Consider the following 113,642-nt stretch of genomic DNA (forward strand, 5'->3'; position numbering starts at 1 on the left):
CGCCGCGAACATATCCTTCAACCGCGCCGCCCCATCCAGCAGCGAATACTGCGTGTGCACATGCAGATGCGTAAAAGGCGGCTTGGCCACGACGGAGGACCTCCAGCAGACGGTGGGCGCGAGGGCTCGGGCAGGACGCTGGGAAGTCTAGGACGCGGCACTGACACCGCCGCCCGCCGGCCGTACTGAAGCCGGGCCTCCCCTTTAGCACCGGTTTACGGTCCGCCGTGGCAGAATCACGCACGATGGAACACGCGGCCGTAACGATCAGGGTGATGCGCGCGGCGGTCTTCACCGCGCTGTGCATCAGCCTGTCCGCGGGCGCCCACGTGCTGCTGTCCGCCAACCCCCTGCCCCTCGGCATGCTGGCCGCGCTCTCCGCCGGCGTCTTCGTCGTCGCCTATCTGCTCGCCGGCCGCCGCGAGCGGGGCTACTGGAGCATCGCGGCCCTGCTCGTGCCGCTGGAGCTGGCGGCGGACACCGTCTTCACCACCGGCCAGCACACCTGCTACGGCCAGTCCGGCGGCCCCGTCGCGGGCTCCATGCGCTCCCTGGGGCTCGACCTCCTCTGCTCCGGCGAGTTCGGCACCCCGCTGGCCCGGATGACCGCCCGCGGCGAGGCCCTGGCGGGCACCGCCGCCAGCCCCTGGCTGCTGCTCGCCGCCCATGTCGGCGTGGGCCTGGCCGCCGCCGCCTGGCTGCGCCGCGGCGAGGCGGCCCTGGCCGGCCTGCTGCGCGCCGCCGCGGCCGTCGCCTTCCGGCCGCTGCTGCTGGCCGTCGCGATCGTCACCGTCGCCCCGGTGCGGAGCACCGGCCGTCCCGGCCGCCGCCCGGACCGTACCCGCGCCGTCCGCCCGCAGCCGCACCTGCTCCACTCGGTCCTGCGGCGTGGCCCGCCGTGCCCGGCCGCTGCCTGATCGGGCAGCCCGGCCGGAGAAGCACGGACACAGCCACACCGACCACATAGGGACCTCCCACCATGAGCAAGCGAAACAGCCAGGAAGCCAAGCGGGCCGCGCGCGAGCGGCTGCGCATCGAGCGCGAGAAGCAGGCCAAGAAGGAGAAGGTGCGCCGGCAGCTCTTCGTCGGCGGTGCCGTCGTCGGTCTGCTGGCCGTCGTCGGCGGCGTCGCCTTCGCGGTGACCACGCTCGGCGGCGACGACGGCAGCGACAAGGACTGGGGCGCGGCGAAGAACGCCAAGCTCGTCCAGCCGGCGAACGCCGAGGGCGACAAGGGCACCAGCGTGGTGCTCGGCGGCAAGGACGCCGAGAAGACCGTCGACGTCTACGAGGACCTGCGCTGCCCCGCGTGCGCGCAGTTCGAGCAGCAGTTGGGCGAGCGGATCAAGAAGGGCGCCGAGGACGACAAGTACCAGCTCCGCGTCCACCTCGGCGCGATCATCGACGGCAACTTCGGCGGCAACGGCTCCAAGAACGCCGCCAGCGCCCTGGGCGCGGCGCTGGACGTCAGCACCGAGGCGTTCAAGGAGTACCACGGCCTGCTCTACTCCGCGGACCACCACCCGCCGGAGAACCAGGACAAGTTCGCCGACAACGAGTACCTGCTGGACGTCGCCAAGAACGTCGACGAGCTGAAGGGCAACAAGCAGTTCCAGAAGAACGTCGAAAAGGGCACGTTCGACAAGTGGGCCCTGGAGATGATCGACAGCTTCAACGACGCCGGCATCGAGGGCACGCCGACCATCAAGATCGACGGCCAGAAGGTCGAGAGCAACGCGCTCCCGGCCGAGCTGGACAAGCTCGGCGCGTAGGACCCCGCGTCACGTGGCGGAGCGCACGTCCAGCTCCGCCACGAACGCGTCCGCCACCGGCCAGGCGGACTGCGCCGCCTCCGCGTCGTAGTCCGCCAGGCCCGGGTCGGTGAACAGGTGCCCCGCGCCCGGGTACCGGAAGACCTCCACCTCGGCGCCGGCCCGGCCCATCCGCAGATACCAGGCCGTCTGCCAGTCGTGCGTCTCGTACGGGTCGGGGTCGGCCACGTGCAGTTGCACCGGCAGCTCGCCGGAGGCCGCCGTCGCGCCGTCCGCGACGTCGGACGTGCCGTGCATCAGCAGCAGCCCCCGCGCGTGCCGGTCCGCGAGCGCCAGGTTCTGCGCCAGCGCGCCGCCGAGTGAGAAACCCGCGTACAGCACGCCGCCCGCCGAGTGCGGCGCCGCGGCCTTCACGGCCCGCGCCAGCAGCTCGTCGGTGCCGATCTCGTCCCTGACCGCCAGGCCCTCCTCTTCCGTCTCCGGCGTACGCCCGTCGTAGAGGTCGGGCACGATCACCTCGTGCCCGGCGGCGCGCCAGCGCTCCGCGGTCTCGTGCACGGCCGGACGCACTCCGTACATGGAGTGGAAAAGCAGAATCGTCATGCGGCCATCGTGGCAGATACGGTCGGGAAGGTCCGCGTACGAAGGAGGCTCACGTGTCCACCGAGGATGTGCTCCGGCCCGTCCTGGTCATCGGCGGCGCCGTGGCGGTCACCGCCATCGCCGGCGTCGTGGTCGACCTGCTGCTGCGCCGTGCCGACGCCCGGCACCCGGAGACCCCGATATGGGGTTTGCTGCGAAGCTGCCGGGCGCCGCTGCAGTCCGCCCTGCTGACGTCGATCCTGCTGGGCACGTACAAGCGCGCGGACCTGGCCCACAGCGACGACAGCCGGACGATCGTCACGCGCGTGCTGACGCTGCTGCTGATCGCCTCCCTGGCCTGGCTGCTGACCAAGGTGATCGCGGTCGCCGTGGAGCTGACGTACCACCGCTACAAGGCCAAGGCCCGCGACTCCGCCCGCCGCAGACGGGTGCGCACGCAGCTCACGCTGATCCAGCGCGTGGCGGTGTTCGTCATCTGCACGGTCGCGGTGGCCTCGATGCTGCTGACGTTCCCGCAGATGCGGGCGGTGGGCACCTCGATGCTGGCGTCCGCCGGCGTCATCGGCATCATCGCGGGCATCGCCGCCCAGTCGACGCTGGGCAACCTCTTCGCGGGGCTGCAGATCGCCTTCGGCGACCTGGTGCGTATCGGCGACACCGTCGTCGTGGAGGGCGAGTGGGGGACGGTCGAGGAGATCACGCTGACGTTCCTGACGGTGAAGACCTGGGACGAGCGCCGCATCACCATCCCCGTCTCGTACTTCACCAGCCAGCCCTTCGAGAACTGGTCGCGCGGCGGCCCCGAGCTGACCGGCACGGTCTTCTTCCACCTGGACCACTCCACGCCGGTACGCGCGATGCGCGAGCGGCTGCACGAGGTGCTGCTGGGCTGCGCGCACTGGGACGGCCGCGGCTGGAGCCTGGTGGTCACGGACACCACGCCGACCACGATGCAGGTACGGGCGCTGGCCACCGCACGCGACGCGGACGCGCTGTGGGACCTCCGGTGCATGGTGCGCGAGGAACTGATCACCTGGCTGCGGGAGAAGCACCCCTACGCCCTGCCGAAGGTGATGACGGCACAGGCCCCGCTAGACGGCGCCGCGGAGCGTCCGGACGTCGAGGTGCCGTAGGACGCGGTCGACGATCTCGGGGTCGTAGCCCTCGCTGCGGGCGGCCAGCAGCTCGTGCCTGGCCGCGGAGAGCAGCTCCCCGGTGATCTTCCGGCCGGTGCGCAGCCGCTCCAGGCGCTGGGCGTGCGCCTCGCGGCGGTCCTCGTCCACGAGGTCCGGGTAGAGCCGGGTGGCGATGCCGTACGCGGCCCGCTGCAACTGCTCCGCCGTCTCCTCCGGCAGCTCCTGCACCTGCTCGATCTCCGCCAGCCGCGCCCGCGCCGCCTTCGCGGCGCGCAGGGCCAGTTGGCGCTCCAACCGCCGCTCGGCCTCGGTGTCGGCGGCGACGTCGAGCCGCCGGACCAGCCAGGGCAGCGTCAGGCCCTGGCAGACCAGGGTGGTCAGGACCACGGCGAAGGCGATGAACAGCAGATCGCTGCGGTGCGGGAACGGGCCGCCGCCCTCCACGGTGACCGGGATGGCGAGCACCAGCGCCACCGAGGCCACGCCGCGCATCCCGGACCACCACATGACGACGGTCTCGCGCCACGTCGTGGGGATCTCCTCGTCCTCGTCCGGGTGCCCGCCGCGCTGGTGCAGCCGCTGCGCCAGCGCGGCGGCGGGCAGCAGCCACAGCAGCCGTACGCCCACGACCACGCCGACGACGGCGGCGGCCGCGCCCACGAGGCCCGCGTTGAAGTCGCCGGAGGCGACGACGGTGTGCAGTTCGAGCCCGATCAGCCCGAAGGCGATGCCCGTGACGAGGGTGTCGACGACGTCCCAGAAGCTGCGCTCGGCGAGCCGGCCGAGGACGTCGTCGGGGTCCGTGGCGTACTCCGACAGGAACAGCGCGGTGACGAGCACCGCCAGCACCCCCGAGCCCCTGAGCTCGTCCGCCAGCACGTACGCGGCGAACGGCACCAGCAGCGTGCAGCCGATCTTCAGCGTGGGGTCGTCGAGCAGCCGCATCAGCCGCTCCGCGGCCCAGCCGAGGCCGAAGCCCACGGCGAGCGCGACGAGGGTGGACAGCGCCAGCAGCCCCGCGGCGCCGGCCACCGAGAAGCTGCCGGAGACGGTCGCGGCGATCGCCACGTGGTACAGCACGATCGCCGTGACGTCGTTGAACAGCCCCTCGCCCTCCAGGATCGACACCAGCCGCCGCGGCAGCCCCAGCGACCCGGCGATGGACGTGGCGGCGATCGGGTCGGGCGGCGCCACCAGCGCGCCCAGCACCACGGCGGCGGCCAGCGGCAGCCCCGGGACGACGGCGTGCACGGTGGCCGCGACGGCGGCGGTGGTGACGAAGACCAGCGCGACGGCGAGCAGCAGGATGGGCCGTACGTTGTGCGCGAACTGCCGCCAGGAGGTGCGCTGCACGGCCGCGTAGAGCAGCGGCGGCAGCACCAGGGGCAGGATGAACTGGGGCGGGATCTCGACGTTCGGCACGAAGGGCAGCAGCGCCAGCACCCCGCCGAGCAGCGTCATCAGCACCGGCGCCGGCAGCCCGAGCCGCTGGGCGACGGGGATGGTGACCAGGGCGCCGAGCACCAGGGTCAGCAGCAGCGTGAGCTGGTCCATGGGCGTCCCGCCGCCGCGGCCGTCAGGCGCTGTCCGCGCGTACGGTGTCCAGGGCCCGCCGCAGATCCTCGGGATAGTCCGACTCGAACTCCACCCACCGGCCGTCCTCGGGATGCTCGAAGCCCAGCCGGACGGCGTGCAGCCACTGCCGGTCCAGGCCGAGCCGCTTGGCGAGCACGGGGTCGGCGCCGTAGGTCAGGTCGCCGACGCACGGGTGCCGGTGGGCGGACATGTGCACGCGGATCTGGTGGGTGCGGCCCGTCTCCAGCTTGATGTCGAGCAGGCTGGCGGCGCGGAACGCCTCTTCGAGGTCGTAGTGCGTGACGCTGGGCTTGCCGTCGGCGACGACGGCCCACTTGTAGTCGTGCACGGGGTGGCGGCCCACGGGGGCGTCGATGGTGCCGCTGAGCGGGTCGGGGTGGCCCTGGACCAGCGCGTGGTAGCGCTTGTCGACCGTACGCTCCCGGAACTGCTGCTTCAGCAGCGTGTACGCGCGCTCCGACTTGGCCACCGCCATCAGCCCCGAGGTGCCGACGTCCAGCCGGTGCACCACGCCCTGCCGCTCCGCGGCGCCGGAGGTGGAGATGGCGTACCCCGCGGCGGCCAGGCCGCCGACGACGGTGGTGCCGCTCCAGCCGGGGCTGGGGTGGGCGGCGACGCCGACGGGCTTGTCCACGACGACCACGTGGTCGTCGTCGTAGACCACGGCCATCCCGGGCACCGGCTCGGCGACGATCCGCACCGGCGCGGCCGGCGCCGGCATCTCGACCTCCAGCCAGGCGCCCGCCGTGACCCGGTCCGACTTCCCGGCCTCCCGCCCGTCGACGAGGACCTTGCCGGCGCCGGCAAGCTCGGCGGCCTTGGTCCTGGAGAACCCGAACATCCGGGCGAGCGCGGCGTCGAGCCGCTCGCCTTCGAGGCCGTCGGGTACGGGCAGGGTGCGGATCTCGGGCACGGTACTCACCCGGGAAGTATCGCAGGCGCGTACGGGCGTCCCGGTCAGCCGCGGTGGATCGTGCCGTCGGGGTCGAGGCCGCGGAAGGACAGGATCACGATGAGGATGCCGCCGCACACGATCGCGGAGTCGGCGAGGTTGAAGACCGCGAAGTGCTCGGGGGCGATGAAGTCCACCACGTGGCCCTCGAAGAAGCCCGGGGAGCGGAAGAGCCGGTCGGTGAGGTTGCCGAGCGGGCCGCCGAGCAGCAGGCCGAGCGCGATGGCCCAGGGCAGGCTGTAGAGCTTGCGCGCCAGCCGGGCGATGACGCCGATGACGATGACCGCGATCAGCGTGAAGATCACGGTCATCGACTCGCCGATGCCGAACGCCGCGCCGGCGTTGCGGACGACCTGGAAGCGCAGCAGGTCGCCGACGACCTCGACGGAGCGGTTGTCCGGCTCCAGTTCTGCCACCACGATCAGCTTGGTGACGAGGTCGAGGGCGTAGACGAGGGCGGCGACGCCGAGCAGCACGCCGATGCGGCGGGGCCCGCGGGCCGCCTCCTCCGACGCCTCGTCCGCGGCCTCCGCGGCCTCGCCGGCCGCGGTCGTCTTGCCTGCCGGATCGGCGGTGTCGGCGTCGGCCACGGCCTTCTCGTCCGCCGCGGGGGCTGCCTCGCCCTCTCCGCGGGGCTCCGTGGCGTCCCCGCTGATCCGCTCCGCCTCTGTCACGTGTGTGCCCTCCGGTGCGCTGACTGGGGTCGAGCGTACGGCACACTCGTACGAGCCGTCGCACCACAGCCCGTCACCACCGCCGTCCGGCCCCGTCAGCGCCGCCGGCGATCCCTCAGCGGCGCTCCTGCCGCTGCTTGCACTCCACGCACAGGGTGGCACGCGGGAACGCCTGCATCCGCGCCTTGCCGATCGGCTTGCCGCAGGACTCGCAGCGTCCGTACGTGCCGTCCTCCAGTCGGACGAGCGCGCGCTCGGTCTGCACCAGCCGCTCCCTCGCGCCGGCGGCGAGCGCCATCTCGTGCTCGCGCGAGATGTTCTTCGTCCCCGTGTCGGCCTGGTCGTCCCCGGCGCCGCCGCCGGAGTCGCGCATCAGCCCGCTGACCGCCTCCTCGGAGGCACGGATCTCCGAGCGCAGGCTCGCGACCTCGTCCCGCAGGCCCTGGCGGGCCTCCTCGATCTCCTCGGGAGTCCAGGGGTCCTCCCCCGGACGCACGGCCAGCTCCCCCGGCTCGGCCGGGGCTGCCGTCCCGCCCGCCTCCTCGGCGACCGGGGCCTCCACCACCTGCGTCTTCTTTGCGACCACCGTCTTGGCTCCCGTCTTCTTCCCCGGAGACGTCCTGGCGGACGTCTTCTTGGCCGCCGCCTTCTTCGCCGGCTTACGCGCCGGGGCGGCGGCCCGTGCCGCGGTTTTCCTCGCGGGCTCGGTCCCTGCGGCCGGCGCCTTCCTGGCCGCGGCCTTCTTCGCGGGCGGCGACTCCTTCGCGGGGGCGGCCGCGCCGGCCGCCCCCGCGGTCGCCGCCGTCTTCTTCCCCGCTGTCTTCTTCGTGGCCTTCTTCGTGGCCTTCGTGGCCTTCTTGGCGGCTTTCTTCGTGACCTTCTTCGCGGCCTGCTTCTTCGCCGCCCGCTCCCCCGGGGCCGTGGCCCGGCCCGCGGCGGCCTGCTGCGCCGGCGCCTTCTTTGCCGCCTGCTTCGCCGTGGTCTTCTTCGCTGTGGACTTCTTCGCCGCCGGCGCGGTCTTCTTCGCAACCATGGCCGGGACCCCTTCACATATTGTGATCTTGTTCGCGAACGGTGCCGGAACGATAAATCGACACTGGGTCCGCGGCAACAGGGCACGCCATGGCTGACCGGTCTCAAAACGTTGTGCCCAGCCCCGCGCCGGGTAATCCCGGGCTCCCGCTCGCACGTGCGGTTTGACCGCACTGGGCCGAACGGCCCAGTGCCGCCGCCGCGGAAACCCGGTCGGCGGCCCGTACCCCGGGGCCGTACACTGTCGGAAGCGACAGGCGTGGATGGGGACGAGTACCTCCGTACGCAGCCGAGGAGCGACCCGGGGACGGTGCGAGCCCGGGCGGCGTGCGCGGAGCGAAGATCACCCCGGAGCCGCCGGAGGAAAGCCCCCGGGCGAGTAGAACCGGCAGCCGCTGCCCCAATGAGGGGGCGGTGGGCGCGCCGCGCGCGCTCCGCCGCCAAGGAGGGTGGTACCGCGGGAGCCCCGGCTCTCGTCCCTCCGGTTCGGCCGTAAGCACGCCAGCCGGAGGAAGAGTCCCCGATGACCACGCCCCTGTACCGCCCGGTCCCCGCCCAGGTCGACCTGCCCGGCCTCGAACACGCCGTGCTCGACTTCTGGCGCGAGCAGAAGGTCTTCGCCCGCTCCCTCGAGCAGTCGGAGGGCCGGCCCGAGTGGGTCTTCTACGAGGGGCCGCCCACCGCCAACGGCATGCCGGGCGCCCACCACATCGAGGCCCGCGTCTTCAAGGACGTCTTCCCGCGCTTCCGCACGATGCGCGGCTACCACGTGGGGCGCAAGGCCGGCTGGGACTGCCACGGGCTGCCGGTGGAGCTGGCGGTCGAGAAGGAGCTGGGCTTCAACGGCAAGCAGGACATCGAGGCGTACGGCATCGCCGAGTTCAACGACAAGTGCCGCGCCTCGGTCCAGCGGCACACGGACGCCTTCGCCGAGCTGACCGAGCGGATGGGCTACTGGGTCGACCTGGACGACGCGTACTGGACGATGAACTCCGAGTACGTGGAGTCCGTCTGGTGGTCGCTGAAGCAGATCTTCGACAAGGGCCTGCTCGTCCAGGACTACCGGGTCTCCCCCTGGTGCCCGCGCTGCGGCACCGGCCTGTCCGACCACGAGCTGGCGCAGGGGTACGAGACCGTCGTCGACCCCTCGGTCTACGTCCGCTTCCCCCTCACCTCGGGACCGCTGGCCGGCGAGGCGGCGCTGGTCATCTGGACCACCACGCCGTTCTCGCTCACCGCCAACTTCGCGGTCGCCGCCCATCCGGACGTCACCTACGTCGTCGCCACCGACGGCAACGAGAAGGTCGTCGTCGCCGAGCAGTTGGTCGGCAAGGCGCTGGGCGAGGGGTGGGAGACGACGGGGCAGTCGTTCACCGGTGCCGAGATGGAGCGCTGGACGTACCGGCCGCCCTTCGACCTGGTCGACCTCCAGGACGCGCACTACGTGGTCAACGCCGACTACGTCACCACCGAGGACGGCACCGGCCTGGTCCACCAGGCCCCGTTCGGCGAGGACGACTTCAAGGTCTCCCGCCAGTACGGCATCGAGGTCGTCGTCCCGGTGCGCGCGGACGGCACCTTCGGCGCGGAGCTGCCGCTCGTCGGCGGCCAGTTCTTCAAGAAGGCCGACGAGACGCTCGTCGGCGACCTGGACGCGCGCGGCCTGCTCTTCCGCCACGAGCCGTACGAGCACAGCTACCCGCACTGCTGGCGCTGCCACACGCCGCTGCTCTACTACCCGCAGCCCTCCTGGTACATCCGCACCACCCGCGTCAAGGACGCCCTGCTGCGCGAGAACGAGCGGACCAACTGGCACCCGGACTCCGTCAAGCACGGCCGCTACGGCGACTGGCTCGACAACAACGTCGACTGGGCCCTGTCCCGCAACCGCTACTGGGGCACCCCGCTGCCCATCTGGCGCTGCGCCGAGGACCACCTCACCTGCGTCGGCTCCCTCGCCGAGCTGACCGAGCTGACCGGCACCGACCAGTCGTCCCTGGACCCCCACCGCCCGTACATCGACGAGGTCGGCTTCCCCTGCCCCGACGAGGGCTGCACGCTGCGCGCGGAGCGGGTGCCGGAGGTCATCGACGCCTGGTACGACTCGGGCTCGATGCCCTTCGCGCAGTGGGGCTACCCGTACAAGAACAGGGACGTCTTCGAGACCCGCTACCCCGCGCAGTTCATCTGCGAGGCCATCGACCAGACCCGCGGCTGGTTCTACACGCTGATGGCCATCGGCACGCTCGTCTTCGACAAGTCCTCGTACGAGAACGTGGTCTGCCTCGGCCACATCCTCGCCGAGGACGGCCGCAAGATGTCCAAGCACCTCGGCAACACCTTGGAGCCCATCCCGCTCATGGACCGGCACGGCGCCGACGCCGTGCGGTGGTTCATGGCCGCCGGCGGCTCGCCCTGGGCGGCCCGCCGGGTCGGCCACGGCACGATCCAGGAGGTCGTGCGCAAGACCCTGCTGACGTACTGGAACACGGTGTCCTTCCAGGCGCTCTACGCCCGTACCGCCGGCTGGGCGCCCTCGGCCGCCGACCCGGCGCCCGCGGACCGGCCGCTGCTGGACCGCTGGCTGCTCGGCGAGCTGGACGCGCTGACGACCCGGGTGACCGACGCCCTCGACGCCTACGACACCCAGCGGGCCGGCAAGCTGCTGTCCGCCTTCGTCGACGACCTGTCCAACTGGTACGTGCGCCGCTCCCGGCGGCGCTTCTGGCAGGGCGACCGGGCGGCGCTGCGCACGCTCCACGACGTACTGGAGACCGTGACCCGGCTGCTGGCCCCGGTGGTGCCGTTCATCACCGAGCGGGTCTGGCAGGACCTGGTGGTGCCCGTCGTCCCGGACGCCCCCGCCTCGGTGCACCTGGCCACGTGGCCGGAGCCGGCGGCCCCGGGCGCCACGGCGTACGACCCGGAGCTGTCGCGGCAGATGCAGCTCGTCCGGCGCCTGGTCGAGCTGGGCCGGGCCTCGCGGGCGGAGTCCGGGGTGAAGACCCGCCAGCCGCTGTCGCGGGCGCTGGTGGCCGCCGCGGGCTTCCCGGCGCTGCCGGAGGAGCTGCGCGCGCAGATCACCGAGGAGCTGAACGTCGCCGCGCTCGCGACGCTGTCCGACGCCACCGGCGGCGCGGCCGGCGGCTCGCTGGTGGACACCACCGCGAAGGCCAACTTCCGCGCGCTCGGCAAGCGGTTCGGCAAGCGGGTGCAGGACGTGGCGAAGGCCGTCGCGGCCGCGGACGCCGCGGCGCTGTCGGCCGCGCTGCGCGACGGCGGCAGCGCGACGGTGGAGGTCGACGGCGAGACGGTGGCCCTCTCCGCGGAGGAGGTCATCATCACGGAGACCCCGCGGGAGGGCTGGTCGGTGGCCTCCGACTCGGGCGCGACGGTGGCGCTGGACCTGGAGATCACTCCGGAGCTGCGCCGCGCGGGCCTGGCCCGCGACGTGATCCGGCTGGTCCAGGAGGCGCGGAAGAACTCCGGCCTGGACGTCGCGGACCGGATCCGGCTGCGCTGGTCGACCACCGACGCCGAGGTCCGCCAGGCGCTGACGGACCACGCCGGGCTGATCGCGGAGGAGGTCCTGGCGACGGACTTCGCGGCGGGCGAGGCGGCGGAAGCCGAGGGCTACGGCGAGCCGTTCACCGACGAGCCGCTGTCCCTGACCTTCCGGCTCGTACGGGCCTGACCCGGGACGACACCGGCGGCGCCCCGTTCCCGTGCAGCCACGGGGGCGGGGCGCCGTCCGCGTCAGCGGTCCGGCCCCGCCCCCGCAACCGGTCCGGTCCCCGCCTCCGCGCCGCCGGCCCCGTATACGGGCACGCAAAAAGGGCCGGGCCCCGCGGCGAGCGTTCCGCGGGACCCGGCCCTTTGCGATATGCCGACGGCCGTCAGGCCGTGCTCAGTTGTCGTCCTCGTCGATGAGGAAGCCGCGCATCGGCGACGGCGGCTGCTGCATCGGACCGCCCTGGGGGCGCACCGGCGCCATGGGCTGCGTCATGGCCGGGGACATCTGCTGCTGGCTGCCGTACGACGGGGCGCCGGCCGGCGGCTGCCGGGTCGGCATGCCCTGCTGGCCGCCCATCGAACCGCCGCCCATCGTGCCGCCGCCCATGCTCGGGGGGCCGCTCATGGCACCGGCGCCGGCCGGGGCCATCGAAGGCGTCGGCGCGGGCGCCGCCGCGGGCAGCGAGGCCGCCGCGGGGGTACGGGGCGGGGCCAGGGAGTCGTCCGCCTGGTTCTCCAACTGGCGGAGCTGGGACTCCAGGTACGACTTCAGCCGGGTGCGGTACTCGCGCTCGAAGCCGCGCAGGTCCTCGACCTTGCGCTCCAGCGTGGCGCGCGCGGACTCCAGGGAGCCCATCGCCACGCGGTGCTTCTCCTGCGCGTCCCGCTCCAGGGCGTCGGCCTTGGCACGCGCGTCACGCTCCAGACCCTCGGCGCGGCTGCGGGCCTCGCCGACGATCTTGTTGGCCTCGGCGCGGGCCTCGGCGATCGCCTGGTCGGCGGTCTGCTGGGCCAGCGAGAGCACCCGGGCGGCGCTGTCACCGCCGACGGGACCGCCCTGCTGCGGGCCGGGCGGCCCGACGTGCTGCTGCGGCGGCGGGCCGCCGACGTGCTGCTGCGGGGGGCCGCCGTGCGGGGCGTGCACCGGACCGCCGGGACCGCCGTGGCCACCGGGCCCACCCGGGCCACCGGGACCCATCGGGCCGGGGCCGTGCGGACCGTGACCGGGAGGACCGCCGGGGCCGCCGGGCCCACCCGGGCCCATGCCGCCGGGACCTGCGGGCAGCTGGGGTGCGCCGGAAGGCAACTGAGGCGGGCCGCCCTGCGGCGGGCCCATCTGCTGCGGCGGCACCGGCTGCGGGCCCGATATGGCGGCGGGCACCGGCCCGCCGTGTCCGGGGGGTCCCGGCCGGTCCTGCGGCTCGGGGCCCTTGCGCATCCCCTGGTTCTGCGCCGCGGCCCGGGTCGCCGCGGCCAGCTTGGCCCGCAGGTCCTCGTTCTCGCGGAGCAGCCGGGTCAGTTCGGCCTCGACCTCGTCGAGGAACGCGTCGACTTCGTCCTCGTCGTAGCCCTCTCGGAGTCGGACGGTCGTGAACTGCTTGTTCCGCACGTCCTCGGGGGTCAGCGGCATTTCTTCACCTCAACGTAGTCATCGGCGACATCGGCATATCGACACTCTCCGCCCCGCTTCATCATCACCTCGCCCCGCCCACCACGGTGAGCAGGATGTAGACGATGATCATCAGGACGAAGAAGGACAGGTCCAGCGCCACGCCCCCTAGACGCAGTGGCGGGATGAACCGCCGCAGGAGCTTGAGTGGTGGATCCGTGACCGTGTAGGCGCCCTCAAGCAACACCACCATGGCTTTGCCCGGCTCCCATGAGCGGGCGAACATGAACACGTAGTCCATGATCAACCGGAAGATCAGCACGATCAGGAAAACGAACAGCGCGATGTAGATCACTTGAAGCGCGACGTCCATCTCGCTGTGGTCCTCTCCCCTTCGCGTTCCGGCCCCATGGCCGCTCGCACAGTGTTGCTTGGCTCAGCTTTGGTTGAAGAACCCGCCCTCTGCGATGCGGGCCTTGTCCTCCGCTGTTACGTCGACGTTAGCAGGCGACAACAGGAACACCTTCTGGGTCACGCGCTCGATGCTGCCGTGCAGGCCGAAGACGAGTCCAGCCGCAAAGTCGACAAGTCGCTTCGCGTCCGTGTCGTCCATCTCGGTCAAGTTCATGATCACAGGCGTGCCCTCGCGGAAGTGTTCCCCGATGGTACGTGCCTCGTTGTACGTACGCGGGTGGAGCGTCGTGATCCGGTAAGGCTCCCGTTCGGACACGACCTTGGGCATGATCACCGGCGCACTCTTCTCCAGGCTGGGACGGTCAGGTGTGATGGAAGACACGGGAGCGATTCGCCCCGAACGCCCCGATTCGGGCAGCAGTCCGGGTGAACGCCCCGCCGGCTCCCGGTCCATGGGCCGCTCCCGCTGCGCCGGCGGCGAAGCGATCGCCCGCGGCGGCTCCTCCTGCTGCTGCGGCTGCGGGGCCTGGTGGCGGTGGCGACGCTCGGGCTCGGGCTCCGGCTCGAACTCGTCGTCGGGGTCGTACCCCGGGCCGTCGTACCCATCGTCCTCCACGAGGCCGAGGTAGACCGCCATCTTGCGCATTGCGCCGGCCATGCTCTACGCCCTCCGCTCTGTGGTGGATCGACCTTCGCCAGTGACGTGATCCACGCTGCCCTGCCTGAATTGACCGGGAATGAAGCTTATTTTCTACTGTCGTCCGACTCGTTTGGCGACGTTACCGGAGCTGAGGCCGGACTCCGAGTACCGCGGTGCCGACGCGTACGTGTGTCGCTCCTGCGGCAATTGCCTCCTCCAGGTCCCCGCTCATCCCCGCCGAGACCATGGTTGCAGCCGGATGCGCCACGCGCAGGCGGGATGAGATTTCCACCAGCCGCCCGAACGCCGCCCGTTGCCGCCCCGCATACGCCCCCGCCAGCGGCGCGACCGTCATCAGCCCGCAGAGCCGCAGCCCTTGGGCCGCCGCCACCGCGTCCGCGAGCGCCGGTACGTCACCGGGTGCGACGCCGCCGCGGTCCGCCGTCGCACCGCCGCCCGGATCCTCGCCGGACGCCGCGTCCTTGTCGAGCGCCACCTGGAGCAGAACGCCCAGCTCGCGGCCCTCGCGCTCCGCGGCGGCGGCGAGCGCGGAGACCAGCCGGAGGCGGTCGACGGAGTGCACGTAGTCCGCGTAGCGGGCCACGGAGCGCGCCTTGTTGGTCTGCAACTGGCCCACGAAGTGCCATGTGAGCGGCGCGTCCGCGCCCCACCTCGCGCACCACGCGGCCTTGCCCGCGGCCTCCTGGTCGCGGTTCTCGGCCACGTGCCGTACGCCCAGGTCCGCCAGCAGCAGCACGTCGCTCGCCGGGTAGGTCTTGGTCACGACGACGAGCGTGACCTCCTCGCGCTTGCGGCCCGCCGCGGCGCAGGCGCCGGCGATACGTTCCTCCACGGCCGCCAGGTTCGCCGCCAACTCGCCCCGGCGCTCCGGGTCCGCTTCCTCCCGCACCCCGCTGTCCCCCGTGAAGTCGGCCATCATTCCCCGTCCAGCCAGACGTACCCCGCGTGTCTGCCCGTGGCTCCCTCGCGCCGGTACGAGAAGTGGTCCGCGGACTCCAGCGTGCACACGTCCGACACTGTGATCATTCCCACACCCAGCGCTTCCAACTGCGCGACCACACCCGCACGGATGTCCAGTGCCGGCGTCCCCCAACTCGTCGTCGCCCGCGCCGCCGGCACCTGCCCTGCGGCCTCCTCGCGCAGCGCCTCGGGGACCTCGTAGCAGCGTCCGCAGACGGCCGGTCCGAGGTGGGCGACGATGCGCGCCGGCTCGGCGCCCAGCTCCGCCATCGCCTCGACCGCGGCCCCGGCCACCCCGGCGACCATGCCGGGCCGGCCGGCGTGCGCGGCACCCGCCACCCCCGCGCCGGGATCGGCGAGGAGCAGCGGTACGCAGTCGGCGCCGCGGGCGGCGAGCGGCACGCCCCGGGCGCGGGTGACGACGGCGTCCACGGCGGGCGGGGGCGCGTCGCCCCAGGGCCCGTCCACGACGGCGACGTCCCGCCCGTGCACCTGGTGCATCCACACGACCCGCGCCGGCTCCACCCCGAGCGAGCGGGCGGCGCGCTCGCGGTTGGCCGCGACCGCCGCCGCACTGTCGGAGGCGGCACCGCTGCCCACGGCGCCGCCGAGGTTCAGCTCCGCGTACGGAGCGGCGCTCACGCCGCCCCACCGGTCGGTGAAGGCGAAGTGAGCGCCGCCTGTCGAGTATGTCTGCCCTATCACGGGTCGTACGTTACGTGATCAACCCGCCGGTTACTTCAGGAAGTCCGGCACGTCCAGCTCTTCGGCCTCGCTGTCCTGGTACGGCCGGGCCGCGGGCACCTGCGGCGTGGCGGCCGGCGGGGGCGCCGGGGTGCTGTCGGCGGTGCTGTCGCCGGACAGGGAGCCGAGGCCGCTGAACGCGGGGCGCTCCGGCTCCGTGGACCGGGCGGGGCCGGTGTCCGCGACCGACTCGGCCGGGGACTCGTCGCGGCCGCCGTACGAGCCGAGGACCTTGTCCCGGTTCTTCGACGGCAGTTGGCCGCCGTCGAAGCCGGCGGCGATGACCGTGACGCGCACCTCGTCGCCGAGGGCGTCGTCGATCACGGCGCCGAAGATGATGTTCGCCTCCGGGTGGGCCGCCTCGCTGACGAGCTGGGCCGCCTCGTTGATCTCGAAGAGCCCGAGGTCCGAGCCGCCGGAGATGGACAGCAGCACGCCGCGGGCGCCGTCGATGGACGCCTCCAGCAGCGGCGAGGAGATCGCCATCTCGGCGGCGGCCACCGCGCGGTCGTCGCCGCGCGCCGAGCCGATGCCCATGAGCGCGGAACCGGCCTCCGACATCACGGACTTGACGTCCGCGAAGTCCAGGTTGATCAGGCCCGGGGTGGTGATCAGGTCGGTGATGCCCTGGACACCCGAGAGCAGCACCTGGTCCGCGGAGCGGAAGGCGTCGAGGACGCTCACCTGGCGGTCGGAGATCGACAGCAGCCGGTCGTTGGGGATCACGATGAGGGTGTCGACCTCGTCGCGCAGCGCGGCGATGCCGTCCTCGGCCTGGTTCGCGCGGCGCCGGCCCTCGAAGGTGAACGGGCGGGTCACGACGCCGATGGTGAGCGCGCCGAGCGAGCGGGCGATGTTCGCCACGACGGGCGCGCCGCCGGTGCCGGTGCCGCCGCCCTCGCCTGCCGTGACGAAGACCATGTCGGCGCCCTTGAGCACCTCCTCGATCTCCTCCCGGTGGTCCTCGGCGGCCTTGCGCCCGACGTCCGGGTTGGCGCCCGCGCCGAGCCCGCGGGTCAGCTCGCGACCGACGTCGAGCTTGACGTCCGCGTCGCTCATCAGCAGTGCCTGCGCGTCGGTGTTGATCGCGATGAACTCGACGCCCTTGAGACCGACCTCGATCATCCTGTTGATGGCGTTGACGCCACCGCCGCCGATACCGACGACCTTGATGACCGCGAGGTAGTTCTGTGGTGCTGCCACGTCGAAGGCCTCTCGCCTCGAGTTACGTCTGCCGTTTGTGGGGGTCCCCGAACGCCGGTCGAACCCTAAGCGTGAAGTTTAGGGTTACCGCAGCATCCCGTACCTGGACTCTTGGAACGAGACACTAAGTCGACAAGGCTTCCGCGTTCAATGAACACGCCGAACCTCCCGTTTTTCTTTTCACCCTATGTGATCAGGCGTTGCGACCCCTCACGGGGGGTCTGAACTGCGCATATGTGCGTCAACTCGCCGACGCCGCCGGGGCGCTGGGAACGCTGACGTCGAAGTACCGCGCATCGCGCTCCGCTTTCATGACCGCCGCAAGCGCCTTCGACTTCGCCGCGCCGCGCTCCGCGCTGCCCCACAGCACGGTCCGGCCTCCGGACAGCTCGAGCGTGACGGAGTCATATGAACGCACAAGGATAGTACGGGTGTCACGGCGCACGCTCTCGGAGAGCGCACCCGCGACCCGTACCGCGCTCTCGCGCAGCCGCTGCCTGCCGAAGCGGTCGAGGCTCGGTGAGTCCGCCACCTGCATCTCCACTATCGGCACGTTCTCGGGTGCCGTGCGCACCGTGGCGAACCGCACACCCTCGTCGTCGACTTCCACGAAAGACTCTCCCTTGCGCAACAGCACCGCCGGCTGCCGCTCGGTGATCTCCACCGTGATCCGGTGCGGCCAGACGCGGTCGACGTCCACGGTGCCGATACGCGGCAACTCCGCCGCCAGCCGGGCCTCGACCGCGTCCGTGTCGACGGTGGCCATCGGCACGTCCTCGGAGATCCGGGCCGCGTCCAGCACCTCGTCGGCGCCCAGCACGTCGGTGCCGGAGACCGTGACCCGCTCCACCCGCAGCCAGTTCGAGCCGTACAGGGCCCAGCCGGCGAACCCGCCGAGCGCGATCACCGCCAGCAGCAAGGCGATCAGCATCCGGCGGCCCGGCAGCCGCAGCCGCCGGCCGCGGCTGCCGGCCGGCCGCCGGGCGGCGGGCGGGTCGCTCGACCCGGCACCGCCGCCGCGTTCACCGCGGCCGGCCGCCGCCTTCTCGCGGACCGCTCCGGCCATCCCCGTACCCCCTTGACTGGTGTGGTGAGATCGCCGCGCCCTATGATCCCCGCCGGCCGTCCACAGCCTGGTACACCATGCCGACGAGGAGCTCGTCGGCATCCCTCCGGCCGAACTCCGCGGCGGCCCAGGACATCTCGTGCAGCCGCTGGCGGTTGGTGAGTACGGGCAGCACCTCCTGGCGCACCCAATCCGCCGTCAGCTCCGCGTCGTCGACCAGCAGTCCGCCGCCGGCCTTGACCACCGGCTGCGCGTTGAGCCGCTGCTCGCCGTTGCCGATGGGCAGCGGGACGTACGCGGCCGGGAGCCCGACCGCGGACAGTTCGGCGACCGTCATGGCGCCGGCGCGGCAGAGCATCATGTCGGCGGCGGCGTAGGCGAGATCCATCCGGTCCACGTAGGGCACGGGAACGTACGGCGGCATGCCGGGCATATTGTCGACCTGCGGCAGCTCGTTCTTCGGCCCGACGACGTGCAGGATCTGCACGCCGGAGCGCTGGAGGTACGGCGCCACCGACTCGACGACCTCGTTCAGCCGCCTGGCGCCCTGCGAGCCGCCGGAGACCAGCAGCGTCGGCAGGTTGGGGTTGAGCCCGAACGCGGCGCAGCCCTCGGCGCGCACGGCGCCGCGGTCCAGGGTGGCGATGGAGCGGCGCAGCGGGATGCCGATGTAGTTCGCGTGCCGCAGCTTGCTGTCGGGCGTGGAGACCGCGACGAGCTTCGTGTAGCGCGAGCCGATCTTGTTGGCAAGCCCGGGGCGGGCGTTGGCCTCGTGCACCACGATCGGCACGCCGCGGCGCTTGGCCGCCAGATAGCCGGGCAGGGCGACATAGCCGCCGAAGCCGACGACGCAGTCGGCCTTCGTGCGCTCCAGCACCTCCTCGGCGGCCCTGATGGTCCCGCGCAGCCGTCCGGGGACGGTGATCAGCTCCGGCGTGGGCTTGCGCGGCAGGGGGACCGCGGGGATCAGCGCCAGTTCGTAGCCGCGCTCCGGGACCAGCCTGGTCTCGAGCCCGCGCTCGGTACCGAGCGCCGTGATGCCCACCGTCGGGTCCCGCCTGCGCAGGGCGTCGGCGAGGGCGAGCGCGGGCTCGATGTGGCCGGCGGTCCCCCCACCGGCGAGTACGACATGCACCGAATTTCACCGCTCTCCGCGACGGCCGCCCGCCGGCGGTCCGTCACCTTGTTTTCCTGGCTCTTCTGGCCGTTCCAGCCGTGCTCTCCGGCCTTTTTCCGGCGAGCACTCTTCTAGCAGACTGCAGCACCCCCGCGGGACGCATGGCCAGCGCCGCCCGCGCCGCCGGTTCCTCGCGCGCGAACGCGATCAGCAATCCCACGGCGAACATCGCCGGCAGCAGGGCGGAGCCTCCGTAGGAGAACAGCGGGAGCGGGACGCCGGCGATGGGCAGCAATCCCAGGACCGCACCGATGTTGATCACGACCTGCGCCATGATCCAGGCGGTCACGCCCCCCGCGGCATACCTTACGAAGGCGTCCTCCGTACGTCCGGCCACGCGGATACCCGCATAGCCTAGAGCCGCGAAGAGTGCCAGCACCGACAGCGTCCCCGCCAGGCCGAGTTCCTCCCCGGTCACGGCGAAGATGAAGTCGGTGTGCGGTTCCGGGAGTTCGCCCCATTTTTCCATACTCGCGCCGAGTCCCGAGCCGAACCAGCCGCCGGACGCCAGGGCGTAGATGCCGTGCAGGCCCTGCCAGCAGACGTCTCCGGGGCCCGGCTCGGTGGCGCCGATGCAGCGCAGCCGGTCCATCCGGTGCGGGCTGGAGGTGAACAGCACGACGGTCAGCGTCGCGCCGACCGCGATGACGGTGGCGAACAGCCGGGTCGGGGCGCCGGCCACCCACAGCAGGCCCAGCAGGATCGCGCCCAGGATCATCGCGGTGCCCATGTCGCCGCCGAGCATGATGAGGCCGAGCAGCAGCAGCGCGACGGGCACCAGCGGCACCAGCATGTGCTTCCACTGGGTGAGCAGCTTCTTGTCCTGTTTACGCGCCAGCAGGTCGGCGCCCCACATCACCAGCGCCAGCTTGCCGAACTCGCTGGGCTGGAGCTGGAACGGGCCGCCGAAGTTCAGCCAGTTGGTGTTGCCGTTGACCGACTGCCCTATCCCCGGTACCTGGACCAGGGCCATGAGGAAGAGCGAGATCGCCAGGATCGGGTATGCCAGCGCGCGGTGCAGCCGGATCGGGATGCGGGCCGCGACGAGCAGCAGGATGGTGCCGAGGGCGGCGGCGACGAGCTGCTTGCGGAAGTAGTACGTGGACGCCAGGCCGCTGTTGAGCGCCTCGATCTGGGAGGCGGAGAAGACCATCACCAGGCCCAGCACGGTGATCAGCAGACTGCCGCCCAGCAGCAGGTAGTACGCGGTGAGCGGCCGGTCCCAGGCCCGGCGCACGCGGCGCGCGAGCCGGCGCAGACCATCGGGTCCCGCGCCCCCACGGCGGGCCGGGCGGGCGGCGGGAACGGAACGCGTCCCGCCGCCGGGGCGCGGCGCGGTCTTCGACGCCGCGCCGCGCGGGGCAGCGGGCCGCCCCGCGCGCCGCTCCTGGTCCGCTCTGCTCATCCGCCGTCTCCTCGCTGGCACCGCACTCCGCCCATGGGCAACGAGGTTGCCACGCCGACGCCCCGCCCGGGGCCACGACGCGACGGTGCGCGGTTCCCTCCGGGCCGCCCGCGGCCCGGAATCCGTCGTCGATCCCCCGTCCGCGGCCGGGGTGCCGCCCGCGCGCGGCGCGCCGTCCTTCGGCCGGAATCAGGTGTACCGGGCGCCGGATCGCCCACGCACGCGCGGCGTACGGATTCGAGCCCGGCACGCACGCCCGCCGCGCCGCCGGGCCTCTACGCCCCGCCGGCGGCGAGTTCGCGCACAGCGGCGGTGAAGACCTCGCCGCGCACGTTGTAGTTCGTGAACATGTCCATCGACGCGCAGGCCGGCGCCAGCAGCACGGTGTCGCCCTCACGCGCCAGCCGCGCCGCCTCGGCGACGGCCGCCGCCATCGCGCCGGAGTCCGTCCGCTCGATGTCCACCACCGGCACGTCGGGCGCCTGCCGCGCCAGTGCCTCGGCGATCAGCGCCCGGTCCCGGCCCAGCAGCACCGCCGCCCGCAGCCGCTTCGCCGCCCCCGCCACGAGGTCGTCGAAGGTGGCGCCCTTGGCCAGCCCGCCGGCGATCCAGACGATGCCGTCGTACGCGGCCAGCGAGGCTTCGGTGGCGTGGGTGTTGGTGGCCTTGGAGTCGTCCACGTACGTCACGCCGCCGATCTCGGCGACGCGTTCGATGCGGTGGGGCTCCGGGCGGAAGGCGCGCAGCCCCTCGCGTACGGCCGCGGGCTCGACGCCGTACGCGCGGGCGAGGGCCGCGGCGGCGAGGGCGTTGGCGACGTTGTGCGGGGCGGGCGGCTGGACGTCGGCGACGGCGGCCAGCTCCTGCGCGGTGCGCTGCGGGTCCGGCACGAACGCCCGGTCCACCAGCAGCCCGTCGACCACGCCGAGCTGCCCGGGTGCGGGCGCGCCGAGGGTGAACCCGACCGCGCGGCAGCCCTCCTCGACGTCGGCCTTGCGCACCAGTTCCTCGGTGACCGGGTCGGCGGCGTTGTAGACGCACGCCACCCGGTTGCCCGCGTAGATGCGGCCCTTGTCGGCGGCGTACGCCTCCATGGAGCCGTGCCAGTCGAGGTGGTCGGGCGCGAGGTTGAGGACGGCGGCGGAGTGGGCGCGTACGGACGTGGCCCAGTGGAGCTGGTAGCTGGACAGCTCCACGGCGAGCACGTCGAGCTCCGCGTACGGGCCGTGGCCGGTGACGACGTCGACGAGCGGTACGCCGATGTTGCCCACGGCGGCGGTGCGCAGCCCGGCGGCGGCGAGCATGGCGGCGAGCATCTTCACCGCGGTGGTCTTGCCGTTGGTGCCGGTGATCGCCAGCCAGTCGGCGGGCGGCCGGCCCCCGGGCGAGGTGCCGCGCAGCCGCCAGGCCAGCTCCACGTCGCCCCAGACCGGCACCCCGGCCGCCTCGGCGGCGGCGAACAGCGGGGCGGAGGGCTTCCATCCCGGCGTGGTGACGACCAGTTCCGTGCCCTCGGGCAGGGTGTCGCCGTCGCCGAGGCGTACGGTCACGCCGAGCGGCGCCAGCTCCGCGGCCTGCGCCCGGGCCCGGTCGTGGTCCGCGCCGTCGACGACGGTGACCTCCGCGCCGAGGCGGTGCAGCGCGCGGGCGGCGGGGCCGCCGCTGACCCCGAGGCCCGCGACGGTCACCCTCCCCCGCAGCGCGCTGAGCGCGCGCGGGAGGTGCCCCCTGCCCTCGAACTCGAACTCGCTCATGCCGGCTCCCCGTCCGGGCCCCGGGCGCTCACCTTCTGGCCGCCCAGCCCGCGTAGAAGATGCCCAGGCCGACGATCACGCACATGCCCTGGATGATCCAGAATCTGACCACCACCAGCACTTCGCTCCAGCCTTTCAGCTCGAAGTGATGCTGTAGTGGTGCCATTCTGAACACGCGTTTCCCGGTCATCCGGAACGACCCGACCTGGATCACCACGGAGAGCGTGATGAGGACGAACAGGCCGCCGAGGATGGCGAGGAGCAGTTCGGTGCGGGAGGCGATGGCCAGGCCCGCGAGCGCACCGCCCAGGGCCAGCGAGCCGGTGTCGCCCATGAAGATCTTCGCGGGCGAGGTGTTCCACCAGAGGAACCCGAAGCACGCGCCCATCAGCGCGGAGGCGACGACGGCGAGGTCCAGCGGGTCGCGTACGTCGTAGCAGGCGGCCGGGTTGGTCAGGGTGTCGGCGTTGATGCACGACTCCTGGTACTGCCACACGCCGATGAAGACGTACGCACCGAAGACCATCACCGAGGCGCCGGTGGCCAGTCCGTCCAGGCCGTCGGTGAGGTTCACGCCGTTCGACATCGCCAGGATCATGAACAGCGCCCAGATGACGAACAGCACCGGGCCGATCGACCAGCCGAAGTCCTGGGTGAAGGAGAGCTTCGTGGACGCCGGGGTCAGTTCCCGGGCGTCCTCGAAGTTCAGCGACAGCACCGCGAAGGCGATGCCGACGATGAACTGGCCGAGCATCTTCGCCTTGGCCCGCAGGCCCAGGCTGCGCTGTTTGATGATCTTGATGTAGTCGTCGAGGAAGCCGACCAGGCCCAGACCGGCCATCAGGAAGAGCACCAGCAGCCCGGAGTACGTGGGCGAACTGCTGGTGACCACCTTGGTGATCGCGTACGCGATGATCGTGGCCAGGATGAACGCGATGCCGCCCATGCTGGGCGTGCCGCGCTTGCTGTGGTGCGCCTGCGGCCCGTCGTCCCGGATGTACTGCCCGTAGCCCCGCCGGGCCAGGAGCTTGATCAGCAGCGGAGTGCCGAGGAGGGAGAGAAAGAGCCCGAGGGCCCCGGAGAAGAGGATCTGCCTCATCGGGCGGCGCCCTCCTCGAGCAGCGCTTCCGCCACGCGCCACAGTGCCTCGGATCTGGACGCCTTGACGAGCACGACATCTCCCGGCCGCAGCTCGCCGCGCATCAGGTCGACCGCCGCGTCGACGTCGGACACGTGCACCGACTCCTCACCCCACGAACCCTCGTTCTTCGCGCCCATGTCCAGCCAGGCGGCCTCCTGCCGGCCCACTGCCACGAGCTTGCTGATGCCCAGGCGGACGGCCAGCCGGCCCACGCCGTCGTGCTCGACCATGGCGTGGTCGCCCAGCTCCGCCATCGCGCCCAGCACGGCGAACGTCCGGCCCCCCGGCACCGTGCTGCCCCGGCCCATGGCGGCGAGCGCGCGCAGCGCGGCCCGCGTGGACTCGGGGTTGGCGTTGTACGCGTCGTTGACGACCGTCACGCCGTCCGGCCGCCGCCTGACCTCCATGCGCCGGCCGGACAGGGCCTCGGCGGCGGAGAGCGCCTCGGCGATCCGCGCCGGGGGCATGCCCAGCTCGTACGCGACGGCGGCGGCGGCAAGCGCGTTCGACACGTGATGCTCACCGTACAGCCGCATGATCACACCGGCGCTGCCGGCGGGCGTGTGCAGGGTGAATTCCGGCCGCCCGTCATCGGTGAGGCGGACGTCCGCGGCCCGTACGTCCGCCTCGGGCGCCTCGCCGTAGTAGATGATGCGCGCCCGGGTACGGGACGCCATCGCGCGGACGAGCGGGTCGTCGGCGTTGAGCACCGCGACCCCGCCGTCCGCCCCCGGCGGCAGCGACTCCACCAGCTCGCCCTTGGCCGCGGCGATCTGCTCCCGGCCGCCGAACTCGCCGATGTGCGCGGTGCCGACGTTGAGGACGAGCCCGATGCGCGGCGGCGTCACCTCCGCGAGTTCGCGGATGTGGCCGAGGCCGCGCGCGCCCATCTCCAGCAGCAGGTACCGGGTGTCGGGGGCGGCCTGGAGGGCCGTGACGGGATGGCCGATCTCGTTGTTGAAAGAACCGTGGGTGTAGACCGTCGGGCCGAGGCGCTGCAGCAGTTGGGCGAGGAGGTCCTTGGTGGACGTCTTGCCCGAGGAGCCGGTGAGCGCGATGAGCGCGGTGAGGGTCTCGTCGAGGCGGGCGACGACGTGCTTGGCCAGCGCGCTGAGCGCCGGGGGCACGGAGCGGACCACGACGGTCGGCACGCCCTCGACGGGGCGGGTGCCCAGGACGCCGGTGGCGCCGGAGGCGACGGCGAGGGCGGCGTAGTCGTGCCCGTCGACGTGCTCGCCGGTGAACGCGGCGAAGAGGCTGCCGGGTTCCGCCTGCCGCGAGTCGATGACCACGGGGCGGGTGACCAGCGCCTGCGGGTCGGACACGCCGTGCAGCTCGCCGCCGGTCAGCTCGGCGATCTCGGCGAGGCTGAGCGGAATCACCGTACGCCTCCGGCGGGTTCGGCGGAATCCGGGTGCCCGGGGTCCGCGGGGCCGGGATCCTCGTGGCCGGCGCCCGGCCGTTCGCGGATCGCCCTGCGCAGCTCGTCGCGGTCGTCGAAGGGCCGTACGACACCGGCGGTGTCCTGGCCCTGCTCGTGGCCCTTGCCGGCGATCAGCACCGTGTCGCCGGCGCCCGCGCGGGCCACCGCGATGGCGATGGCGCCCGCCCGGTCGGCCTCGACGAGCACGTCGCCGCGCTCGTAGACCGGCACTTCCGCGGCGCCCGCGAGCATCGCGGCGAGGATCGCCAGGGGGTCCTCGGAGCGGGGGTTGTCGGAGGTGAGCACCGCGGTGTCGGCGAGCCGGGCGGCGGCGGCGCCCATGGGGCCGCGTTTGTGCGGGTCGCGGTCGCCGCCGCAGCCGACGACGACGTGCAGCCGGTTCTCGGTGACCTTGCGCAGCGCGCGCAGCACGGACTCCAGCGCGTCGGGCTTGTGCGCGTAGTCGACGACGGCGAGGTAGCCCTGGCCCGCGTCGACCCGCTCCAGCCGGCCCGGCACGCCGGGCACGGCGGCCACGCCGCCCGCGGCGGTGGCCGGGTCGACGCCCGCGGTGACGAGCGCGGCGATGGCGGCGAGGGTGTTGGAGACGTTGAACGTGCCGGGCAGCGGGGCCTCGGCGGGGACCGCGATGCCGCCGGGGCCGACCGCGGTGAAGGCGGAGCCGAGCACGCCGATCTCCACGTCCTCGGCACGCCAGTCGGCGTCCGGGTGGCCCTCGGCGGAGTACGTGGTCACGGGGTAGCTGCCGCCGCCCTCGGGGGCCGCGGCCTCCTCGGCGAGGCGCACCCCGTACTCGTCGTCGATGTTGACGACGCCCGCCCGCGACCTGGCCGGGGTGAAGAGCTGCGCCTTCGCCCGGTAGTAGTCCTCCATGTCGGTGTGGAAGTCCAGGTGCTCGGGGCTGAGGTTGGTGAAGACGGCGACGTCGAAGAGGACGCCGTCGACCCGGCCCAGCACCAGCGCGTGGCTGGAGACCTCCATCGCCACGGACGCGACGCCGCGCTGCCGCATGACGGCGAACAGCGCCTGGAGGTCGGTCGCCTCCGGCGTGGTCCGCTCCGACTTCAGCCGCTCGTCGCCGATGCGCGTCTCGACGGTGCCGATGAGGCCCGTGAGCCCGGCGCCGTCCTTCTCCGCCGCCGCCCGCAGCCCGCCCTCGACGAGGTACGCGGTCGTGGTCTTGCCGGACGTGCCGGTGACCCCGAGCTGGAGCAGGTCGTGGCCCGGCTCGCCGTAGACCGCCGCGGCCAGCTCCCCCATCCGGCCCCGCGGGTCGCCGACGACCAGCACCGGCAGCCCGGTGCCCGCCGCCCGCTCCATCCCGGCCGGGTCGGTGAGCACCGCGGCGGCGCCGAGGTCGGCGGCCTGGGCGGCGAAGTCGGCGCCGTGCAGCCGGGCGCCGGGCAGCGCGGCGTAGACGTCGCCGGGGCGTACCGCGCGGGAGTCGTGGGTGATGCCGGTGACGGTGACGCCCCCGGTCTCGCCGGTGACTCCGGTGCCCAGCCGGTCGGCCAGATCCGTGAGCGGTACGGGGTCGACCTCGGCGGGGCGGGGCGCCCCCGGATGGTTCGCCGGGGCGCCCGACGCTTCCTGGTGGGACTGATCGGGGTGGGGCACGGCGGGCAGCGTACCGGGCCCGCCTGCCGCACTGCCAAGCCAGGGGGGGCGCGGTTCGCGGTTCCCCGGATCGTCCGTGATTGTGCTCACTGCGCAGGTCCGATCTTTCAGTTCTTATCCGCCGTCGGCCACGCCGCCGGCGTCCGTACCCTCGCCGCCGTCCCCGCCCGTGCCGTCGGTGCCGGCGCCGAACGTGACCGGCATCGGCGGCGCCTCGACCCCCGTGGGCGGCACCTGGAGCGTCTTGAGCGCGAACTCCATGACCTTCTTGTACACGGGGCCGCAGATCTGGCCGCCGAAGTAGCTGCCCTCGGTGGGGTTCTGGATCGCGCAGTACACGGTCACGCGCGGCGCGTCCGCCGGCGCGAAGCCCGCGAACGAGGCCGTGTAGCCGCTGTAGCGGCCGGTCTGCGGATCCACCCTGTTGGAGGTGCCGGTCTTGCCGGCCGCGCGGTAGCCCGGGATACGGGCCTTCACGCCGGTGCCCTCCTCGTCGTCCACGACGGACTCCAGCATCCGGGAGAGCGTCCCGGCGGTCTTCTCGCTGACGACGCGGTTCTTCTCCGGCTCGGGCGCCGGGTCGAAACGGCCGTCGGGGCCGCGGCTGCCGCGGACGAGGGTGGGCTCGATCCGTACGCCGCCGTTGGCGACGGTGGAGTACACGGAGGCGGCCTGCATGGCGTTCACGGACAGGCCCTGGCCGAACGGGATCGTGTACTGCTGCGCCGCGTCCCACTCGGCCGCGGGCTTCAGCAGTCCGGGCGTCTCGCCCGCGACGCCGAGGCCGCTGCGCCGGCCGAGGCCGAAGTCGCTGAGGTAGGAGTGGAGGACCTTGTTGGCCTGCCGCTGGTTCTTCCCCAACTGCTCGACGGCGAGGATGGTGCCGATGTTGCTGGACTTGGCGAGCACGCCGTTGAGCGTCAGGTACCAGGTCGGGTGCTCGACGTCGTCGTGGAATGCGTGGCCGCCGCGCGGCAGCACGTTCGGCACCGTGACCCGGGTGTCCGGGGTGGCGGCCTGTTCCTCCAGCACGGCGGCCATGGAGATGACCTTGTTGACGCTGCCGGGCTCGTACGCGTCCTCGAGGGCCGGGTTGCCGAGGGCGCCGGGGGTGGCGCCGGACAGGTCGTTGGGGTCGAAGCCGGGGGCGTTGGCCATGGCCAGGATCTCGCCGGTGCGGGTGTCCTGCACGATGACGTAGCCGCGGTCGGCATCGGAGGCGTCGACCTGCTTCTCGATGGCGGTCTGGGCGGCCCACTGGATGTCGCGGTCTATGGTCAGCTCGACGTCGGAGCCGGGCTCGGCGGGGTTCTCCTCGGCGTCCGCGGTGGGGATGCGGCGGCCGGCGGACTGGGCGTAGACGAGCCTGCCGTCCTTGCCGGCGAGCAGCTTGTCGTGCTGCCGCTCGACGCCCCCGCTTCCCTCGCCCTCGGCGTTGACGAAGCCCAGTATCCCGGCGGCCAGATCGCCGTTCGGATAGACGCGCTTGTTCTGCTCCTCCGCGAACACCCCGCCCAGCACGTCCTGCCTGCCGCCCGCCGCCTCGCGCTCGGCGGACTCGGACTTCAGCTTCTTGATCTCGTCCCAGACCTGCGGCGTCCGCTTCGACGCGAGCTTCACGTAACGCGAGCCGGGCGTGGCGAGCTTGGCCTCCAGGTCCTTCACGTCCGCGTTCAGCACGGGCGCCAGCGCCTCGGCGGCCCGCCGCGGCGCGTCCTTGACGCCGGCCTGCTTGCGCGTGAAGAGGAACGGGTCGGCGGTGATGTCGTACGCGTCGACCGTGGTGGCCAGCTCGACGCCGTTGCGGTCGGTGATGACGCCGCGCTCGGCGCTGAGCGTCATCGGCACGTACCGGTTGACCTGTGCCTTCTCCGCGTACTCGCCGGCGTCCACGGCCTGGACCTGGAGCAGCCTGGCGGTGAAGACCAGCAGCAGGAGGGTCAGGCCGACGCTGACGAGGCGCAGCCGGGGGCGCGGCGAGGCGAGGCGGATGCGCGGCCCCGCGGCGGCGGGGCGGGAGGACGCGCGGCTACGGGGCCGGGCGCCGGCGCCGCCCGCGGGGCGGGGGACGCGGCGGCGGGTGCGGTCGCCGTCGCCGGAGCTGCTGCCGGAGCCGCGGGTCGTCACGGTGCCTCCTCGGCGGCGGGCGGCGGGGCAGGGGGAGAGGCGGACGCGCCGGGGGTGGGCGCAGCGGGGGTCCCGCCGGTGGCGGCACCCTCCGCCTTCTCCGCGTCCCCGGCCTGCTCCCCCGCGGCCGCCTCGCCCGGCTCGCCTTCCTTATCCGCCTCGTCCGCCTCGTCCGCCTCGTCCGCCTTGTCTTTCTTCTTCGCTTCCGCCGCCGCTGCTTCCTGCTCCTGCTCCGGCTTGGGCTTCGCGGCGTCCGCCGGGCTCGGCGCGGGCGGCGGCGGGCCCGTCGCCGTGGACGGCTCGCCCCTGACGCCGCCCACCGGCGAGAGGAAGACCGGCGGCCCGCCCGGCACCATGCCCAGCTCCCGGGCCCGTTCCTCCAGCGCGTCGGGCGCCGACTGCTCCTCCACCTCCTGGCGCAGCCGCTGCTCCTCGTCCGTCAGCCGCGTCGTCTCCTTCTTCAGGTTGCCGACGCGGAACGAGCCCTGGTTGACCGCCGCGTTGAGCAGCAGCAGCGCGAGCAGACCGGCGCCCAGCAGGAGCACCACGAGCAGCACGAAGGGCGTGCGCGCCGCCGAGCTGCCGCCCAGCAGCCGGGCGCCGCCCTCGCGAGGGAACGCGATCCTCGGCCGTTTCACGGCGCACCCGCTCCGCTCCGGCTCACACGTCCTCCCGGATCCGCTCCGCCGCCCGCAGCCGCGCGGGGGCGGCCCTGCGGTTCTCCGCGATCTCCTCCTCCGCCGGCAGCTCGGCGCCGCGGGTGAGGAGCCGCAGCCGCGGCTGGTGGTGCTCCGGGACCACCGGCAGCCCGGGCGGCGCGGTGCTCGCGGCACCGGCGGCCAGCACCCGTTTGACGAGCCGGTCCTCCAGCGACTGGTACGCGAGCACGGCGATCCGGCCGCCGACGGCCAGCGCCGCGACGGCCGCGGGCACGGCCCGTTCGAGCACCGCGAGCTCGCCGTTGACCTCGATGCGCAGCGCCTGGAACGTACGCTTCGCGGGGTTGCCGCCGGTGCGCTTCGCGGCCTGCGGCAGCGCCTCGCGGATCACCTCGACCAGCCGCGCGCTGCGCGCGAACGGCTCCTTCTCCCGCTCCCTGACCACCGCCTCGACGATGCGCCGCGCCTGCTTCTCCTCGCCGTACGCGCGCAGGATGCGCACCAGCTCGCCGGGCGCGTACGTGTTCAGCACCTCGGCCGCGCTCACGCCCCTGGTCTGGTCCATCCGCATGTCGAGCGGCGCGTCCTGCGCGTACGCGAAGCCGCGCCCGGCCTGGTCCAGTTGCATGGACGACACGCCCAGGTCGAAGAGGATCCCCTGCACATGGCCCACGGCCAGCTTGTCGAGCACGGCGGGCAGTTCGTCGTAGACCGCGTGCACCAGCGTCACCCGGCCGGTGTACGGGGCCAGCCGCCGGCCCGCCAGCTCCAGCGCGGCGGGGTCGCGGTCCAGCCCCACGAGCCGCAGCCCGGGGTGGGCGGCGAGCAGGGCCTCGCTGTGCCCGCCGAGGCCCAGCGTGCAGTCGACGGCCACCGCGCCGGGCGCGGACAGCGCCGGGGCCAGCAGTTCGATGGTGCGGCGGAGCATGACGGGGACGTGGACAGCGGCGCGTGCGTCGTTCACGGTGCCGCCTCCTGTCCCGCCCGATCGCCGAAGGGGAGCGGCCGCAGCCGCCTGCGCGGCGGCGCCGGCCTGGCCCGGAGCGGGCCGCCGGCCGCACGGGCGACGGGCGAACCGCATGAAAGGGGGCGCCACGGCTCCCACTTCGCGTCACTTTAGCCCACTGCACCCCCCGGTCAATCAAGCACCGAAGGCGCGCCCCCGTCACGGCGGCGCGCGGGTGCCGCCCGGATTGCTCCCTGTGGGCTACCTCACCCGGGCCGGGCAAGGGCGCCCCGGCCCGGATACCGTCGTAGGCATGACGCCCGCCGAGAGCACGTCGTCCGCCGAGAACGCCGTCGCCGCCCCCACCGTCACCGACCGGCTCGTCGCCGCCAACCGCGGGTACGCGGGCGGCTTCGAGGACCCCGGCATGGATGCCAAGCCCGTCCTGCACGTCGCGGTGGTGGCCTGCATGGACGCCCGGCTCGACCTGCACGCCGCGCTCGGCCTCGAGCTGGGCGACTGCCACACGATCCGCAACGCCGGTGGTGTGGTCACCGACGACACCATCCGCTCGCTGACCATCAGCCAGCGCGCCCTGGGCACCCGCAGCGTGGTCCTGATCCACCACACCGACTGCGGCCTGCTCCGCATCACCGAGGAGTTCCGCTTCGAGCTGGAGGCCGAGGTCGGCCAGCGGCCGGCCTGGTCGGTGGAGTCGTTCCGCGACCTGGACCAGGACGTGCGCCAGTCCATCCGCCGGGTGGAGACCTCCCCGTTCCTGCTGCACACCGACGACGTGCGAGGCTTCGTGTTCGACGTGCGCACGGGGCTGCTCCGCGAGGTGTCCACGGAGCAAATCACGGCGGGCGACTGACGAAACCGGCATTCGGCAGCAAGAATGCGGGTGTGGTGGCTCCGTTACGCCCCGGCCGGGCCGGTGGCGCACGGGGCACCACGGTATCGGGGAGGGCCGGACCGCGACCGCGGCGCACGGCCCGTGCGACGGGCCGAGGAGGGCCGGTGACGACGTATGACGAGCGAGCGAGCCTCAGCGATCTGACCAGTACCGCGGACGATGTCCGGCGGTCGGTGGAGAGCGTGATCGAGGGCAAGCCCGAGGCGGTCAGGCTGTCGCTGACCGTCCTGCTCGCCGAAGGCCACCTGTTGATCGAGGACGTGCCGGGCGTCGGGAAGACCATGCTCGCCAAGGCGCTGGCGAAGTCCATCGACTGCTCCGTGCGCCGCATCCAGTTCACACCCGACCTGCTGCCCTCCGACATCACCGGCGTGAGCGTCTACGACCAGCAGAGCCGGGACTTCGAGTTCAAGCCCGGCGCGATCTTCGCCCAGATCGTCATCGGCGACGAGATCAACCGGGCCTCCCCCAAGACCCAGTCGGCGCTGCTGGAGTCGATGGAGGAGCGGCAGGTCACCATCGACACGCAGACGTACGAGCTGCCCAGCCCGTTCATGGTGGTCGCCACCCAGAACCCGATCGAGATGGAGGGCACGTACCCGCTGCCCGAGGCCCAGCGCGACCGCTTCATGGCCCGGCTGTCCATCGGCTACCCCAGCCCGGAGGCCGAGCTGGAGATGCTGGACGTGCACGGCGGGGTCTCGCCGCTGGGCGACCTCCAGCCCGTCGCGCACGCCCACGACATCGTCAAGCTGATCGACGCGGTGCGTACGGTGCACGTCGCGGACTCCGTCCGGCGCTACGCCGTGGACCTCGTGACCACCACCCGGCAGCACCCGGAGCTGCGGCTCGGCGCCTCGCCGCGGGCCACGCTGCACCTGCTGCGGGCGGCGAAGGCCGCCGCCGCGCTGGCGGGGCGGGAGTTCACGCTGCCCGACGACGTGCAGGCGCTGGCCGTGCACGTGCTCGCGCACCGGCTGCTGCCCACGGCGCAGGCCCAGCTCAACCGGCGTACGGCCGAGCAGATCGTCGCCGAGATCCTGCAGCAGGTGCCGGTGCCCGCGGCCGACATGCAGCGGCCGCCGCAGATGCCACCCGCGTACGGCGGCGGCGCGCACAGCCCGGACCCCCGGCGGTTCTGATGTCCGGCCAGCACCCGCCCGCCCCCGCCGCGCCGCCCGCGGGCCAGGACGCCCAGGCGGGCGGGCTGCGTACGGCCCTGGCAGGCACCACCACGCGCGGCCGCTCGTTCCTCGCCGCCGGGCTGGCGGCCGGGGCGTGCAGCTACATACTGGGCCAGCCCGACCTGCTGCGGGTGGGACTGCTGCTGGCCGCGCTGCCGCTGGTGTGCGCGGCCGTGCTGCACCGCACCCGCTACCGCGTCGGCGGCAGCCGCAAGCTGTCGCCCGCCCGGGTGCCCGCGGGCTCCGAGGCCCGGGTGCACCTGCGGCTGGAGAACGTCTCCCGGCTGCCCACCGGGCTGCTGATGCTCCAGGACCGGCTGCCGTACGTGCTGGGCCCCAGGCCCCGCTTCGTGCTGGACCGGGTGGAGCCGGGCGGCAAGCGCGAGGTGACCTACCGGGTCCGCTCGGACCTGCGCGGCCGCTATCCGCTGGGCCCGCTGCAACTGCGGCTCTCCGACCCGTTCGGCATGTGCGAGATGACCCGCTCCTTCAGCGCGTACGACACCCTCACCGTCGTCCCGCGCACCGAGGCGCTGGCCCCCGTCCGGCTGGCCGGCGAGGCCACGGGCTACGGCGACGGCCGGCACCGCACCCTCGCCCTGGCCGGCGAGGACGATGTCATCCCCCGCGGCTACCGGCACGGCGACGACCTGCGGCGGGTGCACTGGCGCTCGACCGCGAAGTACGGCGAGCTGATGGTCCGCCGCGAGGAGCAGCCGCAGCGCGCGGGCTGCACGGTGCTGCTGGACACCCGGCGCGACGCCTACACCGGCGCGGGCCCCGACTCGCCCTTCGAGTGGGCCGTCTCCGGCGCCGCCTCGGTCGCGCTGCACATGCTGGAGCGCGGCTACACCGTGCGGCTGCTCACCGACGGCGGCGAGCTGGGGGCCGGCGTCGACGGGGCGCTGAACTCCCGCGGCGGCGAGTCGGCCGACGCGGCGGGGATACTCCTGGACACCCTCGCGGTCGTCGACCACTCCGACCGGGACACGGTCTCGGCCGCGTACGACGTGCTGCGCGGCGGGCACGAGGGGCTGCTCGTGGCGTTCTTCGGCGAGCTGGACGAGGAACAGGCCGCGCTCGCCGCCCGGATGCGGCAGCGTACGGCCGCGGGCGTGGCGTTCGTGACGGACGCCGCGGCCTGGGAGTCGCGCGCGGGCGCGCCCGGCGGCCCGGACGGCGCGGCACCCGAGGGCGCGGAACGGGTGCGGCAGCTCCGCGAGGCGGGCTGGACGGTGCTGTCCGTACGGCCCGGAATGACGATGGGCGACCTGTGGCGGGAGGCCGGCAACCAGGCCGGCCAGCTCGCCGCGGCGGCACGCGGAGGCGAGAGCTGAGATGAGCGGACGGGCCCGGCTCACGATCTGCGCGGCGGCGGCATCCCTGCTGGCCGCCACCGCGCTGCTGCCGCTGACCGACAGGATGACCTGGTTCTTCAAGGCGATCTTCGTGGTCGTCGTGATCGGCGGCGTGGGCATGATCGCCCGCCGCATCCCGCTCGCGCGCCCGCTGACCGTGCTGGCGCAGACCGCGGTCACGGTGCTGCTGCTGACGATGCTCTTCACCGCCGACCAGGCGATCGGCGGGGTGCTCCCCAACCCCGCGGCGATCGAGGAGTTCCGCCAGCTCTTCCAGGAGGGCAGCGACGACGTCTCGCGCTACTCCATCCCGGCGCCGGTCACCGACGGCATAGAGCTGATGCTGCTCTCCGGCATCGCCGGGGTGGCGCTGCTGGTGGACGCGGTGGCGGTGACGTTCCGCAGCGCCGCGCCCGCGGGGCTGCCGCTGCTCGCGCTGTACTCCGTCGCCGCCGGGCTCAACCAGGGCGGGAGCTGGCTGACGTTCCTGCTCGCCGGCGCCGGCTATCTGCTGCTGCTGCTCGCCGAGGGGCGGGACCGGCTGGCGCAGTGGGGCCGGATGTTCGGCGGCGGGCAGTCCGTGGGCGCGCCGGGCGCCGCGGAGCCCGGGGGCGGCCGGCCGGTGGCCCCGGTGCGTACGGGCCGCCGGATCGGCGCCGTGGCGCTGGGCTTCGCGCTCGTCGTACCCGCGGCGCTGCCGTCGCTGGACGGCGGGCTGCTGGACGGCAAGACCACCGGTCCCGGGCAGGGTCCTGGCGGCGGTACGGTCACCGCGATCAACCCCGTGGTGCGGCTGCAGCAGAGCCTGAACCAGCCGGAGAACCGCGAGGTGTTCCGCTACCGCGCCGAGGACGGCGCCCAGAACCAGTCGCTGTACATGCGCTTCGTCGCCCTCGACCGGTTCGACGGCACCTCCTGGCAGCCCTCGCGCCGCAGCATCGAGGACATCCCGGACCCGCTGCCCACCCCGCAGGGCTACTCCAACAGCCAGATCAGGTCCGCGCCCCTCACGCTGAACGTACGGGCCGACGACGACTTCCGGCAGCAGTGGCTGCCGATGCCCTACCCCGCGTACCAGGTGCGCATAGGGGGCGACTGGCGCTACGAGCCGGAGGGCCGGTCCGTCGTCGGCGACGGCGGCACCACCACGGGCGGCGCCGAGTACCAGGTCACCAGCCTGCTCATGGCGCCCACCGCGCGCCAGTTGGCCACCGCGCCGGCGCCGGACCCGGCGCTGAGCGAGGAGTACACGCAGGTGCCCGACTCGCTGCCGGACGAAGTCCGCCGGCAGGCGCAGGAGATCACCCGCGGCTCGGCGAACAACTACGAGCGGGCGCTGGCGCTCCAGGACTACTTCACCACCAACTTCGTCTACGACACGGAGACCGACCTCGACGCCTCCGACCCCGAGGCGATCCTGCGGTTCCTGGAGGACAAGCAGGGCTTCTGCGTCCACTTCTCCTTCACGATGGCCGCGATGGCGCGGACCCTCGGCATCCCCGCCCGGGTCGCGGTCGGCTTCGTGCCGGGCACCGCGCAGAGCGACGGGTCGATGTCGGTGGGGCTGCAGGACGCGCACGCCTGGCCCGAGCTGTACTTCGAGGGCGCCGGCTGGACCCGCTTCGAGCCGACCCCGACCCGCGGCACGCTGCCGGACTACACGATGGAGAACCAGCCGAACGGCGGCGGCGACCCCGCGAACGAGCTGCCGGACCCCGGCAGCTCGGCGGCCCCGACCCCGACGCCCTCGGCCTCGGAGGACGAGTGCCCGGCGTCGCTGCGGCGGGTGGACGGCTGCCCGGACGACGAGGCGGCGGGCGGCGGGGCCGCGGGCCCGACGGACGGCGGGCCGCCGGCGGCGGGCATCGCGGCGGGCGCGGCCGGGCTGCTGCTGCTCCTGCTCCTCCCGTCGCTGCCGGCCATCTGGCGCGTACGGGAACGGGGCCGACGACTCCGCCCGGGTGCGGGGCCGCTGGCGGCCTGGCGCGAACTGATCGACTCCGCCTGGGACTTCGGGCTGCCGCCCGACGAGTCGCAGACGCCGCGGACGACGGCGGCGGCGCTCATCCGGTTCGGCGGCCTGGACGGCGCGGCGGCGCAGTCGGCGCTGCGGGTGGCGGGGGCGGTGGAGCAGACGCTCTACGCGCCGCGGCCGCGGCAGGTCGACGGGCTGGCGGAAGACGTACGGAGAGTGCGGGCGGCGATGGGCCGCGACGCGGGCGCGGCCGCACGGCTGCGCGCGGCGGTGGCGCCGCGCTCGTCGGTGCGGATGCTGTGGGCGGTGTCGGCGCGCTGGGCGGCGCTGACGGGGCGCTGGCGCGGGGCGCTGCGGCGCGCGGGCGCGGCGCTGCGGCCGTCGCGGCAGCGGGCGTAGGGCGCGGGAGGAAGCTGACCGGAACGGCCCCGTCGCGCGGTTGCGCGGCGGGGCCGTTCGGGTGACGGGGGCAGTGGCGGGGACGGTCACCGCGCACGTTTCGTACGGAGACGGTGCGCACTGGCCTCGTACGGAGACGTCGAGCGGGGGCTTCGTACGCCGCGCGTCGCGCGGAGTTCTCAGGGGGCACGTCTCGCGCGGAGTTCGTACGGACGGTCGTGCGCGGACTACGTCCGCGGAGGGCGTCCGCGGAGGGCGTAACGGGAATGGCACACTCCGCGAGGTGCGGTCGCCGGGGGGCCGGTCGTGCCCGGACTACGGGCACCCGGCAGGACCGAAGGGGGTACCGCGTGCTGAGAGCTCCCGCGGGCCGGGCCCGGGGAGCTCTGCACGGGGAGGGACCTGGTGGCCTAGCGTCCCTCGTCGCGGCGGCGCTGCCACCGCTCTTCGATCCTGTTCATCATGGAACGGCGCTGCCGGGTCCTGCGACGCTGCTGACCGCCCTGAGGGGCCGCGGCTTCGCCCGGCTGCTGCTGTTGCTGCTCGCCCGGGTTCGCAGTCCTGCGCCAACCGGTGACGGCGAGCACCGCACATCCCAGCATGACGAGGAAGCCCACCACGCTGACCCAGATCTGCTGCGCGACCATTCCGGCCATCAGGAGCGCGATACCCACCAGGAAACCGGCTACCGCCTGGTACACCCGACGGCGGGTGTACGTGCGCAGCCTGCTTCCCTCAAGCGCTGTCGCAAACTTGGGATCTTCTGCGTACAGCGCTCGCTCCATCTGCTCGAGCATGCGCTGCTCGTGCTCCGAGAGCGGCACGGAGTCCTCCTACTCGTCGGTCGCTTGGGGGCGACCGGGACGCGGCACCTCCAGGATAGGCAGGTATGCGCCCCCGTGAAACCCGCCCCTCTGCGCCAAATCCGCCGATCCGCGGCGCGGATCTGGGCCTGCCCGCCGTAGCAGGCCCTGACTCAGATCATACGGCGCGCCGGGGCCGAACGGGTGGCCTGTGGCCTACTGCACCTTTGCCCGCGGGCGGACCGGTTATCACTTCCGGCCGCCCAGAACATGAAGCTGCGCCGCCACCGGCTGGAACGCCGGCGACTCCGCCGCCGCCCGCTCCAGCTCCAGCAGCGCGTCGAGCGCGCCCGGCTCGGACTCCGCGAGGCCGTCGGGCACCAGGTCGGAGAAGGTGCGTACGCCCTGTACGGCCCGTACGTCCACGCCGGCGGCGGCGACCAGCCGGGTCAGCTCCTCCGGGGTGAACCGGCGCGGTACCGGGTCCGCCTCGCCCCAGCGGCCGTCTCCGCCCGTGAGCGCGCGGTGGGCGGAGGAGAAGTGCCCGGCGAGCGCGCGGGCCAGCACGGCGCCGCCGAGGCCCGCCGCCAGCACGCTGAGGAGGCCGCCGGGCCGCAGCGCGGCGACGGCGTTGGCGAGGCCCGCGGCGGGGTCGTCGACGTACTCCAGGACGCCGTGGCAGAGCACGGCGTCGTACGCGCCGGGCTCCGCGACGTCGAACAGGGCGTGGATGTCGCCCTGCACGCCGCGCACCCGGTCGGCGACGCCGGCCTCCGCGGCGCGGCGCTGCAGTCCGAAGAGCGCGTTCGGGCTGGGGTCGACGACCGTCACCCGGTGCCCGAGCAGGGCGGCGGGCACGGCGAAGCCGCCGGTCCCGCCCCCGGTGTCCAGCACGTCGAGCGCCCGGCCGCCGGCCGCGGCGTCCGCGCCCCCCTGCCCGGCGGCTCCGTGCCGGGCCAGGGCGTCCTCCAGCGCCTCCCAGACGACGGCGGCGCGCAGCGACGCGCGCGGCAGGTGGTCGTGCGGTGTCGTACGGGGCATGGAGCGCTCCTCGAAGATCGGGCGTGGCCCAGCTTAGAGGCTGCGCATCCGCGTCCCGTGCCCCAGCGGACGGACCCGGCACCGCCAGGCGGGACGGCCTCCGCGCACGCCCGCGGCCCGAACGGGGCGACGGGCGCGGCGAAGTGACCGGTGTCGCCGTCGGCGCCCGGGACCGCGAGCGCACGACGACAGGCGCAGGCGACCGCGGAAGCGGCCCGTACCGCACCCGGCGCGCGGCCCCGCCGCCGCGGGGCACGCGCCGCATCCCCGGCGGCGGTTCCCCGCGGTGGTCCGCGCGCGGGCCGGCCGGTCGGGCCGACCCGCCGGACCCGTGCCCGCCGGCCCCACGCGGCCCGCCCCGGCCGGCGCGCAGCGCCTCAGCGTGCCTCCGGGCCCGGTTGGGGACGGATCAGCGGCTGGACGACCAGCATCCGCTCGACTATGCGCGTGAACATGCCTGCCGCGCGCAGGAGATCGGCCGCCTCCTCCGCGTCGACAGCATCCCTGATGCCCGCCTCCGCGCGGGCCCGCAGCCGGGCGCCGGCCGCGAACATCGCGCTCCACTCGGCGAGTTCCGGCGCGACTTCCGGCAGCACCTCCCACGCGCTGCGGATGCGCTGCCGGCGCCGCGGGGTCGGCTCCGGCCGCCCGCGCACGGCGAGGACCGCCGCGGCAGTGCGCAGCGCGGCGAGGTGGGCCAGTGAGTAGCGCTCGTTCGCCGTCTCCATCTCCGCCGCCTCCGCCAGACCGGCGTGGGCTTGCGCGAGGAGCTCCAGCGCCGCCTTGGGCGCACTGCCCGGGCGCAGGACGGGGTGGACATCACTCGGTGGGGCGTAAGCCGGCTCGGCTGCCATGGCTTGCCTCCTGTCAGTGTCAGTCCTTCAGTCGTTCGTTCGTATGTGCCATGGTGGCGCACCCCACTGACAATCGACCTGAACTGCCCCGCTAGCTGCGACGATGCCCCCGACCACACCCTCCGCGGCAATTGCGCCGACCAGTGCCGCCCCGGGGTGGAACGGCGCCCCGGCCGGGGCGGGCACCCGTACAGACGGGCGCTGCCCCGGCGCGAAGCGATCCCCCGTCGCTCCACCACCGGGGCAGCTTCCCCCCATTTCCCCCGTTCCCCCCCGTGGGCCGGCACCGGAGTCCCGTTCCGCCACCCCGTGTCGGCGGTCCGTGGCCCCGCACTGCGTCCGTCCCACGTCCTTCACTTTGCCGTTTGTGCAGGTCGGGGCCCATCCGCTCGGATACTCAAGCAGGTATCTGAGTACGCATACTTACGACTGAGTACGCACCCCCAGCCCCGCTCGGACCCCCCGCGGGCCCGCGCGGAGCGGGGGATAAAGTCCGGGTCATGGCAGAGATCGCGGTAGTCGGGGCGGGCATGGGCGCCATGGCCGCCTCCGCGCGGCTGGCCCTCGCGGGCCACCGGGTGACGGTCCACGAGCGCACCGGCACCCACGGCGGCGGCGTACGGCGGCTGGAGCGCGACGGCTTCGGCTTCGACACCGGACCCGGGGTGCTGTACCTCCCCGCGGTCTACCGCGACCTGTTCCTCAAGACGGGCCGCCGCAAGCTGGAGAAGTGCGTGGACCTCGTGCCGGTGGACCCGGCCGAGCGGCATGTCTTCCCCGACGGCACCGCCGCCACCTTGCCCAACGCCTCCCGCGCGGGCGTCGTACGGGCACTCGACGCCGCCGCGGGACCGGGCGCGGGCGAGGCGTGGACCGCCCTGCTCGACCGGGGCCGCCGGGTCTGGGAGGCCGCCCGCCGCCCGCTCGTCGAGGAGCCCCTGCCCGCGGACCCCGGCGCGCTGGCCGCCGACCTCTACCCCGCGCCCCCGCCGCCCCAGGGGCGCGGGCTGCTGCGCCGCCTGCGCGGCCCCCGCCCGGCCCCCCCGCCCGCCACCGTGGCCGACGTCGGCGCGGGCGAACTCGGCGCGTATCCCATGCTGGGGACGATGCTCGCGCAGCACGCGCTGGCCTACGGCTTCGACCCGCGGCACGCCCCGGCGGGCGCGGCGATGCTGCCGTACGTGCAGGAGACCTTCGGCGGCTGGTACGTGCGGGGCGGCATGCGGGCGCTGGCGGACGCGCTGTACGAGCGCTGCCTGGAGCGGAAGATCGAGTTCGCGTTCGGCGCGGAGGTGGCCGCCGTCCGGGTGGGCGGGGACGGCCGGGCCGCGGGCGTCGAACTGGCCGGCGGCGGGCGGGCGGATGCCGACGCGGTGATCGCCGGGGTGCCGCGGGCCCGGCTGGCGGAGCTGGCGCCCGGCGCGTACGCGGGCGGCCGGACCCCTTCGGCGGCGCGGGACGTACCGGCGCGGATGACCGTGTGCCTGGCGCTGCGCGGCGCGCGCGACGGCGACGCCGTGCACCGTACCGTCGTGCACTCCCCGGAACCCGCGCGCGAACTCGCCTGGATCTTCGACGGCGAGCTGCCGGGGACCGGCCCGGCGCCCACCGTCACCGTGCTGCGCCCCGACGACCCCGCGCAGCGCCCGGACGAGGAGCACGAGGCCGTGACGCTGACCGCCGTCGTCCCCGCCGGGGCCTGGGCGTCCGAGGGCGGCGAGAAGGCCGCGGAGGCGTTCGCGGACCTGATGGTGGCGGCTGCCGGGCGGGCGGTGCCGGGGCTGGCGGAGCGCGTCCTGTGGCGCGAGGTGCGTACGCCCGCGGACACCGCCGCCGAGACGGGCGCCCCGGGCGGCGCGGTGCCGGGGCCCGCGCTGGCGGGGGCTGGGGGCGCGTATCTGCCGCTGCCGAACGCCACGGCCGTGCCGGGGCTCTACGCCGTCGGCGGCTGGGCGCACCCGGGCGGCGGTCTCGCGCACGCCGGGATGTCGGGGGCCCTGGTCGCCGGGCTGATCATGGAGGGCGCGGACTTCCGCGGCTCCCGCTGAGGGAGCGCGGGCGGGGCGCTGGACCGGTGGTCGGGGGCGGGTGACCGCCCGGGGTCAGTAGCGGTACTGCTGCTGCTCGTAGCCGGGGTAGCCCTGCTGCTGCGCGTACGGGTCCTCGGTGCCGAGCGGGTCCGCGTCGCGCTGCTGCGGCATCCAGACGCTGTCTCCGGCCGTCCCGGTCCCGTAGCCGTCCTGGCCGTACGCCGGCTGCCGGCCGGTGTCGTAGCCCTCGGAGTACTGCTGGCTGTACTGCTGCTGCTGCTCATAGCCGAGGTAACCGGCGCCGCCCGTGTCGTACTGCTGCCCGCCGCCCTGCGTGGAGTCGTAGTACTGCGGCGGGGCCGGGGCGGCGTACTCGGTGCCGCCGTAGGGGTCCGCGTAGCCGGCGCCCGGGTCGGGCGCGGCCGCGTCGTACCCGGCGGCGTACTGGTGCTCCGTGCCGTAGCCGCCGGTGTCCGGGTATATCTGCTGGTCCTGCCCGTAGCCGCTCGTGCCCGCGCCGTTGGTGGCGTAGCCCCCGGCCTCGTAGCCGGAGGTGGTCGCGTGGCTGCCGGTGTCGTAGGCGGAGGTCGTGGCGTGGCTGCCGGTGTCGTACGCCGACGTGGTGGCGTAGCCGCCGGAGTCGTAGGCGGAGGTGGCCGCGTAGCTGCCGGAGTCGTAACCGGCGCCGTTGCTTCCGTTTCCGTACGCGTCATAGCCGCCCGCGTACGTCTGCTGCCCGGGGGCGGCGCCCGCGAGGGCCTGGTCGTCGCCGAAGGGCGAGAACTGCGAGGTCTGTTCCTGCGCCGCGGGCGGCGCGCTCTCCGGCGCGTACGCCGGGTAGGCGGCGGCGTGCTCCGGGGGCGGCGGCGCCTGGCGGGCGTCGTACGCGCCCTCGTCGTACCCCTGCGCCTCGTAGCCGCCGTCGTAGTCCTCGTCCTCCCCGCGCCTGTTCACCGCCCAGCCGCCGGAGTAGCCGCTGCGGTAGGAGAACGTGACCTTGGTCTGTCCGACTCCGAACGCCACCACGCCCAGCCCGATCACGACGGCCGAGGGCATGAGCACGCCGAGCACCACGCAGAGGAAGCCGACGAAGGCCAGCGCGCGCCAGCGCAGCGGGGCCTTGTACTGCATCAGCACTTCCCACAGCAGCCACAGCGAGATCACGCCGAACGCGGCATAGAGGGCCAACCAAGCCAAGTCGCCCATCACGTGCCTCTCTTCCGCCCCCGCTTGGTGGTGCCTGCCCTCAGGACCGCCGGTGCAGCCCGAGGTTCTGGTAGATCTCCAGCGTTGCCGTGGAGTGGTTCAGCGTAATGAAGTGCAGTCCGGGGATTCCCTCGGACTGCAACCGCTCGCACATGTCCGTGGCGTACTCGATGCCAATGGAGCGTACCGCGGCCCGGTCGTCCTCGACCGCGAGAACCCGATCCGCCAGCTCCGGCGGGAACGTGGCCCCGCTCAGCTCGGCGAACCGCTGGATCTGGCGGGCGTTGGTGACCGGCATGATCTCCGGGATGATCGGCGTCGTGCAGCCGGCGGCGGCCACCCGGTCGCGCAGCCGCAGGTAGTCGTCGACGTGGAAGAACATCTGGGTGATCGCGTAGTCCGCGCCCGCGCGGCACTTGTCGACGAAGTGCCGGATGTCGCTGTCCCAGTCCGTGGACCGCGGGTGCCGCTCGGGGAAGGCGGCGACGCCGACGCAGAAGTCGCCCGACTCCTTGATCAGCCGGACCAGGTCCGCGGCGTACGACACCCCCTGCGGGTGCGCGACCCACTCCCCCGTCGGGTCGCCGGGCGGATCGCCGCGGACCGCGAGCATGTTGCGGATGCCGGCGTCCGCGTACTGGCCGATGACGTTGCGCAGTTCTGCGACGGAGTGGTCGACCGCGGTGAGGTGCGCCACGGGCGTGAGCGTGGTGTCGGTGGCGATGCGCTCGGTGGCGCGGACGGTGCCCTCGCGGGACGAGCCGCCGGCGCCGTACGTCACGGAGACGAAGGTCGGTCGTACGGCCTCGATGCGCCGTACGGCGTTCCAGAGGGTCCGCTCGCCCTTGTCGGTTTTCGGGGCGGCGAACTCGAACGAAAACGACTGCTTGCCGGACGCGAGCAGTTCACGAACAGTGACTGCGCGATCATTCCTGGTCGAAGCGATGCCGGTGGCCATACGCGGCAGGTTAACCGCCTGTCACCTCAGGACCCAAGACGGCCAGCTCGATTGCCCGGCCTGGACCCGGCGCCCCGGGCCGCCCGGACGACTACCGGACGTCACCGTTCCGGGCCGCGCGCAGCCGCCGTACGAACTCGCCCGCCGCAGCTCCGGGGTCCTCCGCGGCGGTGAGGGCGCGCACCACGACGACGCGGCGGGCGCCTGCCGCCAGGACCTCGTCGAGGTTTCCGAGGTCGATTCCGCCGATGGCGAACCACGGGCGGTCGGTGCCGAGCCCCGCCGCGTACCGGACGAGGCCGAGGCCGGCCGCGGGGCGCCCGGCCTTGGTGGGGGTGGGCCAGCACGGGCCGGTGCAGAAGTAGTCGACGCCGGGCTCCTCGGCCGCGGCGCGGGTCTCCGCCTCGGCGTGGGTGGAGCGGCCGATCAGCACGTCCTCGGGCCCGGCGCCCAGGAGGGCGCGGGCGGCGGGCACGGGCAGGTCGCCCTGGCCCAGGTGCAGCACGCCGGCACCGGCGGCGTGCGCCACGTCGGCGCGGTCGTTGACGGCGAGCAGCCGGCCGTGCCGGCGGCAGGCGTCGGCGAACACCTCCAGGTGCGCCAGTTCCTCGCGGGCCTCCATGCCCTTCTCGCGCAGTTGGACGATGTCCACGCCCGCGGCCAGCACGGCGTCGAGGAACTCGGGCAGGTCGCCCTGGCGCGTACGGGCGTCGGTGCACAGGTAGAGCTGCGCGGCGCCGAGCCGCGCACGGGCGTCTGCGGTGGCGCGGGCGGCGGTTCCGGCCGTCATGCGGCACTCCCCCCTCGTACGGTCCCGTACGGTCGCGGGGCCGGACCCGCGACTGCGCGCCCGGCCCCGCGAGGTTACACAGCCAGTGCCTGCGCCCTGCGCTTGACCTCCGTCCCGCGGTTCTCGCGCAGCGCCTGCGCGGGAGTCCCCGGGAGCGAGGGATCGGGGGTGAACAGCCACTCCAGCGCCTCCGCGTCGCTGAAGCCGTCGTCCTTGAGCAGCGTCAGGGTGCCGGTGAGGCCCTTGACGACCTTCCCCTCGCCGATGAACTCGGCGGGCACGTGCAGCGCGTTGTTCTCACCCCGCCGCACCGCGATCAACTGGCCTTCCTTGACCAACTGCCGCACGCGGGTCACCTCGACGCCGAGGTTCTCCGCGATGTCGGGGAGGGTGAGCCAGGAGGGGACGAGAGCATCGATCTTCGCATCAATCTCGGTCACACCCCCCAGCCTGCCATCTCGGACGGCCTGCCGGTACAGGGCAGCGCCAAAGGGAGGCATATCACCGCGAAGCATCCCCGGATGCGGGGGTGCCGACACGGCCCGCGGCGCGCCGGGGGTGTCAGAGCGCGGCCGATTTCAGCGGTACGGCCGCGTCGGCGGCCCGCTCGCGGTCCAGCGCGGCGCCGGCGTGGATCAGCTTGCGCCCCTGGGTGAGGTCCCGCGGCCGGCCCACGGCCAGCAGCGCGATGAGCCGGCCGGCGCGCAGCCAGCACACCGACCACGAGGAGCCGTGCGGGTCGCCGCGCCAGAGCAGCTCGTCGCGGTCCGTGTGGTGGCCGACGTACTGCACGAAGCGGCCGAACTGCTCGGACCAGAAGTACGGTACCGGGTCGTACACCACGCCCGGCGCGCCCGCGATGTCCGCCGCGACCGTCGTCGGGCCCTGCAGCGCGTTGTCCCAGTGGTGGATCAGCAGCCGCTCGCCGTAGCGCGCGGAGGGGAAGGACGCACAGTCGCCGACGGCCCAGACGCCGGGCACGTTCGTACGCAGCCGCTCGTCGGCCCGCACCGCCCCGTCGCCGCCCAGCCCGACGCCGGAGCCGGCGAGCCAGGCCGTGGTCGGGTGGGCGCCGATGCCGACGACGACGGCGTCTGCGGTCAGCTCCGTACCGTCGTCGAGGACGACCGCGACCGGGCCGTCCTCGCCGTCGCTGTCGACGCGCTCGACCCGGCGCCCCGTGAGCAGCCGGGCACCGCTCTCCTCGTACCAGGCGGCCATCGGCGCCGCGACCGCCGCGGGCAGCGCCGCCGCCAGCGGCTGCCCGGCGGCCTCCACGACCGTCACCTCGCAGCCCTGCTCGCGCGCCGCGGTGGTCAGCTCGGCGCCGATCCAGCCGGCGCCGACCACCAGGACCCGGCTGCGCCGCACCAGCACGGCGCGCAGCCGCGCCGCGTCGTCGAGGGTGCGCAGCAGGTGCACGCCGGGCGTGGCGCCGGCCGGGGCGCCGGGCAGCGGGACGGGCGCCGCGCCGGTGGCGAGCACCAGGTTCCCGTACGGCACGGGCCCGGCGTCCGTCTCCAGCACCCGCCCCGCGGTGTCCAACCGGTCGGCGTGCAGCCCCAGCCGGAGCCCGATGCCGTACTCCGCGAAGTCGACCTCGAACGCCGAGCCCTCGGCCTTGCCGAGCAGCACCGCCTTCGACAGCGGCGGCCGGTCGTACGGGTCGTGCGGCTCCGCGCCGACGAGCGTGACGGCGCCGGTGTACCCCTGCTCGCGCAGCGCGACGGCGGTCTGCACGCCGGCCATCCCCGCGCCGACGACGACGGTGCCCGCGGCGGGGTCGGCGGCGCGGCTGGGGCGGCTGGCGGCCCGGCCGGCGGGGCCGCGGTCCGGTTCTGCGTCGGTCACACCGATCACTGTATGCCGCACCCGTCGGCCGCCGCTCGCGCCGGGCCCGCTCGCGAGGCTCCCTTACAGCAGCCGGGCGTACGGAGTTAGGGTGGCCGGGAAGACTCGCGGGAGCCCGGCGCACCGGGCTGAGAGGGGGGCTGGCGGCCCCCGACCGTACGAACCTGATCCGGGTCATGCCGGCGAAGGGAGGGGCGAACGCGCCCATGCAGCCACGCGACACACCCCCGACGGAACCCACCACGACACCTCAGGCGGCGCCCGCGGCGGCACCAACGGGCGCGCCGCGCACGGCGGATGCCGCGTACGACGTCCTCGTCATCGGCGGCGGCGTCATCGGCCTGGTCACCGCCTGGCAGGCGGCCCGCCGCGGGCTGGCCACCGCCGTCGCCGACCCGGCCCCCGGCGGCGGCGCCGCGCAGGTCGCGGCCGGGATGCTCGCCGCCGTGACCGAACTCCACTACGGCGAGGAAGCGCTGCTGGCGCTCAACCTGGCGGCCGCGGAACGCTATCCGGACTTCGCCGCCGAGCTGGCGGAGGCGTCCGGCCGGGACATCGGCTACCGCCGCTGCGGCGCGCTCTCCGTCGCGCTCGACGCGGACGACCGCGCCCAACTGCGCGAACTCCACGGCTTCCAGCAGCGGCTGGGGCTCTCCGCGCAGTGGCTCAGCGGCAGCGAGTGCCGCCGGCTGGAGCCGATGCTCGCGCCCGGAGTACGCGGCGGGCTGCGCGTCGACGGCGACCACCAGACGGACCCGCGGCTGCTGACCGCGGCGCTCGTCACCGCCTGCGAGCGGGCCGGGGTCGCCTTCCACCGCAGCCTCGCGGTACGGCTGCGGCTCGCCGGCGCGGGCGCGGACGAGCGGGCGGCGGGCGCGGAGCTGGCGGACGGCACCCGGCTCGGCGCCGGGCAGACGGTGCTCGCCGCGGGCAGCCGCAGCGGCAGCCTGGCGGGGGTGCCGGAGGCGGTACGGCCGCCGGTGCGGCCCGTGAAGGGGCAGGTGCTGCGGCTGCGGATGCCGGAGACCGGGGCGCCGTTCCTGTCCCGTACGGTACGGGCCGTGGTGCGCGGCAGCAGCGTGTACCTGGTGCCGCGGGAGAGCGGCGAGCTGGTCGTCGGCGCCACCAGCGAGGAGCTGGGCTGGGACACCACCGTCACCGCGGGCGGCGTGTACGAGCTGCTGCGCGACGCGCACGAGCTGCTGCCCGGGCTGACGGAGCTGCCGCTCGTGGAGGCCGGCGCCGGGCTGCGCCCCGGCTCCCCCGACAACGCGCCGCTGCTGGGCCCCACCGCCCTGGCGGGGCTGCACCTGGCCACCGGCCACTACCGCAACGGGGTGCTCCTCACCCCCGTCACCGGCGACGCGCTCGCCGCCGTCCTCACCGGCGGCGAACTCCCCGACGTGGCCCGCCCGTTCGCGGCCACCCGGTTCGGCCGTACGCACCAGCAGCACGAAGGGCGGCAGCACCCATGACCGAGGACACCACGCGGACCCGCACCGGCACCCGAGCCGGCGCCCCCGCCGGCGCACCGACCATCACCGTCAACGGCACGCCCCGCCCGATCGCCGCGGGCCTCACCCTCGACGCCCTCGTCGCCACCCTCACCGCCGCGCACCGCGGCGTCGCCGCCGCCGTCAACGAGGACGTCGTACCGCGCGGCGACTGGCCCACCACCACCCTCGGCGACGGCGACCGCGTCGAGATCCTCACCGCGGTCCAGGGAGGCTGACCACCGTGACCAGCACCGCCCCCGCCCCCGTCCCCGCAGACCTCACCGGCGCGGACCCGCTCACCATCGCGGGCGTCCGCTTCTCCTCCCGCCTCATCATGGGCACCGGCGGCGCCAGCAGCCTGGACGCCATGGAGCGTGCCCTCCTCGCCTCCGGCACCGAGCTGACCACCGTCGCGATGCGCCGCGTCGACCCCGGCGTGCACGGCTCCGTGCTCGACGTGCTGCGCCGCCACGGCATCCGCGTGCTGCCGAACACCGCCGGCTGCTATACCGCGGGAGAGGCCGTCCTCACCGCCCGGCTGGCCCGCGAGGCGCTCGGCACGGACTGGGTGAAGCTGGAGGTCATCGCCGACGAGCGGACCCTGCTGCCCGACCCGGTCGAGCTGCTGGCCGCCGCCGAGACACTCGTCGACGACGGCTTCACCGTGCTCCCGTACACCAACGACGACCCCGTCCTCGCGCGCAAGCTGGAGGACGCCGGCTGCGCCGCCGTGATGCCGCTGGGCTCCCCCATCGGCTCCGGGCTCGGCATCCGCAACCCGCACAACTTCCAGCTCATCACCGAGGCCGCCGGGGTGCCCGTCATCCTCGACGCCGGCGCGGGCACCGCCTCCGACGCGGCCCTGGCGATGGAGCTGGGCTGCGACGCGGTGATGCTGGCGTCCGCGGTGACGCGAGCACAGGAGCCGGTGCTGATGGCGGAGGCGATGCGGTACGCGATCGCCGCGGGCCGGCTCGCCGCGCGCGCCGGGCGCATCCCGCGCCGGCACTTCGCGCGCGCGTCCTCCCCGGGGGCGGGCGTCGCGGAGCTGGGCCCCGGGAGCGGCCGGGACGACGGCCCGGGGCCGGACCCGGAGCGGCCCGCGTTCGCCTGAACTGCCCGGCCCCGTACCGGCACGCCATCGGGAACGTACTGCAGCACAACGGTGACGGGAACGCGTCCCTCACCTCGTAGACTGCGGTTCGTGGACACGACTCTGGACCCGTCCCCCCATCCGCCGGGAGGGTGGGGAGACCCCATGGTCGGGCAGATGCTCGACGGGCGCTACCGCGTCGACGCGCGCATCGCCGCCGGCGGCATGGCCACGGTCTACCGCGCGCTGGACACCCGGCTCGACCGGGTGCTCGCCGTCAAGGTCATGCACCCGTCGCTCGCCGCCGACGCCTCCTTCGTCCAGCGGTTCATCCTGGAGGCCAAGTCGGTCGCCGGCCTCGCCCACCCGAACGTCGTGGGCGTCTACGACCAGGGCACCGACGGCCCGCACGTCTTCCTGGCCATGGAGTACGTCCCCGGCTGCACCCTGCGCGACGTGCTGCACGACCGCGGCGCGCTCCAGCCGCGGGCCGCGCTGGACATCCTGGAGCCCGTGCTCGCCGCGCTCGGCGCCGCGCACCGGGCCGGTTTCGTGCACCGCGACATGAAGCCGGAGAACGTCCTCATCGGCGACGACGGCCGGGTCAAGGTGGCCGACTTCGGGCTCGTCCGCGCCGTGAACACCAACACCACCGCCTCCACCGGCGCCGTGCTCGGCAGCGTGTCGTACCTGGCGCCCGAGCAGATCGAGCGCGGCGCCGCCGACCCCCGGGTCGACGTGTACGCCTGCGGCGTGATGCTCTACGAGATGCTCACCGGCGCCAAGCCGCACGCCGGCGAGCACGCCGCGCACGTGCTCTACCAGCATCTGCACGAGGACGTCGAGCCGCCGTCCGCGGTCGTCCCCGGGCTGCCCGCGCAGTTGGACGACCTGGTCGCCGGGGCCGCCGCGCGCCGCAGCGAGGCGCGCCCCGCGGACGCCGTGGAGCTGCTGTCGGCCGTACGGAGCGCCCGCGCGCAGCTCACCGACGAGGAGCTGGACGCGGTGCCGCCGCAGGCCGTCGCCCAGGAGCGGGACGGCTCCGAGGACCGTACCGCCGTGGTGCCCAGCCCGGCGGCCACGCCGGCGCAGGAGCGGCTGAACGTCACCAGCGTGCTGGAGACCCCCGCCGCCGCACCCGCGGGCACCGCGGGCCACCCGCCCGGCCCGCCCGCGCCCGGTGACCGGCCCGGAACGGGCCGCCCCAAGCCGCGGCTTGGGCTGCTGGCGCTGCTGGCGGCGCTGCTCGTGCTCGGCGTCGGCACGGGCGTCTGGTACATCAACTCCGGGCAGTTCACCAAGGTCCCCTTCGTCCTCGGCAAGACCGAGGCGGAGGCGCGGAGCATGCTCTCCGGCGAGGATCTGGACGCGGACGTCAAGGAGGACTTCAGCGACACGGTGAAGGCCGGCCTCGTCATCCGTACCGACCCCGAGGGCGGCAACCGCATCCGCCAGGGCGACTCCGTGACCCTCGTGCTCTCCAAGGGCCCGGAGATGGTCGAGATCCCCGAGCTGTACGCGGTCCCGCTCGACGAGGCCAGGGACAGGCTGAGCGACGCCGGGCTGAAGCCGGGCGTGACCCGGGAGGCGTTCAGCGAGGAGCTGCCCGCCGGGCGCGTGATCAGCACGGACCCGGAGGATGGCGAGAAGATCAAGGCGGGCCGGGCGGTGGCGATGGTCGTCAGCCGCGGCGCGCCGATCGAGGTGCCGGACGTCGTCGGCGACGACCAGAGCGACGCGGCGGAGGAGCTGCGCGAGGAGGGCCTGGCGGTCGAGATCGCCACGGAGACGGTGTACTCGGAGGAGGACGCCGGCACCGTCGCGGAGACCTCGCCCGAGCCGGGCACCGAGCTGGGCGAGGGCGACAAGGTCACGCTGACGATCTCCAGGGGCCCCGAGCTGCTGGAGGTACCGGACGTGGTCGACATGAGCGTGGACGAAGCCGAGCAGACGCTGGAGGACGCCGGTTTCCGCGCGGACGTGAACCAGATCTTCTTCGGCGACTCCGTCTGGCGGCAGTCCCCTGGCGACGGGGAAGAGGCGCCGCGCGGCAGCGAGATCACCCTCTGGGTCAGGTGACGTGTCCTCCCGTACGCCCGCTGAACCACGCTCCGGCCGGCCGGCCGCCCAGGTCCGCAACCCCGTCGGCAGCCATGTGCCCGTCGCCGGCGGGCTGGCCGCGAAGGGCCTGGCCCACGCGCGCAAGATCGGCGCGGAGGCCGTCCAGGTCTTCGTCGCCAACGCCCGCGGCTGGGCCACGCCGCCCGGCGACCCGGCGCAGGACGAGGAGTTCCGCAGGCGCTGCGCCGAGGACGGCATCCCGGTGTACGTGCACGCCCCGTACCTGATCAACCTCGGCTCGCACACCCCGGCGACCGCGGCGAACTCCGTCGCCTCGCTGCGGCACTCGCTGCGCCGCGGCCGGGCGATCGGCGCCCTCGGCGTCGTGGTGCACACCGGCTCGGCGACCGGCGGACGGCCCCGCGAGACCGCGCTCGCGCAGGTACGGGAGCTGACCCTGCCGCTCCTCGACGAGCTGGGCGACGACCCCGACGCGCCCGAGCTGCTGCTGGAGCCGACCGCGGGGCAGGGCTTCTCGCTCTGCTCCCGGCTGCCGGAGCTGGGTGCCTATCTGGACCTGCTGGACCGGCACCCGCGGCTCGGCGTCTGCCTGGACACCTGTCACGTCTTCGCCGCGGGCCACGACCTGGCGGCCAGCGGCGGCGCGAAGCAGGTGCTGGACGAGCTGGTGGAGGTGGCAGGACCGGGGCGGCTGCGGTTGCTGCACGCGAACGACTCCAAGGCCGCGGTGGGATCGCGCCTCGACCGGCACGAGAACATCGGGGCGGGGCAGATCGGCGCCGAGGCGTTCCGCGAGCTGATCCGGCATCCGGCGACGGCCGGGGTGCCGCTGATCATCGAGACCCCCGGCGGCGGGCCGGAGGGCCCGAAGGCGGCGGCGGACATCGCGCTGCTGAAGGAGCTGCGGGAGCCGGCGGGGCCGTAGCGGGGCCCGCGGGAAGGGCTAGAGGTCCGGGCCGTCGCCCGGTTCCTCCTGGTACGAGTAGCGCTGCTCGCGCCACGGGTCGCCGACGTTGTGGTAGCCCCGCTCCTCCCAGAAGCCGCGGCGGTCGGCCGTCATGTACTCCACGCCCCGCACCCACTTGGGGCCCTTCCACGCGTACAGGTGCGGCACCACCAGGCGGACCGGGAAGCCGTGCTCGGCGGTCAGCGGCTCGCCGTCCTTGTGCGTGGCGAAGATCGTCCGCTCGTCGGCGAAGTCGGCAAGACGCAGGTTGGAGCTGAAGCCGTACTCCGCCCAGACCATCACGTGCGTGACCTCGGGCGCGGGCGGCGCGAGCGCCAGGAGCGTACGGGCCGGCACCCCGCCCCACTCGGCGCCGAGCATGCTGAACTTCGTCACGCAGTGCAGATCGCCGACCACGGTCGCGTACGGCAGGGCCGTGAACTCGTCGTGCGTGAGGGAGCGCTTCGCGCCGTCGGCGGTGGCCCCGAAGATCTGCAGCTCCCAGCGGTCGGGCTTGAACCGCGGCACCGGGCCGTAGTGCGTCACGGGCCAGCCGCGCTGCAGCCGCTGGCCAGGAGGCAGGTCCCCCTCGTGGCGCTCCGACTGACCCATGACCCCATGGTGGCAGACGCTTGCGCATGGTCATGACCGGGGGCGGGCAGGCCCGGACGAGGGCAACCCGGATAAGCCTGCACTTACTGGATCGTCCGGGCCCCGGGTGCGAAGATGCGCCCTGACCTGCCCGACCCACGCGGAGAGGAGTCCCGGCTATGCAGGGCGACCCCGAGGTGCTGGAATTCCTGAACGAGCAGCTCACGGCCGAGCTGACGGCGATCAATCAGTACTTCCTGCACGCGAAGATGCAGGAGAACTTCGGCTGGACGAAGCTGGCGAAGTACACCCGGTCCGAGTCGTTCGACGAGATGAAGCACGCGGAGATCCTGACGGACCGCATTCTGCTGTTGGAGGGGCTGCCGAACTACCAGCGGCTCTTCCACGTCCGGGTCGGGCAGACGGTCACCGAGATGTTCCAGGCCGACCGGCAGATCGAGGTGGAGGCGATCGACCGGCTGCGCCGCGGGATCGAGCTGATGCGCGCCAAGAGCGACATCACGTCCGCGAACATCTTCGAGGCGATCCTGGAGGACGAGGAGCACCACATCGACTACCTCGACACCCAGCTCGACCTGATCGAGAAGCTCGGCGAGGCGCTCTACATCGCGCAGCAGATCGAGCAGCCGGACTGAGCCCTGCGGGTACGTGCCGGGGTCAGGCGGCCTCGGGCACCAGCGCGGCGCCGACCTCGGCCGCGGCTTCGGCGGCCGCTTCGAGGGCGATCGCGGCATCCACGGTGACTTCGGCGTCGACGGTGGCCGGGACGTCGGCCGTGACCGCGTTCTCCGCGGTCACCTGGCTCCCGGCGGCCATCCGGCTCCCGGCCGCTACCGGTGCCGCGCTCTCGCCGGCCGGCTGCCTGCCCTCCAGCCGCTCCCGGCGGGCGCAGTCCGCGCCGCGGCCGAGCAGCGCCTGGATCCGGCGCACGCACGAGCCGCAGTCCGTGCCCGCCTTGCACTCCGAGGCGATCTGGCGGGGGGTGCAGCGCCCGGCCGAGGCGTGCGCGCGCACCTGCTCCTCGGTGATGCCGAAGCACGAGCACACGAACACGCGAAACCCCCGGTCCCGGACGATTAGGTAATCCTAACCTTACCCGGGGCGGGGGTCCCGTGAAAGAGCCGTCCTGCCGTGACGTGCGTTACGCCGCGGCGGGACCGCTCACTGGTCCCGGTACATCTCGGCGACCAGGAACGCCAGGTCGAGCGACTGGCTGCGGTTGAGCCGCGGGTCGCACGCCGTCTCGTAGCGCTGGTGCAGGTCGTCCACGAAGATCTCGTCCCCGCCGCCCACGCACTCGGTCACGTCGTCGCCGGTCAGCTCCACGTGGATGCCGCCCGGGTGGGTGCCGAGCGACTTGTGGACCTCGAAGAAGCCCTTGACCTCGTCCAGCACGTCGTCGAAGCGGCGCGTCTTGTGGCCGGAGGCGGCCTCGAAGGTGTTCCCGTGCATCGGGTCGGAGACCCACGCCACCTGGGCGCCGGACGCCGTGACCTTCTCCACCAGCGCGGGCAGCCGGTCGCGTACCTTGTCGGCGCCCATCCGGGTGACGAACGTCAGCCGGCCCGGGATCCGCTCCGGGTCGAGGCGGTCGATCAGCGCGAGCGCCTCCTCCGGCGTGGTCGTCGGGCCCAGCTTGACCCCGATGGGGTTGCTGATCCGCGAGGCGAACTCGATGTGCGCGTGGTCGAGCTGGCGGGTGCGCTCGCCGATCCAGACCATGTGCCCCGAGACGTCGTACAGCTCGCCGGTGCGCGAGTCGGTGCGGGTCAGCGCCGACTCGTAGTCGAGGATCAGCGCCTCGTGCGAGGAGAAGAACTCGACGGTCTTGAACTCCTCCGGGTCCACGCCGCAGGCGTGCATGAAGCTCATCGCCCGGTCGATCTCGCGCGCCAGCGCCTCGTACCGCTGGCCGGAGGGCGAGGAGCGGACGAAGTCCTGGTTCCAGGCATGCACCTGGCGCAGGTGGGCGTAGCCGCCGGTGGTGAAGGCGCGCACCAGGTTCAGCGTGGCCGCCGAGGCGTGGTACATCCGCTTCAGCCGCTGCGGGTCCGGCGTGCGGGACTCGGGGGTGAACTCGAAGCCGTTGACCGAGTCGCCCCGGTAGACGGGCAGGGTGATGCCGTCGCGGGTCTCGGTGGGCTTGGAACGGGGCTTGGAGTACTGCCCGGCGATCCGGCCGACCTTGACGACCGGGACGGACGCGGCGTACGTGAGCACGGCGCTCATCTGGAGCAGCGTCTTCAGCTTGTTCCTGATGTGCTCGGCCGAGACCGCGTCGAACGCCTCCGCGCAGTCACCGCCCTGGAGCAGGAAAGCCTCGCCCCGGGCGACGGCGCCCAGTTGGTCACGCAGTTGGTCGCACTCGCCGGCGAAGACCAGCGGCGGATACGACTGCAGCTCGGCGGTCACGTCGCGCAGAGCCGCGGGGTCCGGCCAGTCGGGCTGCTGCGCCGCGGGCAGGTCGCGCCAGGTCTGGGGGATACCGGCGGCGCTCGTGGCGGGTTCGGCGTTGACAGTCACGGATCCAAGATTACGGGTTCGCCCGCACTGTCCCGGCCGGTGACCGACAGATGAGACGGAGCAGACAGTGAGCGGTCGGACGCGCCGGGGTGGGCTGCGGTCGGCTAGGGTGTCCGCCATGTACGCGCTCGATGCCCGCACCTGGTGGTGGCCCGTCCGACCGGCGGCCACCTGATCGCGCGTACCCACGAAGACTCCGCGAAGGCCGCCCGAGGGGCGGCCTTCGGTGTTTCCGCGGGTCGGTCCCTCCGTCGCAGGAAGGAACGACCCGTGCAGCATCCCCCCAGGTCACGCCCGCAGAACCGGCCGGAGGACGGGGACGGCGAGCCCCGACCCGCCGCCCAGGACCCGGTTCAGGACCCGGCTCCCGACGAGCGGGTTCAGGACCCGGCTCCCGACGCCGCTGCGGCCGCCGCCGCCCTGGTCCGCCGGCTGCTGGCCGACGGCGCGCCGCCGTTCGCCGTCCTCCGCCGCCGCACCCCGGGCCGCCCCGGCGCGCCCGTCGAGGTCCTCCTCGGTGCCGTCCACGAAGTGGACCGGCTCGCGGACATCCCCGACAGCCCGGCGCCCGGTGCCGTCGGTGCGCTCGCGCTCGTGCCGTACCGGCAGATCCGCGAGCGCGGCTTCGACGTCCGCGACGACGGCACGCCGCTGGCCGTGCTCGTCCCCGACGAGGTCCACGAGCTGCCCGCCGCCGCCCTGCTCGGCGCCCTGCCCGAGCACGGCGTCCGCGTCGACGGCGGCGGCTTCGACGTGCCGGACGAGGAGTACGCGGGCATCGTCGGCCGCGTGCTCGCCGACGAGATCGGCACCGGCGAGGGGGCCAACTTCGTCATCCGCCGCACCTACGAGGGCCGCGTCGACGGCTTCCGCGCCGCCGACGCCCTCGCCCTCTTCCGCCGGCTGCTGGCCGGCGAGCAGGGCGCGTACTGGACCTTCGTCGTGCACCGCCCCGGCGTGCGCACCCTCGTCGGCGCCAGCCCCGAGGTGCACGTGCGGATGACCGGCGGCACCGTCGTGATGAACCCCATCAGCGGCACGTACCGCTACCCGCCCGGCGGCCCCGGCAGAAGCGGACTGCTCGCGTTCCTGCACGACGCCAAGGAGATCGAGGAGCTCTCCATGGTCGTCGACGAGGAGCTGAAGATGATGTGCACGGTCGCCCGGGAGGGCGGCGTGGTCGTCGGGCCGCGGCTGAAGGAGATGGCGCACCTGGCGCACACCGAGTACGAGCTGCGCGGGCGCACCGCCCTCGACGCGCGCGACGTGCTCCGCGAGACGATGTTCGCCGCGACGGTGACCGGCTCGCCCGTGCAGAACGCCTGCCGCGTCATCGAGCGCTACGAGGCGGGCGGCCGCGGCTACTACGCCGGCGCCCTCGCCCTCCTCGGCCGCGACGCCGGCGGCGCGCAGACCCTGGACTCCCCCATCCTCATCCGCACCGCCGACATCGCCGCGGACGGCCTGCTGCGGGTGCCCGTCGGCGCCACGCTGGTCCGCGGCTCGCGGCCGGCCGACGAGGTCGCCGAGACCCACGCCAAGGCCGCCGGGGTGCTCGCCGCGCTCGGCGTACGGCCCGCGCCCCCGCGGCCCGCGGGCGGGTCCGGGCCGCGCTTCGCGGCGGACCCGGAGGTGCAGGCGGCGCTGGCGGCCCGCAGGACGCACCTGTCGCCGTTCTGGCTGCGCATGCAGCAGGTGGGGGACGCGGGCGCAGCGGCGGGACCGGTGCCCGGGCGGGTGCTGGTGGTCGACGGCGAGGACACGTTCACCGCGATGCTCGCCCACGTCCTGCGCGCGTCGGGCGCGGAGGTGGACGTACGCCGCTTCGACGCGCCCGGCGTACGGGACGCGGCGCTGGCGCACGAGGGCCCGGTCGTGCTCGGTCCCGGCCCCGGCGACCCGGCGGACACCGCGGACCCGAAGATGCGCTTCCTGCGCGGGCTGGCCGGCGAGCTGCTGGCAGGCCACGGGCACGGCCTGCTCGGCGTCTGCCTGGGCCACGAACTCCTCGCCGCCGAGCTGGGGTTGCCCCTGGTCCGCAAGGACGTGCCGTACCAGGGGGCGCAGGAGGAGATCGACTTCTTCGGCCGGCCGGAGACGGTCGGCTTCTACAGCACGTACACCGCGCGCTGCGACGACGCCGCCGCGGCCGCGCTGGCGGCGGCGCGCGGCGTCGAGCTGAGCCGCGACCCGCGCAGCGGCGACGTGCACGCGCTGCGCGGGCCCGGCTTCGCCGGGGTGCAGTTCCATCCGGAGTCGGTGCTGACGCTGGACGGCGACCGGCTGCTGCGGCAGTTGCTGGCGGCGGTCCTGGTACGGGGCTGAGGGTGCGGGCCGGCGGCGGGCGCGGAGCGGGCCGCCGCCGGCCCGCACCTTGGCTCAGCCGAAGAAGACGCCGACCTCCTCGTACAGCTTCGGGTCCACGGTCTTGATCCGCGCCGTGGCGGCGGCGAGCGGCACCCGCACCACGTCCGTGCCCTGGAGGGCGACCATCTTGCCCCAGTCCTCGTCGTGCACGGCCTCGATCGCGTGCAGCCCGAAGCGGCTGGCCAGCCAGCGGTCGTACGCGCTGGGCGTGCCGCCGCGCTGCACGTGCCCCAGGACCGTCGTGCGGGCCTCCTTGCCCGTGCGCCGCTCGATCTCCTTGGCCAGCCATTCGCCGACGCCCGACAGCCGGACGTGGCCGAAGGCGTCCAGGGACTCGTCCTTGAGCACCATGTCGCCGTCCTTGGGCATCGCGCCCTCCGCCACGCACACGATGGGCGCGTAGCTGGCCTTGAAGCGGGAGGTCACCCAGCCGCAGACCTTCTCGACGTCGAAGCGCTGCTCGGGGATGAGGATCACGTTCGCGCCGCCGGCGAGCCCGGAGTGCAGGGCGATCCAGCCGGCGTGCCGTCCCATCACCTCGACGACGAGGACGCGCATGTGGGACTCGGCCGTGGTGTGCAGCCGGTCGATGGCCTCGGTCGCGATGTTGACCGCGGTGTCGAAGCCGAAGGTGTAGTCGGTGGCGGAGAGGTCGTTGTCGATGGTCTTCGGGACGCCGATGACCTTGATGCCGTACTCGTCCGCGAGCCGCTGGGCGACGCCGAGGGTGTCCTCGCCGCCGATGGCGATGAGGGAGTCCACCTCCAGCTTCGCCATGTTCTCCTTGATGCGCTTGATGCCCCCCTCGACCTTGAGGGGGTTGGTGCGCGACGACCCGAGAATCGTTCCGCCGCGCGGCAGGATGCCGCGGACGGCGGGGATGTCCAGGGTGACGGTGTCGGCCTCCAGCGGTCCGCGCCAGCCGTCCCGGAAGCCGGTGAACTCGTACCCGTACTCCTGGACGCCCTTGCGGACGACGGCCCGGATGACCGCGTTGAGCCCGGGGCAGTCACCGCCACCGGTCAGTACTCCTACCCGCATCACAGGTTTCCCTTCTGACGGTCGTGACCCCGCTGCAGCAACGCTAACGGTGATCCACCTCACACGACACGGAGCGAGCGGGATTCACGCACCAACCTGTCAATTAGGCGGCGGACTTCACCCGGAGGGGGGACCGGGAGGTATGAGGGAGGCGGGCTCAGTCGTCGTCGAGGCCGCGCTCGATGGCGTAGCGGACGAGCTCGACGCGGTTGTGGAGCTGGAGCTTGCCGAGGGTGTTCTGCACGTGGTTCTGGACCGTGCGGTGGGAGATGACGAGGCGTTCGGCGATCTGCTTGTACGAGAGCCCCTTGGCGACGAGGCGCAGCACCTCGGTCTCGCGGTCGGTCAGCTTGGGCACCTCGGGCTCGTCGGCGTTCTCGGCGACGGGCTCGCCGGCGAGCCGGCGGTACTCGCCGAGCACGAGGCCGGCGAGGCCGGGGGTGAACACCGGGTCGCCCTGGGCGGTCCGGTGGACGGCGTCGGTCAACTCCTCGGTGCTGGCGGACTTCACGAGGTAGCCGGTGGCGCCGGACTTGACGGCTTCGAGGACGTCGGCGTGCTCGCCGCTGGCGGAGAGCACGAGCACCCGCACGCCGGGCTGGGCGCCGACGACCTCCTTGCAGACCTGCACGCCGGGCAGCCCGGGCAGGTTGAGGTCGAGCACGAGCACGTCCGGCACGGCGGCCCGCGCCCGCCGCACGGCCTGCGGCCCGTCGCCGGCGGTGGCCACCACGTCGAACCCGGCGGCCGCCAGATCCCGGGCCACGGCATCACGCCACATGGGGTGGTCGTCGACGACCATCACCCGGACCCCACCGCTGCCTTCTCCGCCCACCTCGACTCCCTCCCTGCCCCTACCGGACGGTCACCGTCCGGGAACCATGGTGGCGCATGTATCCCGCCTCGGCACGTAGCGCCTCCCGCGGGGACGTGCGGACGACGGCGCGGCGGAGCGGGTGAAGGCGTGCGGGCGGGCGCGGGAATGGACACGCAGCGCCTCCCGCGGGGGCGTGCGGACCAGGCGCGGCGGAGTGTCGGCGGGACCGGTTCGAGCGCCGGCGCAGGCGGAGCCGGGGCGGGTGAAAGCGCGCGGGTGGGGCGGGCGGGACGCCACCGCCCGACGGGCACGGATGGCGCCGCCTGCGGACCGACACTGCACGGGAACCCACGGTGGCGTACCCGCCTCGCGCCCCATCGGCGGCGGCGCGGCGGGGTCGGTGCGGGCGCCGTCCTTTCCGGGAGGCGGCGGCCGGGGGCGTACCCGAAAGTGGGAACCGTCGGGTCTCGCCGCCTTCGGCCGCGGGGGTCATCCGGGGAGGGGGGCGGTTTGCGGGGGGAGGCGGAGTTCTACTTCTGTGCCCTGGCCCGGGGTCGAGACCCATTCCGCCGTGCCGCCCAGGTCCCGCAGGCGGCCGCGGATGGACTGGGCCACCCCCAGGCGGCCCTCCGCCTCCGCCGCCGCCAGGCGGCCCCGCGGGATGCCGGGGCCCTCGTCCCGTACGGTCACCACCACCGTGCCGTCCGGCTCCTCCTCCAGCAGCACCCACGCCCGCGCCTCCGCGTCCACGTGCGCCCGTACGTTGTCCAGCGCCGCCGCCACCGCCGCCGCCAGCTCCCGGGCCGCGTGCGCCGGCAGCGCCACCGGCGTACCCGGCTCCGCGACCGAGACGTTCGGGCCGGCGAGCGACAGCAGCAGCAGCCTGAGGGACAGCTCCTCCGCCTCTTCGCCCACCGGGCCCCCGCCCGCCGGACCCGCGGCGCGTTCCGCCGGCGGCGCCGTCCGCTGCCCCGGCAGCGTCGCGCCCATCACCAGCGTCCGCAGCGCCGCCTCCTGCTCCCCCGCCAGCCGGCCCAGATCCTTCGCCTCGCCGCCGATCGCCGCCCCGCGGCGCTGTACCAGCGCCAGCACCTGCAGCACGCTGTCGTGGATGTCGCGCGCCAGCCGCTCCCGCTCCCGCGTCGCCGCCTCGATCTGCAGCGCCCGGGCCAGCGTCCGCTCACTGATCCGCGCGACCTCCACGATGTAGCCGATCGCCGTCGACGCGACCATCAGCAGCACGATGTTGTGGAAGTTGTCCTGCACGACCTCGCCGCGCTGCACGATGTTCGACAGCCCCACCGCCGCCGACGACGCCGCGCCCCAGCGCCAGCCGCCCTTGACCGCGAAGCCCAGCACCGAGCCCGCCGCCCAGATCGACGGCAGCGTGCTCGCGCCGTCGTCGATGCGCGCCTGCGTCTCCACCGGGATCGTCAGCAGGATGCCGGTCAGCGTGAGCGTGATGTCCGCCGCGAGGAAGGGGTACGTGCAGCGCTCCGCCGACGAGACCCGGCGGAAGGTGACGAGCGTCCACAGCGTGAGGACCGCGAAGTACGCCCAGCCCAGCGCCGGCCGCGCGACGTCGTCGTGGCGGGGTACGAACTGCGCCACCGCGTACGCGAGCGTCAGCACCCGGAAGTACGTCAGCGCCTGCCACAGCGGCTGCTCCACCGACATCCGCCGCTTGCCCTGCCCGGCCATCGCCCCGACTCCCCCTCCCGCACGCGGACCGCCGCGCTAGGCGGCGTCCCGCCGCCCGCCGGCACCGGAGCCGTCGTCGGAGCCGCCGTCGGACTTCTCGGCCTTCTCGGCCGCCTTCTCCTCCGCCTTGCGCCGCTTGGCCTCGTCCGCCATCCGCCGCTTGGCCGCCGTCGCGTACTCGTCCACGTACTCCTGGCCGGAGAGCTTCATGATCTCGTACATGACCTCGTCGGTCACCGAACGCAGGATGAACCTGTCGTGCTCCATGCCCTGGTAGCGCGTGAAGTCCAGCGGCTTGCCGATCCGGATGCCCGGCCGCATGACCTTCGGCACCACCTGCCCCGGCGGCTGGATCTTCTCCGTGTCGATCATCGCCACCGGCAGCACCGGCGCCCCGCTGAGCAGCGCCAGCCGGCCGAGCCCGCCGGGCTTGCCGCGGTAGAGGCGGCCGTCGGGCGAGCGCGTGCCCTCGGGGTAGATGCCGAACAGCTCGCCGCGCTCCAGGACCTCCAGGCCGCTCTTGATCGCCGCCTCGCCGGCGCCGCGGCTGCCGGAGCGGTCGACGGGCAACTGCCCGACGCCCTTGAAGAACGCCGCCGTCAGCCGGCCCTTCACGCCCGGGGTGGTGAAGTACTCCGCCTTCGCGATGAAGGTGACCTTCCGGTGCAGCATCGAGGGCAGGAAGAACGAGTCGGAGAAGGACAGATGGTTGCTCGCGAGGATCGCGGCACCGGTCTCGGGCACGTTCTCCATGCCTTCCACCCAGGGACGGAAGACGAGCCTCAGACTGTTGCCGAGAGACATCTTCATCGCGCTGTAGAACAACCGGGGCCTCCTGCGATCTGCTCGTGTGACCATAGCGCTCCTGGTAGGAGAGCGGTATCCGGGGGCGCGTCCCCCGTCCGCGGGCGGCGCGGGGTGCCCGCCGGGAGTCCGCGGGGGGCCGTCCGTCCTTACGGGGCAGTACGCTCAAGGGCAGCGCCAGGCACGTATCCGCCGCCCGCCTGACACGATCGGAGTCCCGCCATGCCGGTCCTTCCCGGAGCCGAGCCGTTCCGCCAGCCGGGTGGCGAGACCGGGGTGCTGGTCTGCCACGGCTTCACCGGCTCCCCCCAGTCCGTACGGCCATGGGCCGAGCATCTCGCCGCCCGCGGCCTGACGGTCTCCATGCCCCTGCTGCCCGGGCACGGCACGCGCTGGCAGGACCTCCAGGTGACCCGCTGGCAGGACTGGTACGCGACGGTGGACCGGGAGCTGCGCGAGCTGTCCGACCAGTGCGCGGGGGTCTTCCTGTGCGGACTGTCCATGGGCGGCACGCTGATGCTGCGGCTGGCCGCCCTGCACGGGGACGCGGTCGCCGGAGTGGTCGCGGTCAACCCGCTGAACAAGCTGCACGGGGTGCTGCCGAGGGCCCTGCCCGCGGCCCGCTTCCTGGTACGGAGCTCGCCGGGCGTCATCGACGACATCGCCAAGGAGGGCGCGGCCGAGACCGGCTACGACCGCGTGCCCCTGCACGCCGCGCACTCGCTGCGGCAGTTCCTCACCCGCGTCGACGCCGAGCTGCCCCAGGTGACACAGCCGCTGCTGGTGCTGCACAGCCGGGTCGACCACGTCGTCTCGCCGGTGGACTCGGCCCGGATCCTCGGCCGCGTCTCGTCCCGGGACGTCACGGAGACCGTGCTGGAGGACAGCTACCACGTCGCCACGCTCGACCACGACGCGGAACGGATCTTCACGGCCACGGACGACTTCATCGACCGGCTCACCCCGCCGGCCGGCGGCAGCGAGCAGCGGAAGGAGGCCCGGGCTCGTGGCGGAGCGTAACCCGGACCGGGAGGACCCGCAGCAGGGCGACGGGCCCGCGGAGACGGAGCCGGCGGGCGCGGAGCCGACGGGGTCCAGCGGCGCGCCGCTGGACGAGGAGGCCGCGTGGGCGGAGATCGTCGCGGCGTTCGACGAGGACTCCGTGGAGCCGCCGCACGAGCGGGCGGCGCGCGCGGCGGCCGAGGGCGAGGGCCCGGCGGGCGGCGCGGAGTCCGGCACCGCGGACGCGGGCGGCGGCGGTGTCGCCACCGCGGAGGGCCCGGCGGACCCGGACGAGGCCGGCGGCCCCGACGGCGGCGACCCGAAGAGCGACGGCGCGACGGGCACCGGCACGAAGGGCGGCGGTCCCGGGGGTGCTGACGGCGCGAGCTTCATCGTCTTCTCCGCCGGTACGGGACCGCGCGACTGGGAGGCCGCCCAGGCGTCGGACGACGACCTCGACGAGACCGACGAGGGCCACTTCGTCCCGCCCGAGCCGCCGCCGCTGCCGAGGGCCGACACGACGACCAAGTTCGCCTGGCTCGCGGTCCTCGGCGGCCCGCTGCTCCTGCTCGGGATGCTCATCTTCCAGCAGCCGATGACCTGGTGGGCCTCGGTGCTCGGCATCGGCGGCTTCCTCGGCGGCTTCGCCACGCTCGTCGCGCGGATGCGCCCCGGCGGCGACGATGACGACGAGCCGCCGGGCGGCGGCGCGGTGGTCTAGCCGGACCCGGGGACGCCCCGTCCCCGTGACGGAACCCGTTCGGCCGCCCGGGCGAAGTAGTGGTGCAAGGCCCCGTTGCGGGCGGAGTCCACCACCTTCCGGAGGCGCTCGATGGGGGGCATGACGGGCGTGTACACGGGGCCGGAGAGCGACGCGTCGATCGTCGCCAGGTCCCGTACGGAGCCGGAGGCGTTCGCCGCGGTCTTCGACCGGTACGCCACCGACGTCCACCGCTACGCGGCCCGGCGGCTCGGCGACGAGGCGGCCGACGACATCATGGCGGAGACCTTCACGACCGCCTTCCGGCTGCGCGACCGGTTCGACCCGGAGCGCGGCGAGGTACGCCCGTGGCTGTTCGGCATCGCGACCCACCTGGTGAGCCGGCACCGGCGCGCGGAGGCCCGCCGCTTCCGCGCGCTCTCCCGGCTGCCGGCCCCGGCCGAGACCGACGAGCCGCTCGCGGACCGCGTCGCCGCCCGCGCGACGGCCGACGGCGTGCGCCGCGAACTGGCCACCGCGCTGGCCGGGTTGTCGACCGCGCTGCGCGACGTCCTGCTGCTGGTGGCGTGGGCGGACCTCACGTACGAGGAGGCGGCCCAGGCGCTCGGCGTGCCGGTGGGCACGGTGCGCTCCCGGCTGCACCGGGCCCGCCGCCGGTTACGCAAGGAATTGGGTGCCGGCGGCGGCACCGGGACCGGCCGTGCGGACGAGGGGCGGAAGGAGCGCGGACATGGATGAGCTGAAACTGCTGCGGGACTGGAACGCGGACACACACCCACCCCGCGAGCCCGCCCGGCAGGCGGCCCGGGACCGGCTGCTGGAAGCCGCCCGCGACGAGACCGCGCGGGCGGAGCCGGTGTGTGCGCCCGGCCCCGTACCCCGGCGACCGGAGGCGCGGCCGCCGGTGGCCCCGCTCCGGGAGCCGAGCTGGGGCGGGATGTCCCGCCGCACCGTCCTGCAGACCCTCGTCGCGGCCGGCGCCACGGCGGCGGCCGTCGGTGCGCCGCTCGCGCTGCTGGAGCGCCGCGGAGACGGCAACGCGGCCGGCCCTGCCGGTCCGCCTCCCGCCGAGGTGCTGCGCGCGGCGGCGCAGTATGCGCGGGCACGCGAGAGCCTGCGCCCGCCGATCGAGCCCCGCCCCGGACAGTACGTGTACAGCAGGGTGTTCGCCCTGGCGACCACGGACGACGGCCCCCCCGGTGGGAGCTCGTCGTACTGGCAGGAGTCCTGGCTGGCGGCGGACCCCTCGCGGCGGAGCTGGCGGGACGCGAACCACGAGGACGACGGGTGGTGGCAGACGCACCCGGAATCGTGGCCGCCGGCGGACTGGCGCACTCTCGCGCGCATCCCCCGGGAGCCGGACGCGATGCTGACGCACGTCAGCTCCTTCGGCCCCGGGAAGAAGCCCGGCGAGTTCGGCGCGCGCGACTGGAAGTCCGCGGCCTCCTTCCTCATCGACCTGCTCGCCTCGGTCCCCGTGCTGCCCGACGGGCTGCTGCCGGCGGCGCTGGAGACGTTCGCCGGATTCCCCGGGCATGACGTGCTGGCCGGTGTGAAGGGCGCCCGGGGCAGGGCCGCACTCGGGCTCGGGCTGGAGGACGAGCCGGGCACGGGCAGGTTCCTGCTCTTCGACGTGGACACGAACGAGTACCTGGGGGTGCGCAAGCGGCGCAGGGGCTCGCGCGACAACTGGAGCTTCACGGAGACGACGTCCCTCGACAGCTACACCGTGGTGCAAGAGGTCAGGAAGCGTCCGTAGCCGGCTCAGCCGTACACGTCGCCCCAGACGGTCCGCAGCGCCCCCACCTCGCGCAGCAGCGACTCCCGCGCGGCCGGGGCCACGTCGGGCGCCGCGGCCAGCAGGGCCAGGGCCTGGTCGAGTGCCTGCCGTGCGCCCGCCGGGGAGCCCCGCCGGTAGTCCAGCTCGGCGGCCTTGAGCAGCCCGGAGAGCCGCAGCCACGAGCGCAGGCCCACCGCCCGCTCGCGGTGCAGGTCGCGCAGGCGCTCGCGCAGTACGCGGAAGGGCGACTGCCTCGTCGCCGCCAGGCCGGCGCGCACGTCGGCGAGGAGCGCGGCCACCTGGTCGAACGGCGGCGTGGGCTGCTTGCCCGGGTTGTCCGGCGCGTCCTTGGCCCAGAGCCGCTCGACCGGCACCGCGTGCTCCCAGCCGCTGAGCCGCAGCGCGGTGAACAGGCGCTCGTAGTCCATCGGCGGTCCCGCGGAGTCCGCCCCTGCGGGCAGCCGCTTGACCTGGATGCTGGCCGAGTACGGCAGGCATGCGGCGATGTCGCGGTACCAGTCGTAGCCGTCGCCGGTCGGCGCGCGGAACGGCCTGAAGTATCCGGTGTCGTTGATGAGGGAGACGTTCTCGTGCCCGGTCCACTCGATGGTCCGGATGGTCTGCTCGGCGGTGGCGGTCATGTCGCCGTGGTTCTGCAGCAGGATCCGGACGCCCCTGGGGGCCGCGTACTCCGCGATCTCGCGGAGCGCCGGCACGATCCGGGCGCGGGTGACCGCCTCCCAGCCGCCGGCGGCGTCGAGGTCCGCGGGCACGACGCCGGAGAACACGCGGATGGCGGGCGCCCCCATCGCCCGGGCGACGTCGATCCAGAACCGGGTGCGCTCGACGTCGAGTTCACGGCGCGAGGGGTCGGCGAAGTCGTTGAAGACGCCGGTGCCGGTGACGGGCAGGCCCAGCCGCTCGCACCGCTCGCGCAGCCCGGTCGCGAAGGCGGTGATCTCCTCGGCGGGGCGGGAGGGCATGGTGTGGGTCTCGTACCCCGGGATGTAGTACGCCGTGATGTCCACCGCGTCGAACCCGGCTTCCGCGGCCCAGTCGACGGCCGCCATCGTGCTGAGCTTGGGCGCGCCGTTGGCGCGGTTCTTGATCCAGGACTGGATGTTCTGGTTGAAGCAGAAGAGGTTCATGCTGACCGGGTAGTCGGCGGTGCTGTAGCGGGCCCGCGGGTGCCCGGGGGCGGCGGCCGCCGGTGCCGGGGCGGCCGCGGCGCGGGCGGACCCGGCGAGCGCGGCGCCCGCCACCGCGGTGCCTACGGTGAGTCTGAGCAGGTGCCTTCGGTCGGGATGGCTGGGCATGGTGCACGCTCCTGTGGGCCCCATCACACGTGACGCCGGGGTTGCGGGGGGCGGCAACGGCTTCGCGCAAGCGTGTGGCAAGCGCTTACCAAGCGCTGCGGGACGCACAGTAGGGCGACGCGCGACGGCGGTCAAGGAGTGTCACAGCCCCGGATGCCGGCGTTCCGCCGGCCGGGAGCCGAGGCCGGTCCGGCCCGCGGGCCCGGTACGGTCCGGCACGCGGATCCGGTACGCGCCTCAACGCCCGGTGGCCGCGGGCCCGGGCGGGGGCGGGACGCGGAGCACCGCCAGGACCGGGAGGTGGTCGGTGGCTTCGCGGAGGTCGGCCGGGGAGACGCCCGGCAGGCCCTCCGGGACGCCGCAGGCCAGCACCTCGACCGCGGCGGTCGCGAGCACGGCGTCGATGCGCCTGCGCGGGTTGAGCGCGGTGGAGGTGTGCTTCCCGCCCCAGGGGCTGACGGCCCAGCCGTCCTGCAGTTCCGCGGCGAGCCGGCGGAACGCCGGCCCCTTGGGGCGCTCGTTGAGGTCCCCGGCGACCGCGACGTGCGGCTCGCCGAGCGCGCGCACGTGCGCGAGCACCAGCCCGGCCTGCTCGTAGCGCTCGGCCTTGGCGAGGCTCAGGTGCGTGCTGACGACGGCCAGCCGGGCATCGCCGAACCGCAGCACCGCCGTCGCCAGACCCCGCTGGTGCAGGCCGCGGGTGCGGGGCAGCAGGGTCTCGTCGGTGCGCTCCACGTGCGCGCGCAGGCCGGCGAGGAGCATGGGCCCGGCGCTGGTGGCGCCGCCGGTGACGTACAGCAGGCCGGTGGCGCGGGCAAGGCGGGCGGCCTTCTTGCGCCAGCGGAAGAAGCGGGGGGCTTCCTGGATGCAGACGATGTCGGGGGCGCAGGCGCGGATCACGCGGGCGAGGGCGGCGGTGTCGTCGCGCAGGGAGCGGATGTTGTAGCTGAGCAGCCTGACGACGGCGGAGCCGTCCGGCTCGGTGCGCGAGGCGGGGAGATCGGGCAGCAGCACGGGGGTGAGACTACCGGGGTACGGGCGTGGGGAGCGGTCGCCGCGGGCCGCGGCGGCGCGGAAGCCGGGGACCGTCCCGTACCGGAAGCCGTGGGCCCTCGTGCCTTCGGGTGCTCGCACCGTCCGGCACGCGGGCCGTCACGTCATCCGCGCCGGCCGGACCTCAGCCCTGGCGGGCCAGGTCGGCGGCGCCGACGAGGCCGGCGCGGCCGCCGAGTTGGGCGGCGAGCACCTGCGCGTGCGGACGCCACTGGCTGCCGACGAGCCAGCGCCGGAACGACTTGCGGATCGGGTCGAGGACGAGGTCGCCCTCGTCCGAGACGCCGCCGCCGACGATGAACGCCGACGGGTCGAAGAGCGACGCCAGGTCCGCGAGCCCCGCGCCCGCCCAACGGGCCAGCTCCCGGAACGAGTCGACCGCCACCGGGTCACCCCGCCGGGCCGCTTCGCTCACGTGCCGCCCCTGGACGCCCTCGGGCGTACCGTCGCCGAGGGCGAGCAATATCTCGGCGGACTCGGGGGTGGCGGCGGCCCGCTGGTGCGCGTACCGCACGAGGGCGCGGCCGGAGGCGTACTGCTCCCAGCAGCCCTGGCTGCCGCAGCCGCACAGCAACCCGTCGGGCACCACGCGGATATGGCCGAACTCCGCCGCCACGCCGAAGCGGCCGCGGTGCAGCCGGCCGCCGATGATCACGCCGCCGCCGAGGCCGGTGCCCAGGGTGATGCAGACGACGTCGTCGTGGCCCTGGCCGGCACCGAAGCGATACTCGCCCCAGGCGGCGGCGTTGGCGTCGTTCTCGACCACGACGGGCAGGCCGATACGCTGCTCGACCTTGTCCTTGAGCGCCTCGTGGCGCCAGTTGACGTTCGGGGCGAAGAGCACGGTGGCGCGCTTGTCGTCCACGTACCCGGCGGCGCCGATGCCGACGGCCTCGGCGGGAGCGACGGACGTGACCTCCTGGACCGCCGCGCAGATGGCGTCCACGACGCCTTCGGGTGTTTCGGGGGTCGGTACCGTGCTCGTCCGGATGATCGAGCCCTCTTCGTCGACCACACCGGCCGCAATCTTGGTGCCGCCGATGTCGACGCCGATGGTGAGTCCCATGTCTCCCTCGGTTATTCGGTTCGAACCCCGCTGCGCCTCCTCACATTACCGGAGGCGGCGCGGGGCCCGGCCGTCAGTCGAGGTCGATCTGCTTGGGGCTGCTGGGTGGTTCGTCGTCGCGCGACCAGTCGGCTTCCTGCCGCTGAACTGCGGCGCGGTAGGCGGCGGCGATCTCCGTACCGGCGGTGGCGAGGTGGTCGAAGATCTGCGGATTGCGCTCCACGACGGGCTCGACGACGGTCTTCACGGAGGCGAGGAACTGCTTCGCGAACTGCTGCGCGGCGGTCTGCGCGACGGCGGCGGTGCCGCCGGTCGCGCCGGGGGCGCGCAGCTCGGAGACCTTGTCGGAGAGGGAGTCGAAGAAGCGGCGCAGTTCCTCGGCGGCGCTGACGGGCTCGGGCCCGTAGACCGCGCGCCGCCGGGCCTGCTCGGCGGCGAAGTCCTCGGCACACGCCTGGGCCCACGCGTCCGGGTCCGGGACGGTGGACGCCGCACCGGGTTCAGGGCGCTCGATGGCATCACTCATACATCGACGGTACCCGACCGCCGACTTCACGTTCACTGCCGCGCAGCGGGTTGTGTGCCCGGGGAGGAGGGAGGCGGGGGCGAGCTGCCGTGGGGCGCGGGGCGGGATCGGTCAGGCGGGTGCGGACGGATCCGGTGGGGCGGAGCGGGCGGGGTGGGTGGAGAGGGGTGGGTGGAGCGGGCTCGGCAGGCGGCAGGCGGGCGGCACGGCGGCGGCGGTGCGGGCCGGCATGGGCCGGGGCGCCCGCCCGCCGGGCCGGTGTGCCAAGGCCCGCCCCGCCCCGGCGGGGACCCCGCACGGAGGTCCGGTCCGGGATGCCCGTCTCGTCAGCCGGGCTGGGGCCAGACCGACGGGTCCGGGGTGAAGCGGATGTGGAGTTCGGCGTCGTGGAGGCCGGCGCGGGTGATGGTGCAGCGGCGGAGTGCGGCCGGCAGCGGCAGGGCGCGGCGGTGTCCGGCCGCCGTGACCAGGAGTTCGTCGCCGCGGCGTACGAGGGTGAGGTCGCCCCGTTCGACGCCCGGCAGCGGCAGGCGGTACAGCAGCACGCCCTCGTCGGCCAGCAGGTCGTCCACCTCCGCCGGGTCCCCGGGGTCGATCGCCGCGGGCCGTGCGCCCGGCGGCGCCACCGCCTGGGCCAGCGCCGCCAGGGGCACCGCGCCCTTCGGCTCCGGGCCCAGGTGCGGCAGCACGCAGAATCTGGCGCCCGCGGCCCGCAGCTCCGCGGCCAGCTCCTTGGCCACGCGGTGCTGCTCGTCCGCCAGCGTCGCGTACCAGGCGTCCTCCGAGCCACCCGGCAGCACCCGGTTCGCCACCACGGCCTCGACCGCGCACCCCTGCAGCGCGTACGCCGCCCGCGTGCGCCGCAGCTCGCGCGCCCCGCGCGGAGTCGCCTCCAGCACCAGCCGCACCCGCGTCCCCGCGGCCTCGGCCGCCTCCCGCACGGTCTCCAGCCGGTGCTCCCAGCGGGCCGCTGCCTCGTACACCCGGCCCGCAGGCACCGGCGCCCCGAGCAGCCGTCCCAGCAGCGGCCGCAGGCCCCGCGCCGCCTGGCGTTCCGCGGGCAGCAGCCGCCGCAGGTAGCGCACCAACTGCTCCGGCAGGGCGAGCGCGCGCAGCGTCTCCCAGGCGGCGGGCATGTCGACGACGGCCAGGTCCCAGCGCGATCCGGACGCGGCAGGGCCACCGTCCGCGGCCGCAGAGGAGCCGTCCGTACCGCCGTCGTCCGCCGCGCCGGTCTCGTACAGCGCCACCAGCGCCCGCAGCACCGCGAACTCGCGCGAGCCAGGCAGCGGGGTCAGCTCCTCCGCCGCCAGCGGCGTCGCGCCGAGCAGTTCCAGGGTGTCCTCGTACTGCTCCTGCCAGACCGCCAGCGACTCCGTCGCCGACTCCGCCCCGCGCAGCCGCGCCGCCCACAGCCCCGTCTCGACCCGGACCGGCTCCGTCCAGGGCGGCGCCTCCCCCGACCGCACGGCCGCGGGTTCCGCGCCCTGCCGCTGCCCCGGGATCTGCGCCTCCGGCGCGCCCGTCAGCAGCCCGCCCGCCTCGCGGTCGGCCGTCAGCAGCAGCACCCGGGCCCCGTCGCGCGCGGCCCGCAGCGCCGTCGCCGCCGCGACCGTCGTACGGCCCGCGCCGGCCGCGCCGGTGACGAGGAGAGTACGCACGGGACCCGTCAGTCCGTACCGGAACCGGAGCCGGAGTCCGCGGAAGCGCCCGGCACGCTCTCGACGCGCTGCTTCAGCCCGTCGAGCGCCCGCTCGATGATGATCTTCTCCATCTTGCGCTTCATCATCCCGAGCATCGGGATCTTGACGTCGACGGTCAGCTCGTACGTCACCTCGGTGCGCTCGCCGCCCGCCAGCGGGCGCAGCAGGTACGCCCCGTCCAGCGCGCGCAGCATCTGCGACTTCTCCAGCGTCCAGCGCACCTCGTGCGGTCCCGCCCAGGTGTACGCCAGCGTCTGTTCGTCCCGGATCGTCTTCGCGTCCAGCACCAGCAGCACGCGCACCGCGCGCCCCTGTTCGTCCGCTTCGAGCACCTCGGTCCGCCGCACCTCGCCGGTCCACTCCGGGTAGCGGTCGAAGTCCGCGATCACCGTCATCACCGCGTCCGGCGCGGCGTCGATGGTGATGCTCGACCTGGTGTGCTCTGCCATGCCTTGGCTCCTCCGTCAACCGTCCGCGCTGAAGGTTACCGCGCCCGGTTCACCACTCCAGAACCCACGGCTTCCCACGGGACGCGAAGTGCCCGACGTTCACGCACTCCGTCGCCCCGATCCGCATCCGCCGCGCCAGCGGCTGGTGGACGTGGCCGAAGAGCGCGTACCGCGGCCGCACCTCGTGCACCGCCTCCAGCAGCGCCTCGCTGCCGCGTTCGAAGCGGCGCGCCACCGTGTCGTAGCAGAGGTCGGGGACCAGCGGCGGGATGTGCGAGCAGAGCACGTCGACGTCGCCGACGGCGGCGACCTTCGCGGCGTACGTCTCGTCGTCGATCTCGTACGGCGTGCGCATCGGCGTCTGCAGTCCGCCGCCGACGAAGCCGAAGACCAGCCCGCCGATCTCGACCCGCTCGCCGTCGAGCACGGTGGTGCCCTCGCGGGCGAACTCGGGCCACAGCCGCGGGATGTCGACGTTGCCGTAGGTGGCGTACGTCGGCGTGGGGAAGGCCGCGAACAGCTCCGCGTACTGCTTGCGCACCGCCTTCTCGATCTCCCCGCCCTTGTCCATCCCGGCCCACAGCGAGCGCACGAACTCCCGGTGCTCGTCGAACCTTCGGGCGGTGCGCAGCTCCACGCTGCGCGTGGTGTTCGCGACGCCGAAGAGGTCGGGGAAGATGCCGCGCGAGTGGTCGGCGTAGTCGATGAAGAGGATGAGGTCGCCGAGGCAGACGAGCGCGTCCGCGCCGTCGCCCGCGCGGGCCAGATCCGCGCTGTTGCCGTGCACGTCGCTGACCACGTGGACCCTCATGCGATCACCCTACTTCCGGCGCGCACGGCGCCCGGACGGCGCCCGTGCGCCCACCCGCACGGCGGTGAGCGGCGCCACTGCCGCAAGGCGCCCCCGTGGGGATAGGGTCGCAGGTGGCCCACCGGAACGTCGAGGAGCAGCGTCTTGCGAGAGTTCGCCCTTCCCGCCCTGTACGAGGTCCCGGCGGACGCCAACCTTTCGGACCTCGTCCGCACCAACGCCACCCGCACCCCCGACCTGGCCGTCGTCGCCCGCAAGACCGCCGCGGGCGACTGGCAGGACGTGTCCGCCGCCGACTTCCTCGCGGAGGTGGAGGCGGCGGCCAGGGGCCTCGTCGCGGCCGGGCTGCGGCCGGGGGACCGGATCGGGCTGATGTCCCGTACGCGGTACGAGTGGACGCTGCTGGACTTCGCGATCTGGACCGCGGGCGGCGTGACCGTCCCGGTGTACGAGACGAGTTCGGCCGAGCAGATCCACTGGATCCTCAGCGACTCGGGCGCGGTGGCGTGCGTGGTGGAGACCGCGGAGCACGCCGCGGCGGTCGAGTCGGTACGCGGCCGGGTGCCGCTGCTGCGCCAGGTGTGGCAGATCGACGCCGGCTCCGGCGCCGAAGGGGACGGCCCGGGCGCCGTCGCCGAGCTGACCGCCGCCGGGACCGGGGTGTCCGACGCCACCCTGGAGGAGCACCGCTCCGCGGCCGGCGCCGACTCCCCCGCGACCCTCGTCTACACCTCCGGCACCACCGGCCGCCCCAAGGGCTGCGTCCTCACCCACGGCCACTTCCTCGCCGAGTGCGGCAACGCGGTGGAGCAACTGCGCCCGCTCTTCCGCTCCGGCGACAGCTCCATCCTCCTCTTCCTGCCGCTCGCCCACGTCTTCGGCCGGCTGGTGGAGATCGCCGCGATGGTCGCCCCGATGAAGCTCGGGCACGTGTCGGACGTGAAGAACCTCACCGGCGATCTCGCCGCCTTCAAGCCGACGCTGCTGCTCGGCGTCCCCCGCGTCTTCGAGAAGGTCTACAACTCCGCCCGCGCCAAGGCCGGGGCCGACGGCAAGGGGAAGATCTTCGACAAGGCGGCCCACACCGCCATCGCGTACAGCAGGGCCCTGGACACCGGCGGCCCCGCCTTCGGGCTGCGGCTGCGGCACGGGCTCTTCGACAAGCTCGTCTACGCCAAGCTGCGCGCCGTCCTCGGCGGCCGCGCGACCCACGCGATCTCCGGCGGCGCCCCGCTCGGCGAGCGGCTCGGGCACTTCTACCGCGGCATCGGCTTCACCGTCCTGGAGGGCTACGGGCTGACCGAGACGGCCGCCGCGATCACCGTCAACCCGGTGCAGCGCCCGAAGATCGGCACCGTGGGACAGCCGCTGCCGGGCTGCACCATCCGCATCGCCGACGACGGCGAGGTGCTCGTGCGCGGCGGCAACGTCTTCGAGGAGTACTGGGCCAACGAGGACGCGACGGCCGCGGCGCTGGACGGCGAGTGGCTGCGCACCGGCGACCTCGGGAGCCTGGACGAGGACGGGTATCTGTCCATCACCGGGCGGAAGAAGGAGATCCTCGTCACGGCGGCCGGCAAGAACGTCGCCCCGGCGGTGATAGAGGACCGGATCCGGGCGCACGCGCTGGTGGCGGAGTGCATGGTCGTCGGCGACGCACGCCCGTTCGTCGCGGCGCTGGTCACGCTGGACGAGGAGTTCCTCGCCCGGTGGGCCGAGGAGCACGGCAAGCAGGGCCGGACGGCGGCGGAGCTGGGGGACGACGCGGAGCTGCAGGCGGCGGTGCAGTTGGCGGTGGACGACGGGAACGCGCAGGTGTCGCGGGCGGAGTCGGTGCGCAAGTTCCGCATCCTGCCGGGGCAGTTCACGGAGGAGTCGGGGCATCTGACGCCCTCGCTGAAGCTGAAGCGGGGCGCGGTGGCGAAGGACTTCGCGGCGGAGATCGAGGCGCTGTACGAGCGGTAGGGCGCGGGGCGCAGGGGCCGCCGCGGGGGCCGGTGCCGAACGCCTTTCGCGTACGGGCCCGGTGGGGCCGGTGCGCGGGACCGCGGCCCCGGCCCGTACCGTACGCGCCGCTCCGCAGCCTCACAGCAGCGACGTCAGCCGCTCCGCCAGCAGGTCCCAGCGCCAGCGCTCCGCCACCCACGCCCGCCCCCGCGCGCCCATCCGCGCGCGCAGGTCCGCGTCGCCCAGCAGCGTCACGATGTGCTCCGCCGCCTGCGCCGCCTGCCGCTCCGCGCCGCCGCGCACCACCCACCCGGTCTCGCCGTCGAGCACCGCGTCCGGGGCCCCGCCGGAGTCGCCCGCGACGACCGGCAGCCCGGTCGCGGACGCCTCCAGGTACACGATGCCCAGACCCTCCACGTCGAGCCCGCCGCGGCGCGTACGGCACGGCATGGCGAACACGTCGCCCGCGCCGAAGTGCGCAGGCAACTCCTCCCACGGCACCGCGCCGGTGAAGCGCACCGAGCCGGCGACGCCCGTGGCCGCCGCGAGCTTCTCCAGGTCGGCGCGGTAGGGGCCGCCGCCGACGATCAGCAGCACCGCCTCCGGCTCCGCCGCCAGGACCCGGGGCAGCGCGCGGATCAGGGTGTCCTGGCCCTTGCGGGGTACGAGCCGGGAGACGCAGACGACGACCGGCCGGTCCGCGAGCCCGAGGCGGGCGCGTACGGCGTCGCCGCCGGAGCCCGGGTGGAACGCCGCCTCGTCCACGCCCGGCGGCAACCGCGCCATCCGCGCGGCGGCCTCGGGGGTGAGCGCGCGGGCGATCCGGGCGCGGGTGTACTCGCCGAGGTACGTGAGTGTGTCCGCCGACTCGCCGATGCGCCGCAGCAGTTGCCGCGCCACCGGCAACTGCGCCCAGCCCGCCTCGTGCCCGTGCGTGGTGGCCACGATCCGCTCGGCGCCCGCGCGCCGCAGCGCCGGCGCCATCAGCCCCAGCGGCGCGGCCGCCCCGAACCACACCGAGCGGCATCCGTGCGCGCGCAGCAGCCCCGCCGCGCGGCGGGTGACGCGCGGGGTGGGCAGCAGCATCGTGGTGCGGTCGCGGATCACCTCGTAGGGCTGGCGGGCATCGAAGTCCCGGGTGGCGGCGCGGCCTTCGGCGTCGCGCTTCCAGGTGGAGGCGTAGACGACGACCTGGTCGGGATCCAGCCGCAGGCACATGCTGTGCAGGAAGTTCTGGATGCCGCCGGGGCGGGGCGGGAAGTCGTTGGTGACGACGAGGGTCTTGCGCGGCGGCCTGTGGGTCGGCGGCTTGCGGGGCGGTGGCTTGTGCATCGCGGCCGACAGTACCGGGGCCCGCGGCGCCGGGGACCTGCGGCGGGGCGGAGCCGTGCCGTAGTGTCGTCGGATTCGCAGTGCGGTCGGACGCGCACGGGGGGCGGGGCGGAGGTCGAGCCATGGCACGGGTCGCGGCGCCGGTGGCGGCGTGGGCGCTGACCCGCGCGGGCCTGCTGCTGCTCGTGCTGGGTGTGGTCACGCTGCCCGGGCCCGACGTCACCAGCGACGTCGAGGTGATCTACCGCGGCTGGTACGAGGTGCTGCGCACCGGCACGTTCCCGGTCGACGACGTGAGCTGGCAGTACCCGCCGGGCGCGGCGCTCCCGGTGCTCTCCCCCGGCCTGCTGCCGTTCCTCGGCTACGCGCATGCGTTCTTCGCGCTGGCCTGCGCGGCGGACGCGGCGGTGCTGGCGCTGCTGCTGCGCGCCGGGGGCGGCGCCGGGCGGTCGCGGGCGGGGGCGTGGTTCTGGGTGGCGGGGGTGCCGCTGCTGGGGCCGACCGCGTACGCGCGCTACGACGTGATGGTCACCGCGGTCGCCGTCGCGGCGCTGCTGGCCGCGGCCCGGCGGCCGGCGGTGGCGGGGGCGCTGGCGGGGTTCGGCGCGATGCTGAAGGTGTGGCCGGTGCTGGTGCTGCTGGGCGCGGCGCGCGGGCGGGCGACGCGGCTGTCGTGGGGCGCGGCGGCGGGTACGGCGGCGGTGGTGGGGCTGCTGGCGGCCGTGGCGATGCCGGGGGCGTTCGACTTCGTCACCGCGCAGCGCGACCGCGGCACGGAGGTGGAGTCGCTGGGCGCGCTGGTCTTCCACGTCGGCAGGCACCACGGCTGGGAGGGAACGGTGGAACTGCACTACGGCTCCATGGAGTTCCTCGGTCCCGGCGTCGGCCTGGTCAGCGATCTGGCGCTGGGGCTCTCGGTGGCGGCGATGGGGTGGCTGGTGCTGTGGCGGCTGCGGGCGCGGGAGTTCACGGCGACGACGGGGTGCGAGGCGGCGTTCGCGGGGGCGCTGCTGTTCACCACCACGAGCCGGGTGATCAGCCCGCAGTACCTGCTCTGGCTCGTCGGCCTGGCGGCGGTGTGCCTGACGCTGCGGGCGGCGCGGATGGCGCTGCCGGCGGGACTGGTGCTGGCGGCGACGGGGGTGACGCTGGCGGAGTTCCCGGTGTGGTTCGGGGAGGTCGTGGGGAGCACCGGGACCGGGATCGCGCTGCTGGCGCTGCGGAACGGGCTGCTGGTCGCGGCGACGGTGGTGGCGTGCCGGCGGCTGTGGCGCTCGACGGCGGGGCCGCCGGCCGGGCCGGGGGACGGGGAGGTTCCGGTGCCGCGGCAGCGTACGGCGCGGGAGAACGACCTGCTGACGTGGTGAGCTCCGCGTACGCCGTGCATCCCCTTCGCGGTCTACGCGCCGCCGCCCGCCTTGAAGAGGAGCAGCAGGAACGCGGCGAAGAGGTGGCCGACGAAGATGTAGACGACGAGGCGGATCACCAGGCCGCGGGGGAATCTCTCTTCAATCCGCTTGGACACGGCGGTCTCCTTGGGGTCAGTGCCGGGTGCCGTCACCGAGGCACAGCCCGGTGACGGCGCTCTGCAGCAGCGTGTGGACGAAGAGCAGCCCGAGCCCGCCGGGCTCGGCGGCGGCGATGCGGTGCGGCGTGAGGGAGTCAAACTGGGCGCTGTCCCCGGGGTCCAGCAGGTGCTCCCGGTCACCGAGCACGAGCCGCATCCGCCCGTCGAGCACGTACAGCCACTCCTCGCCGGGATGGACCCGTACGAGATCGCGGTGCTCGGCGTCGTACGGCACGAACACCCGCAGCGCCTGCATCCCCCGGTCCGTCCCCCCGGCCTGCCGGTACGACCACCCCCCGGCCTCCCGCACCGGCACCTCGGCCCCCCGCACGACGGAGGTCTGCGCCGAGGGCACCTCGCCGAGCAGCTCGGAAACCGTCGTACCGTAGACCCGGGCCAACGTGAGCAGCACCGGCAGCGAGGGCTGCCGCTGCCCGGTCTCCAGCCGGGAGAGATGGGCCGGCGAAAGCTCGACCCTGGCGGCCGCGGCCTCCAGCGTCAGCCCGGCCCGCCGGCGCAGCTCACGCAGGTGGGGAGCCTGGGGATGGTCGGTGCTCATACCGCCCATTGAGCCACCGCCCATGCCCCAGAGTCAAACACCTTGCCTCTCAGGCAAAATCGCGGATGGGTAGCGCTCAGCCCAACTCGCGCGTCAGATACGCCCGCCACCGTGCCGTGAACTCTCCGAGGCCCACGCCCAGCTCCGAGCGGAGTGCCGGGCCGGTGGCCTTCTCGCGGGACTGCGCCCTGCCCGCGGCGCGGTAAAGCGCCACCAGGCGGTCCGGGGTCCACTCGTCGGCGATCATCCGGGCCGCCAGCCACGCTTCGCCGTACGCCTCCGCCACCCGGTCCCCGCCGCCCGTGGTGAAGTCGGCGTCGGCGGGGAGGGTCCGCGGCAGCCGGCCGGCGGCCACCGCGCGGGCGAGTTCGGGTGCGCCCTGGCGGGGGTCGCGATCCGCGCTGCGGAAGGCGACCCAGTCCGCGAAGCCCTCGGAGAGCCACAGTGGCGTGGCCGGGGAGGTGTCGGCGCGGGTGGCGACGTGGACGGTCTCGTGGGTGAGGACGATGCGGCGCCCCAGGGTGCCCAGCGTGTCGTACGCCTCGGGATTGACGACGACGCGGTCGGCGGGCGTGCGGTCCCGGTGCCGGCCGGTGGTGACGGCGGCGACGCCCGCGTAGGCCGTGGGGCCCGCGCCCAGCAGCTCCCCCATCGCCGCCTGCGACGCGGGCACCAGCACCACGACGCGGCGCGCCCACGCGCCGCCCCACGCGGCGGAGACGTCGGGCACGGCGCGGTCGGCGAGGGCGGCGATGCCGCGCAGGCGGGCCTCGGGGTGACCGGCGCCGAGCACGAGGCTGTGCGTCCCGCGTACGACGGTCAGCGGGCCCTGGTCCCACGGCTGCGGGCGGCTGCCGGGCGCGGGGCCGGCGACGTACCAGCGGCTGTCGCGGCGTACGAACTCCAGCCGCTGGCCGGCGGTCGCGTCGCCGGTGTCGTAGCCGCGGAGGCGGTAGGTCAGGCGGACGTCTGCGGTGGTGCGCGCGGCGGTGGCGGGCACGGGGTGGCGCGCGGGGTCGTCGAGACGCAGGGTCCAGGCGGCGAGCGGGAGGGCGTCGAGGTTGCGGAAGGCGGTGCGCTGCTGCTGCCGGTACGGGCCGGACCGCGGGTCGACGGTGCGGAGGTACGCGGCCTCGTCGCCGTCGCGGACGGCAGCGGAGCGCTGCCGCAGCAGGTCGGCGATGGCGCGGGTGGCGTCGCGCGGCTCCCCGTCGTCGCCGCACCCGCCGAGCAGGACGGCGACCAGCCCGGCACAGAGCATCAGCACCACGGTCCGCACACCTGCCACGCCGACGAGCGTACGACGCCCGGGCGGGCGGGGCGCGGCACGGGTGACCGGGGCTGCGTTGTCAGAGGGGCGGCCTACCCTTGGGCGGGAGTGCGGGGGACGTAGAGGGATGTAGGGGACGCGGGGGGATGCAGGGGGACGCCGGGGAACGCAGCGGTCTGGGGGGCGCGAGGGGACCCGCGCCCCCCGCCTCCTACGGTCGCGTCACCGACGCGACCGGCATCATTCCCACCGGGTCGTAGCGCACCGACGCGCCCGGGTACGGGGCGTGGACGACCTGGCCGCCGCCGACGTACATCGCCACGTGGCTCGCGTCCGCCCGGTACGTCACCAGGTCGCCCGGCTTCGCCTGGCCCAGCGGCACCTGGCGGCCCGCGTAGCGCTGCGCCTGCGACGTGCGCGGGATCGACACCCCGGCCCTGCCGTAGGCCCACTGCGTCAGGCCCGAGCAGTCGAACCCGCCGGGGGCCGCGCCGCCCCACACGTACGGGGTGCCGATCGCGCCCCGCGCCGCCGCCACCGCGAGCGCGCCGCGGCCGGAGGCCGGTGCCTGCGCCGGGGTGAGGTCGGGTGCAGGGGCGGAGCGGGAGGCGCGGTCGCCGCCGGGGTCGGGGCGCTCCTCCTTCGGCAGCGAGTTGAGGAGCCGGCGCGCCTCGGCGAGCCGGTCGGTGACCTCGCGCTTGTGCCCCGCCAGCGCGTCGCGTTCGCGCTCCAGGTCCGCGAGGGTGTCCGCGGCCCGTACCCGCTGCTGCTCCAGCCCGCGCCGGAGGCTGACGAGTTGGCGCAGCCGGCCGCTCTGCCGGTTGCCGATGCGCTCCAGGGTGGCGGCCTTCTCCAGATAGCCCTCGGGGCTCTCCGAGAGGATCAGGGTCAGGTTCGGGTCGATGCCGCCGGAACGGTACTGCGCACCGGCGAGCGAACCGAGTTCGGTCCGCATCCGGTTGATCCGGGCGAGGTCGCGGGCGGCGCGGTCCTGGAGGAGTTCCGCCTTGCGGCGCAGTTCCTCGGTGCGCTCCTTGGCCGCGTTGTACTTCTCCGTGGCCCGCTCCGCCTGGGCGTAGAGGTCGTGTACGCGCTCCCTGGCCTCCGCGTGGTCGTCGGGGGCGGCCAGGGCCGCGTCGGAGAGGCCGGAGAAGACGGCGGGCGAGCCGGACAGCGCCGCCGCCGCGGCGGCGGTGAGGACGCCGGTACGCAGCCGGCCGGCACCGCCGGGCCGGGTGGATCGTCGATGTGCTGACACGCGGCAGACAGTAACCACGCGACTACGCGCCGACCAAGAACCGCCCCCGGGCGCGATGTCGGCGCCCGGGTGCCGACGCAGGTCACCCGCGGGACGTTCGAAACGCGCGGTGTCGGCAATTCGCCCGAACGGGCGGCACGGTGGCCGTAACGAAAACCGCGGCGTGCACCACGCGGGCCGCAGTACGGCCGCGGCGCACGCCGCGGCCGGCGTCAGACGCGCGCGCCCCACATGAACGGCATGTTCCCGACGGCCTCGTAGCGCACGACCGCGCCCGGCTTCGGGGCGTGGATGATCTGGCCGTTGCCCGCGTAGATGCCCACGTGGTGCAGGTCGCTGTAGAAGAACACGAGGTCCCCGGGCTGGAGCTGGCTGACCGAGGATATCCGGGTGCCGACGTTGGCCTGGTCCTGCGAGATGCGCGGGAGCGCGACGCCGGCCTGCGAGAAGGCCCAGCCGGTGAGTCCCGAGCAGTCGAAGGAGCTGGGGCCGGTGGCGCCGTAGACGTACGGGGCGCCCAGCTTGCTCTGCGCCGCGGACAGGGCGGCCGCACCGTGGGAGGAGCCGGGGGCGACGTCGCCGAGGTCGACGCGGTCCTCCGCCTCGCGGCTGGCGCGCTGCTCCTCTTCGGCGAGCGCGGCCTGCTCCTCCTCGGTGAGCTCGTTGAGCAGCGCGCGGGCGTCGCTCAGCTTGTCCTGGACCTTCTTCTTCTGGGAGCCCAGCTCCTTGCGGGTCTCCTCCAGGTCCTTGAGCTTCTCGCCCGCCTCCTGGCGCTGCTGCGCGAGGCTGCGCTGCTTGTCGGCGATGCGTTCCAGCGACTCGGCCTGCTTGCCGCTGACCCGGTCCATCGTGGACGCCTTGTCCAGGTAGGTGTCCGGGTCGGAGGAGAGGAAGAGCTGCACGGAGGGGTCGATGCTGCCGCTGCGGTACTGGGCGGTGGCCAGCGAACCGAGGCCGTCGCGGAGGTCGTTGAGCTCCTGCTGGCCGCGGGCGGCCTTGTCCTGGAGCTCCTTGACGTCCTCTTCGAGCTTGTCCTGCCGTTCCTTGGCGCCGTTGTACTTCTCCGTGGCGCGCTCGGCGTCCTCGTACAGGTTGTCGACCTGCCGCTTGACGTCGTCCTTGTCGGGGGCGGCTTGCGCGCTCTGGGTGGAGAGGGCGACGGCCGCGGCGGCGGTCGCGGTGAAGACGGTGACCCTGGCCCGGTTCGGCTGCTTCGGTCGACGGTGGGACGCCACGAAGGCGAGCTCCTCTTCCTCCAGCCGCCCGACCGTGGCTTTGGGGACGCCCCGGTACCGGCGGGACCTTCGTCGTCGCCCCGGTTGAGCGATCGACAGCACGAAGGTTCGGGCCAGACACTAACGAGGCACGGGTGATCCGTTCAAATCCCTCCGGCAAAAAAGTCCTCCCGAAGCGCGTTTCTTTACTCACATCACACGGCCAGTAGTCACTGTTCGACAACGAGTTGGACTCGGAGCGGCGAACTGTCCGCACCCGCGAGGGACGGCAGGGTTGTCCGAACTCGCCCGTGTTTCCCCGGGTTGTCAGCTCCGCGCGAGCCGCTTGAGGAGCAGCGCGGACGATACGGGCCTGGCGCCCGCGGCGGCGACGCCGTCGGCGACCTCGCGGTCGGCGGAGACCACCACGACGGGCCTGCCGTTCGGTTCGGCCCGGACGAGCCGGCGGATCAGCTCGTCCGCGGTCTCGCCCGGCTTGCTGAACAGCACCCGCACCCCGCGCGGCGGCGCGAGCAGCACCGGCGCGGCCAGCTCCGCGCCGTCGAACACGCACGTCACCTCCGCGCCCGTCTGGGCGGCGAGGCCGGCGAGGCCGCCGAGGAGCCGCAGGCGCTGCTTCTCCAGCGGGAGGGTGGGGTAGCCGGTCTTGGTGACGTTGTAGCCGTCGACGACCATGTGCGCCTGCGGCAGCGCGAGCAGTTGGTCGAGGAGCGCCGGGTCGGTGGCGGACAGGGCGCGGGCGGCCACGTCCTTCGGCGACATCGTGCCGGGCTCGACCGCGCCCACGGTGTCCGCGGGGGTCATCCGGGCGGGCGGCAGGGCGAGTTCGCGGCGGAGCCCCTGGGCGGCGTCGAGCACGGTGTCGAGGAGGAGCCGTACGCGCATGTCCTCCACGCTGCGCCCCTCGCGGGCGGCGCGGCGGCTGGCCTCCAGGCCGGACTCGGCCTCACTGAGGCGGGCGCGGAGCCGGCGGGCCTCGCTCTCGGCGGCGGCCAGGTGGGCGGCGGCCTCCTCGCGTCCCGCGGCGGTCTCCTGCTGGAGCTTGCGGACGGCGGCCTCGCCGCGCTTGACGTCGCTGAGCGCGCTGCGCAGCCGGCGGTGCAGGCCCTCGTTCTCGCGGCGCAGCGCCTCCAGTTCGTGCCGGGTGCGCTCCGACTCACCGCGGGCGGCGGCACGGGCCTCGGACAGCTCCGTGCGCAGCCGGGCCAGCTCGCGGGCGGCCTCCTCGCCGGCCCGCTCGGCGCCGGCACGCTGCTCCTCCTCCCCGGCGGCGGCGATGAGCTTGACCCAGCCGGGCGGGCGCAGCAGATACGCAAGGGCCGCGACGTCCACGGGCTCGGCGGCGGCCGGCGGGCTGCCGCCGCGCAGCGCGGCGGCCAGCTCGGGCTGGAGCTCCGCGGCCCGCCCGGCGATGCGGTCGCGGAAGGCGGCGTCGGCCTCCAGCGCGGCGGCGATGGCGTTGCCGGCGAGCTTGACGCGGCGGGACGGGGTGAAGCGGGCGTACTGCCGCAACTGCGGCGGCAGCTCCGCGACGGTCAGGCCGCCGAAGGACTCGTCGGCCAGGGTGACGATCCGGCGGCGCACCCCTTCGGGCAGCGGGCCGTCGAGCACCTCGGCCGCGTCCTCCTCGGAGGAGACGCCCGAGCCTTCCCTCGGCTCCACCACCGGTCACCCTTCCGCTTCAGCGATCCCCGCGGCTTCGGCCGGTCCTTCCGGCACCGGCGCCGGCCCGGCGCACCGACCGTCGTCGCAGGCCGTGCCCCCACCCTACGACCTGGAGCGAGGTCTTAGGCAGACAGATAGAGTGAGCGCCGCACGCGGGTCCGAGAGGGAGAGCGAACACATGATCACTGCGATCGTTCTGATCAACACCGACGTGGACCGCATTCCCGAGATCGCGGAGTCGATCGCCGCGATCGACGGGGTCAGCGAGGTGTACTCGGTCACGGGGGCGCATGACCTGATCGCCATCGTCCGGGTGGCGCGCCACGACGATCTGGCCGACGTGATCCCGGGCCGGATCAGCAAGGTCCCGGGCGTGGCGGGGACCGAGACGCACATCTCCTTCCGTACGTACTCGCAGCACGACCTCGAAGCCGCGTTCGCCATCGGCCTGGAGGAGTAGCGCCGGTGTGCGCTCGGGGCCGTAGATGAAGAATCTCTCATCCGTCCTTCACGCTGGGCGGCACCCGCCGGCCGCAGCCTCGGACGCATGGCTTTCTCGAAGCGCATGGCCGCACTGACCGCCGTGGTGGCGATCCCGCTGGGCGTCGCCGCGACCAGTTACGCCCTGACCGACGACCCGGAGGATCCCAGTCCGCCCGCGCGGGTGGAGATGGAGGGCGGCTCGTCCTCCCCGCCGGAGTCCACCTCGCCGTCGACCGGCACGTCGACCGGTACGTCGCCGGGCGACGAGCCGGGCAAGCAGACGGTCTCGCCGCCGCCGGTGCGCGACGGCCCCTCGGCAGATCCGTCGGGCACCGCGAGCGGCGACGACGACGCGGACGACACCGGGGACGACTCCGGCGGCGGCAACGACGACGATGAGCTCGACGACTGATCGATGATCTCCGCGCGTGCCCGCATCCTCCTGCTGCTGCTGGTGGTGATGACGGCAGCCCTCGCCGCCGTCGCCGGTACCACCCGCTCCATCCTGCTGCGCGACCTGGAGCACCGGGTCGACCGGCTGCTGGCACAGGAGACGCGGGAGTTCGCCAGCCTCTACGAGCGGGGCGTGGACCCCGAGACGAGCCGCCCCTTCACCGACCCGGAACGGCTGCTGACGGTCTTCCTGGAGCGGCAGTACGCCGACCCGGACGAGGAGTTGCTGGGCCTGGTGCGCCAGCGCGACGGGCCGAAGCAGCTCGTCCAGCCGCGGGATCTGACGATGTCCCAGCCGCTGGAGAACGACGGGGCGGGCCGCCGGGCGATCTTCGAGTCCGGCGACCGTACGGGCTCCCTCGACCGGCCCTCGGGCGAGGTGCGCTGGGCCAAGGTCGGCATCGGCGCGAAGGAGGAGCCGGACGCGGCGGCGTTCGTCGTCGCCATCCACACCGAGCGCGAACGCGAGCAGGTGAGCGATGTGTTCGTCATCATGCTGATGATCTCGGCCATGGCGCTGGTGGTCGTCTGCGCCATCGGCTGGGCGGTGGCGGGCCGCATCCTGGCGCCCGTACGGCTGGTGGGACAGACCGCCGCGCAGTTGACGGAGCAGGACCTGACCCGGCGGATCCCGGTGCGCGGGCGGGCGGACCGGGACGAGACGGCGGCGCTCGCGGCGACGTTCAACGCCATGCTGGACCGGCTGGAGCGGGCGTTCGCCGCCCAGCGGGAGTTCGTCGACGACGCCGGACACGAGCTGCGTACGCCCATCACCATCGTGCGCGGCCACCTGGAGCTGATGGGCGAGGACCCGGCGGAGCGCGAGGAGACGCTGCGGCTGGTCACCGACGAACTGGACCGGATGACCCGGATCGTGGAGGACCTGCTGCTGCTCGCCAAGGCCGAGCGGCCGGACTTCGTCGAGCCGGAGCCGGTGCAGTTGGCGGAGCTGACCGCGGACGTGTTCGTCAAGGCCAGGACGCTGGGCGAGCGGGACTGGGAGCTGAGCGAGGTCGCCGAGGGCGAGATGCGCCTCGACCCGCAGCGCGTCACGCAGGCCATGGTGCAGCTCGCCCAGAACGCGGTGCAGCACACCGCGCCCGGCGGGCGCATCCGGATCGGCTCGCGGACCGCGGAGGGGCACGTCGAGCTGTACGTCGCCGACAGCGGCCCCGGCATCCCGCCGCAGGACGCCGACCTCATCTTCGAACGCTTCCGCCGCGGCACCGCGCGCCGCGGCTCCCGCGGCGGCGGCGCGGGCCTGGGCCTGGCCATCGTCAAGGCCATCGCGGAAGGCCACCGCGGCCATGTCGAACTCAGCCCCACCGAAGGCGGCGGGGCCACCTTTACCCTGATCCTTCAGGAGGGTCTGTGATGAACCGGATTCTCATCGCCGAGGACGAGGAACGCATCGCCTCCTTCGTGGAGAAGGGGCTGCGCGCCAACGGCTTCACCACCACCGTCGCCGCGGACGGCGACACCGCGTTCGAGTTCGCCCTGACCGGCGGCTTCGACCTGGTCGTCCTCGACATCGGGCTGCCGGGACGGGACGGCTTCACCGTGCTGCGCCAACTGCGCGAGGCGCGCTCGACGGTGCCGGTGATCGTGCTCACCGCGCGGGCGTCGGTCACCGACACCGTCGCGGGCCTCGAAGGCGGCGCCGACGACTACATGACCAAGCCGTTCCGGTTCGAGGAGCTGCTCGCCCGGGTGCGGCTGCGGCTGCGTACCGCCGCGCGGGCGCCCGAGGTGACGGTGCTGCGCAGCGGCGACCTCTCGCTCGACCTGCGCACGCGCCGGGCGCAGGCCGGCGGGCGCATGGTGGACCTGACGGCCCGGGAGTTCGTGCTCCTCGAACTCTTCCTGCGCCACGCCGGCCAGGTGCTCTCGCGCGAGCAGATCCTGTCCCACGTGTGGGGCTACGACTTCGACCCGGGCTCCAACATCGTGGACGTGTACGTGCGCGCGCTGCGCAAGAAGATGGGCGCCGAGCGGGTGGAGACCGTACGCGGCATGGGCTACCGGCTGCCGGCCCGTCGGCCGGATGAACCCGAGCTGTCGCACTGACACTCGTTCGGGTGACGCCCGGGTAAAAGGTGAAATCTCCTTAATCTTCGGCTCATCGGAGGCTCACGGCCGCCGCGGAGGCTCTTTCCCGTGAGCCTCTCCCTGCGCCAGACCGCGACGTTGTGCGTGGCCCTCAGCATCTGCGCCCTGCTAGCCGTCCCGGGCAACGCCCCGGGGCTGACGGCCGACGGGCGCCTGACGCTCGCCGTGTTCGCCCTGGCGACCTGCGCCTGGATCGGCACGCCGATCGACGACACGTTCATCGCGCTGGGCGCGGGGCTCGCGCTCGTCGTCACCGGGGTGCTGGACAGCGAGACGCTGTTCGGCACCCTGGGCGACGAGACGGTGTGGCTGCTGATCTGCGCGTTCGTGCTCGCCGCCGCGGTGGCGGGTACGGGCCTCGCGGGCCGGGCGGCGGTGTTCCTGGTCACCGGGGCGCGCTCCGTACGGCAGTTGGTGCACCTGACGACGGCGGCGCTCGTCGTCACGGCCTTCGCCGTGCCGGCCACCTCCGGCCGGGCGGCGCTCGCGCTGCCGGTGTTCCTCGCCCTGGCCAAGGCGCTGGGCGAGCGGAAGCGGCTGGTGGTGATGCTGGCGCTGCTCTTCCCCACCGTCATCCTGCTCTCCGCGGTGGCGACCCTCATCGGCGCCGGGGCGCACCTGATCACGGTGTCCGTGCTGTGGGAGGCGACCGGGGAGCAGATCGGCTTCACCGAGTGGCTGCTGCTCGGGCTGCCGCTGGCGGTCGCCACCGCCCATCTCGCCGCCGAGGTGGTGCTGCTGACGATGACGAAGCGCGCGGACCGCAAGGGCCCGGTGCACCTGACCGCGGAGCAGATCCAGGAGCACACAGAACAGCCGGTCACCGGGCCGCTGTCGCAGGCCGAGGCGCGCTGCGCGCTGCTGCTGGGCACGGTGGTGGTGCTGTGGTGCAGCGAGCCGCTGCACCGGGTGCCGCCGGCGGTGGTGGCGCTGATCGGCGCGGTGGTCGCGGCGTCGCCGGCGATAGGGACCGTACGGCTGAAGGACGCGCTGCGCACGGTGCCGTGGTCGCTGCTGCTGTTCATGGCGGCGACGATGGCGATGGGCATCGCGCTGTCGGAGTCGGAGGCCGCCGCGTGGCTGGTCTCCGGGCTTCCCGGCGGCTCCTCCGTGCCGGGCTGGGCGTTCCTCGCCGCGGTGGTCGCCGTGAGCACCGCCGCGCATCTCGTGCTGCAGTCCCGCTCCGCGCGCTCCAGCGTGCTCGTCCCGCTGGTCATCGCCGCGGCGCTGGCCGCCGGGGTCAACCCGGTGGCCGCCGCGCTGGCGTCCACCGCGGCGGCCGGCTTCTGCCAGACGCTGCCGGCGTCCGCCAAGCCCGTCGCCCTCTTCTCCGACATACCGGGCGTGACGACGTACACGCCGCGGGACCTGCTGCGCACGGCCGCGGTGCTGGCCCCGCTGACCGCGGCGCTGGTGCTGCTCTTCGCCCTCGCGGTCTGGCCGCTGCTCGGCGTGCCCGTCCTCGACGGCTGAACCGCCGCTCGCCGGCCGCCGATCCCCGTACCTCCCTCCGACCCTCAGGAGACCTCATGCTCGACCGCGTGGTCATCGCCCCCAGCGGCTTCAAGGAGTCCCTGTCCGCCGAGGCCGCCGCCGAGGCCATCGCCGAAGGCGTGGGCCGGGTGCTGCCGGACGCCGCCGTCGACCTGATCCCGCTCGTCGACGGCGGCGAGGGTACGGCGCAGGCGCTGGCCGCCGCGACCCGCGGGCGGCTCGTCCCGTACCCCGCCACCGGACCGCTCGGCGACCGGCTGGAGAGCCACTTCGCGCTCCTCGGCGACGGCACCACCGCGGTGGTGGAGATGGCGGCCGTCGCGGGCCTCGCGCTGGTGCCGCGCCCGCGGCGCGACCCGGGCGGCACCACGACGTACGGGGTCGGCGAGCTGATCCGCGCCGCGCTCGACCACGGGGTGCGCCGCATCATCGTCGGCTGCGGCGACTCCGGCACGTCCGACGGCGGCGCCGGCGCCCTGACGGCCCTGGGCGCCCGGCTCCTCGACGCGGAAGGCCGCGACCTCGCCCCCGGCGGCGCCGCCCTCGCCCGCCTCGCGCGCGTCGACACCGCGGGGCTCGACCCCCGGCTCGCCGGGACGGAGTTGCTGGTGGCCTGCAACCCGTACAACGTGCTCTGCGGCCCCCGCGGCGTCGCCCGCGTCTTCGGCCCGCAGAAGGGCGCCTCCCCGCAGCAGGTCGAGGAGCTGTCCGCCGCCCTCGGCCGCTGGGCCGACGTCCTCACCCGCGACCTCCCGGTCCCCGGCACGGACCTGCGCCTGGGCGCGGGCACCGGGGCGTCCGGCGGCCTCGGCGCGGGCCTCGCCGCGGTCGGCGCCCGCCTCCTGCCGCGCTTCGAGGTGCTCCTCGGCCACCTCGACCTCGACGCCCGGCTGGCCGCCGCCGACCTCGTCATCACCGCGGAGGGCGCCCTCGACCACCAGACCCCGCGCGGCAAGGTGCCCGCGGAGGTGGCGCGCCGCGCCAAGCTCCACGGCCGCCCGGTCCTGGCCCTCGCCGGCACGATCGGCGAGGGCGCGGAGGAGGTCCACGGCACGGGCGTCGACGCCTACGGGACCATCATCCCCGGCCCGATGGCGCTGCCCGAAGCGCTGCTGCGGGCCCGGGAGTTCCTGGCGGACGCGGCCGAACGGACGCTGCGCATGGTGCTGATCGGCAGCGCGCTTGCCGGGCGGCCCGCCGGGACCGGCAACACGAGGTAGCCGCGGCCCCCGCCGGGCTCAGGCCACCGCGGGCGCCGCGCCGGAGGCGGGGACGCAGCGGCCGTCCACCGTGCGGTACGACCACCGCGCCCCGTCGCGCACCAGCGACCCCAGCGCCGCCAGGAACCGGTCCACGTGCTCGTCCGGCGTCCCCGCCCCGAAGCTCACCCGCACCGCGTTCAGCGGCCGCTCCCCGTCCCCCGCGCCGCCCCCGCACTCGGCCGACTCCCCCGCCTCGCCGAGCAGCGCCCGCACCAGCGGGTGCGCGCAGAACAGCCCGTCGCGCACCCCGATCCCGTGCTCCGCCGACAGCGCCGCCGCCAGATGCGAGCTGCTCCATCCCTCGACCACGAACGAGATCACCCCGACCCGCGCCGCGTCCGCGCCGAACAGCGACAGCACCCGCACCCCCGGCAGCGCCGCGAGCCCTTCGAGCACCCGCGCCACCAGCGCCCGCTCCCGCGCCACCAGTTCGCCGAACCCGGCCTCCGTCAGCGCCTTGCACGCCGACGCGATCGCGTACGCGCCGATGACGTTCGGCGACCCCGCCTCGTGCCGGGCCGCCGTCGTCTGCCACTCGACGGCCACTCCCCCGTCCGCCGCGCGCAGCACCCGCCGGCTGGCGCCGCCGCCCGCGAGGTACGGCGGCGCGGCCTGGAGCCAGTCCGCCCGTCCGGCGAGGACGCCGGCGCCGAAGGGCGCGTACAGCTTGTGCCCGGAGAAGGCCACCCAGTCCACGCCCAGCCCGGCCACGTCCACCGGGTGGTGCGGCGCCAACTGCGCCGCGTCCAGGGCCAGCCGCGCCCCGTGCCGGTGCGCCGTCGCGGTCAGCTCCCGTACGGGCCACAGCTCGCCGGTGACGTTCGAGGCGCCCGTGACGCACACCAGCGCCGGGCCGTCGCCGACCCGCGCGGCGAGCGCCGAGTCCAGCGCCGCCACGGCCTGCTCGGGGCTGCCGGGCGCGGCGAGCACGGTGACCCGGCCGGCGGCGGACCCGTCGTGCTGCCAGGGCAGCAGCGCGGCGTGGTGCTCGGTCTCGAAGACGTAGACCTCGGTGCCCGGCGGCAGCGCGGTCGCCAGCAGGTTGAGCGAGTCGGTGGTCGAGCGGGTGAAGACGACTTGGTCGCCGGGGCGGCAGCCGAGGAACCCGGCGATCGTCGCGCGGCTGGACTCGAAGAGCTCGGTGGAGAGTTGGGAGAGGTAGCCGGCGCCGCGGTGCACGCTGCCGTAGTACGGCGCGTAGGCGGCGACGTCGTCCCAGACGCGCTGGAGCGCGGGAGCGCTGGCGGCGTAGTCCAGGGCCGCGAACTCGGCGTCGCCGCCGGTGACGAGCGGGGCGCGGACGTCCCGGCCGAGGACGGGCAGACAGGCGGGGGTGAGCGTGGACGCGGACATGCGGAACTCCCGTGAGCAGGCGTCGAGATGTGCGGGGTGACGGGCCCGTACGGCCCGGAAGAAGACGCGCGCGCAGCCCGGCGGAAACCCGGTGGGGGCCGGGGAAGCCCGGTGGAAAGACGCGCGCAGCGGCGGCGGGGCGGAAAGGCCCCTAGCGCATTCGCTTGCTCACGGCGGTACTCCCTCGGCCGACCAGGACCCCTGGATTCGCGAGGGGTCCGCGCTTGCCGCAGACCTCGCTGCCTGCGGCCCGGTCATCACCCGGGGCACCCCGCCACGGACGGAGGGTTGCCGGACAGCGGGCCGGGGCCTTGATCGCTGTCGCTCGTGACCTGGTCAGGAGTATGCGCACCGGAGAGCCGCGGCGCAACCCGGTTGCCCGGACTGTCCGCAACCATCAGGATTTCGGCGGGGGTCGCCCGTACCGGAAGACCCCCGCCCCCGCCTCAGCGGTTGCTGGCCGCGACCCAGCGCTCCAGCGCCCGCAGCGCGGAGCCGGAGTCGATCGACTCCGCGGCCCGTACGATGCCCGCCGCGATCCGGTCCGGCAGCGGACCGTCCGCGTCGGTGTCCAGGGCCGTGAGCGCCGCCGCCGCGTTCAGCAGCACCGCGTCGCGCACCGGGCCGGTCTCGCCGGCCAGCAGCCGGCGGGCGACATCGGCGTTGTACGAGGCGTCCGCGCCCCGCAGCGCCTCCACCGGCACCAGCTCGATGCCCACGTCCCGCGGGTCGAAGCGCTCCTGCCGCACCGCCCCGCCGCGCACGGTCCACACCTGGGAGGTGGCCGTCGTCGTCAGCTCGTCGAGACCGTCGTCGCCGCGGAAGACGAGCGCCGAGGTGCCGCGCTCGGCCAGCACCCCGGCCATGATCGGCGCCATCCGGGCGTCCGCGACGCCGGTGGCCTGCGCGCCGACCCGGGCCGGGTTGGTGAGCGGGCCGAGGAAGTTGAACGGGGTGCTGACCCCCAGCTCCTTGCGGGTCTGCGCGACGTGCCGCATCGCGGGGTGGAACTTGACCGCGAAGCAGAACGTGATGCCCGCCTCCTCCGCGACCTCGGCGACCCGCGCGGGCGCCAGGTCGAGGTTGACCCCCAGCTTCTCCAGCACGTCGGAGGCGCCGGAGGCGGAGGACGCGGCCCGGTTGCCGTGCTTGACGACCTTCGCGCCGGTCCCGGCGACGACGATCGCGGACATGGTGGAGATGTTGACCGTACGGGCCCGGTCGCCGCCGGTGCCGACGACGTCCACGGTCGCGCCCGGCACGGCGATGGTGTTGGCGTGCTCGTACATCGTGCGCACGAGCCCGGAGATCTCCGCGACCGTCTCGCCCTTGGCGCGCAGGGCGACCGCGAACCCGGCGATCTGCGCGTTGCTCGCGGTGCCCGACATGATCTGGTCCATGGCCCAGGCGGTGTCCTCGGCGCCCAGGTCCTGCCCGGCGATCAGCGCGCTGATGACATCCGGCCAGGAACGCGCCGCCGTGCTGTCGCCTCCTGCTGCCGTCTGCACGCTCATGGCACACCGTCCCGGGGTCGTCTCAGTTGTCGGGCGTCAGCCTATCGACCGCAGAGTACGCCGAAGGGCCCCCGTCCAACTGCTGGACGGGGGCCCCGGCGGTGATCGCCCGGCGGCGGACTGGCCCTAGTGGTGCCCGTGGCCGCTGGTGATCTCCTCGTACTCGCGCCTGGTCGGCTTCGCGATCTGGCCGGCCTCGCCGTAGTAGCCGTGCGACAGCCTGGCCCGCAGCTTCTCGACCGGGTTCTGCTTGCGCACCACGCCGTTGTCGTCGACCGTCGGGCCGAGCTCCAGCGGCGCGTACTGGTCGTGCGCGGTGAGCTTGTGCATCTCGTCCTGCGACAGCGTCTCGTGCACCTCGATGAACTCGCCGTGCGGCAGCCGCTTGATGATGCCCGTCTCCCGGCCGTGCAGGACCTTCTCGCGGTCCCGCCGCTGCAGCCCGAGGCAGATGCGCCGGGTGATCCAGAAGGCCAGCACCGGGGCGACGAAGAAGGAGACCCGCACGAACCACGTGATCGACTCGATCGAGAGGTGGAAGTGGGTCGCCCACAGGTCGTTGCCGCCGGCCATCAGCAGCACGAAGACCCAGGTCAGCCAGGCCACACCGAAGGCGGTGCGGGTCGGCACGTTGCGCGGGCGGTCCAGGGTGTGGTGCTCGCGGTGGTCGCCGGTCACCCAGGTCTCGAAGAACGGGTAGGCGACCATCGCGATCGGGACGAGTCCCACGATCATCAGTGGGATGAAGACCCCGAAGTTGATGGTGTAACCGCCGGGGATGTTCCATTCCCAGCCGGGCATGAACCGGATCAGCCCCTCGGTCCAGCCCATATACCAGTCCGGTTGGGCTCCGGTGGAGACCAGATCTGGTCGGTAGGGTCCCAGATCCCAGACCGGGTTGATGGTGAACATCCCCGCGATCACCGCGATCACGCCGAAGACGAGGAAGAAGAACCCGCCCGCCTTCGCGACGTAGATCGGCATGAAGGGCGCGCCCACGACGTTGTCGTTGGTCTTCCCGGAACCCGCGAACTGGGTGTGCTTGTGGTAGAAGACCAGGATCAGGTGGAGCACGAAGAGCCCCAGCATGATGCCCGGCACCAGGAGCACATGGACGGCGAAGAATCTCGGGATGATGTCCGTCCCTGGGAACTCACCGCCCCACAGGAAGAACGCCAGGTAGGTGCCGATCACCGGGGTGGCCAGCGTCGCGCCCTCCATGAAGCGGACGCCGGTGCCGGAGAGCAGGTCGTCGGGCAGCGAGTAGCCGGTGAAGCCGGCGATGCAGCCGAGGACCAGCAGCGTGAAGCCGAAGAGCCAGTTGACCTCGCGCGGCTTGCGGAACGCGCCGGTGAAGAAGACGCGCATCATGTGCGTCGCCATGGCGGCGATGAAGATCAGCGCGGACCAGTGGTGGATCTGCCGGATCAGCAGCCCGCCGCGGACGTCGAAGCTGATGTCCAGCGTGGAGGCGTACGCCTCCGTCATGTGCACGCCGTTCATCGGCGCGTACGAGCCGTGGTAGGTGATCTCCGCCATGCTCGGCTTGAAGAACAGCGTCAGGTACACGCCGGTCAGCAGCACGATCAGGAAGGTGTACATGGCCACTTCCCCGAGCAGGAAGGACCAGTGGTCGGGGAACACCTTGCGGATGTTCTTGCGGCCGGCGGCATGCAGGCCCAGACGGGCGTCGGCCCAGTCCGCGACCCGCTCGCCTCTGCCGGGCGGTTTGCGGCGTGTGTCTGTTGTGGTGGTGCTCATCCGCGCTCCCAGAAGCTCGGGCCTACCGGCTCGTCGAAGTCGCCGAGCGCGTACAGGTAGCCCTCGTCATTGACCGTGATCCTAAGCTGCGGCAGGGGGTGCCCCGCCGGGCCGAAGAGCACGCGCGCGCCGTCGGACAGGTCGAACGTCGACTGGTGGCACGGGCAGAGCACGTGGTGCGTCTGCTGCTCGTACAGGCTGACGGGACAGCCGACGTGCGTGCAGATCTTGGAGTAGGCCAGGATGCCCTCGTGGCCCCAGTCCGCCGACTTCGGGTCCTTGATGTCACCCGGGTGGATCCGGACGAGCATCAGGGCCGCCTTGGCGATCTCGGTGTTGAAGTCGTGGTCGCCTTCCTTCAGCCCCTCGGGCTTGGCGAAGGAGAGCGAACCGACGGTGATGTCCTCCGGGCGCAGCGGCTCGTCGGTGTTCATGTTGATGAGCAGCTTGCCCTTGCCCCACAGCGTGTGGCGCAGCTTGGTGCCCGGCAGCGGGCCGAGGTCGCGCAGCAGCACGACGCCGGCGAGCGGCACCAGCGTGAGCGCGCCGAGCATGGTGCGGCGGATGATCTTGCGGCTGCCGATCGCCGATTCCTCGGTGCCCTGGCGCCACTGGGCCTTGGTGATGGCCTTGGTCTCTTCGGAGGACTCGATCTGGTGCCGCTCCTGGATGACCTCCACGTCCGACATCAGCGTGCGCGACCAGTGGATCGCGCCGGCGCCGATGCAGAACAGCGCGAGGCCCAGGGTGACGCCCAGGGCGAAGTTCAGCGCGCTGATGTGGCCGAGCGGGAAGATGTAGACGATCTTGTCGACGTCGATCGCGACGAACGAGGCGATGAAGCCGACGGTCGCCAGCATCGACACCGTGAAGAGCAGCGAGACGGTGCGCTCGGAGCGCTTGGCGGCCCGCTCGTCGATGTCCTGCTTGCGCGGCTCGTGCGGCGGCAGGCCGGGGTTGGCGAACGGGTCGCGCTCCTCGACCGCGACGCCCCCGCTCTCCTCGCCCTCCCGGACGGTCGGCAGGTGCTCGCCGTTGTTCTCGTTCTCGGAGCCAGCCTGGCTACTCATGACTTCTTGGCCTTTGCAGAGCGGGCGGTGATCCAGATCGTCAGGATGACGAGGGAGCCGAGCCCGAAGACCCAGGCGAAGAGACCCTCGCTCACGGGGCCGAGGCCGCCGAGGCTGAAGCCACCGGGCGACTCGGCCTCGTCGCCGCCGACCTCGTCGAGGTAGGCGATGATGTCCTGCTTGTCCGAGGTCGTCAGCAGCCCGTCGGGGAAGGACGGCATGTTCTGCGGCCCCGTCTGCATCGCCTCGTACATGTGCTTCGGATCGACGCCGTCGATGTTCGGCGCGTACTTGCCGTCCGTCAGGGCGCCGCCCTTGCCGGTGAAGTTGTGGCACTGCGCGCAGTTGGTACGGAACAGGTCACCGCCGCGGGCGACGTCGCCGCCCGCCGGGTCGTACTGGCTCTCCTCGGGGACCGCAGGGCCCGGGCCCAGGGAGGCGACGTACGCGGCGAGCTGGTCGATCTCCTTCTGGGTGTAGATGCTCGGCTTCTTCGGCGCCTGGGCGCCCTGCTGCTGCAGGGGCATCCGGCCCGTGGAGACCTGGAAGTCCACCGCAGCCGCACCGACGCCCACGAGGCTGGGGCCGTCGCTGGAGCCCTGCCCGCCGGTGCCGTGGCAGCTCGCGCAGCCGACCCGGTAGAGCTTCTGGCCCTCTTCGACGGCGAGGGACTGTGCGCTGGTCTCGTCGGCCTGCGCCTTACCGGTGGGCGCGAATGTGGCGTACAGCCCCCCGGTGGCCGCCAGCGCGATGAGTAGGACGACGAGCGCCGCCAGCGGATGGCGCCGTCGTGCGGAGAGCTTTTTCACGGATTACCCCGGTATCAGGATCTTCAGCGTCGGTGTGCTTCTCGGTGCCGGCTCCCCGGCCGGTTACTTGATCAAGTAGATGGTGGCGAAGAGGCCGATCCAGACCACGTCGACGAAGTGCCAGTAGTAGGACACCACGATCGCGGCGGTCGCCTGCTGGTGGGTGAACCGTCTGGCCGCATACGTGCGTCCCAGGACCAGCAGGAAGGCGATCAGACCGCCCGTCACGTGCAGGCCGTGGAAGCCGGTGGTCAGATAGAACACCGAGCCGTACGGGCCGGAGGAGAGCGTGATGCCCTCGTGCACCAGCTCGACGTACTCGGTGACCTGCCCGGCGATGAAGACGGCACCCATGATGAAGGTCACCGTGAACCACATGCGCAGCTTCTTCACGTCACCGCGCTCGGCGGCGAACACGCCGAGCTGGCAGGTGAGGGAGGAGAGCACCAGGATCGTGGTGTTGCCGAGCGCGAACGGAACGTTGAGGGTGTCAGCCTGTTCCTTCCAGAAGTCCGCTCCCATCACCGAACGCAGGGTGAAGTACATCGCGAAGAGGGCCGCGAAGAACATCAGCTCGGAACTCAGCCAGATGATGGTTCCGACGCTGGTGAGGTTCGGCCGGTTGACCGACGGGTGCGCGTGCCCGGTCTCTACTGCTGCTGTTGCTGTCGCCACGTCCGACATTATGTCGGTCCCTTATCTCCGCCTCACTCCGGGGGGTGCCGTTCGGAGTGTCAAGGCGCCGCGGAGGGGCCCTGGACTGCACCGCCGCACCCCGGGCGGAGTAGCATCCGCGGTGAGAGCGGTGCCCGAGAACCACCGGAGGAACCATGGAGTCGACGGCCACAGGACCGGTCAACGTACTGGTCTACAGCGACGACGCGAACACGCGCGAGCAGGTCCGGCTCGCCGCAGGACGCCGCCCCGCGGCGGACGTGCCGCCGGTGGAGTACGTCGAGTGCGCCACGCTCCCCGCGGTGCTGGCGGAGCTGGAGCGGGGCGGCATCGACGCCTGCGTGCTCGACGGCGAGGCGGTGCCCGCCGGCGGCATGGGCGTGTGCCGGCAGATCAAGGACGAGATCTTCCAGTGCCCGCCCGTCCTGCTGATCATCGGCCGCCCGCAGGACGCCTGGCTGGCGACCTGGAGCCGGGCGGAGGCCACCGTGGCGCACCCGGTCGACCCGGCGGCGCTCGCGGACGGTCTGGCGGAAGTGCTGCGCCTGCGGCCGGCCGTACGGGCCTGAGGGCGGGCGGCGCCGGCGCACCCGGCGCTCTGCCTCCGGGCCGCGGGGCCCGGCGGGCGGCTCAGACCCCGGGCCGCAGCCGGCTCGCCTCGGAGGGCCCGCCGCCGTCGCGTACGCCGGGCGTCAGGGAGCTGCCCTCCTGCCACTTGGTCCAGGAGAGGTTCCAGTCCCCGAAGCCGTTGCCGAACGGGGCCATGTCCTCGCCGTAGCTGTTGACGACCTCCACGATGTCGCCCGGCCGTACGGTCTTGAAGAACCAGGCGGCGTTGTCGGTGCTCATCCCGGTGCAGCCGTGGCTCACGTTGGCGGCGCCCTGCGAGCCCACGGACCACGGGGCGGCGTGCACGTACTCGCCGCTCCAGGTGACCCGGGTCGCCCAGGACACCTGGAGGTCGTAGTCCTCCCCGGTGCCGCCGACGCCGATGCTGGCGCCGGTCATCCGGACGCTCGACTGCTTCTCCAGCACCACCTTCTTGCCGTTGCGGGTCTCGAAGCCCGCCTTGCCGGTGGTGACCGGGATGGTTTTGATCTCTTCTCCGTTGCGGTACACGGTCATCTCGTGCGAGGAGGCGTCGGTGACCGCCTCGATGCGGTCGCCGATCTTCAATTCGAGGGGTTTCGCGGCGGTCGCGTAGACGCCCTCGCGCACCTTGACGCCCTCCAGCCGGCTCTCCAGCCGGACCCGGGCGCCCGCGGGCCAGTACTCCCTGGGGCGGTAGTGGAGTTCCTTCTTGCCGACCCAGTACCAGGCGCCCTCGACCGCCGGGGTCGAACTGACCTTCAGGCCGCGCTCGACGACGGCGCGCTCCGCCTGGGTCTTCACGGCCCGGTTCAGCTTGACCGTCAGCGGCTGGCCGACGCCGTACGTGCCCTTGTCGGGGCCCAGCGCGACCTTCATCGGCTTCTTCGTCTTGACCTTGGAAGTGCGGTACGTCAGCCGCTTGTGGCCGGGGGAACCGTCGTCGTTCTCGGTGCTCACGTCGACGCTGTACCGGGACCGGGCGGCCAGCGGCACGGTGCTGCGCCAGGTGTGGCCGTCGGCGGACAGCCGGCCGCGTACGTACCGGCCGCTCTCGTCGACGGCCGTGACGTCCGTGATGCGGGCCTGCCCCTGGGAGGTGACCTCCAGGTCCTCCGAGGGGTCGGCGAGACCGCTGTCGCCGGCGAGGCCGGCGAGCGTGATCCGGCCGGCGGGCTCTCCCGGTTCGCGGGCCAGCGGGTGGCCGCCGGCGCCGCAGGCGGCGAGGCCGGGGGCGAGGGCGGCGAGCAGCAGGGAACAACTGACTGCCGTGCGGCGATGGGGCGTTTGGCTCATGATCACACGCTAGGCAGATGCTCAACGCGACGCGCGGTGTGTGGGCCATACGAGGGGGCCGCGGCACCCGTTCGGCGTGCCGCGGCCCCCTCCGTGGAGCTGTGCTGTAGTGCGCTACTGGTTCTGGTCCACCCCGCGGTAGTACTCGAAGACCCAGCCGTAGAGGCCGACCAGGATCACGGGGATGGAGAAGTACAGCAGCCACCAGTTGAGGACGATGCCGAGGAAGGCGAGCGCGCCGCCGATGGCCAGCGACAGCGGCTGCCAACTGTGCGGGCTGAAGAAGCCCAGCTCGCCGGCGTCGTCGGCGACCTCCGCCTCCTTGTTGTCCTGCGCCCCGGTGTCGACCCGGCGGGCCGTGAAGACCAGGTAGTACCCGATCATCGCGGTCAGGCCGAAGGCCAGGAACAGCGCGGTGGTGCCCACCGGCTCCTTCGACCAGTAGCCGTAGACGATCGCCGCGACCAGGACGAAGGCGGCGAGCCAGCCGAACATGTGGCCCTGGATCTTCACTTCGCTTCCCCTTCGCTGCCGCCGCCGACGAGCGTCTTGTCACCGGCGCCGTGGCCATGCCCGACCTGGGCCGCCGCGATCTCGGGATGGTGCAGGTCGAAGGCCGGCGACTCGGACCGGATGCGCGGCAGCGAGGTGAAGTTGTGCCGCGGCGGCGGGCAGGACGTGGCCCACTCCAGCGAGCGGCCGTAGCCCCACGGGTCGTCGACCTCGATCTTCTTGCCGTACTTGGCGGTCTTCCACACGTTGTAGAAGAACGGCAGCATCGACATGCCGAGCAGGAACGAACTGATCGTCGAGAAGGTGTTCAGGGCCGTGAAGCCGTCGGCCGCGAGGTAGTCCGCGTACCGCCGGGGCATGCCCTCGGCGCCCAGCCAGTGCTGCACCAGGAACGTGCCGTGGAAGCCGATGAACAGCGTCCAGAAGGTGATCTTCCCGAGCGTCTCGTCGAGCATCTTGCCGGTGAACTTGGGCCACCAGAAGTGGAAGCCCGCGAACATCGCGAAGACGACGGTGCCGAAGACCACGTAGTGGAAGTGGGCCACCACGAAGTACGAGTCGGAGACGTGGAAGTCCAGCGGCGGCGAGGCCAGGATGACACCGGTCAGACCGCCGAAGGCGAACGTGACGAGGAAGCCGATGGACCAGAGCATCGGTGTTTCGAAACTCAGTGATCCCTTCCACATCGTGCCGATCCAGTTGAAGAACTTCACTCCTGTTGGCACCGCGATCAGCATCGTCATGAACGCGAAGAACGGTAGGAGTACGCCTCCTGTCACGTACATGTGGTGCGCCCACACGGTCACGGACAGGCCGGCGATGGAGATCGTGGCGGCCACCAGGCCGATGTAGCCGAACATCGGCTTGCGGCTGAAGACCGGGATGACCTCGGAGATGATGCCGAAGAACGGCAGCGCGATGATGTACACCTCTGGATGCCCGAAGAACCAGAAGAGGTGCTGCCAGAGCAGCGCACCGCCGTTCGCCGGGTCGAAGATGTGCGCCCCGAACTTGCGGTCCGCCTCCAGCGCGAGCAGCGCGGCGGCCAGCACCGGGAAGGCGAGCAGCACCAGCACACCGGTGAGCAGCACGTTCCAGGTGAAGATCGGCATGCGGAACATCGTCAGGCCGGGCGCCCGCATGCAGATGATGGTCGTGATGAAGTTGACCGAGCCGAGGATGGTGCCGAAGCCGGAGAGCGCCAGACCCATGATCCACATGTCGGCGCCGACACCGGGCGAGCGCACCGCGTCGGAGAGCGGCGTGTACGCGAACCAGCCGAAGTCGGCCGCGCCCTGCGGGGTGATGAAGCCGGCGACGGCGATCAGCGACCCGAAGAGGTACAGCCAGTACGCGAACATGTTCAGCCGCGGGAACGCCACGTCGGGCGCGCCGATCTGCAGCGGCATGATCCAGTTCGCGAAGCCCGCGAAGAGCGGCGTCGCGAACATCAGCAGCATGATCGTGCCGTGCATCGTGAACGCCTGGTTGAACTGCTCGTTGCTCATCACCTGCGTGCCCGGCCGGGCCAGCTCGGCGCGCATGAACAGCGCCAGGACGCCGCCGATGATGAAGAAGAAGAACGACGTCGCCAGGTACAGCGTGCCGATCGTCTTGTGGTCGGTGGTCGTCAGCCACTTCACCACGACGTTGCCGGGCTGACGGCGGCGCGCGGGCACCTCGTCCTCGTATGCGTCTTCGCCCGCGCCCGCGGCCGCCGCACCCTGGGGTTCGTTGAGGATGCTCATTGGTAGTTGGTCTCCGCATTCCTAGCGGCGTCGGTCTGGGGGATGCCCGCCGGGATGTACCCGGTCTGGCCCTTGTCGGCCAGCTTCTGCAGGTGCTCCTGGTACTTCTCCGGGGAGACCACCTTCACGTTGAAGAGCATCCGGGAGTGGTCCGTGCCGCACAGCTCGGCGCACTTGCCCAGGAAGGTGCCCTCCTTGTTGGGGGTCACCTCGAAGACGTTGGTGTGGCCGGGGATGACGTCCTGCTTCATCAGGAACGGCACCACCCAGAAGGAGTGGATGACGTCCCGGGAGGTCAGCACGAACTGGACCGTCTCACCCTTGGGGAGGACCAGCGTGGGGCCCGGGTTGCCGGTCTGCTCGTTCTCGCTGGCGGGCACGCCGTAGTCGTAGACGCCCTCGGCGCCCTTCGGCACGGCCTTGAAGTCCCGGTCGGGGATGGCGTCGAGCTCCTTGGGCCGCTTCGCCGGCGTGGCGGCGTCGCCGTCCAGGTTCTCCAGGTAGTTGAAGCCCCAGCTCCACTGGTAGCCGACCACGTTGATCACGTGGTCCGGCTTCTCCGAGGTCTCCAGCAGCTTGCTCTCGTCGCGCGCGGTGAAGTAGAAGAACACCGCCACGACGATCAGCGGGACGACCGTGTACAGCGCCTCGATGGGCAGGTTGTACCGGACCTGGGCCGGGACCTCGATCTTGGTCCTGGAGCGGCGGTGGAAGATGACGCTCCAGAGGATCAGGCCCCAGACGAGGACCCCGACGGCCAGGGCGGCCGCCCAGGATCCCTGCCACAGGGAGAGGATCCGCGGCGCCTCCTCGGTGGCCGGCGTCGGCATGCCCAGACGGGGGAAGTCCTTGTAGGTACAACCGGAGAGGGTGACCAGGACCAGGCCCGCGGCCAGCGCCTGCGGCAGCCTTCGCCGCATCGTGCGCCGCGGCGAGCGGGTACCTCCCGCGGCCGCCTTGCGGCCGCGGGGGAGGTCGGAGCCGTTGTGACTCACGTAGCGCCTTCCCGAGAGTCTCGCCCACGGTCCCTTCGGGCGCGCGGGCAGCAGGTTTGGATGTTTACGCGGACCAAACCCTACTGGACGCCATTTGGGGTCGCTCGGGGAGGGTGCCCTGGCGCGCCGGGGGCACTCCGATGGGGTTGCGGGGGCCGTCAACTCGGTCCTGCCGGTCCCCCGTCGGGGCCTGTCCCGGCCGCAGGCGTCGCGGTCCCGGGCGCGCGGACCAGGGGTTAGCGTGGTCCGGTGCCGTACTTCGACGCCGCGTCGTCCGCGCCCCTTCACCCGATCGCCCGGCAGGCCCTGCTCGCCGCGCTCGACGAGGGCTGGGCCGATCCGGCCCGGCTGTACCGGGAGGGCCGCCGGGCGCGGCGGCTGCTGGACGCCGCGCGCGAGACCACCGCGGACCTCGTCGGCTGCCGCCCGGACGAGCTGGTGTTCACGTCCTCGGGTACGCGCGCGCTCCACGACGGCATCGCCGGGGCGCTGGCCGGGCGCCGCCGCACCGGGCGGCACCTCGTCGTCTCGTCGGTCGAGCACTCCGCGGTCCTGCACGCCGCGGAGGGCCACCAGACGGCGGGCGGGGACGTGACGTACGTGCCGGTCGACCGCGGCGGCCGGGTGGCGCCCGGGGCGTACGCCGGGGTGCTGCGCGCCGATACCGCGCTGGCCTGTCTGCAGTCGGCCAACCACGAGGTGGGCACCGAGCAGCCGGTCGCCGAGGCGGCCGAGGAGTGCCGGGCCGCCGGGGTGCCGCTGCTGGTGGACGCGGCGCAGTCGCTGGGCTGGGAACGTACCGCCGGGCCGTGGTCGCTGCTGACGGCGAGCGCGCACAAGTGGGGCGGCCCGCCAGGCGTGGGGCTGCTCGCGGTGCGTAAAGGGACGCGCTTCGCGCCCGCGGGCCCGGCGGACGAGCGGGAGTCGGGCCGCGCGCCCGGCTTCGAGAACATCCCGGCGATCGTCGCCACCGCCGCGTCGCTGCGCGCCGTACGCGGGGAGGCGGAGGCCGAGGACGCCCGGCTGCGCGCGCTGGTGGACCGGATCCGCGCGCGGGTGCCGGAGACGGTCGCGGACGTGGAGGTGGTCGGCGATCCGGAGCGCCGGCTGCCGCATCTGGTGACGTTCTCCTGTCTTTACGTGGACGGGGAGGCGCTGCTGCACGCGCTGGACCGGGCGGGGTACTCGGTCTCGTCCGGTTCTTCGTGCACGTCCAGCACGCTGACGCCGAGCCATGTGCTCAAGGCGATGGGCGTGTTGTCGGAGGGCAACGTGCGCGTGTCGCTGCCGCGGGGGACGTCGGTGGAGGACGTGGAGGGCTTCCTGCGGGCGCTGCAGGACGCGGTCGTGGGGGTGCGGGCGGAGCTGGGCCCGCCCGTGAGCGGTGCGGCCGAGGAGACACCGGACGGGGAGCTGGTGGTCGACGCGCGCGGGCGGCGGTGCCCCATCCCCGTCATAGAGCTGGCGAAGGTCTTCGACCGGGTGCCGGTGGGCGGCACGGTGCTGGTGCTGTCGGACGACGAGGCGGCGCGGCTGGACATCCCGGCGTGGTGCGAGATGCGCGGGCAGGAGTACGCCGGCGAGGAGCCGGCGGCGGGCGGCGGCACGGGCTACCGGGTGCGGCGCAGGAGCTGAGCGGCGGCTGGGTCCGTACGGCAGACGCGCGGCGGGCGCCCGGCTGGTCCTTTCCGCCGGGCGCCCGCGCGCACTGCTGGTCGTGCCGGTCCTGCTGCGTCAGTCCTGCACCGACTCCGGCAGGTGCTCCTGCACCTCGGCGGCGGCATCCTGTCCGTACGCCTTGGTGAAGCGGGCGACGAAGTTGCTGCGCCGCAGCTCGTACTCCTGCGGGCCCACTGTCTCGATGACCAGCGTCGCCAGCATGCAGCCGAGCTGCGCCGCCCGCTCCGTGCTCACGCCCCAGCTCAGCCCGGACAGGAAGCCGGCCCGGAAGGCGTCCCCGACGCCCGTCGGGTCCGCCTTGCGCTCCTCCTCCGGGCAGCCGACGAGGATCGGCTCCTCGCCGGCGCGGTCGATGCGCACGCCGCGGGCGCCGAGGGTGGTCACGCGGGTCGCGACGTGGGTCAGCATCTCCTCGTCGCCCCAGCCGGTCTTGGTCTCGATCAGCCCCTTCTCGTACTCGTTCGAGAAGAGGAACGCGGCGCCCTCGGTGAGGGTGCGGATGCCGTCCCCTTCCATGCGCGCGATCTGCTGCGAGAAGTCGGCGGCGAAGGGGATGCCGCGGGTGCGGCACTCCTCGGTGTGGCGCAGCATCGCCTCGGGGTCGTCGGCGCCGATGGAGACGAGGTCGAGGCCGCCGACACGGTCGGCGACGGTCTTCAGCTCGATCAGCCGGGCCTCGCTCATGGCGCCGGTGTAGAAGGAGCCGATCTGGTTGTGGTCGGCGTCGGTGGTGACGACGAAGCGCGCGGTGTGCAGCACCTCCGAGATGCGTACGGAGCCGGTGTCGACCCCGTGCCGCTCCAGCCAGTCGCGGTACTCGCCGAAGTCGGCGCCGGCCGCGCCGACGAGGATCGGGCGGGCGCCGAGCTGACCCATGCCGAAGCAGATGTTGGGTCCGACTCCGCCGCGGCGCACGTCCAGTTTGTCGACGAGGAACGACAGCGAGACGGTGTGCAGTTGGTCGGCGACCAACTGATCGGAGAACCGACCGGGGAAGGTCATGAGATGGTCGGTCGCGATGGAGCCGGAAACGGCAATATGCACGGCGTACGCTCCTGTAGGCGGGGCAGGTAACGCGGGTAGTGCTCACGCTACCGGCTGAACACCGGCCTCCGGACGGGTTCGACCCGGCCAAAACTACCTGATAGTAGGTCTTACCACTCCTCGCCGCGGGTGCGTACGGTCGAGATATGCAGAAGGACTCGCGGGCCTCCGCCACCCCCCTCCCGTCGTCGGCCTTCCCGAGCGCAGCGCCCCTGGAGCTGGACGGCGGCCTCGCCGAGCTGCGCACCGACTGCGCCCGGATGGCGCCGCACTGGTCGGGCCACCCGCACAGCCCCGCGGGGCACGTGCCGGACACCCGGATCAGCGGTCTGGCGCGGATCATGGTGCCGCCGGCCTCCGCGGACCTGCTCCGCGGCATGTCCGAGTACGGCGACTGACCCCGCCGCCCGGTCGGCTCCCCCCAGAGGGAACCGGATCCGCGTGACCGGCGTCCCATCGGCATCCCCGACGAAGGAGCCGAACGGTGAGCACCGAGCACACCCCAGGTCCCGTGCCTGAGCCCGAGCCCGCGCACGCCCGCGCGTCCGGGCCGGACGGCCGGGACGCCGAAGGCCCGGACGGCGCCGGCGAGCCCGGCCCTCCGGACGGCGGCAGGCGCCGCCCCGGCGTGCTGGTGGCCGCGGCCGTCGCCGCCGCGGTGATGCTGACCGGCGGCGGGGTCGCGTACCTGGTGGACCGTGCGGACGACGGCGGCGGTGCCGGCTCCGACGGCGGCGAGCCGCCGCCGCTGCGGCTCGACGGGCTCTCCATGGAGGCCGCGGCGAAGGGCGGGAGCGCGCCGCTGCGGCTCGTCGGCGAGCTGCCGGAAGGGCCGGACGAGGCGCCGGTGTTCGCGCCCGCGGGCCGGGTCGGTGCCGCCGACGTGGCGCGGCTCGCGGCGGCGCTGGGGATGGAAGGCAAGCCCCGCGAGGAGGGCGGCGGCTGGCGCGTCGGCGTCTCGGGCGACGGGCAGGGGCCGCTGCTCCAGGTCCAGTCGGAGGCGCCCGGCGCCTGGACGTACCAGCAGCACGGCGGCACCGCCTGCGACCTGCCGCTGCCTGCGGAGCAGGATGGCGGCGACCCGGACGCGGCGGTGACGTCCGCGTGCGCGGCCCCCCTCACCCCGCGCGACGCGCAGGGCGACGCGGTGCCGGAGTCCGCGGCGAAGAAGGCCGCGGCGCCGGTGCTCGCGGCGGTGGGCCAGGAGGACGCCGAGGTGGCGGCGGCCCAGCCGTTCGGCGCCGTGCGTACGGTGACGGCGGAGCCGGTCGTCGGCGGGCTGCCGACGGCGGGCTGGGAGACGTCGCTGCAGATAGGCGGGGACGGGAAGGTGACCGGCGGCAACGGCTACCTGGCCGAGCCCGCCGAGGCGGACACGTACCCGGTGATCACGGCGGACGCGGCGTTCGCGGAGCTGAACAAGCCCCCGGACGGCAGCGGCGAGGTGCCGGCGATCGCCCCGGCGTGCGCCTCGGCGGTGCCGTACGAGGAGGGCACGGGGCCCGGCAAGCCGCTGGTCGGCAAAGTCGACCCGTGCATGGGCAAGATGGCGCCGACCAAGGTGCGCGGCGCCGAGTTCGGGCTCTCCGCGCAGTCGGTGGAGGGGCGGCCGGTGCTGGTGCCGTCCTGGCTGTTCCAGGTGACGAGCGACTCGCCCACCCCGTTCCACGGCGGCAAGCCGGGCACGATCGTCTGGCCGCAACTGGCCGTCGCGCCGGAGTACGTCACCGCCGCGGAGCCGAGCGCGCCGGCGGTCCCCGAGCCGGCCCCGCCGACGTCCGCCCCGGGCGCCGAGCCCACCGCGGGCGGCGGCTCCGCCGGCCGGCCCGGCAGCCCCGCACCGTCGGAGAGCAGCGACTCCGGGCCGGATTCGCCCGGTCAGGTGGCACCCGCCGAGCCCGCGCAGCCGCCGTCGTCCGCGGCCGCCGAGGAACCGGAGAGCCGCGGCGGTGCGGTGGCGAGCCCGGTGGGCATCGAGTCGTACTCGGTGTCCGGCCGCACCCTGAAGCTGCACTTCTGGGGCGGCGTGTGCACCGAGTACGCGGCAGCCGCCGACGAGTCGGACGGCGCGGTGAAGGTGCGGCTCACCGGTGCGGACGAGCCGGGCGAGGTCTGCATCGAGATCGCCAAGCGCTTCACGGAGACGGTGGAGCTGTCCGCACCCCTGGACGGCCGCAAGGTCGTGGACGCACGAACGGGAGAGCGGGTGGCCGCCAAGTAGGCAGCAAGAACTTGCCACGCCGGGCGGCGACGCCCACACAAGCGGAAGGCGGCGGAACCGTGGGGGTTTCCGCCGCCTTCCTCATGCCGGTACGGACCGCGGCCCGTATGCGCTCCGGGCGGGTCCGGCTAGCTGAAGGAGTCGCCGCAGGCGCACGAGCCGGTGGCGTTCGGGTTGTCGATCGTGAAGCCCTGCTTCTCGATGCTGTCGACGAAGTCGATGGACGCGCCGGTCAGATACGGGGCGCTCATCCGGTCGGTCACGACCGAGACGCCACCGAAGTCCTTGACGACGTCGCCGTCGAGGTCGCGGTCGTCGAAGAAGAGCTGGTAGCGCAGGCCGGAGCAGCCACCGGGCTGAACGGCGACGCGGAGCTTGAGATCCGGCTGGCCTTCCTGCTCCAGCAGGCTCTTGACCTTCGCCGCAGCGGCGTCGGACAGAATGATGCCGTCGACTGCGGTGGTCTCGCCCTGAACGGTCATTCGCATGTCTCCCGGGTTGTGGACTGCTTGCCGATCGAGTCCAACCGGCCGCGCTCCCGATTCATTCCGGCCGGGGGCGCGCTTTCTTGCTCCTTTCATGCTCGCATACGCCACCACTTCGGGTCATCCGCCCAAGGTCGGAGGAGGGCGTACGGACCGGTCCCGGGCCCGCGCGCGGCATTCGTCACATTGACGCGAGCACCATCGTCAACCTGACGCGAAGGGGATATGATTAATAATGTCAATGTGACGAAAACAGATGCGCCGGCAGCCCGCCGAGAGCCGAAGAGAAAGGGTGGAGTGCGCTGTGACCACCGCCCAGGACCTTGATGTGACCCCCACGCCCCTCGCCCTGCTGCTGCTCGGGCGGGAGGCAGACCCCGCCAGCGAGCGCGGCGTCGACTGTCCAGGCGACCTGCCCGCCCCCTCGGATCCCGGGCTGGTCGAGCGCGCCCGCGCCGCCAAGGAGCGCCTCGGCGAGAAGGTCTTCGTCCTCGGCCACCACTACCAGCGCGACGAGGTCATCCAGTTCGCCGACGTGACCGGCGACTCGTTCAAGCTCGCGCAGCAGGCCGCCGCCCGCCCCGACGCGGAGTACATCGTCTTCTGCGGCGTGCACTTCATGGCCGAGTCCGCGGACATCCTCACCTCCGACACCCAGGCGGTCGTCCTGCCCGACCTGGCGGCCGGCTGCTCCATGGCCGACATGGCCACCGCCGAGCAGGTCGCCGAGTGCTGGGACGTGCTCACCGAGGCCGGTGTGGCGGACGTCACCGTCCCCGTCTCGTACATGAACTCCTCGGCGGACATCAAGGCGTTCACCGGCCGGCACGGCGGCACCATCTGCACCTCCTCCAACGCCGAGCGGGCCCTGAACTGGGCGTTCGGCCAGCGCCCCGCCGGCGCGGGCAAGGTGCTGTTCCTGCCCGACCAGCACCTCGGCCGCAACACCGCGATACGCGACCTGGGCCTCTCCCCCGACGACTGCGTCGTCTACAACCCGCACCGGCCGGACGGCGGCCTGACCGCCGACCAGTTGCGCGCCGCGAAGATGATCCTGTGGCGCGGGCACTGCTCCGTGCACGGCCGCTTCTCGCTCGACTCGGTCGAGGAGGTACGCGAGCGCATCCCCGGCGTGAACGTGCTGGTCCACCCCGAGTGCAAGCACGAGGTGGTCGCCGCCGCCGACCAGGTCGGCTCCACCGAGCACATCATCAAGGCACTCGACGCGGCCCCGGCCGGCTCGAAGTGGGCCGTGGGCACGGAGCTGAACCTCGTCCGCCGGCTGGCGAAGCAGCACCCCGACAAGGAGATCGTCTTCCTCGACCGCACCGTCTGCTTCTGCTCCACGATGAACCGCATCGACCTGCCCCACCTGGTCTGGGCGCTGGAGTCGCTGGCCGACGGCAAGCTCGTCAACCGCATCGAGGTCGACAAGGAGACCGAGCACGACGCCAAGCTGGCGCTGGAGCGGATGCTGGCGCTGCCCTGACGGCCGGATGCGGGGGGTGACGCGGGCCCGGCGCAGGGCAGAGGATTGACCCCATGATCCTGCGCCAGGTCCGCGACTCGAAGGACGACGCCGAGGCCGTACGCGCCACCGCCCACGCCGCGTTCGCCGCCTCGCACGCCGCCAAGGGCGACCCGCCCGAGGAGCCGGACGAGAACGGCGAGATCCTCCTGCGCAGCGTCGTACGGCACCTGGCGCGCACCGACCCCAGCGGCTGCTGGCTGGCCATGGACGACTCCGGCCGGCCGCTGGGCGCGGCGCTGTCCACCAGGCGCGAGGGCACCTGGGGTCTCTCGCTGCTGGTCGTCGCGCCGGAGGCGCAGGGCAAGGGGCTCGGCAAGGCGCTGCTGGCGCGCACGCTCGCGTACGGGCGCGGCTGCCTGCGCGGCCTCATCTGCGGCTCCCGCCACCCGCACGCCGCCCGCGCCTACCGCGCCGCGGGCTTCACCCTGCACCCGGCCATGCGGCTGCGCGGCACCGTCGACCACGCCGGCCTCGAACCGCCCACGGGCGCCGTCGTCGAAGGCGGCCCGGGCCAGCGCGACCTGATGGACTCCGTCGACCGCAGGCTCCGCGGCGGCGCCCACGGCCCCGACCACGCGGAGCTGCTGCGGCACTACCAGTGCATCGTCTCCGACGACCTCGCGGGCAGCGGGTACGCGTACCTGCGCGACGGCGGCATCGAGCTGCTGGCGGCGACGTCGCGCCGGATCGCGGCGCGGCTGCTGACGGCGGCGCTGCTGAGCCTGGCCCCGGGGGCGGTGGCGCGGGTCGCGGATCTGACGGCGGACCAGGAGTGGGCGGTGGACGTGGGGCTGGCGGCGGGGCTGGAGCTGACGACGGCGGGCTATGTGTGCGTACGGGGCATGCGGCCGCCGGCGCCGTACATCCCGTCGGGGATGTTCCTGTAGCGCTACGGGCCCCGGGATACGGGCGTGCGGTGCGGGTCTAGCTGCCGGGGCGGACGAGGCCCGACTCGTAGGCCAGGACCACCAGTTGGGCCCGGTCGCGGGCGCCCAGTTTGGCCATCGTGCGGTTGACGTGCGTCTTCACCGTCAGCGGGCTGACCTCCAACTGGCCGGCGATCTCGTCGTTCGCCAGCCCGCGGGCGACGAGCCCCAGCACCTCGCGCTCCCGGCTCGTCAGCACGGCGAGGCGGTCCGGCGCCTCCTCGCGCCCGGTGACGTCGGCCGTGCCGCCCGGCGGGACGTCGCCGCCCGCCAGGAAGCGGGCGATCAGCCCCTTCGTCGCCGTGGGCGACAGCAGTGCGTCGCCGTCCGCGGCCACCCGGATCGCGGCCAGCAGCTCGCCGGGCTCGGCGCCCTTGCCGAGGAAGCCGGACGCCCCCGCGCGCAGCGCCTCGATGACGTACTCGTCGACCTCGAAGGTCGTGAGGATCACCACGCGCACATGGCCGAGGGTGTCGTCCTCGGAGATCGTGCGGGTGGCGGTCAGGCCGTCGGTGCCGGGCATCCGGATGTCCATGAGCACCAGGTCCGCGTCCGTCTCGCGGACGATCCGCACCGCCTCCGCGCCGTCGCCTGCCTCGCCGACGACCTCCATGTCCGGCTCGGAGTCGACCAGGACGCGGAACGCGCTGCGCATCAGCGCGTGGTCGTCCGCCAGCACCACCCGGATCGGCCGCGTCCGCGGCGGCGGGACCTCGCTCACCCCTGCTCCTTGATCGCCTCACCGGGCGCGCGGCGCAGACAGCCGGACACCCGCGTCCCGTTCGCCTCCCGCTCCCGCGGCGGCCGGGCCGTGCCCGCCCCGCCCGCGACGGGGCCGCCGCCCGTGCCGGCGTCCGCGGCCACCCGCAGCGGCAACCGTACCCGTACCTCGAAGCCCGTCCTGCCGTCCGTACGCTCCCCCGCCGTACACCGGCCGCCCAGCGCGGCGGCGCGCTCGCGCATGCCGACGAGCCCGAGCCCGCCCACGCGCTCGCCGTCCGCGTCCCCCTCGGCGCCGTCCTTCCCGCCGCCGTCCCGCCGGGCGTCGTCCCGCCCCTCGTCCGGTGCGGTGCCGGCCGCGCCGGGGCCGTCGTCGCGGACCGCGATGTCCAGCTCGTCCGCCTCCCGGGACAGGCTCACCACCGCGTGCGCCCCGGCCCCCGCGTGCTTGCGCACGTTCGTCAGCGCCTCCTGGAGCACCCGGTACGCGGCCAGGTCCACCGCCGCCGGCAGCCCGCCGATGACCTCGGCCGCCCGCTCCACCCGCGTCGTCACCGCCGTCCTGCGCGGGCCCAGCTCCGAGGCGACCTCCACCGACACCGGCGTGCCCGCCCGGACGAACCCCTCCACCAGCTCCGTCAGCATCGCCAGCCCCGGCGCCGGCTCGGTGGGCGCGTGCGGGTCGCCGGACTGACGCAGCAGCCCCACCGTGGTGCGCAGCTCCTCCAGCGCCGTGCGGCCGGCGTCGCGCACGTGCGCCAGCGCCTCCCTGGCCTGGTCCGGGCGGCTCTCCATCACGTGGGAGGCCACCCCCGCCTGGACGTTGACCAGCGCGATGTGGTGCGCGACGACGTCGTGCAGCTCGCGCGCGATCCGTACCCGCTCCTCCGCGACCCGCCGCCGCGCCTCCTCCTCGCGGGTCCGCTCCGCCCGCTCGGCGCGCTCGCGGATGGCGTCGACCACGGCCCGGCGGCTGCGCACGGCGTCGCCGACGCCCGCGGCCATCCCGGTCCAGGCGAAGACCCCGAGGTTCTCGTCCGCGTACCAGGGGCGGTCGCCGAAGAGCATCATCGCGAACGTCAGCACCCCGATGGTGAGCAGCGCGATGCGCCAGGTGGTGTGCCGGTCGGTGCGGGCGGCGACGGTGTAGAGGGAGACCACGACGCTCAGCGCGATCGGCGAGCGCGGGTCGCCCGCGGAGGCGATGACGTGCGCGATGGTCAGCGTCATCGTGGCGGCGAGCACGGCCCACGGCACCCGCCGGCGCAGCACGAGGACGGCGCAGGCCGCGGTCGCGAGCACGACCTCGGCGGGGCCGAGGTCGGCGGGCGGCGGCGCGTTCGCCCCGCGGTCGGGGTACACGGAGCTGATGAGGATGGCGGCGAGCGCGGCCGCCGCCAGCAGGGCGTCGGCCGCGAGGGGGTGCGCCCGCAGCCAGCGGGGCAGAGCGGCGAGTGGGGTCACGGCAGCGTGGGGTGCAGAGGAGGGCCGGCCCCGGTCCTGACGACCGGGGCGGGGAGCGGCCGAGGCGTACGTGGTGCTGGACCGGATGTCAGCCGGGGATGAGGCCGTCGTCGCTGAGCATCTCCCGGACCTCCTCCAGGGAGGCGTCCGGCCCGGGGAGGATCAGCTCCGAGGGCTCCAGCGCGTCGGCCGGCAGGGGGGCGCCCAGCGAGCGCACGGCGTCCAGCAGGGCGCCGAGGGTCCGCCGGAAGCCGGCCTCGTCACCGCTCTCCATCTCGGCGAGCAGCTCGTCGTCCAGCTTGTCGAGCTCGGCGAAGTGGCTGTCGTCCAGCTTCACCTGACCCTCCCCCATGATCCGTACGATCACGGCCTTCTCCCGTTCTTCCGAGCCCGTCGCGGGGCAGTCACTGCTTGTCGAACCGCGGGGCGTCCTGCGGCGGAGCCTGCTGCTGCGGCGTCTGGGCACCCTGCTGGCCGCCCTCGATCGCCTGCTGCTGCTCGGCGGGACCGCCCGCCAGCTCGGCCTTCATGCGCTGCAGCTCCAGCTCGACGTCCGCGCCGCCGGAGAGCCGGTCCAGCTCGGCGGAGATGTCGTCCTTCGCCATCCCCGTCGGGTCGTCCAGCGCGCCGGAGGCCAGCAGCTCGTCGATCGCGCCGGCACGGGCCTGCATCTGCGCCGTACGGTCCTCGGCGCGCTGCACGGCCAGGCCGACGTCGCCCATCTCCTCGGAGATGCCGGAGAACGCCTCGCCGATCCGGGTCTGCGCCTGCGCCGCGGTGTACGTGGCCTTGATGGTCTCCTTCTTCGTCCGGAAGGCGTCCACCTTGGCCTGCAGCCGCTGGGCGGCGAGGGTGAGCTTCTCCTCCTCGGTCTGGAGCGTCTGGTGCTGCGTCTCCAGGTCGGTGACCTGCTGGTGCAGCGCCGCCTTGCGGGACAGCGCCTCGCGCGCCAGGTCCTCGCGGCCGAGGGCGAGGGCCTTGCGGCCCTGGTCCTCCAGCTTGGCGGACTGGTTCTGCAACTGGCCGAGCTGCAGCTCCAGGCGCTTGCGCGACGTCGCCACGTCGGCGACGCCCCGGCGCACCTTCTGGAGCAGCTCGAGCTGCTTCTGGTACGAGTAGTCGAGGGTCTCGCGCGGGTCCTCGGCCCGGTCCAGGGCCTTGTTGGCCTTCGCGCGGAAGATCATCCCCATCCGCTTCATGACACCGCTCATGGGCCTCGCGCGCCCCCTTCTGACGGACTTCAGCCTCGGCACATACTCTGCAGAACCCACAGTACGGGCCCTGCTTCTATTACCGCACTGCCTGGGCGCCAATGCGCTCCTCCTGTGGGACGAACCGCATGGGGTCCGTCCTCCCGCCCAGGGAGTAGACGACCGTAGGGGCTCCCGGTCCACGCGCCCCCACAGGTAGTGACACGCACGCCGTTGCCGGATCGTTCCCCCTCGCTCTGGGTCGTACACCCGGGAGCCCCTATTCTTGGGCTTGTGTTCGGAAGCCGTTCCAAGGATGACCAGTCCACTGAGCCCGAGGTGAGCGCGGTGGAGTCGAAGCATGTGCGTCCGGCCGAGGCGCCCAAGGGCAGGCCCACGCCCAAGCGCAGCGAGTCGCAGGCGCAGCGCCGCGCCATGGCCAAGACGCCGACGACGCGCAAGGAGGCGTCAAAGCGCGCGCGGGAGACGCGCAGGGCCGACATGGCCCGCCAGCGCGAGGCCCTGGCCTCGGGCAACGAGAAGTACCTGCCCGCGCGCGACAAGGGCCCGGTGCGCAAGTTCGTGCGGGACTACGTGGACTCGCGGTGGTGCGTGGCGGAGTTCTTCCTGCCGCTGGCCATCGTCATCCTCCTGCTCAGCATCACGCCGTCGGCGGGGCTGAAGAACATCTCGCTGCTGCTGTGGCTGTTCGTGATCGTGCTGATCGTCTTCGACTCGATCGCGATCTCGATGCAGGTGAAGAAGCAGCTCAAGGCGCGCTTCCCGGACGAGAGCCACCGGGGTGCCAAGGCGTACGCGCTCATGCGCACGCTGCAGCTTCGCCGGATGCGGCTGCCGAAGCCGCAGGTGAAGCGGGGCGAGCGACCCTGACGCCGGCGGGCGTACGGGGCGGGTGACCGCCGCGTACGCCCGTACGAGCCGTACGTCGCCCGGGTGCCGGGCCGGGTGCCTACGCGCCCTCGGCCGCCGCCAGGCTCATCGGGCCGTACACCTCGGCCCCGTCCTCCAGCAGCCTGACCTGCTCGACGCCGCCCTCCAGCAGTTCCTTCCAGACCTCGCCGAGCCACGACTCGGCGTCACCCTGGGTCGTGAAGTCCTCCGGCTCCACCGCCGGGGTCGTCTCCGTGCCGTCGGCCTTCTCGAACCGCCAGGTCCACGCTGCCATGACTGCCTCCGTCCCACGCCGGATAGTGCGCTGGCAGCGTAACCGAGAGCGCTGAAGCGCCGCCCCGCCCGGGCGCGCGAGCGCGCGCCGCGAGACGATCGGGGCGTGGACATCACCCTCCTCGGCACCGGTGCGCCCGCCGGGCTGCCGCGCCCCGGCTGCCCCTGCGCGGCGTGCGCCGCCGCCGTCGGGCCCGAGGCGCGGGCGGCGACGTCCGTCCTGGTGGACGGCATCGTGCTGCTCGACCTCACGCCCGGCGCCGCGCTCGCCGCGGCGCGCGCCGGGCGGACGCTGTCCGGCGTCATGCAGGTGCTGCTCGGCCACCCGCACGACGGCCCGGCCCTGGCGCCCCCGGCGGGCGTGCCGGCGCCGTCGCGGGCGCCGGAGGGGCAGGAGATGACGCTGATCAGCGGGCACCGGGTGCGGGCCGTCGCGGTCGACCACCCCGGCACCGGGTACGAGATCACCGGGCCGGGCGGGCGGCGGCTGCTGTATCTGCCGCCGGGGGCCGCCCCGGCGGGCCTCGAGGGCGCCGTGGAGCCGTACGACCTGGTGCTGCTCGACGTCTGCGGGCGCCCCGACGCCCTCGCCCGGCTGCGCGCCCACGGCGCCGTCGCCCCCGCCACCGACGTCGTCGCCGTCCACCTCGGCGGCCACTCCGGCGACGCCTCCGGGCCGACGCCGCCGCCGGGGCCCGAGCTGCACCGCCGGCTCGCCGCCGCGGGGGCCAGGGCCGTACCGGACGGGGTGAGCCTCGTCGT

General features: G+C 73.8%; 104 protein-coding genes and 2 riboswitches (1 of these 106 running past the window's edge). Of the genes, 36 read left to right on the forward strand and 68 right to left on the reverse strand.

The features are described 5' to 3' along the window. Positions 1-90 (reverse strand): PHP domain-containing protein (locus ACFYVJ_RS28975; RefSeq protein WP_388887382.1); only part of this gene is annotated, 90 nt, incomplete at its 3' end. A gap of 185 nt (positions 91-275) precedes the next feature. On the opposite strand from ACFYVJ_RS28975, the gene ACFYVJ_RS28980 reads away from it, so the two are divergent. After that, entirely contained in the window at positions 276-917 is a 642-nt protein-coding gene (locus ACFYVJ_RS28980; RefSeq protein WP_388897773.1) for a hypothetical protein, read from the forward strand. Positions 918-979: 62 nt separating this feature from the next. Then, complete coding sequence (locus tag ACFYVJ_RS28985; RefSeq protein ID WP_388897529.1) at positions 980-1,771, forward strand: thioredoxin domain-containing protein; 792 nt, start codon at positions 980-982, stop codon at positions 1,769-1,771. 9 nt (positions 1,772-1,780) lie between these two features. Here the strand turns inward: ACFYVJ_RS28985 and ACFYVJ_RS28990 are convergent, their stop codons facing one another. Then, positions 1,781-2,374 carry a dienelactone hydrolase family protein gene (locus tag ACFYVJ_RS28990; protein ID WP_388897532.1) on the reverse strand — a complete coding sequence of 198 codons (594 nt, stop codon included), beginning with the start codon at positions 2,372-2,374 and terminating at the stop codon, positions 1,781-1,783. Positions 2,375-2,427: 53 nt separating this feature from the next. Between ACFYVJ_RS28990 and ACFYVJ_RS28995 the strand changes: the two genes are divergently transcribed. Next, positions 2,428-3,507 (forward strand): mechanosensitive ion channel family protein, encoded by a 1,080-nt coding sequence (locus ACFYVJ_RS28995; protein WP_388897535.1) that lies wholly within the window; start codon positions 2,428-2,430, stop codon positions 3,505-3,507. Here the strand turns inward: ACFYVJ_RS28995 and ACFYVJ_RS29000 are convergent. From ACFYVJ_RS29000 to ACFYVJ_RS29015, 4 genes are all read right to left on the reverse strand, one after another. Then, positions 3,466-5,064, reverse strand: coding sequence for a Na+/H+ antiporter (locus tag ACFYVJ_RS29000; RefSeq protein WP_388897537.1), 1,599 nt, complete (start codon positions 5,062-5,064; stop codon positions 3,466-3,468). The genes ACFYVJ_RS28995 and ACFYVJ_RS29000 overlap by 42 nt on opposite strands. A gap of 22 nt (positions 5,065-5,086) precedes the next feature. Next, complete coding sequence (locus ACFYVJ_RS29005) at positions 5,087-6,028, reverse strand: RluA family pseudouridine synthase (protein ID WP_388897540.1); 942 nt, start codon at positions 6,026-6,028, stop codon at positions 5,087-5,089. Positions 6,029-6,063: 35 nt separating this feature from the next. After that, entirely contained in the window at positions 6,064-6,732 is a 669-nt protein-coding gene (gene lspA / locus ACFYVJ_RS29010) for a signal peptidase II (protein WP_388897543.1), read from the reverse strand. 115 nt (positions 6,733-6,847) lie between these two features. After that, a complete protein-coding gene (locus tag ACFYVJ_RS29015; protein ID WP_388897546.1) occupies positions 6,848-7,765 on the reverse strand; it encodes a TraR/DksA family transcriptional regulator in 918 nt (305 codons plus the stop codon). A 522-nt stretch (positions 7,766-8,287) separates the two neighbouring features. Between ACFYVJ_RS29015 and ileS the strand changes: the two genes are divergently transcribed. Then, positions 8,288-11,458: an isoleucine--tRNA ligase gene (gene ileS, locus ACFYVJ_RS29020; protein WP_388897549.1), complete on the forward strand. Its 3,171-nt coding sequence runs from the start codon at positions 8,288-8,290 to the stop codon at positions 11,456-11,458. A 213-nt stretch (positions 11,459-11,671) separates the two neighbouring features. Here the strand turns inward: ileS and ACFYVJ_RS29025 are convergent, their stop codons facing one another. The 16 genes from ACFYVJ_RS29025 to rsmH form a co-directional block, all read right to left on the reverse strand. Further along, a complete protein-coding gene (locus ACFYVJ_RS29025; RefSeq protein ID WP_388897552.1) occupies positions 11,672-12,907 on the reverse strand; it encodes a DivIVA domain-containing protein in 1,236 nt (411 codons plus the stop codon). A 64-nt stretch (positions 12,908-12,971) separates the two neighbouring features. Further along, the gene (locus tag ACFYVJ_RS29030; RefSeq protein ID WP_018837714.1) at positions 12,972-13,259 is read right to left on the reverse strand and encodes a YggT family protein; all 288 of its coding nucleotides are present in this window, start codon (positions 13,257-13,259) and stop codon (positions 12,972-12,974) included. A gap of 63 nt (positions 13,260-13,322) precedes the next feature. Continuing rightward, positions 13,323-13,958 (reverse strand): cell division protein SepF, encoded by a 636-nt coding sequence (locus ACFYVJ_RS29035; protein WP_027743361.1) that lies wholly within the window; start codon positions 13,956-13,958, stop codon positions 13,323-13,325. 121 nt (positions 13,959-14,079) lie between these two features. Further along, a complete protein-coding gene (locus tag ACFYVJ_RS29040) occupies positions 14,080-14,877 on the reverse strand; it encodes a YggS family pyridoxal phosphate-dependent enzyme (protein ID WP_388897557.1) in 798 nt (265 codons plus the stop codon). After that, positions 14,877-15,626 (reverse strand): peptidoglycan editing factor PgeF, encoded by a 750-nt coding sequence (gene pgeF / locus ACFYVJ_RS29045; RefSeq protein WP_388897559.1) that lies wholly within the window; start codon positions 15,624-15,626, stop codon positions 14,877-14,879. The genes ACFYVJ_RS29040 and pgeF overlap by 1 nt, the downstream gene beginning before the upstream one ends. A gap of 30 nt (positions 15,627-15,656) precedes the next feature. Beyond that, positions 15,657-16,868, reverse strand: coding sequence for a cell division protein FtsZ (gene ftsZ / locus ACFYVJ_RS29050; RefSeq protein WP_388897562.1), 1,212 nt, complete (start codon positions 16,866-16,868; stop codon positions 15,657-15,659). A gap of 241 nt (positions 16,869-17,109) precedes the next feature. After that, positions 17,110-17,934, reverse strand: coding sequence for a cell division protein FtsQ/DivIB (locus ACFYVJ_RS29055; protein WP_388897565.1), 825 nt, complete (start codon positions 17,932-17,934; stop codon positions 17,110-17,112). A gap of 40 nt (positions 17,935-17,974) precedes the next feature. Continuing rightward, positions 17,975-19,069 carry an undecaprenyldiphospho-muramoylpentapeptide beta-N-acetylglucosaminyltransferase gene (gene murG, locus ACFYVJ_RS29060; protein ID WP_125934364.1) on the reverse strand — a complete coding sequence of 365 codons (1,095 nt, stop codon included), beginning with the start codon at positions 19,067-19,069 and terminating at the stop codon, positions 17,975-17,977. Positions 19,070-19,112: 43 nt separating this feature from the next. Beyond that, complete coding sequence (gene ftsW / locus ACFYVJ_RS29065; protein ID WP_388897569.1) at positions 19,113-20,516, reverse strand: putative lipid II flippase FtsW; 1,404 nt, start codon at positions 20,514-20,516, stop codon at positions 19,113-19,115. A gap of 275 nt (positions 20,517-20,791) precedes the next feature. Continuing rightward, the gene (murD, locus tag ACFYVJ_RS29070; RefSeq protein ID WP_388897572.1) at positions 20,792-22,270 is read right to left on the reverse strand and encodes a UDP-N-acetylmuramoyl-L-alanine--D-glutamate ligase; all 1,479 of its coding nucleotides are present in this window, start codon (positions 22,268-22,270) and stop codon (positions 20,792-20,794) included. 28 nt (positions 22,271-22,298) lie between these two features. Next, on the reverse strand, positions 22,299-23,369 hold the full coding sequence (mraY, locus tag ACFYVJ_RS29075; RefSeq protein ID WP_047015277.1) for a phospho-N-acetylmuramoyl-pentapeptide-transferase: 1,071 nt from the start codon (positions 23,367-23,369) through the stop codon (positions 22,299-22,301). Next, complete coding sequence (gene murF / locus ACFYVJ_RS29080; protein ID WP_388897575.1) at positions 23,366-24,793, reverse strand: UDP-N-acetylmuramoyl-tripeptide--D-alanyl-D-alanine ligase; 1,428 nt, start codon at positions 24,791-24,793, stop codon at positions 23,366-23,368. Before murF ends, mraY begins: the two co-directional genes overlap by 4 nt. After that, a complete protein-coding gene (locus ACFYVJ_RS29085) occupies positions 24,790-26,562 on the reverse strand; it encodes a UDP-N-acetylmuramoyl-L-alanyl-D-glutamate--2,6-diaminopimelate ligase (protein ID WP_388897577.1) in 1,773 nt (590 codons plus the stop codon). The genes murF and ACFYVJ_RS29085 overlap by 4 nt, the downstream gene beginning before the upstream one ends. A 24-nt stretch (positions 26,563-26,586) precedes the next feature. Then, a complete protein-coding gene (locus tag ACFYVJ_RS29090; RefSeq protein WP_388897579.1) occupies positions 26,587-28,599 on the reverse strand; it encodes a peptidoglycan D,D-transpeptidase FtsI family protein in 2,013 nt (670 codons plus the stop codon). Next, a complete protein-coding gene (locus ACFYVJ_RS29095) occupies positions 28,596-29,237 on the reverse strand; it encodes a septum formation initiator family protein (protein WP_388897582.1) in 642 nt (213 codons plus the stop codon). Before ACFYVJ_RS29095 ends, ACFYVJ_RS29090 begins: the two co-directional genes overlap by 4 nt. A gap of 22 nt (positions 29,238-29,259) precedes the next feature. Next, positions 29,260-30,222: a 16S rRNA (cytosine(1402)-N(4))-methyltransferase RsmH gene (gene rsmH, locus ACFYVJ_RS29100; RefSeq protein WP_388897585.1), complete on the reverse strand. Its 963-nt coding sequence runs from the start codon at positions 30,220-30,222 to the stop codon at positions 29,260-29,262. 295 nt (positions 30,223-30,517) lie between these two features. Here rsmH and ACFYVJ_RS29105 point away from each other — a divergent pair, with 295 nt between their 5' ends. The 4 genes from ACFYVJ_RS29105 to ACFYVJ_RS29120 all read left to right on the forward strand — a co-directional run bounded on the left by ACFYVJ_RS29105 (position 30,518) and on the right by ACFYVJ_RS29120 (position 36,036). Continuing rightward, the gene (locus ACFYVJ_RS29105) at positions 30,518-31,078 is read left to right on the forward strand and encodes a beta-class carbonic anhydrase (RefSeq protein WP_388897588.1); all 561 of its coding nucleotides are present in this window, start codon (positions 30,518-30,520) and stop codon (positions 31,076-31,078) included. A gap of 146 nt (positions 31,079-31,224) precedes the next feature. Further along, entirely contained in the window at positions 31,225-32,262 is a 1,038-nt protein-coding gene (locus tag ACFYVJ_RS29110) for an AAA family ATPase (RefSeq protein WP_388897591.1), read from the forward strand. Beyond that, positions 32,262-33,641, forward strand: coding sequence for a DUF58 domain-containing protein (locus tag ACFYVJ_RS29115; protein WP_388897594.1), 1,380 nt, complete (start codon positions 32,262-32,264; stop codon positions 33,639-33,641). Before ACFYVJ_RS29110 ends, ACFYVJ_RS29115 begins: the two co-directional genes overlap by 1 nt. Position 33,642: 1 nt before the next feature. Then, entirely contained in the window at positions 33,643-36,036 is a 2,394-nt protein-coding gene (locus ACFYVJ_RS29120) for a DUF3488 and DUF4129 domain-containing transglutaminase family protein (protein ID WP_388897597.1), read from the forward strand. A 410-nt stretch (positions 36,037-36,446) separates the two neighbouring features. On the opposite strand, the gene ACFYVJ_RS29125 is transcribed toward ACFYVJ_RS29120, so the two are convergent. The 3 genes from ACFYVJ_RS29125 to ACFYVJ_RS29135 form a co-directional block, all read right to left on the reverse strand. Next, entirely contained in the window at positions 36,447-36,860 is a 414-nt protein-coding gene (locus ACFYVJ_RS29125) for a DUF3040 domain-containing protein (protein ID WP_047015285.1), read from the reverse strand. A 228-nt stretch (positions 36,861-37,088) separates the two neighbouring features. Continuing rightward, on the reverse strand, positions 37,089-37,880 hold the full coding sequence (locus ACFYVJ_RS29130) for a methyltransferase (protein ID WP_388897600.1): 792 nt from the start codon (positions 37,878-37,880) through the stop codon (positions 37,089-37,091). Between the two features lie 377 nt (positions 37,881-38,257). After that, on the reverse strand, positions 38,258-38,734 hold the full coding sequence (locus tag ACFYVJ_RS29135) for an SAV_6107 family HEPN domain-containing protein (RefSeq protein ID WP_388897603.1): 477 nt from the start codon (positions 38,732-38,734) through the stop codon (positions 38,258-38,260). 500 nt (positions 38,735-39,234) lie between these two features. Here ACFYVJ_RS29135 and ACFYVJ_RS29140 point away from each other — a divergent pair, with 500 nt between their 5' ends. Further along, positions 39,235-40,782 carry a phytoene desaturase family protein gene (locus tag ACFYVJ_RS29140; RefSeq protein ID WP_388897606.1) on the forward strand — a complete coding sequence of 516 codons (1,548 nt, stop codon included), beginning with the start codon at positions 39,235-39,237 and terminating at the stop codon, positions 40,780-40,782. A gap of 54 nt (positions 40,783-40,836) precedes the next feature. On the opposite strand, the gene ACFYVJ_RS29145 is transcribed toward ACFYVJ_RS29140, so the two are convergent. The 5 genes from ACFYVJ_RS29145 to ACFYVJ_RS29165 all read right to left on the reverse strand — a co-directional run bounded on the left by ACFYVJ_RS29145 (position 40,837) and on the right by ACFYVJ_RS29165 (position 45,578). Continuing rightward, positions 40,837-41,970, reverse strand: a complete 1,134-nt coding sequence (locus ACFYVJ_RS29145; protein ID WP_388897609.1) for a hypothetical protein — start codon at positions 41,968-41,970, stop codon at positions 40,837-40,839. Between the two features lie 40 nt (positions 41,971-42,010). Next, positions 42,011-42,928: a methylenetetrahydrofolate reductase [NAD(P)H] gene (metF, locus tag ACFYVJ_RS29150; RefSeq protein ID WP_388897612.1), complete on the reverse strand. Its 918-nt coding sequence runs from the start codon at positions 42,926-42,928 to the stop codon at positions 42,011-42,013. A gap of 91 nt (positions 42,929-43,019) precedes the next feature. After that, entirely contained in the window at positions 43,020-43,718 is a 699-nt protein-coding gene (gene thiE / locus ACFYVJ_RS29155; RefSeq protein WP_388897615.1) for a thiamine phosphate synthase, read from the reverse strand. 74 nt (positions 43,719-43,792) lie between these two features. Continuing rightward, positions 43,793-44,158: an Rv2175c family DNA-binding protein gene (locus ACFYVJ_RS29160; protein ID WP_101425007.1), complete on the reverse strand. Its 366-nt coding sequence runs from the start codon at positions 44,156-44,158 to the stop codon at positions 43,793-43,795. 121 nt (positions 44,159-44,279) lie between these two features. Then, a complete protein-coding gene (locus tag ACFYVJ_RS29165) occupies positions 44,280-45,578 on the reverse strand; it encodes an NAD(P)/FAD-dependent oxidoreductase (protein ID WP_388897618.1) in 1,299 nt (432 codons plus the stop codon). An 88-nt stretch (positions 45,579-45,666) separates the two neighbouring features. Beyond that, positions 45,667-45,777: riboswitch (TPP riboswitch) on the forward strand. Between ACFYVJ_RS29165 and thiO the strand changes: the two genes are divergently transcribed. From thiO to ACFYVJ_RS29190, 5 genes are all read left to right on the forward strand, one after another. Then, positions 45,776-47,044 carry a glycine oxidase ThiO gene (gene thiO, locus ACFYVJ_RS29170; RefSeq protein WP_388897621.1) on the forward strand — a complete coding sequence of 423 codons (1,269 nt, stop codon included), beginning with the start codon at positions 45,776-45,778 and terminating at the stop codon, positions 47,042-47,044. Its footprint overlaps the riboswitch before it by 2 nt. Continuing rightward, positions 47,041-47,301: a sulfur carrier protein ThiS gene (gene thiS, locus ACFYVJ_RS29175; protein WP_388897624.1), complete on the forward strand. Its 261-nt coding sequence runs from the start codon at positions 47,041-47,043 to the stop codon at positions 47,299-47,301. Before thiO ends, thiS begins: the two co-directional genes overlap by 4 nt. A gap of 5 nt (positions 47,302-47,306) precedes the next feature. Next, positions 47,307-48,179: a thiazole synthase gene (locus ACFYVJ_RS29180; RefSeq protein ID WP_388897627.1), complete on the forward strand. Its 873-nt coding sequence runs from the start codon at positions 47,307-47,309 to the stop codon at positions 48,177-48,179. Between the two features lie 144 nt (positions 48,180-48,323). After that, positions 48,324-50,237 (forward strand): Stk1 family PASTA domain-containing Ser/Thr kinase, encoded by a 1,914-nt coding sequence (gene pknB / locus ACFYVJ_RS29185; RefSeq protein WP_388897776.1) that lies wholly within the window; start codon positions 48,324-48,326, stop codon positions 50,235-50,237. 1 nt (position 50,238) lies between these two features. Next, positions 50,239-51,165, forward strand: coding sequence for a deoxyribonuclease IV (locus ACFYVJ_RS29190; RefSeq protein WP_388897630.1), 927 nt, complete (start codon positions 50,239-50,241; stop codon positions 51,163-51,165). Positions 51,166-51,183: 18 nt separating this feature from the next. Here ACFYVJ_RS29190 and ACFYVJ_RS29195 read toward each other — a convergent pair whose 3' ends face one another. Further along, on the reverse strand, positions 51,184-51,798 hold the full coding sequence (locus ACFYVJ_RS29195) for a sulfite oxidase-like oxidoreductase (RefSeq protein ID WP_388897633.1): 615 nt from the start codon (positions 51,796-51,798) through the stop codon (positions 51,184-51,186). 158 nt (positions 51,799-51,956) lie between these two features. Here ACFYVJ_RS29195 and bfr point away from each other — a divergent pair, with 158 nt between their 5' ends. Further along, positions 51,957-52,433: a bacterioferritin gene (gene bfr, locus ACFYVJ_RS29200; protein WP_101424999.1), complete on the forward strand. Its 477-nt coding sequence runs from the start codon at positions 51,957-51,959 to the stop codon at positions 52,431-52,433. 22 nt (positions 52,434-52,455) lie between these two features. Here the strand turns inward: bfr and ACFYVJ_RS29205 are convergent, their stop codons facing one another. Beyond that, positions 52,456-52,851 (reverse strand): bacterioferritin-associated ferredoxin, encoded by a 396-nt coding sequence (locus ACFYVJ_RS29205; protein WP_388897636.1) that lies wholly within the window; start codon positions 52,849-52,851, stop codon positions 52,456-52,458. A gap of 108 nt (positions 52,852-52,959) precedes the next feature. Next, on the reverse strand, positions 52,960-54,321 hold the full coding sequence (locus tag ACFYVJ_RS29210) for a class II 3-deoxy-7-phosphoheptulonate synthase (protein ID WP_101424997.1): 1,362 nt from the start codon (positions 54,319-54,321) through the stop codon (positions 52,960-52,962). 420 nt (positions 54,322-54,741) lie between these two features. Here ACFYVJ_RS29210 and ACFYVJ_RS29215 point away from each other — a divergent pair, with 420 nt between their 5' ends. After that, the gene (locus ACFYVJ_RS29215; RefSeq protein WP_388897779.1) at positions 54,742-56,646 is read left to right on the forward strand and encodes an anthranilate synthase family protein; all 1,905 of its coding nucleotides are present in this window, start codon (positions 54,742-54,744) and stop codon (positions 56,644-56,646) included. A gap of 54 nt (positions 56,647-56,700) precedes the next feature. Here the strand turns inward: ACFYVJ_RS29215 and ACFYVJ_RS29220 are convergent, their stop codons facing one another. The 4 genes from ACFYVJ_RS29220 to ACFYVJ_RS29235 all read right to left on the reverse strand — a co-directional run bounded on the left by ACFYVJ_RS29220 (position 56,701) and on the right by ACFYVJ_RS29235 (position 61,072). Continuing rightward, a complete protein-coding gene (locus ACFYVJ_RS29220; RefSeq protein ID WP_101424996.1) occupies positions 56,701-57,729 on the reverse strand; it encodes a 6-phosphofructokinase in 1,029 nt (342 codons plus the stop codon). Between the two features lie 157 nt (positions 57,730-57,886). Continuing rightward, the gene (locus tag ACFYVJ_RS29225; protein ID WP_388897782.1) at positions 57,887-58,531 is read right to left on the reverse strand and encodes a response regulator; all 645 of its coding nucleotides are present in this window, start codon (positions 58,529-58,531) and stop codon (positions 57,887-57,889) included. Between the two features lie 504 nt (positions 58,532-59,035). After that, the gene (macS, locus tag ACFYVJ_RS29230) at positions 59,036-60,247 is read right to left on the reverse strand and encodes a MacS family sensor histidine kinase (RefSeq protein WP_388897641.1); all 1,212 of its coding nucleotides are present in this window, start codon (positions 60,245-60,247) and stop codon (positions 59,036-59,038) included. 36 nt (positions 60,248-60,283) lie between these two features. Next, entirely contained in the window at positions 60,284-61,072 is a 789-nt protein-coding gene (locus tag ACFYVJ_RS29235; protein WP_388897644.1) for a lysophospholipid acyltransferase family protein, read from the reverse strand. A 201-nt stretch (positions 61,073-61,273) separates the two neighbouring features. Between ACFYVJ_RS29235 and ACFYVJ_RS29240 the strand changes: the two genes are divergently transcribed. The 4 genes from ACFYVJ_RS29240 (at position 61,274) to ACFYVJ_RS29255 (ending at position 64,533) form a co-directional block, all read left to right on the forward strand. Further along, a complete protein-coding gene (locus ACFYVJ_RS29240; RefSeq protein ID WP_388897647.1) occupies positions 61,274-62,071 on the forward strand; it encodes an alpha/beta hydrolase in 798 nt (265 codons plus the stop codon). Next, on the forward strand, positions 62,058-62,774 hold the full coding sequence (locus ACFYVJ_RS29245; RefSeq protein ID WP_388897650.1) for a hypothetical protein: 717 nt from the start codon (positions 62,058-62,060) through the stop codon (positions 62,772-62,774). The genes ACFYVJ_RS29240 and ACFYVJ_RS29245 overlap by 14 nt, the downstream gene beginning before the upstream one ends. Positions 62,775-62,885: 111 nt before the next feature. Next, positions 62,886-63,512 (forward strand): RNA polymerase sigma factor, encoded by a 627-nt coding sequence (locus ACFYVJ_RS29250; RefSeq protein WP_388897653.1) that lies wholly within the window; start codon positions 62,886-62,888, stop codon positions 63,510-63,512. Continuing rightward, on the forward strand, positions 63,505-64,533 hold the full coding sequence (locus ACFYVJ_RS29255) for a CU044_5270 family protein (RefSeq protein ID WP_388897656.1): 1,029 nt from the start codon (positions 63,505-63,507) through the stop codon (positions 64,531-64,533). The genes ACFYVJ_RS29250 and ACFYVJ_RS29255 overlap by 8 nt, the downstream gene beginning before the upstream one ends. A 5-nt stretch (positions 64,534-64,538) precedes the next feature. Here the strand turns inward: ACFYVJ_RS29255 and ACFYVJ_RS29260 are convergent, their stop codons facing one another. From ACFYVJ_RS29260 to ACFYVJ_RS29290, 7 genes are all read right to left on the reverse strand, one after another. Then, positions 64,539-65,870 carry a sugar phosphate isomerase/epimerase family protein gene (locus ACFYVJ_RS29260; protein ID WP_388897659.1) on the reverse strand — a complete coding sequence of 444 codons (1,332 nt, stop codon included), beginning with the start codon at positions 65,868-65,870 and terminating at the stop codon, positions 64,539-64,541. A 237-nt stretch (positions 65,871-66,107) separates the two neighbouring features. After that, positions 66,108-66,884, reverse strand: coding sequence for an endonuclease/exonuclease/phosphatase family protein (locus tag ACFYVJ_RS29265; protein ID WP_388897661.1), 777 nt, complete (start codon positions 66,882-66,884; stop codon positions 66,108-66,110). A 163-nt stretch (positions 66,885-67,047) separates the two neighbouring features. Then, on the reverse strand, positions 67,048-67,989 hold the full coding sequence (locus ACFYVJ_RS29270) for an ROK family glucokinase (RefSeq protein ID WP_388897663.1): 942 nt from the start codon (positions 67,987-67,989) through the stop codon (positions 67,048-67,050). 73 nt (positions 67,990-68,062) lie between these two features. Next, positions 68,063-68,515: a DUF5304 family protein gene (locus tag ACFYVJ_RS29275; RefSeq protein WP_101424987.1), complete on the reverse strand. Its 453-nt coding sequence runs from the start codon at positions 68,513-68,515 to the stop codon at positions 68,063-68,065. A gap of 326 nt (positions 68,516-68,841) precedes the next feature. Beyond that, the gene (locus tag ACFYVJ_RS29280; RefSeq protein WP_388897666.1) at positions 68,842-70,176 is read right to left on the reverse strand and encodes an ArsA family ATPase; all 1,335 of its coding nucleotides are present in this window, start codon (positions 70,174-70,176) and stop codon (positions 68,842-68,844) included. Between the two features lie 8 nt (positions 70,177-70,184). Next, complete coding sequence (locus ACFYVJ_RS29285) at positions 70,185-70,667, reverse strand: SRPBCC family protein (RefSeq protein ID WP_125934399.1); 483 nt, start codon at positions 70,665-70,667, stop codon at positions 70,185-70,187. 49 nt (positions 70,668-70,716) lie between these two features. Continuing rightward, positions 70,717-71,478 (reverse strand): metallophosphoesterase, encoded by a 762-nt coding sequence (locus tag ACFYVJ_RS29290; protein WP_388897669.1) that lies wholly within the window; start codon positions 71,476-71,478, stop codon positions 70,717-70,719. 144 nt (positions 71,479-71,622) lie between these two features. On the opposite strand from ACFYVJ_RS29290, the gene ACFYVJ_RS29295 reads away from it, so the two are divergent. After that, on the forward strand, positions 71,623-73,443 hold the full coding sequence (locus ACFYVJ_RS29295) for an AMP-dependent synthetase/ligase (RefSeq protein WP_388897672.1): 1,821 nt from the start codon (positions 71,623-71,625) through the stop codon (positions 73,441-73,443). A gap of 120 nt (positions 73,444-73,563) precedes the next feature. On the opposite strand, the gene ACFYVJ_RS29300 is transcribed toward ACFYVJ_RS29295, so the two are convergent. Then, the gene (locus ACFYVJ_RS29300; RefSeq protein WP_388897675.1) at positions 73,564-74,757 is read right to left on the reverse strand and encodes a glycosyltransferase family 4 protein; all 1,194 of its coding nucleotides are present in this window, start codon (positions 74,755-74,757) and stop codon (positions 73,564-73,566) included. 122 nt (positions 74,758-74,879) lie between these two features. Here ACFYVJ_RS29300 and ACFYVJ_RS29305 point away from each other — a divergent pair, with 122 nt between their 5' ends. Beyond that, on the forward strand, positions 74,880-76,124 hold the full coding sequence (locus ACFYVJ_RS29305; protein ID WP_388897678.1) for a glycosyltransferase 87 family protein: 1,245 nt from the start codon (positions 74,880-74,882) through the stop codon (positions 76,122-76,124). Positions 76,125-76,156: 32 nt separating this feature from the next. On the opposite strand, the gene ACFYVJ_RS29310 is transcribed toward ACFYVJ_RS29305, so the two are convergent. The 6 genes from ACFYVJ_RS29310 to ACFYVJ_RS29335 all read right to left on the reverse strand — a co-directional run bounded on the left by ACFYVJ_RS29310 (position 76,157) and on the right by ACFYVJ_RS29335 (position 82,311). Next, entirely contained in the window at positions 76,157-76,282 is a 126-nt protein-coding gene (locus ACFYVJ_RS29310) for a DUF6126 family protein (protein WP_388897681.1), read from the reverse strand. Positions 76,283-76,298: 16 nt separating this feature from the next. Beyond that, the gene (locus ACFYVJ_RS29315; RefSeq protein ID WP_388897785.1) at positions 76,299-76,892 is read right to left on the reverse strand and encodes a helix-turn-helix domain-containing protein; all 594 of its coding nucleotides are present in this window, start codon (positions 76,890-76,892) and stop codon (positions 76,299-76,301) included. Positions 76,893-76,959: 67 nt separating this feature from the next. Beyond that, the gene (locus ACFYVJ_RS29320) at positions 76,960-78,171 is read right to left on the reverse strand and encodes a hypothetical protein (protein ID WP_388897684.1); all 1,212 of its coding nucleotides are present in this window, start codon (positions 78,169-78,171) and stop codon (positions 76,960-76,962) included. 193 nt (positions 78,172-78,364) lie between these two features. Next, a complete protein-coding gene (locus ACFYVJ_RS29325) occupies positions 78,365-79,411 on the reverse strand; it encodes an NlpC/P60 family protein (protein WP_388897687.1) in 1,047 nt (348 codons plus the stop codon). A 212-nt stretch (positions 79,412-79,623) separates the two neighbouring features. Then, the gene (locus ACFYVJ_RS29330; protein ID WP_388897690.1) at positions 79,624-80,646 is read right to left on the reverse strand and encodes an NlpC/P60 family protein; all 1,023 of its coding nucleotides are present in this window, start codon (positions 80,644-80,646) and stop codon (positions 79,624-79,626) included. A 306-nt stretch (positions 80,647-80,952) separates the two neighbouring features. Further along, positions 80,953-82,311, reverse strand: coding sequence for an NYN domain-containing protein (locus tag ACFYVJ_RS29335; RefSeq protein ID WP_388897693.1), 1,359 nt, complete (start codon positions 82,309-82,311; stop codon positions 80,953-80,955). Positions 82,312-82,489: 178 nt separating this feature from the next. Here ACFYVJ_RS29335 and ACFYVJ_RS29340 point away from each other — a divergent pair, with 178 nt between their 5' ends. From ACFYVJ_RS29340 to ACFYVJ_RS29365, 6 genes are all read left to right on the forward strand, one after another. Continuing rightward, positions 82,490-82,771 carry an Lrp/AsnC family transcriptional regulator gene (locus tag ACFYVJ_RS29340; protein ID WP_047015320.1) on the forward strand — a complete coding sequence of 94 codons (282 nt, stop codon included), beginning with the start codon at positions 82,490-82,492 and terminating at the stop codon, positions 82,769-82,771. Positions 82,772-82,858: 87 nt separating this feature from the next. Next, a complete protein-coding gene (locus ACFYVJ_RS29345; protein ID WP_388897696.1) occupies positions 82,859-83,206 on the forward strand; it encodes a hypothetical protein in 348 nt (115 codons plus the stop codon). A 3-nt stretch (positions 83,207-83,209) separates the two neighbouring features. Next, positions 83,210-84,622, forward strand: a complete 1,413-nt coding sequence (locus ACFYVJ_RS29350; RefSeq protein ID WP_388897699.1) for a sensor histidine kinase — start codon at positions 83,210-83,212, stop codon at positions 84,620-84,622. After that, positions 84,622-85,314, forward strand: a complete 693-nt coding sequence (locus ACFYVJ_RS29355; protein ID WP_388897702.1) for a response regulator transcription factor — start codon at positions 84,622-84,624, stop codon at positions 85,312-85,314. The genes ACFYVJ_RS29350 and ACFYVJ_RS29355 overlap by 1 nt, the downstream gene beginning before the upstream one ends. Before the next feature lie 90 nt (positions 85,315-85,404). Next, positions 85,405-86,829 carry an SLC13 family permease gene (locus tag ACFYVJ_RS29360; protein WP_388897705.1) on the forward strand — a complete coding sequence of 475 codons (1,425 nt, stop codon included), beginning with the start codon at positions 85,405-85,407 and terminating at the stop codon, positions 86,827-86,829. Positions 86,830-86,885: 56 nt separating this feature from the next. Then, positions 86,886-88,070, forward strand: a complete 1,185-nt coding sequence (locus ACFYVJ_RS29365; protein WP_388897708.1) for a glycerate kinase — start codon at positions 86,886-86,888, stop codon at positions 88,068-88,070. Positions 88,071-88,088: 18 nt separating this feature from the next. Here the strand turns inward: ACFYVJ_RS29365 and ACFYVJ_RS29370 are convergent, their stop codons facing one another. The 6 genes from ACFYVJ_RS29370 to ACFYVJ_RS29395 form a co-directional block, all read right to left on the reverse strand. After that, a complete protein-coding gene (locus ACFYVJ_RS29370) occupies positions 88,089-89,465 on the reverse strand; it encodes an aminotransferase class V-fold PLP-dependent enzyme (protein ID WP_388897711.1) in 1,377 nt (458 codons plus the stop codon). Positions 89,466-89,680: 215 nt separating this feature from the next. Further along, positions 89,681-89,798, reverse strand: a riboswitch (SAM riboswitch). A gap of 113 nt (positions 89,799-89,911) precedes the next feature. Next, complete coding sequence (gene trpD / locus ACFYVJ_RS29375; RefSeq protein WP_388897713.1) at positions 89,912-90,979, reverse strand: anthranilate phosphoribosyltransferase; 1,068 nt, start codon at positions 90,977-90,979, stop codon at positions 89,912-89,914. 126 nt (positions 90,980-91,105) lie between these two features. Continuing rightward, positions 91,106-92,740, reverse strand: coding sequence for a cytochrome bc complex cytochrome b subunit (locus ACFYVJ_RS29380; protein WP_388897716.1), 1,635 nt, complete (start codon positions 92,738-92,740; stop codon positions 91,106-91,108). Then, entirely contained in the window at positions 92,737-93,810 is a 1,074-nt protein-coding gene (locus ACFYVJ_RS29385; protein WP_388897719.1) for a Rieske 2Fe-2S domain-containing protein, read from the reverse strand. The genes ACFYVJ_RS29380 and ACFYVJ_RS29385 overlap by 4 nt, the downstream gene beginning before the upstream one ends. Then, positions 93,807-94,619, reverse strand: coding sequence for a c-type cytochrome (locus tag ACFYVJ_RS29390; protein WP_388897722.1), 813 nt, complete (start codon positions 94,617-94,619; stop codon positions 93,807-93,809). The genes ACFYVJ_RS29385 and ACFYVJ_RS29390 overlap by 4 nt, the downstream gene beginning before the upstream one ends. Before the next feature lie 63 nt (positions 94,620-94,682). Further along, a complete protein-coding gene (locus ACFYVJ_RS29395) occupies positions 94,683-95,303 on the reverse strand; it encodes a heme-copper oxidase subunit III (RefSeq protein WP_388897725.1) in 621 nt (206 codons plus the stop codon). A gap of 146 nt (positions 95,304-95,449) precedes the next feature. Between ACFYVJ_RS29395 and ACFYVJ_RS29400 the strand changes: the two genes are divergently transcribed. Then, positions 95,450-95,863 (forward strand): hypothetical protein, encoded by a 414-nt coding sequence (locus ACFYVJ_RS29400; RefSeq protein WP_388897728.1) that lies wholly within the window; start codon positions 95,450-95,452, stop codon positions 95,861-95,863. A gap of 61 nt (positions 95,864-95,924) precedes the next feature. On the opposite strand, the gene ACFYVJ_RS29405 is transcribed toward ACFYVJ_RS29400, so the two are convergent. From ACFYVJ_RS29405 to coxB, 4 genes are all read right to left on the reverse strand, one after another. After that, the gene (locus tag ACFYVJ_RS29405) at positions 95,925-97,178 is read right to left on the reverse strand and encodes an Ig-like domain-containing protein (RefSeq protein ID WP_388897730.1); all 1,254 of its coding nucleotides are present in this window, start codon (positions 97,176-97,178) and stop codon (positions 95,925-95,927) included. 114 nt (positions 97,179-97,292) lie between these two features. Continuing rightward, positions 97,293-97,691, reverse strand: a complete 399-nt coding sequence (locus ACFYVJ_RS29410) for a cytochrome c oxidase subunit 4 (protein ID WP_347575405.1) — start codon at positions 97,689-97,691, stop codon at positions 97,293-97,295. After that, positions 97,688-99,439, reverse strand: coding sequence for a cytochrome c oxidase subunit I (ctaD, locus tag ACFYVJ_RS29415; protein WP_101424962.1), 1,752 nt, complete (start codon positions 99,437-99,439; stop codon positions 97,688-97,690). Before ctaD ends, ACFYVJ_RS29410 begins: the two co-directional genes overlap by 4 nt. Beyond that, positions 99,436-100,434, reverse strand: coding sequence for a cytochrome c oxidase subunit II (gene coxB, locus ACFYVJ_RS29420; RefSeq protein WP_388897733.1), 999 nt, complete (start codon positions 100,432-100,434; stop codon positions 99,436-99,438). Before coxB ends, ctaD begins: the two co-directional genes overlap by 4 nt. A 249-nt stretch (positions 100,435-100,683) precedes the next feature. Between coxB and ACFYVJ_RS29425 the strand changes: the two genes are divergently transcribed. Further along, on the forward strand, positions 100,684-102,069 hold the full coding sequence (locus tag ACFYVJ_RS29425; protein ID WP_388897736.1) for a cysteine desulfurase/sulfurtransferase TusA family protein: 1,386 nt from the start codon (positions 100,684-100,686) through the stop codon (positions 102,067-102,069). A gap of 99 nt (positions 102,070-102,168) precedes the next feature. Here ACFYVJ_RS29425 and ACFYVJ_RS29430 read toward each other — a convergent pair whose 3' ends face one another. Further along, positions 102,169-103,158: a carbohydrate kinase family protein gene (locus ACFYVJ_RS29430; protein ID WP_388897739.1), complete on the reverse strand. Its 990-nt coding sequence runs from the start codon at positions 103,156-103,158 to the stop codon at positions 102,169-102,171. A gap of 146 nt (positions 103,159-103,304) precedes the next feature. Between ACFYVJ_RS29430 and ACFYVJ_RS29435 the strand changes: the two genes are divergently transcribed. Both ACFYVJ_RS29435 and ACFYVJ_RS29440 read left to right on the forward strand, forming a co-directional pair. Further along, a complete protein-coding gene (locus tag ACFYVJ_RS29435) occupies positions 103,305-103,556 on the forward strand; it encodes a hypothetical protein (protein WP_388897742.1) in 252 nt (83 codons plus the stop codon). Positions 103,557-103,642: 86 nt separating this feature from the next. After that, a complete protein-coding gene (locus tag ACFYVJ_RS29440; protein WP_388897745.1) occupies positions 103,643-105,379 on the forward strand; it encodes a hypothetical protein in 1,737 nt (578 codons plus the stop codon). Positions 105,380-105,507: 128 nt separating this feature from the next. Here the strand turns inward: ACFYVJ_RS29440 and erpA are convergent, their stop codons facing one another. Next, entirely contained in the window at positions 105,508-105,861 is a 354-nt protein-coding gene (erpA, locus tag ACFYVJ_RS29445) for an iron-sulfur cluster insertion protein ErpA (RefSeq protein ID WP_101424956.1), read from the reverse strand. Positions 105,862-106,168: 307 nt separating this feature from the next. Between erpA and nadA the strand changes: the two genes are divergently transcribed. Both nadA and ACFYVJ_RS29455 read left to right on the forward strand, forming a co-directional pair. Further along, positions 106,169-107,353: a quinolinate synthase NadA gene (gene nadA, locus ACFYVJ_RS29450; RefSeq protein WP_388897748.1), complete on the forward strand. Its 1,185-nt coding sequence runs from the start codon at positions 106,169-106,171 to the stop codon at positions 107,351-107,353. 53 nt (positions 107,354-107,406) lie between these two features. Beyond that, a complete protein-coding gene (locus ACFYVJ_RS29455; RefSeq protein WP_388897750.1) occupies positions 107,407-108,282 on the forward strand; it encodes a GNAT family N-acetyltransferase in 876 nt (291 codons plus the stop codon). Positions 108,283-108,319: 37 nt separating this feature from the next. Here ACFYVJ_RS29455 and ACFYVJ_RS29460 read toward each other — a convergent pair whose 3' ends face one another. The 4 genes from ACFYVJ_RS29460 to ACFYVJ_RS29475 form a co-directional block, all read right to left on the reverse strand. Further along, entirely contained in the window at positions 108,320-109,042 is a 723-nt protein-coding gene (locus tag ACFYVJ_RS29460) for a response regulator (RefSeq protein WP_388897753.1), read from the reverse strand. Next, positions 109,039-110,505 carry a sensor histidine kinase gene (locus ACFYVJ_RS29465; protein WP_388897755.1) on the reverse strand — a complete coding sequence of 489 codons (1,467 nt, stop codon included), beginning with the start codon at positions 110,503-110,505 and terminating at the stop codon, positions 109,039-109,041. Before ACFYVJ_RS29465 ends, ACFYVJ_RS29460 begins: the two co-directional genes overlap by 4 nt. 88 nt (positions 110,506-110,593) lie before the next feature. After that, entirely contained in the window at positions 110,594-110,872 is a 279-nt protein-coding gene (locus ACFYVJ_RS29470) for a hypothetical protein (protein WP_388897758.1), read from the reverse strand. Between the two features lie 37 nt (positions 110,873-110,909). Then, the gene (locus tag ACFYVJ_RS29475) at positions 110,910-111,716 is read right to left on the reverse strand and encodes a PspA/IM30 family protein (protein WP_388897761.1); all 807 of its coding nucleotides are present in this window, start codon (positions 111,714-111,716) and stop codon (positions 110,910-110,912) included. 318 nt (positions 111,717-112,034) lie between these two features. On the opposite strand from ACFYVJ_RS29475, the gene ACFYVJ_RS29480 reads away from it, so the two are divergent. Next, on the forward strand, positions 112,035-112,586 hold the full coding sequence (locus ACFYVJ_RS29480) for a DUF3043 domain-containing protein (RefSeq protein WP_388897788.1): 552 nt from the start codon (positions 112,035-112,037) through the stop codon (positions 112,584-112,586). 79 nt (positions 112,587-112,665) lie between these two features. Here ACFYVJ_RS29480 and ACFYVJ_RS29485 read toward each other — a convergent pair whose 3' ends face one another. Continuing rightward, positions 112,666-112,881 (reverse strand): hypothetical protein, encoded by a 216-nt coding sequence (locus ACFYVJ_RS29485; RefSeq protein WP_388897764.1) that lies wholly within the window; start codon positions 112,879-112,881, stop codon positions 112,666-112,668. A 105-nt stretch (positions 112,882-112,986) separates the two neighbouring features. Between ACFYVJ_RS29485 and ACFYVJ_RS29490 the strand changes: the two genes are divergently transcribed. Then, on the forward strand, positions 112,987-113,642 hold the 5' portion of the coding sequence (locus ACFYVJ_RS29490; protein WP_388897767.1) for a bifunctional adenosylcobinamide kinase/adenosylcobinamide-phosphate guanylyltransferase. It continues 547 nt past the right edge of the window; the window shows 656 of its 1,203 coding nt (coding positions 1-656); it begins with the start codon at positions 112,987-112,989; the stop codon falls past the right edge of the window.

Origin of the sequence: Streptomyces sp. NPDC004134, assembly GCF_042874195.1 — a bacterium.
GTDB lineage: Bacteria > Actinomycetota > Actinomycetes > Streptomycetales > Streptomycetaceae > Streptomyces.

Coding starts and splice junctions, on each gene's coding strand:
- ACFYVJ_RS28980 (WP_388897773.1), top strand. CDS start 276: ATGCGCGCGGCGGTCTTCACCGCGCTGTGCATCAGCCTGTCCGCGGGC.
- ACFYVJ_RS28985 (WP_388897529.1), top strand. CDS start 980: ATGAGCAAGCGAAACAGCCAGGAAGCCAAGCGGGCCGCGCGCGAGCGG.
- ACFYVJ_RS28990 (WP_388897532.1), bottom strand. CDS start 2,374: ATGACGATTCTGCTTTTCCACTCCATGTACGGAGTGCGTCCGGCCGTG.
- ACFYVJ_RS29000 (WP_388897537.1), bottom strand. CDS start 5,064: ATGGACCAGCTCACGCTGCTGCTGACCCTGGTGCTCGGCGCCCTGGTC.
- ACFYVJ_RS29015 (WP_388897546.1), bottom strand. CDS start 7,765: ATGGTTGCGAAGAAGACCGCGCCGGCGGCGAAGAAGTCCACAGCGAAG.
- ileS (WP_388897549.1), top strand. CDS start 8,288: ATGACCACGCCCCTGTACCGCCCGGTCCCCGCCCAGGTCGACCTGCCC.
- ACFYVJ_RS29025 (WP_388897552.1), bottom strand. CDS start 12,907: ATGCCGCTGACCCCCGAGGACGTGCGGAACAAGCAGTTCACGACCGTC.
- ACFYVJ_RS29030 (WP_018837714.1), bottom strand. CDS start 13,259: ATGGACGTCGCGCTTCAAGTGATCTACATCGCGCTGTTCGTTTTCCTG.
- ACFYVJ_RS29035 (WP_027743361.1), bottom strand. CDS start 13,958: ATGGCCGGCGCAATGCGCAAGATGGCGGTCTACCTCGGCCTCGTGGAG.
- ACFYVJ_RS29040 (WP_388897557.1), bottom strand. CDS start 14,877: ATGGCCGACTTCACGGGGGACAGCGGGGTGCGGGAGGAAGCGGACCCG.
- ACFYVJ_RS29055 (WP_388897565.1), bottom strand. CDS start 17,934: ATGGCCGGAGCGGTCCGCGAGAAGGCGGCGGCCGGCCGCGGTGAACGC.
- ftsW (WP_388897569.1), bottom strand. CDS start 20,516: ATGAGCAGAGCGGACCAGGAGCGGCGCGCGGGGCGGCCCGCTGCCCCG.
- murD (WP_388897572.1), bottom strand. CDS start 22,270: ATGAGCGAGTTCGAGTTCGAGGGCAGGGGGCACCTCCCGCGCGCGCTC.
- mraY (WP_047015277.1), bottom strand. CDS start 23,369: ATGAGGCAGATCCTCTTCTCCGGGGCCCTCGGGCTCTTTCTCTCCCTC.
- ACFYVJ_RS29105 (WP_388897588.1), top strand. CDS start 30,518: ATGACGCCCGCCGAGAGCACGTCGTCCGCCGAGAACGCCGTCGCCGCC.
- ACFYVJ_RS29115 (WP_388897594.1), top strand. CDS start 32,262: ATGTCCGGCCAGCACCCGCCCGCCCCCGCCGCGCCGCCCGCGGGCCAG.
- ACFYVJ_RS29120 (WP_388897597.1), top strand. CDS start 33,643: ATGAGCGGACGGGCCCGGCTCACGATCTGCGCGGCGGCGGCATCCCTG.
- ACFYVJ_RS29130 (WP_388897600.1), bottom strand. CDS start 37,880: ATGCCCCGTACGACACCGCACGACCACCTGCCGCGCGCGTCGCTGCGC.
- ACFYVJ_RS29135 (WP_388897603.1), bottom strand. CDS start 38,734: ATGGCAGCCGAGCCGGCTTACGCCCCACCGAGTGATGTCCACCCCGTC.
- ACFYVJ_RS29140 (WP_388897606.1), top strand. CDS start 39,235: ATGGCAGAGATCGCGGTAGTCGGGGCGGGCATGGGCGCCATGGCCGCC.
- ACFYVJ_RS29145 (WP_388897609.1), bottom strand. CDS start 41,970: ATGGGCGACTTGGCTTGGTTGGCCCTCTATGCCGCGTTCGGCGTGATC.
- metF (WP_388897612.1), bottom strand. CDS start 42,928: ATGGCCACCGGCATCGCTTCGACCAGGAATGATCGCGCAGTCACTGTT.
- thiE (WP_388897615.1), bottom strand. CDS start 43,718: ATGACGGCCGGAACCGCCGCCCGCGCCACCGCAGACGCCCGTGCGCGG.
- thiO (WP_388897621.1), top strand. CDS start 45,776: ATGCAGCCACGCGACACACCCCCGACGGAACCCACCACGACACCTCAG.
- thiS (WP_388897624.1), top strand. CDS start 47,041: ATGACCGAGGACACCACGCGGACCCGCACCGGCACCCGAGCCGGCGCC.
- pknB (WP_388897776.1), top strand. CDS start 48,324: ATGGTCGGGCAGATGCTCGACGGGCGCTACCGCGTCGACGCGCGCATC.
- ACFYVJ_RS29195 (WP_388897633.1), bottom strand. CDS start 51,798: ATGGGTCAGTCGGAGCGCCACGAGGGGGACCTGCCTCCTGGCCAGCGG.
- bfr (WP_101424999.1), top strand. CDS start 51,957: ATGCAGGGCGACCCCGAGGTGCTGGAATTCCTGAACGAGCAGCTCACG.
- ACFYVJ_RS29220 (WP_101424996.1), bottom strand. CDS start 57,729: ATGCGGGTAGGAGTACTGACCGGTGGCGGTGACTGCCCCGGGCTCAAC.
- ACFYVJ_RS29225 (WP_388897782.1), bottom strand. CDS start 58,531: ATGGTCGTCGACGACCACCCCATGTGGCGTGATGCCGTGGCCCGGGAT.
- macS (WP_388897641.1), bottom strand. CDS start 60,247: ATGGCCGGGCAGGGCAAGCGGCGGATGTCGGTGGAGCAGCCGCTGTGG.
- ACFYVJ_RS29240 (WP_388897647.1), top strand. CDS start 61,274: ATGCCGGTCCTTCCCGGAGCCGAGCCGTTCCGCCAGCCGGGTGGCGAG.
- ACFYVJ_RS29250 (WP_388897653.1), top strand. CDS start 62,886: ATGGGGGGCATGACGGGCGTGTACACGGGGCCGGAGAGCGACGCGTCG.
- ACFYVJ_RS29255 (WP_388897656.1), top strand. CDS start 63,505: ATGGATGAGCTGAAACTGCTGCGGGACTGGAACGCGGACACACACCCA.
- ACFYVJ_RS29260 (WP_388897659.1), bottom strand. CDS start 65,870: ATGCCCAGCCATCCCGACCGAAGGCACCTGCTCAGACTCACCGTAGGC.
- ACFYVJ_RS29270 (WP_388897663.1), bottom strand. CDS start 67,989: ATGGGACTCACCATCGGCGTCGACATCGGCGGCACCAAGATTGCGGCC.
- ACFYVJ_RS29275 (WP_101424987.1), bottom strand. CDS start 68,515: ATGAGTGATGCCATCGAGCGCCCTGAACCCGGTGCGGCGTCCACCGTC.
- ACFYVJ_RS29285 (WP_125934399.1), bottom strand. CDS start 70,667: ATGGCAGAGCACACCAGGTCGAGCATCACCATCGACGCCGCGCCGGAC.
- ACFYVJ_RS29290 (WP_388897669.1), bottom strand. CDS start 71,478: ATGAGGGTCCACGTGGTCAGCGACGTGCACGGCAACAGCGCGGATCTG.
- ACFYVJ_RS29300 (WP_388897675.1), bottom strand. CDS start 74,757: ATGCACAAGCCACCGCCCCGCAAGCCGCCGACCCACAGGCCGCCGCGC.
- ACFYVJ_RS29305 (WP_388897678.1), top strand. CDS start 74,880: ATGGCACGGGTCGCGGCGCCGGTGGCGGCGTGGGCGCTGACCCGCGCG.
- ACFYVJ_RS29315 (WP_388897785.1), bottom strand. CDS start 76,892: ATGGGCGGTATGAGCACCGACCATCCCCAGGCTCCCCACCTGCGTGAG.
- ACFYVJ_RS29340 (WP_047015320.1), top strand. CDS start 82,490: ATGATCACTGCGATCGTTCTGATCAACACCGACGTGGACCGCATTCCC.
- ACFYVJ_RS29345 (WP_388897696.1), top strand. CDS start 82,859: ATGGCTTTCTCGAAGCGCATGGCCGCACTGACCGCCGTGGTGGCGATC.
- ACFYVJ_RS29350 (WP_388897699.1), top strand. CDS start 83,210: ATGATCTCCGCGCGTGCCCGCATCCTCCTGCTGCTGCTGGTGGTGATG.
- ACFYVJ_RS29355 (WP_388897702.1), top strand. CDS start 84,622: ATGAACCGGATTCTCATCGCCGAGGACGAGGAACGCATCGCCTCCTTC.
- ACFYVJ_RS29365 (WP_388897708.1), top strand. CDS start 86,886: ATGCTCGACCGCGTGGTCATCGCCCCCAGCGGCTTCAAGGAGTCCCTG.
- ACFYVJ_RS29370 (WP_388897711.1), bottom strand. CDS start 89,465: ATGTCCGCGTCCACGCTCACCCCCGCCTGTCTGCCCGTCCTCGGCCGG.
- trpD (WP_388897713.1), bottom strand. CDS start 90,979: ATGAGCGTGCAGACGGCAGCAGGAGGCGACAGCACGGCGGCGCGTTCC.
- ACFYVJ_RS29380 (WP_388897716.1), bottom strand. CDS start 92,740: ATGAGCACCACCACAACAGACACACGCCGCAAACCGCCCGGCAGAGGC.
- ACFYVJ_RS29385 (WP_388897719.1), bottom strand. CDS start 93,810: ATGAGTAGCCAGGCTGGCTCCGAGAACGAGAACAACGGCGAGCACCTG.
- ACFYVJ_RS29395 (WP_388897725.1), bottom strand. CDS start 95,303: ATGTCGGACGTGGCGACAGCAACAGCAGCAGTAGAGACCGGGCACGCG.
- ACFYVJ_RS29400 (WP_388897728.1), top strand. CDS start 95,450: ATGGAGTCGACGGCCACAGGACCGGTCAACGTACTGGTCTACAGCGAC.
- ACFYVJ_RS29405 (WP_388897730.1), bottom strand. CDS start 97,178: ATGAGCCAAACGCCCCATCGCCGCACGGCAGTCAGTTGTTCCCTGCTG.
- ctaD (WP_101424962.1), bottom strand. CDS start 99,439: ATGAGCATCCTCAACGAACCCCAGGGTGCGGCGGCCGCGGGCGCGGGC.
- ACFYVJ_RS29435 (WP_388897742.1), top strand. CDS start 103,305: ATGCAGAAGGACTCGCGGGCCTCCGCCACCCCCCTCCCGTCGTCGGCC.
- erpA (WP_101424956.1), bottom strand. CDS start 105,861: ATGACCGTTCAGGGCGAGACCACCGCAGTCGACGGCATCATTCTGTCC.
- ACFYVJ_RS29455 (WP_388897750.1), top strand. CDS start 107,407: ATGATCCTGCGCCAGGTCCGCGACTCGAAGGACGACGCCGAGGCCGTA.
- ACFYVJ_RS29475 (WP_388897761.1), bottom strand. CDS start 111,716: ATGAGCGGTGTCATGAAGCGGATGGGGATGATCTTCCGCGCGAAGGCC.
- ACFYVJ_RS29485 (WP_388897764.1), bottom strand. CDS start 112,881: ATGGCAGCGTGGACCTGGCGGTTCGAGAAGGCCGACGGCACGGAGACG.